Here is a 115343-nt window from a genome sequence, read left to right on the forward strand (position 1 = left end):
ATCCCGGGGGGCCGGTGCACGCCCCACCCCTGTCTCCTGCGGACGTACGCCTGAGCGCACGTCCGCAGGACACCGACCACGGTCAGGCGATGCGGTCCAGCACGATCGGGTTCGGGGTGAACGCCGTGCCCTCGGGGGCGACGGTGATGCCGCCGGCCAGGGCCTCGATGGCGTAGTCGTAGCGCTCCGGGGTGTCGGTGTGCAGGGTCAGCAGGGGCTGGCCGGCCACGACGGTGTCGCCGGGCTTGGCGTGCATCTCGACGCCGGCGCCGGCCTGCACCGGGTCCTCCTTGCGGGCGCGGCCGGCGCCCAGGCGCCAGGCGCAGACGCCGACGGCGTACGCGTCGAGCTCGGTGAGCACGCCGGAGGCGGGCGCGGGGATGACGTGCTGCTCACGGGCGACCGGGAGCGGGGCGTCCACGTCGCCGCCCTGGGCGGCGATCATGCGGCGCCAGTGGTCCATCGCGGAGCCGTCGCGCAGCGCGTCCGCCGGGTCCTTGCCGTGCACGCCGGCCGCGGCGAGCATCTCGCGGGCGAGCGCGAGGGTGAGCTCGACGACGTCGGCCGGGCCGCCGCCGGCCAGCACCTCGACCGACTCGCGGACCTCCAGCGCGTTACCGGCGGTGAGGCCGAGCGGGGTGGACATGTCGGTGAGCAGGGCGACGGTGTTGACCCCGGCGGTGGTGCCCAGGCCCACCATGGTGCGGGCGAGTTCGCGGGCGTCGTCGATGTTCTTCATGAACGCGCCGGAGCCGACCTTGACGTCCAGGACGAGCGCGCCGGTGCCCTCGGCGATCTTCTTGGACATGATCGAGGAGGCGATCAGCGGGATCGCCTCGACGGTGCCGGTGACGTCGCGCAGCGCGTACAGCTTCTTGTCGGCGGGGGCGAGGCCGTCGCCGGCCGCGCAGATGACCGCGCCCGCGTCGCGCAGCACGTCCATCATCTCCTCGTTGGAGAGCAGGGCGCGCCAGCCGGGGATGGACTCCAGCTTGTCCAGGGTGCCGCCGGTGTGGCCGAGGCCGCGGCCGGAGAGCTGCGGGACGGCGGCGCCGCAGGCGGCGACCAGCGGGGCGAGCGGGAGGGTGATCTTGTCGCCGACGCCGCCGGTGGAGTGCTTGTCGCTGGTGGGCAGCGGCAGCGAGGAGAAGTCCATCCGGACGCCGGAGCGGATCATGGCGTCGGTCCAGCGGCTGATCTCGCGCGACTGCATGCCGTTCAGCAGGATCGCCATGGCCAGCGCGGACATCTGCTCGTCGGCGACCTCGCCGCGGGTGTAGGCGTCGATGACCCAGTCGATCTGAGCGTCGCTCAGCTCTCCGCGGTCGCGCTTGGTCCTGATGACGGAGATGGCGTCCATGCGTGCTCCAAGAGGGGTTTCAGAAAGGCATGAAATGCGAAGAGTGCCGCGAGATGACCGGGTTCCGGCCCACTCGCGACACTCTACGCGCGTAACAAACAGAGAGGCTAGAGCCGCTCCGGCCCGAACGCGTCGGGCAGGACCTCGCTCATCGGCTTCACGCCCGAGGGCAGCTCGATCAGCAGGTCCGGTCCGCCGTGCTCGTACAGCAGCTGGCGGCAGCGCCCGCACGGCATCAGCAGCTCACCGGCACCGTCCACGCAGGTGAACGCGGTCAGCCGCCCGCCACCGGTGGCGTGCAGCGCGGACACCAGCCCGCACTCGGCGCACAGCCCGAGCCCGTACGAGGCGTTCTCGACGTTGCAGCCGGTGACCACCCGGCCGTCGTCCACCAGCGCGGCCGCGCCGACCGGGAACTTGCTGTACGGGGCGTACGCGTGGCCCATCGCCTCGCGCGCCGCCTCGCGCAGCCGCTCCCACTCGATCACCGGGGCGGTCACTTGCCCTGGCCCTTGCGGTAGATCTGGCCGTCGGCCTTCGGCGGACGCAGGCGCTGCGACGCCAGCGAGAGCACCACCAGGGTGATCACGTACGGCGTGGCGACGATCAGCGGACGCTGCACCTCGTCGGTCAGCGAGTACCAGGCGATCATGCCGCCGGCGACGACGAGCGAGATCACCGTCGCGGTGTACTTGCGCCGGTAGAGCTGCCACAGGGCGAGCAGCACCATGGCGATGCCCACGATCAGCAGCAGCACGTGCACCGACCCCGGGTCGCGCAGCTGGAGGCTGTCGGTGAAGCCGAACAGGCCGGCGCCCATGGCGAGACCGCCCGGCATCCAGTTGCCGAAGATCATCGCGGCGAGGCCGATGAAGCCTCGGCCGAGGGTCTGGCCGTCCTTGTAGAAGTGCGCGGCGACCAGCGAGAGGTACGCACCGCCGAGGCCCGCGAAGGCGCCGGAAGCGGTGACCGCCAGGTACTTGTACTTGTAGACGTTGACGCCCAGCGACTCGGCGGCGGTCGGGTTCTCACCGCAGGAGCGCAGCCGCAGACCGAACACCGTACGCCAGAGCACGAAGTAGGTGACCACGATCAGCGCGGCCGCCAGGACCACGACCACCGAGATGTTGGTGACCAGGCCGCCGAGCACGCCCGCGACGTCCGAGACGAAGAACCAGTGGTGGTTCTCGATGTCCTTCAGACCCGAGGACAGCCCCGGGATCGTGATGTAGGGCAGCGGGTCCGCCGGCGGGGACTGGTTCTGGCCGGCACCGACCGAGACGTAGTCCTTGTAGTAGATCCGGTTGACGTACGCGCAGATACCGGGGATCAGCAGGTTGATGCCGACACCGGAGACGATGTGGTCGACGCCGAAGGTGACCGTGATGACCGCGTGCAGCAGACCGCCGAGCGCGCCGCCGGCCATACCGGCCAGCAGGCCGACCCACGGGTTGACCAGGTAGCCGGCCCAGGCACCGCAGAAGGTGCCGGCGACCATCATGCCTTCGAGGCCGATGTTGACCACACCGGCCCGCTCGGACCAGAGACCGCCGAGACCGGCCATGCCGATCGGCACGGCGGCGCTGAGCGCGGCGGTGACCTGACCGGAGGAGGTCAGCGAGTGGTTGCCGGTGGCCATGCCCACGGCGGAGAACAGCACCAGGGCGCCCGCGATCAGGAGCAGGACGACCGGCCAGGACAGCTTGTGCTTCTTCGCAGGCGCGCCCGGCGCCTTGGGACGAGCAGCGGTAGCCGTGCTCACGCCGACACCTCCTTCTTCTCAGCGGCCGCGAGCTGGGCGGCGAGCTGCTCGCCGACCTTCTTCTGCTGGCGCGTCAGGCCGTAGCGGCGCACCAGCTCGTACGCGACGACGACGCAGATGACGATGGTGCCCTGCATGACCGAGACGATCTCGGACGGGAAGCCGCCCTGGAGCGGCAGCTGGGCACCGGTGGCGTCCAGGAAGGCGAACAGCACGGCCGCGAAGGCCATGCCGATCGGGCTGTTCCGGCCCAGCAGGGCGATCGAGATGCCCAGGAAGCCCAGGTTCTGCTGGAAGGTCTGCCCGTAGTAGAAGGAGTTCTGCAGCAGCTCGGGCAGGCCGATCAGACCGGCGATCGCACCGGAGACCACCATCGAGATGACGATCATGCGCTTGACGTTCACGCCGGAGGCGGTCGCGGCGGACTCCGAGCGGCCGGTGGCGCGCAGGTCGAAGCCGAAGCGGGTGCGGGTCAGCACGAACTGGAAGACCACGCCGACCAGGATGGCGATGAAGATGAAGCCCCAGAGCGGGCCGCCGTCCGTCTGGATCGCGAAGAAGTGGCTCGACTGGGAGATCGGCTCGGTCTGGATCGAGTTGCTGGTGCCGCTCACCTTCGGCGCGAAGACGCCCGGGACGAGCAGCAGACCGACGATCGCGATCGCGATGGCGTTCAGCATGATGGTCGAGATGACCTCGCTGACGCCGCGCAGGACCTTCAGCAGACCGGCGATGCTCGCGTACAGGCCGCCGACCAGCATGGCGGTGACCAGCAGCAGCGGGATCTGGATGAAGGCCGGCAGGTCGACCTGCGCACCGACGTAGGCCGCGAACAGCGCCGCGACCTTGTACTGGCCCTCGACACCGATGTTGAACAGGTTCATCCGGAACCCGAACGCGGCGGCCGCGGCGGCCAGGTAGTAGGTGGTGGAGCGGTTGAGGATGGCCACCTGGCCGTCCGACTTGGTGGCGTACGTGATCATCACGTTCCACGCGTCGAACGGGTTCTTGCCCGAGGTCGCCAGCAGGACGGAGCAGATCGCGACGGAGAGCAGGACCGCGAGCACCGGCGCCGCCAGTGCGAGCACGATCCGCTCACCGCTGATCCGCTGCGTCAGGCTGCGCTTGACGGCGGGGTTGGGACTGGTCATGTGGTTACTCCCCCGCCTGCGGGTCGTCGGCGGTGTCGGACGGGTCGGTGCCCTCGGCCTCGGTGCCCTCGGCGGCGACGGCGTGCGCCTCGGCGACGGCCTCCGGCTCGGACTCGATGTGGCCGCTGGCGGCACCGGTCATCGCGGTGCCCAGGTCCTCGGCGGTCACGGTGGCCGGGTCGGCGTCGGCGACCAGGCGGCCGCGGTAGATGACCCGGATGGTGTCGGAGAGCCCGATCAGCTCGTCCAGGTCGGCGGAGATCAGCAGGACGGCGAGGCCGGCCCGCTGGGCGACCCGGATGTGCTCCCAGATCTGGGCCTGCGCGCCGACGTCGACACCGCGGGTGGGGTGCGCGGCGATCAGCAGCTTGGGCTGGTGGCTCATCTCGCGGCCGATGATCAGCTTCTGCTGGTTGCCGCCGGAGAGCGAGGCCGCGGTGACCTCGATGCCGGGGGTGCGGACGTCGAACTCCTCGACGATCCGCTGGGTGTCCACCCGCGCGGCGGACGGGTTCAGCAGCACGCCGACGGAGTTGGGCGCCTCGGTGACGTGGCCGAGGATGCGGTTCTCCCAGAGCGGGGCCTCCAGCAGCAGGCCGTGCTTGTGGCGGTCCTCGGGGATGTAGCCGATGCCGGCCTCGCGGCGGGCCCGGGTCAGGGTGCCGGAGAGGTTCTTGCCGTCCAGGGTGACGGTGCCGCCGTCCAGGGGCAGCATGCCCATGATGGCCTCGACCAGTTCGGCCTGGCCGTTGCCCTCGACGCCGGCGATGCCGAGGATCTCGCCCTTGTGGATGCGCAGCGAGATGTCGTCCAGGACGACGCGCTCGATGCCCTCGGCGTCGGTCTTGGCGATCCGCAGGTCCTTGACGTCGAGCATCTCGGTCGTGGTGACCGTCGACTCGCGGGTCTCCGGGGAGGGCAGCTCGGCGCCGACCATCATCTCGGCGAGCTGGCGGGCGGTGACGGCCTTGGGGTCGGCGTCGCCGACCGTGGTGCCGCGACGGATGACGCTGATCGCGTCGGCCACCGCCAGCACCTCGTGCAGCTTGTGCGAGATGAAGATGACGGTGACGCCCTCGGACTTGAGCTCGCGCAGGTTGTCGAACAGCGCGTCGACCTCCTGCGGGACGAGGACGGCCGTGGGCTCGTCGAGGATCAGGATCTTGGCGCCGCGGTACAGCACCTTGAGGATCTCGACGCGCTGGCGGTCGGCGACGCCGAGGTCCTCGACCAGGGCGTCCGGGCGCACGCCCAGGCCGTACTGGTCGGAGATCTCCTTGATCTTCGCCTTCGCCTTGGCACCGATGCCGTGGATCTTCTCGCCGCCGAGGACGACGTTCTCCCACACGGTGAGGTTGTCGGCGAGCATGAAGTGCTGGTGCACCATGCCGATGCCCCGGTCGATCGCGTCGCCGGGCGTGTTGAACTCGCACAGCTCGCCGTTGATCGCGATGGTGCCCTCGTCCGGCTTCTGCATGCCGTAGAGGATCTTCATCAGCGTCGACTTGCCGGCGCCGTTCTCGCCCATCAGGGCGTGCACGGTGCCGGTGCGAACGGTGAGGTTGATGTCGTGGTTGGCCACGACACCGGGGAAGCGCTTGGTGATGCCGCGCAGTTCGACGGCCGATGTCGCCGTCCCCGCGCTGGGGGTGCCGTCCTTGCGCAGGGGGACGGGGTCGGATGCGGTGATGGCGATCTCCTGGTGGTCTGGAGGCGCGTCGTTGCGCTCGGAGGGCCAAGGGGGGGAACCGGGGGGACGGAAGGGGCCCGGGGGTACGCGTTGAGCGCACCCTGCCGGGCCCCTCCCGTGAACTGTGTCGATCATCGCGCTGCCGGGCAGGCGGCAGGCGCTGTCGCGTCCGAGACGCGCGGTCCTTACTGGGCCGGCGCGGTCGGGATGGTGGTGGCGCCGCTCTTGATCGCGTCGGCGGCGGCCTTCAGCTGCGACTGGATGTCGTCGATCTTGCCACCGGTCGTGGCGAGCGAGACACCGTCGGCCTTCAGGTCGAAGAGCTTGATCCCGGTCGGGTTCTGGCCCTTCTTGACCGAGTCGATGTACGAGTACACCGCGTTGTCGACGTTCTTGACCATCGAGGTCAGGATGCTGTTCTTGTACTTCGCCAGGGCCGGCTGGCTGGCCTGGTCGGAGTCGACACCGATGGCCAGCTTGCCGGCGTTGGCGACGGCCTCGATCGAGCCGTTGCCGGAGGAACCGGCGGCGGCGTAGATGACGTCCGCGCCCTTGTCGAGCTGGCCCTGGGCGGCCTCCTTACCCTTGTCCGGGGAGGAGAAGCCCGAGAAGTCCGGCGGGGTGGTGAGGTACGTGGTCTCGATCTGGATGTTCGGGTCCACGGACTTGGCGCCCGCCTTGTAACCGGCCTCGAACTTCTTGATCAGCTCGGACTGCACACCACCGATGAAGCCGATGTGGTGGGCCTTCGACTTGTTCGCAGCGGCGACACCGGCGAGGTACGAACCCTCCTGCTCGGCGAAGAGCAGCGAGGTGACGTTGGCCGGCTGGTCCTTGTCGTTCGAGTCGATGATCGCGAACTTGACGTTCGGGTTGTCCTTGGCGACCTTGTTGACCGCCGGCTGGTAGACGAAGCCGACCGCGATGATGGTCTTGTAGCCGGCGTCGACCAGGTTCTTGAGGCGGGTCTCCTTGTCGGCCTCGGCCTCGCCCTGCTTGGCCTCGGCCTCGGTGACGGAGACACCGAGGTCGGACTTGGCCTTGTCGAGACCACGGGCGGCGGAGTCGTTGAACGACTGGTCGCCACGGCCACCGATGTCGTAGGCCATACCGACCTTCAGCGAACCGTCGCCGGAGCCGGAGGAGGAGGTGGTGTCGTTGCTCTTTGCGCCGCAAGCGGCGAGCGAGGCCATGCCCAGGGAACCCGAGAGCACAACCGCGGCGAGCTTCATTGAACGGCGCAAGGGAGTATCTCCTTCTAACACGCAACCGTTTGGCGTGGTCGGACGCCACCGTAACGCGCGTAGAACACGGTTGTGTTACGGGGTGCCAGAGCATTCGGGTTGTTATCAAACCGTGGTCTGATGCCTGTCCCGAGGCCCTTTCCCGTTACGCGGACGGTGGTCCGAGGTTGGTGGGGCCCAGTTTACGGAACCGCCACCGAACCCCGAATCCCGACAAACCCGCGCACGTGTCGGCTGCCGACCCGCGGCTGCGCCCTCAGTCGCCGTCCGCCTCCAGGGCCAGCGCCGCGAACAGCTCGGCCCCGATGCCGATCGCCCGCTCGTCCACGTCGAACCGACCCTGGTGCAGGTCACGGACGGTGGTGTCGCCGGGGACGCGGACGCCCAGCCGGGCCAGCGCGCCCGGGGCGTGCTCCAGGTACCAGGAGAAGTCCTCCCCGCCGAGGCTCTGCTCGGTGCCCTCCACCACCTGTCGGCCGTCCCGGCCGAACCGCGCGTTCATCACCTCGTCCAGCCGCGCGACCGAGACCGCCTCGTTGACCACCGGCGGCACCCCGCGGTGGTAGTCCAGCGTCCACTTGGCCCGGTAGGTCTCACTGAGCTTGGCGATCAGCTCGTGCAGCAGGTCCGGCGCCTCGCGCCAGCCGTCCAGCTCCAGGCAGCGGACGGTGCCCTCCAGCTCGGCGTGCTGCGGGATGACGTTGGGCGCGGAGCCGGAGGCGATCCGGCCCCAGACCAGACTGACGCCCCAGCGCGGGTCCATCCGGCGGGCCAGGGCGCCGGGGAGGTCGGCGGCCATCCGGGCCACCGCGGTCACCAGGTCGGTGGTCAGGTGCGGGCGGGCGGTGTGCCCACCGGGGCCGTCCAGGTGCAGCACCAGGCGGTCGCAGGCCGAGGTGATCGCCCCGGTGCGCAGGGCGATCCGGCCGACCTCCACCTTCGGGTCGCAGTGCACCGCGAAGATCCGGCCGACGCCGTCCATCCCGCCGGCCTTGATCACGTCCAGCGCTCCGCCCGGCATGACCTCCTCGGCCGGCTGGAAGACCAGCCGGACCGGGCGGCGCAGCTCGCCGGTGCGGGCGGCCTCGGCCAGCACCAGGCCGGCGCCGAGCACCACCGCGGTGTGGACGTCGTGGCCGCAGGCGTGGGCCCGGCCGGGGACGGTCGAGCGGTACGGCACGTCGGTCTTGGCGTCGTCGATCGGCAGCGCGTCGATGTCGGCGCGGAAGGCCAGGAACTCGGCGCCCGGGGCGGTGCCGGCCGGGACGATGTCGACGAGCAGGCCGGTGCCGCCGGGCAGCACCCGGGGTTCGAGTCCGGCCGCCACCAGCCGGTCGCGCAGCAGTCCGGTGGTGCGGAACTCCTGGCGGCCAAGCTCCGGGTGCCGGTGCAGATCACGGCGGAAGGCGATCAGCTCGGGCTCCAGTGCCCCCACCCGGTCGCGCAGGTCGGCGGCGGGGCGTGCGGCAGCGAGAGTGGCGCCCGGCTGAGCGGGCTCAGGACGGTTCATCTCGCCAATCGTAGGCCTGTTGGGGGGATTTGGCCCGACTTCCGGAAAATTAGTGCCCGGATGGGCGCATACCGGCCGGACAGGTGGGTATGACATCTCGTTTCAGCCGCCTTCCCCGGGTTGCTTGCCCTGTGCAACGATCACCCGGGCCGGTGGTCACGGCCGCCACTTCCTTGACGGAACCCGGACGTTGACGGCCGTTCAGGCGGTGGTCAGAAGCGCTCCACCGGGGCGTACGTCCCCCACACGCCGCGCAGCGCGTCGCACACCTCTCCGACGGTGGCCCGGGCGGCCAGCGCCTCCTTCATCGGGTACAGCACGTTCCCGGTCCCCTCGGCGGTGCGGCGCAGCCCGTCCAGCGCCCGGGTGACGGCGCCGGCGGAGCGCTCGGCCCGCAGCCGGGCCAGCCGTCCGGCCTGCTGCCGCTCGATCGCCGGGTCCACCCGCAGCGGCTGGTACGGCTCCTCCGCGTCCAGCCGGAAACGGTTGACGCCGACCACGGTCCGCTCGCCGGAGTCGGTCTCCTGCTGGACACGGTAGGCGGTGCGCTCGATCTCGGCCTTCTGGAAGCCCTGCTCGATCGCGGCCACCGCACCACCCCGGTCCTCGATCCGGGCCATCAGGGCCAGCGCGGCGGCCTCCACCCCGTCGGTGAGCGACTCGATGGCGTACGACCCGGCGAAGGGGTCGACGGTGGCGGTCACGTCGGTCTCGTGGGCGAGCACCTGCTGGGTGCGCAGGGCGAGTCTGGCCGCCTTCTCGGTGGGCAGCGCGATCGCCTCGTCGTAGCTGTTCGTGTGCAGCGACTGGGTGCCGCCGAACACCGCGGCGAGCGCCTGCACGGTGACCCTGGCCAGGTTGACCTCGGGCTGCTGGGCCGTGAGCTGCACCCCGGCGGTCTGGGTGTGGAAACGCAGCATCTGCGAGCGCGGGTCCCGCGCACCGAACTCATCGCGCATGACTCCGGCCCAGATCCTGCGCGCGGCACGGAACTTGGCCACTTCCTCCAGGAGCGTCGTCCGGGCCACGAAGAAGAACGAGAGTCGGGGCGCGAAGTCGTCCACGGCCATCCCGGCGGCGATCGCGGTCCGGACGTAGGCGATGCCGTTGGCCAGGGTGAAGGCGATCTCCTGCGCCGGGTCGGCCCCGGCCTCGGCCATGTGGTAGCCGGAGATGGAGATGGTGTTCCAGCGCGGGATCTCGGCACGGCAGTACCGGAACACGTCGGCGACCAGCCGCAGCGAGGGCTGCGGCGGGAAGATGTACGTGCCGCGGGCGATGTACTCCTTCAGCACGTCGTTCTGGACCGTGCCGGTGAGCGAGGCCGGCGCCACGCCCCTGGCCTCGCCGACCAGCTGGTAGAGGAGCAGGAGCAGGGCGGCGGGCGCGTTGATGGTCATCGAGGTGGACACCTCGCCGAGCGGGATGCCGTCGAACAGCACCGCCATGTCCTCGACGCTGTCCACCGCCACGCCCACCTTGCCGACCTCCCCGGCCGCGAGCGGGGCGTCCGAGTCGTAGCCCATCTGGGTCGGCAGGTCGAAGGCGACCGACAGGCCGGTGCCGCCGCCCGCGATCAGCTGCCGGTAGCGGGCGTTGGACTCGACGGCGGTGCCGAAGCCCGCGTACTGGCGCATCGTCCAGGGCCGGCCGGTGTACATCGTCGGGTAGACGCCCCGGGTGTACGGGTACTCCCCCGGGCGGCCCAGCCGGGCTCCGGGGTCCCAGCCGGCCAGCGCCTCGGGCCCGTACAGCGGTTCGAGGTCGAATCCCGACTCGGCGCGGCGCGGCTCGGCTGCCATGGGTCCCTCCAGGGATCGGCGGGCGCTGTCCTCGCAATCTATGGCCTGGCCGCCGGGGCGCCGACGCGGTTGAGATGATCGGGTGAACGACCGATGAGCCCCAGGGAGTGGCAATGACCGAGCAGAAGGTGGCCGTGGTCACCGGTGCCAGCAGCGGAATCGGCGCGGCGACCGCCCGCCGGCTGGCGGCCGAGGGCTTCGACGTGGTGGTGACCGCCCGCCGCACCGAGCGGATCGAGGCGCTGGCCAAGGAGATCGTCGACCGGGGCGGTTCGGCGCGGGCGGTCACCGTGGACGTCACCGACCGGGCCGCCGTGGACGCCTTCGCGGCCGAGGTCGGCCGGGTGGACGTCCTGGTGAACAACGCCGGCGGCGCGATAGGCGCCGAGACGGTCGAGCACGGCGACCCGGCCGACTGGCGGGCGATGTACGAGGTGAACGTGCTCGGCGTGCTGCACATGACGCAGGCACTGCTGCCGGCCCTGCGGGCCACCGGCGACGGCACGGTGCTGGTGCTCTCCTCGACCGCCGCGCTGGCCGCGTACGAGGGCGGCGGCGGGTACGTCGCCGCCAAGCACGCCGCGCACACCATCGCGGCCACCCTGCGGCTGGAGCTGTGCGGGGAGCCGATCCGGGTGATCGAGATCGCGCCCGGCATGGTGAAGTCCGAGGGCTTCGCGGTCACCCGCTTCCGCGGCGACGAGGAGAAGGCGGCCGCGGTGTACGCGGGCGTGGCCGAGCCGCTGACGTCCGAGGACATCGCCGACACCGTGGCCTGGACGGTCACCCGGCCCTCGCACGTGAACATCGACCTGCTGGTGGTCCGCCCCCGGGCGCAGGCCGCCAACCACAAGGTCCACCGGGGCTGATCCGGGCCGGGCGGGCGCCCGGGGGCACTGATCGAACGCGTCACCACCCAGTGGTACACACGTCCGATGAGAACCTTCCGGGCCGCCCGCCCACGCGTCCTGCTGACCGTCCTGGCGGCAGGCACCCTCCTCCTCGCCACCGCCTGCGACGACACCGCCAAGCCGGCCCAGGACCACGCCGCCGGCACCTCCGCGCCCGCCACCGGCGTCGGGGGCACCCCGGCGGCGACCGCCAGGGCCACCGGCGAGGCCGACCCGGCGCTCAAGCCCTTCTACGGCCAGCAGATCACCTGGGCGGCCTGCCCGGCCGACCCCCAGGCCGAGAAGGCCAAGATCGACACCTCCGGGATGAAGTGCGGCAAGCTGCACGTCCCGCTCGACTACGCCGATCCCGCCGCCGACGCGATCGACCTCGCGCTGATCAAGTACCCGGCCGCCAAGCCGGACCAGCGGATCGGCTCGCTGATGGTCAACCCGGGCGGCCCCGGCGGCTCCGGCGTCGAGATGGTCGAGTACGGCGCCAAGGACTTCGTCGGCACCCTGCACGACCGCTTCGACGTGATCGGCTTCGACCCCCGCGGCACCGGCGGCAGCTCGCCGGTCGTCTGCTACGACGACAAGCAGCACGACGCCGCCGAGCAGCAGGACGAACCGCTCGACCCGGCCGAGCGCAAGGCCGCGCACATCAGGCAGTCCACCGACCACGCCGCCGCCTGCCAGGCCAGGTCCGGCAAGCTGCTGCCCTTCGTCGGCACCCGCAACACCGCCCGCGACCTCGACGTGCTGCGCGCCGTCGTCGGCGACAAGAAGCTCGACTACCTGGGCATCTCCTACGGCACCTACCTCGGCGCCCTCTACGCCGAGGAGTTCCCGCAGAACACCGGCCGGCTGATCCTGGACGGCGCCGTCGACCCCGCCCAGGACACCCTGGACCACGGCGTGGACCAGCAGGTCGGCTTCGAGAAGTCCTTCGAGCGCTTCGCCGCCGACTGCGTCGAGAACCACGCCGACGAGTGCCCGCTCGGCAAGGACAAGGCCGCCGCCGCCAAGAAGGCCGCCGACTTCCTGGACGGCCTGCACGACAGCCCGCTGACCGCGAAGGACGGCCGCAAGCTCGGCCGCGACCTGGCCTGGACCGGCACCATCCAGATGCTCTACGGCGACGAGAAGACCTCCTGGAAGTACCTGCGGGTCGGCCTCGGCATGGCGATGAACATGAAGCGCGGCGACCTGCTGCTGGCCTTCGCCGACGACTACAACGGCCGCGACGAGAACGGCCACTACAGCCCCATGGAGGAGGCCAACGGCGCGATCAGCTGCGCCGACGCCGCCCGTCCGGCGCCCACCCCCGAGCACGCCAAGGCCGCGGTGGACCGGCTGCTCGCCGAGGCACCGCTGCTGTCCAAGGGCGTCACGGTGGACGACTACAGCGAGCCCGGCTGCGCCTACTGGCCGTTCAAGACCCAGGAGAAGCCGCACACCATCCGGGCCGAGGGCAGCGCCCCGATCCTGGTGGTCGGCTCCACCGGCGACCCGGCCACCCCGTACGCCTCGGCCGAGTCCCTGGCCAAGGGCTTCGCCAACGCCACCCTGCTCACCCGGGTCGGCGAGGGCCACGGCGCCTTCGGCAAGGGCAACACCTGCATCGACCGGGCCATGGAGGCCTACCTGACCGAGGGCACCATGCCGGCCGCGGGCACCCGCTGCACCTGAGCCCGGCGTGCCGATTAGCAGATGAACGCGGGGAGGGCGCTGACACAAAGGTGTCAACGTCACAACTTGATAGCTCGTCCGGATGAATTCGGCGCGCGCCCTCCCCAACTGATGACAGCTCAACTACCTTTGAGGCGCTGCCCGACCGGCGCCCGAGCGCCTCTCCGCAGCCCCATACTTCACCTGCCCCACCAGCCCATCTCACCGGCACCTTCCCGCCCTCACGAGGAGGACCCGCTGGCCAGCGACATCCCGTCACAGCGGCTCGACGTCAGAACAGAGCCGACCCTCCTCGGGTTGCACCGCTTCAACGAGGCCGACGCCGGCGCCGCCGAGGAGGCCCTGCTGGCCTGCTGCGGCAGCCACCGCTGGGCCCTGCGGCTCACCGCGCACCGGCCGTACCCCGACATAGAGTCCCTGCTGGCCGCCGCCAGCGAGGCCTCCTACGACCTCCGCCCGGCCGACCTCGCCGAGGCGCTGGCGGACGAGAGCTGGATGCCGCAGCCACTGCTCGGCATGCGGGCCCCCGGCAGCCAGGCCGCGCACACCGCGCTGCGGGCGGCGCACGCCGCGTACGAGGCCCGGTTCGGCCACGTCTTCGTGGTCTGCCTGGAGGGCGTCGCCCCGGAGGAGATGCTCGACACCGTGCTCTCCTCCATCCGCACCCGCCTGGCCAACGACCCGGACGAGGAGCGGCTGATCGCCGCGGACGAGCTCCGCCGGATCGCCCTCACCCGGCTGGAGCACCTGGTCGCCACCCACTCGGAGGCCGGAGCCCGCTGACGCCGGCCGCCGCGCCCCTCCTTCATCCGTGCGGGTGAATCACCCGTACGGATGAACCCGAGCCTCGCGCCCCGCGTCCATCGACGCGGGGCGCGGTCATTCGGTGACCCGGAGTGGCGAACCGTGGTTTGGTTCCCGCCCCACTAGGCCAGAAGTGCCTGATTGATCACACCTGGGGCCCCCGGAGGCGGCACGCGAGAAGGCGTCGATAGGATGCTCGCGGCCGGTGGACCGTACCCGGCCGGGCTGACCGACACCGAAGCCGGCCGAGCCCCCAATCGCTTCCGGAGGGTTTTTCCGTGCCGGCTGGAACGCTGTACCGCGGCCGGGAAGGCATGTGGAGCTGGGTGGCTCATCGAGTCACCGGCGTCCTCATCTTCTTCTTCCTGTTCGCCCATGTCCTGGACACCGCTCTGGTGCGAGTGTCGCCGGAGTCCTACGACACCGTCATCCAGACGTACAAGACTCCCCTCGTGAACCTGATGGAGTACGGCCTGGTGGCCGCCATCCTGTTCCACGCCCTGAACGGCCTGCGCGTCGTCGCGGTGGACTTCTGGTCCAAGGGACCCAAGTACCAGAAGCAGATGCTCTGGTCCGTCGTCGGCGTCTGGGTCGTGCTGATGGCCGGCTCCTTCTACGGGATCCTGCAGCACACGCTGATCTCCTGGTTCGGGAAGTGAGCTGACACATGAGCACGGAAATCTCCGACGCCCTCGTCGTCCCCTCCAAGCAGGCGCACACGGGCAAGGGCCTCGGCACCGGCAACCCGGCCGACGCGTTCGTCATCGAGCCGCCGCGCCAGCGGACCAAGAAGACCCCGCGCCGCACCCGCACCAACTTCGAGATGCTGGCCTGGCTCTTCATGCGCCTGTCCGGCATCGTCCTGGTCGCCCTGATCCTCGGCCACCTGATCATCATGCTGATCCTCGACGGTGGCGTCTCCAAGATCGGCTTCGCCTTCGTGGCCGGCCGCTGGGCCTCGCCGTTCTGGCAGGGCTGGGACCTGCTGATGCTGTGGCTCGCCATGCTGCACGGCGCCAACGGCATGCGTCAGGTCATCAACGACTACGCCGAGAAGGACTCGACCCGGCTCTGGCTCAAGGGACTCATGGGTACCGCCACGGTCTTCACCGTGCTGCTGGGCACCCTGGTGATCTTCACCTTCGACCCCAACATCTGAGCCGCGAGCACCATCGACCATCGGCAGAGGCCAGAGGCGAGTTAACCCCCCATGCAGATTCACCAGTACGACACCGTCATCGTCGGCGCCGGCGGCGCCGGCATGCGCGCGGCCATCGAGTCCACGCAGCGCACCCGCACCGCCGTCCTGACCAAGCTCTACCCGACCCGGTCCCACACCGGCGCGGCCCAGGGCGGCATGTGCGCCGCCCTGGCCAACGTCGAGGAGGACAACTGGGAGTGGCACACCTTCGACACGGTCAAGGGCGGTGACTACCTGGTCGACCAGGACGCCGCCGAGATCATGTGCAAGGAGGCCATCGACGCCGTCCTCGACCTGGAGAAGATGGGCCTGCCCTTCTCCCGTACCGAGCAGGGCCGCATCGACCAGCGCCGCTTCGGCGGTCACTCCCGCAACCACGGCGAGGCCCCGGTCCGCCGCTCGTGCTACGCGGCCGACCGCACCGGCCACATGATCCTCCAGACGCTGTTCCAGAACTGCGTCAAGCACGGCGTCGAGTTCTTCAACGAGTTCTACGTCCTCGACCTGCTGATCAACGACGGCAAGACGGCCGGCGTCGTCGCCTACGAGCTGGCCACCGGCGAGATCCACGTCTTCCAGGCCAAGTCCGTCGTGTTCGCCTCCGGCGGCACCGGCAAGTTCTTCAAGGTCTCCTCCAACGCCCACACCCTCACCGGTGACGGCCAGGCCCTGGTCTACCGCCGCGGCCTGCCGCTGGAGGACATGGAGTTCTTCCAGTTCCACCCGACGGGCATCTGGCGCATGGGCATCCTCCTCACCGAGGGCGCCCGCGGCGAGGGCGGCATCCTGCGCAACAAGGACGGCGAGCGCTTCATGGAGCGCTACGCCCCCGTCATGAAGGACCTCGCGTCCCGTGACGTCTGCTCCCGCGCGATCTACACCGAGATCCGCGAAGGCCGCGGCTGCGGTCCGGAGGGCGACCACGTCTACCTGGACCTGACCCACCTGCCGCCGGAGCAGCTGGACGCCAAGCTCCCGGACATCACCGAGTTCGCGCGCACCTACCTCGGCATCGAGCCCTACACGGACCCGATCCCGATCCAGCCCACCGCGCACTACGCCATGGGCGGCATCCCGACCAACGTCGAGGGTGAGGTCCTGCGCAACAACACCGACATCGTCCCGGGGCTGTACGCGGCCGGCGAGGTCGCCTGCGTGTCCGTGCACGGCGCCAACCGTCTGGGCACCAACTCGCTGCTGGACATCAACGTGTTCGGCAAGCGGGCCGGTGTCGCCGCCGCCGACTACGCCAACGCGCACGAGTTCGTCGAGCTGCCCGAGAACCCGGCCGAGAAGGTCCAGGCCCTGGTCGACGGCCTGCGCGAGGGCACCGGCACCGAGTCCGTGGCGCAGATCCGCAAGGAGCTGCAGGAGAGCATGGACGCCAACGCCATGGTCTACCGCACCGGCGCCACCCTGAAGCAGGCGGTCGAGGACATCGCCGCGCTGAAGGAGCGCTACAAGAACGTCTCCATCCAGGACAAGGGCTTCCGCTACAACACGGACCTCCTGGAGGCCGTCGAGCTGGGCAACCTGCTCGATCTGGCCGAGGTGCTGGCCGTCTCCGCGCTGGCCCGCGAGGAGTCCCGCGGCGGTCACTACCGCGAGGACTTCCCGACCCGTGACGACGTGAAGTTCATGCAGCACACCATGGCGTACCAGGAGGTCGCCGCCGACGGCAGCACCTCCATCCGCCTCGACTACAAGCCGGTCGTGACGACCCGCTACCAGCCGATGGAGCGTAAGTACTGATGAGCACTCCGACTGTGGAGAAGCACTCGGCCGCTCTGGACGCGGTCGAGGCCGGTGGCACGCAGCTGATCACCGTCACCTTCCGGATCCGCCGGTTCAACCCGGAGGAGCACCCGGACCCGGTGTGGGTCGACTACCAGCTGACGATGGACCCGAAGGAGCGCGTCCTGGACGCGCTCAACAAGATCAAGTGGGAGCAGGACGGCACCCTCACCTACCGCCGTTCCTGCGCGCACGGCATCTGCGGCTCCGACGCCATGCGGATCAACGGCCGCAACCGGCTGGCGTGCAAGACCCTGATCAAGGACGTCGACCCGGAGAAGCCGATCACGATCGAGGCCATCAAGGGCCTGACGGTCCTCAAGGACCTGGTCGTGGACATGGACCCGTTCTTCCAGGCGTACAAGGACGTCATGCCGTTCCTCATCACCAAGGGGAACGAGCCGACCCGCGAGCGCCTGCAGTCCGCCGAGGACCGCGAGCGCTTCGACGACACCACCAAGTGCATCCTGTGCGCCGCGTGCACGTCGTCCTGCCCGGTGTTCTGGAACGACGGCCAGTACTTCGGTCCGGCCGCCATCGTCAACGCGCACCGCTTCATCTTCGACTCGCGCGACGAGGGTGCCGAGCAGCGCCTGGAGATCCTCAACGACCGTGAGGGCGTGTGGCGTTGCCGCACCACCTTCAACTGCTCCGAGGCCTGCCCGCGTGGCATCGAGGTCACCAAGGCGATCCAGGAAGTGAAGCGGGCGCTGGTCACCCGCCGCTTCTGATCACCGGCTGACAGCCCGGAGGCCCCCGCCCGATCCACGGATCGGGCGGGGGCCTCCGGCGTTTCCTAGCGCAGGGCGCCGAGGTCCTTCGGCGCGGACCAGCCGCCGAAGGTCACCAGGTGCCGGTCGGCAGTGACGGCCCACAGGTCCGGCTTGCCGTCCCCGTCACCGTCGCCCGAGCTGCCGAGCGTCGGGTAGGCGGCGGTGGTGAAGCCGGTGGCGACCACGTTCGCCGCGGGGTCGGCGAGGGCGGAGAAGTCGAGCAGCCCGTCGGCCTGCTTGGTCACCGGGTAGGCGTGCAGCTCGCCGGTGGCCCGGTCACGCGCCCACAGGGCGAGGTTGCCGGCCGAGTCCGGGCCGGGGGCGATGAGGTCGTAGCCGTTCCAGGCACCGGAGGTGGTGAGCTTGCGGGCCTGCTGGTAGCCGTAGGCGAAGTCGCCGCCGGCGTGCAGCCAGAGGTTGCCGTTCTCCAGCGTCAGCAGCGACGGATCGGCGTCCCCCACGACCGGGCCGAACGCGACCAGCTGGTCCGCCTTCGACCAGTCGGAGGCGTAGTCGGCCGGGCAGGCCACGACCGTCCCGGCGTCGTCCACGCACTCGGTGGAACGATCGGCACCCGTCCACGTCTGGCCGAACGAGCCGTAGTCGAAGTTCCGGTACATGTAGAGGTAGCCCTGGCCGGGCTTGTGGACGAAGAAGTCGTCCGCCGACGGTGCGTGGTCGGTCCAGCCGCGGTGTGCCACCTGGTACGACGCCCAGCTCGTCCGGTCGGGCGCAACAGCCGCCCGGACCGTCGAACCGGGCGCGGTGCCGGAAGCGTTCACGCCGATGTACTGCAGGTTGCCCTGGGAGTCCGGTACCAGGATGTCCGCGACGCCGTCCCCGTCGACATCGCCGAGGGTCTTCGGCGGGTTCGGGTTCGAGGGGGCGTAGAAGGAGTAGGACGTCGGATTGACGTTGCCCGTGTTGTCGATGGCCTGGACGACAAGGTTGTTGCTGCCCCAGTTCACGACCCGGAGGTCGACCGTCGCCGTACCGTCGGCGCCCGGCCGGACGGCATCCGTCGCATCGCAGCCGCCTACCCCGAGGTAGTCCCAGCCGTACCGGAAGCAAGCAATGCCGGAGGACTTGCCGCCGGCCGGGGCCGGGTCGACCCCCTTGAGGACGAAGGTCCCCTTCTGGCCCGCGTACTTGGTGGCCTTGCCGCTCGCCGGGAAGTCGGTCGAGGAGACCGTGACGGTCGGGGCCGTGGTGTCCACCGAGAAGTGGCAGTCCGCTGACGGAGCGGAGACCTGCGTGCCGTCCAGGGCCCAGACGTGCCAGGCGTAGCTGTGTCCGTCCAGCAGACCCGGGACCTTGACGCCGGCCTTCTGGGCGTAGGCCTGGGCCTCGCCGGTGTAGACCGGGTCCTGGGCGCCCGTGGTCTCGTCCCGGACGCTGAACCGGGCGCCGGTGCCGGTCACCTTGGCGTTGAGGGTCGGGCCGTACGTGCTCCGACCGCTCCAGAGCGGAGCGGTCGTCGGGTCACAGGCGACGGTGCGGTAGTCGCCGCCCTGCTCCGTCCCGAGGACGGCCGGCGCGGTGTCGGCCACAGCCGGCACCGGCGTGGCCAGCAGGCCCGCGGCGACCGCCGCCGCGGTGACCCCGCCGAGCCTGCGGGCATGTCGAAGTGTCATGGAGATTCCCCACCCCTGTGTCTGCAGATCTGTTCGATACGTGCACGAGCGGTGGAGATCCTGCCAGTGGGGTCCGACAGCGGCAACGGGGATTCTCAGTCGGTGGCCGGGGTGCGGCGGGTGGCACGCAGGCCGCGGAGGCCGATGGTGCCGACGGCGATGCCGAGGACGAAGGAGGTGACGGCCAGGAGCAGGTGGACCCAGAAGAAGGCGGTGGGCTGGGAGTGGTCGCCGTTGGTGAAGGCCTGGCCGCCGGAGTCCTTCCACAGGTTCTTGACGAAGGTGGTCCAGATGATCATCGACCAGACCCCGAAGGCGGTCAGGAACCAGGAGGTGCGGCGGCTGAGCTTCATGGGTGGTCCTCGGCGGGGTGTGAAGGCGGTGTGCGTCCCCAGTATGCGCGGGCCGCCGATCGGCGTACGGCGTGCCCCTCCTGCGGAGGACGGGCCCGGAGTGGCGGACGGCCGGGGCCCGGAATGGGTACGGTCTGCTGGTGCCCACTCCCCGTCACACGTTCGCACGCCTGTGCGCCGCGGTCACCGCGGCCCTCCCGGTCCTGCTCGCCGCCCCGGCGGCGGTCGCGGCCCCGCAGCAGCCGCCCCCGTCTGCCGCGGTCGGCGGCGAGCGGCTCGGGAACCCCGGGGTCCAGGTGGCCCCGCTGGCGGGTGCCCCGGCTCTGCCGAGCGGTCTCACCGGCCAGTCCTGGGTAGTCTCCGACGCGACGTCGGGCGAGGTGCTGGCGTCCTACAACCCGCACCTCAAGCTGCCCCCGGCCAGCACCCTGAAGATCCTCTTCGCGGACACCGTGCTGCCCAAGTTCGACCGCAACGCGGTGCACAGGGTCGCCGACGAGGAGATCCAGGGGATCGGCGCCGGCAGCAGCCTGGTCGGCATCAAGGAGAACCTTGAGTACCGGGTCGAGGACCTGTGGCGCGGGGTGTTCCTGAGCTCGGGCAACGACGCCGTGCACGTCCTGTCGCACATGAACGGCGGCATCCCCCAGACCGTCGCCGAGATGCAGGCGCGCGCCGAGGCGCTGCAGGCGAAGGACACCAGGGTGGTCTCCCCGGACGGCTACGACATGGACGGCCAGCTCTCCTCGGCCTACGACCTGTCGCTGTTCGCCCGGGCCGGCCTGCGCAACCCGGACTTCCGGATGTACTGCGCCACCCGGGACGCGATGTTCCCGGGCGCCGTGGACAAGAACACCGGCCAGCGCGGCAGCTTCGGGATCGCCAACACGGACCGGCTGCTGGGCAAGTACCCCGGGCTGATCGGGGTGAAGAACGGCACCACCACCAACGCCGGCTCGACCTTCGTCGGCGCGGCCGAGCGCGACGGCCGCACCCTGCTGGTGACGGTGATGCACCCGGCGAGCTACCAGAAGGTGTACGACGAGACGGCCGCCCTGCTGGACTGGGGCTTCGCCGCGGCCGGCAAGGTCCAGCCGGTCGGCAAGCTGGTCGACGAGGTCCCGGCCGGCGGCACGGCCGGCACGCCCGCGCCGCCGCCGCACCCCTCCCACACCGCCGCCCCGCCCGCCGCGGCACCCGCGCCCGCCGGGGACGGCGGGCTCGGCCCCGTCGGCTGGTCTGCCGTCGTGCTGGCCGGGGCCGGGGCCGGGTACGGCGCGCTGGTCCTGCGGCGCCGCCGCTCCGCCGGCTGACCACCCGTCGAGCGGGCGGGCCCGGCCTCAGTCCTGGGGCCGGGCCTTGCCGTTCCCGGCGGTCTCCTCCGCCTGCGCCCGGGCCTTCCCGGCCCGCTCCTCGGCCTGCGCCTGCGCCTTGTCGGCCGCCTCCAGCAGCGCCCGTCCGTGCGCCCTGGTCCGTTCCCGGGCCGCCGCGGGGTCGGCCGTCGCCGTCCAGGCCACGCAGTACATCAGCAGCCGGCAGACGAAGTTGATCCACAGCAGCAGCGCGACCGGGGTGGCGAAGGCCCCGTAGAGGCTCCGCCCGGCGACCGAGCCGAGGTAGGAGGCGAGCAGGATCTTCAGCAGTTCGAAGCCGACCGCGCCGATCAGCGCGCCCCGCAGGACGTCCCGGCGGCGCTGGCCGGTGATCCCGGGGAACGGCGCCAGCAGGTAGGCGAACAGCAGGGTGTCGCACCCTATGGCGATCAGCACGCCGACGCCGGTCAGCAGGTAGCCGCTGCCGAGGCCGATCGCCTCGGCGATCCGCCCGGCCAGGGTCGTCCCGGCGGCGGAGGCGGCGAGGGAGAACAGCGACACCAGGCCGAGGCCGCCCAGCACGACGACGTCCCAGGCCTTGCGCAGCAGCGGGTTGCCCTCCTCGTCGGGCAGCTGCCACAGGTCCCGGATCGAGGTGCGCATGGTGTCCACCCAGCCGAGGCCGGAGATCAGCAGAAGCGCCCCGCCGACCAGTCCCACCGCGCCCGCGCTGGCCACCAGGGACGGCAGGTCGAGCGCGTCCGAGATGCCCGGCAGCTGGTCGGAGATGCGCTCCTGCAGGTCGTGCACCCGGCTGTCGCTGAGCGTCGCGACGGCGATCGCCAGGCCCACCGTGAGCAGTGGGAAGAGGGCCAGGAAGCCGAAGAAGGTGACGGCGCCGGCCAGCCGGTTGCCACGGGCGGCGGAGAAGTACTCGTACACCCGGTACGCCCGGCTGCGCAGCACCCGGGCGACGAGCGGGCCGATGACCGGAAGGCGGGTCAGGAAGTCCATCCGACCGGTTATACCGGCCCGTCCCCCGAACGGCCGTCAGGCGCGGGCCGGATCCGGACGTCCCGGGTCTACCGCTTGACGAGCCGGCGGGCCTTCGCCAACGCGCGGACGGCCTGGTAGGCGGCGTAGCGGCCGTGGCCGAGCAGTTCGGTGCGCAGGCCGTCCACGCCGGCCGGCGGGCGGTGGCCGGCCGGGCGCAGCCGGGCGCAGTGCGCGGCGGCGCGGCGGAAGTACTCGCGGCGGTCGCCGGGCGGGACCCTCCCGGGCTTGGAGACCACGGTGTTGAGGTGGTGCAGCATCCGGCCGTAGACGACCGGGCGCCAGCGGTCCAGGTCGGGGCGGCGGTCGAGGAAGGCGAAGACCAGGTCGTACTGGGCGAAGACGTCGAAGTGCTTGCGACTGGCGGTGGCCAGGATGTTGCCGCCCTCCTGGCGCTGGCGGTAGTGCACGCCGACCAGGTCGAGCAGGGTGATCCGGCCCGCGGCGAGCAGCGCCGGGTACGTCCAGGGGGTGTCCTCGTAGTAGCCGGCCGGGAAGACCAGCTGCTGCTCGGTGACGAAGTCGCGGCGGTAGGCCTTGTTCCAGACGACCTGGAGCAGGTCGAGCAGGTCGGGGCGGGCGGCGAGGTCGAAGACGTCCGGGGACGCGGCGCCGAAGACGTGCGCGGAGGCGGCCCGGGTGATCCGGCCGTCGGCGTAGGTGCGGGCGTAGTCGTAGACCAGGACGTCCGGGTCGTCGGTGGCGGCGAGCCGCTCGTCGACGGCCTTGAGCAGGCCGGGGGTGAGGGTGTCGTCGCTGTCGAGGAAGACCACGTAGTCCCCGGCGGCGACCTCCAGGCCGGCGTTGCGGGCCCGGCCGAGGCCGACGTTCTCCGGCAGGTGCAGCACCCTGACCCGGGGGTCGGCGGCGGCGGCCTCGTCCAGCATCGCGCCGCAGCCGTCCGGGGAGCGGTCGTCCACCGCGATCAGTTCGAGATCGGGCCCGTCCTGGCCGAGGACCGAGTCGAGGCACTCGGCGAGGTAGTCCTGGACCTTGTACACGGGGACGATGACGCTGAAGCGGGGCACGGGCCCAGCGTAGTGGCCCCCGGGGAGGCCTCGGCCCCGGAGGTAGGATCGGGACGCACGTACGCACCGTTCGAAGTGCGGTCAGGCCCCCTACGGGCTGCCTCGCTCCTTCCCCAGAAAGGCCTGCGTAGCCGATGGCTCCCCGCCTCTCCATCGTCGTTCCGATCTACAACGTCGAGCGTTATCTCGTCGAGTGCCTCGACTCGATCGCCGCCCAGACCTTCACGGACTTCGAGTGCGTCATGGTCGACGACGGGTCGAAGGACGACAGCGCGGCGCTCGCCGAGGCGTACGCGGCCAAGGACTCGCGCTTCCGGCTGGTCCGCCAGGTGAACAAGGGCCTCGGCGCGGCCCGCAACACCGGCATCCGGCACATCGACCCGGACGCCGAGTTCCTGTGCTTCGTGGACAGCGACGACTCGATGCCGCCGAGCGCGTACGAGCTGATGATCAACACGCTGGAGGAGACCGGCTCGGACTTCTGCACCGGCAACGTGCTGCGCTTCCGGGCCGTGGGCTACTACCAGTCCGGCGGCCACGTGAAGCCGTTCAAGGAGACCAGGCTCAAGACCCACATCACCGAGGTCCCGGCGCTGGTCACCGACCGCACCGCGTGGAACAAGGTGTACCGCCGCTCCTTCTTCGACGCGGCCGACCTGCTCTACCCCGAGGGCATCCTGTACGAGGACGCGCCGGTCAGCGTCCCGCACCACTACCTGGCCAAGAGCGTGGACGTGCTCTCCGAGCCGATCTACCACTGGCGCGAGCGCGAGGTCGGCGAGATGTCGATCACGCAGATGCGCACCAACCCGAAGGGCCTGATCGACCGCGTCGCCTCGGTCGAGCTGGTCCGCGCCTGGCTGAGGAAGCAGACCGAGCCGCGCTTCGCCCAGTACCTGCAGTCCTACGACGAGAACACCCTCGTCGAGGAGATCCCGATGTTCTTCTGGTCCGTCGTGGACGGCGACAAGGAGTACCGGGACGCCTACGTCCAGAACGTCAGCCGGCTGCTCCGGGCGATCGGCCCCGAGCAGGTCCGCAAGCTGCGCGCGCCGCTGCGGCTGAAGTACCACCTGACCCTGGCGGGCCGGGTGGACGAGCTGGTCGAGCAGATCAAGTACGAGGGCGAGAGCGGCGGCGGCGTCCAGGCCCGCGGTCTGCTGCGCCCGTACGCCGACTACCCGTTCCTGCGCGGCGGGCGCAAGAGCGTGCCGTCCGGCGTGCTCAAGCTGGACAACTCGCTGGTCATGCGCAGCCGGCTGTACGAGAGCTCCTGGGTCGGCGGGAAGCTGCAGCTGAGCGGGCACGCGTACCCGGAGCAGCTGGGCGCGGCCAACAAGCACGACATGGTCCGCACCCTGGTGGTGCGCGAGACCAAGGGCCGCCGGGTGATCGCGGTGCCGATGAAGACCACGTACAGCCCCGAGGCCACCGCGAGCTGCAGCCACGACCTGTACAGCTGCGACTGGTCCGGCTTCACCGTCTCCCTCGACCCGAAGAAGCTCAAGCACCGCGGCCAGTGGAAGGACGGCCACTGGCGCCTCCTGGTGGCCGGCGCGGGCAAGGGCGGGGTGTACAAGGGCCGGATCTCGGCCGGCTGGAGCGACACCGCGCAGTACGTCCCGTCGCACTGGGTCGAGCCGGACGTACGGATCGCGCCGTGGGTGCGGGACAACTTCGTCTTCCTGCGGGTGGAGACGGTCAAGGCGCGGGTGACCGGCCTGGCCGCGCACGCCGGCCGGGTGGAGGTCTCGGGTGCGGCCCGCTCCGGCCCGAGCTTCGCCGGGGCGCTGCTGCGGCTCACCCACGTCGAGTCGGACCGCACCGTGGACGTCCCGTTGGAGCTGGGCGCGCCGGCCGGCTCGCTGCAGCCCTTCACCGCCTCCTTCGCGACCGCCGAGCTGACCGCCGTGCGCGAGGCCTGGGCCGAGCTGGACCCGATCGCCGACGAGCGCGCCCGCGACCGCTGGGACACCGCGCTGCTGCTGGCCGACGGCAGTGTCGTCCCGCTGGCGTGGGACGAGCGCAACGCGCCCGAGCAGCTGCACCTGCCGCTGAACCCGCAGGCCCCGGCCGGTCTGCGCCGGTCGCTCTACTCCAAGCCCTCCCCGGCCGGCCACCTGCAGTTCTCCGACCAGCTGCTGCAGCCGCTGGTGGACGAGGTCTCCGCGCGCGGCGCCGACGGCTTCCTGCTCAGCGGCTCGTTCCCGCTGGCCGGCGCGCACCGCTGGGAGCTGGTGGTCCGTCACCACTGGCGCGAGGAGGAGCACGTCTACCCGGTGGAGATCTCGGAGGGCCGGTTCCGCACCGCGCTGCCCGCCGTGCCGACCGCCTCCTTCGCGGGCCGGGTGCCGTTCGCCAAGGGCACCTGGGACGTCTACTTCCGCCAGGTCGGCGCGCCGGTCGAGAAGCTGTCCGACGCCTCCGCGCAGGTCACCCCGGTCTGCTTCGACGCCCTGCCGCTGGAGGTGGAGTCCCGCGGCAAGCGGATCGTGCTGGAGCGCCGCTACCACGACGGCCTGTCGCTGGAGTCGCACGCGGCGCTGCTGCCCGAGGAGCGGTCCGGCTACCGCCAGCGCCAGCTGCGCAGCGTCGACTACCCGGCCGCGCGTCGGCTGCCGGTGCGCGACACGGTGCTGTACAACGCCGGCAACGGCAGCATGTACGCCGACTCGCCGCGGGCCGTCCACGAGGAGCTGGTCCGCCGCGGCCTGGCGCTGGAGCACCTGTGGGGCAGCGACGACATGCAGGTCGAGCTGCCGCAGAGCGCGACGGCGGTCCGGCTCTGGAGCCCGGAGTGGTTCGAGGCGCTGGCCACCGCCAAGTACATCGTCACCAGCACCCACCTGCCCGACTTCTTCGTCCGCCGCCCCGGCCAGGTGGTCCTGCAGACCTGGCAGGGCACGCCGCTGAAGCAGGTCGGCTTCGACTTCGAGAAGGTCTGGTTCACCGACTCCAACTACCTCAAGGGCCTGGCCCGGGAGGTGCCGAACTGGAACCTGCTGGTGGCGGGCAACCGCTGGTCGGCCCCGGTGCTGCGGCGCGCCTTCGACTTCAAGGGCGAGATCCTGGAGAGCGGCGCCCCCCGCAACGACCTGCTGTTCGCGGCCGACCGGGAGAAGACCGCCGAGCAGGTCCGGGAGCGGCTCGGCCTGCCCGAGGGCAAGAAGGTCGTGCTCTACGCACCGACCTGGCGCGAGGACCGTCGCCGGCCGCAGGGCGGCTACCAGATCGACCTGCGGATCGACCTGGAGGCGGCCAAGGCCGCGCTCGGCGACGACCAGGTGCTGCTGGTGCGCCGGCACAACGTGATGTGCGGTCAGATCCCGGACGCCGGCAACGGCTACATCTGGGACGTCGGCAGCTACCCCGACATGGCGGAGCTGCTGCTGATCGCCGACGTGCTGGTGACCGACTATTCGGCGAGCGTGTTCGACTTCGCGTCGACCGGCAAGCCGATGTTCTTCTTCACCTACGACCTGGAGCACTACCGGGACAACCTGCGCGGATTCAGCCTGGACTTCGAGGCCGAGGCGCCCGGCCCGCTGCTGGCCACCTCCGAGGAGCTGGTCGCCGCGCTCGGCCGGCTGGACGAGGTCGCGGCCGAGTACGCGGACAAGGCCGCCGCGTTCCGCGAGGCGTACTGCGACCTGGACGACGGCCAGGCCGCCGCCCGGGTGGTCGACGCGATGCTCCGCACGGAGTAGTCACCGCGAACGGTCCTGGAGGCGCCCGACACCACCGGTGTCGGGCGCCTCCGCGTTTCCCGGAGCCCTCGGAGCCCTCGGAGCCCCGGAGAGGACGATATTCCGCACAGGTGATCCATTTCCGAACAGGCGCTCCCGGAAATGAATTCCCCAGGGAATTCGAAAAAGCGTTCAGTTGACCTTTACCGCCATTTCCGGATGGGATGTGAATTTCCATTCCGAAGGGCTCCGATCACCATGCCTGTGCTCACCCGGCTCGTTCTGCCGCACGCCGCTCCCCGGGTGACCACCGCACGCCCCGCGGACGACCGGGACGCGGTGTTCGGACTGCTGCACGCCCGCTGGCACGACCGCGGCCTGGAACTCACCGGCTTCGCCCGTCCGAAGGGCCTGGACACCCGCCGCCCCGGATCCGCCTGGACCTGGCTGACCCTGCGCCACGAGGACCCGGCCGCACCACCGCTGCACCTGCGCTCCAGACCCCGCAGGATGCCCGAGGTCACCGACGACAGCGCCCAGCCCGAGCACAACCACGACTGGTCCGGCTTCACCGCCCTGCTGGTACCCGGCCGGCTGCGCCGCGACGGCCGGTGGCTGTGCGGCGACTGGCGGATCGAGACCACCCTCTTCACCCGCCCCCGCGCCGCCCGGGTGCGCCGCCACTACGGCACCCTCGCCCCGCACTGGTGCGGCTCCGGCGAGTACCCGCCGGCCTGCTGGGTGGACCACGACGTCCGCCTCCAGCCGTACTTCGAGGACGGCCGACTGCGGCTGCGGCTGGAACGCCCCGCCGTCCGGATCACCCGGGCCGCCCGCACCGCCGTCGACCTCGACCTGGGCGGCGTCGCCGACTCCTGCCCCACCGGGACCGTCCTGCGACTGCGCCACCGGCAGAGCGCCGCGGTGATCGAGCAGCCGCTCACCCGCGGCGGCAACACCTTCACCGTCCGGCTGCCCTACCGCCCGTTCACCGCCGAGGGACGCGGCCGCGGCGACCTGGAGCACTGGGACGCCGAACTGCTGCGGCCGGACGGCGGCACCGAGCAGCTGTGCCTCGACGAACGCTGCGGCCCGGTGGCCGGCCAGCACCCGCTGCCCGACGCCCGCGACCGCGTGCTCTACCTCAAGCACCTAGCCGACGGCCGCCTCCAGGTCTGCGTCCAGCCCGCGGTCGGCCTGGTCGACCGGATCGCGGTGCGGGCCGACGGCTTCGAGCTCTCCGGCCACTGCCCGGCGCCGGCCGCCGACCGACTGGAGCTGGTGCTGCGGCACTCCGGCACCGCGAGCGAGGCCCGCACCCCGGTCGCGACCGGCCCGGACGGCCGCTTCCTGGCCCGGGTGCCCACCACCCGCACCGGCGCGGACGGCACCGGGCTGCCCCTGCGCAAGGGCATCTGGGAGGCCTCGCTGGAGCCGCCGGGCGGCACCGGCCCGGGCCGGCCGCTGATCGCCGCCCCCGCCGCACTGCCCGCCGTCCCCGCCGCCGCCACGGCCGGCGGCAAGCGGATCCTGCTGCAGCGCCGCTGGCACGACACCCTGCTGGTGGACTCCACCCCGGTGCTCGGCGCCGCCGAGCGCAGCGCCTGGACGCAGCGCCGGCAGCGCGCCGAACGCTACCCGGCCGCCCGCCGCGCACCGCTGCGCGAGGCGGTGCTGTACGACGTGTTCGGCGGCCGCGGCTACGCCGACTCCCCGCGTGCGGTGCACGCCGAACTCGTGCGCCGCAGCGTGCCGTTGGCGCACCTGTGGGCCGTGGACGACGCGCAGGCCGCGGTGCCGGCCGGGGTCACCCCGGTGCGGGTCTGGAGCCCGGAGTGGTACCGGGCGCTGGCCACCTGCCGGTACCTGGTCGGCAACACGCACTTCCCGGACTTCCTGGAACGCCGCCCCGGCCAGGTCGTCGTGCAGACCTGGCACGGCTCGCTGCTGAAACGGATCGCCCACGACGTCGAGAACCCCTGGCTGGCCGACCACGGCTACCTGGCGGCGCTCGACCGGGAGACCCCGCAGTGGAGCCTGCTGCTCTCCCCCAGCCCGTTCGCCACCCCGATCCTGCGCCGCGCCTTTCGCTACGGCGGCGAGGTGCTGGAGTCCGGCTACCCGCGCAACGACGTGCTCGCCCGCCCGGACGCGCGGACCGCGGCGGCCGTCCGCCGCCGGCTCGGCGTCCCCGACGGCAAGCGGATCGTGCTGTACGCGCCGACCTGGCGCGAGGACCAGCGGCGCGGCGACGGCGACGGCTTCCGGCTCGACCTGCGGCTGGACCTCGACCACGCCCGGCGGCTGCTCGGCCGGGACCACGTGCTGCTGGTCCGCCCGCACGCGCACGTGCGCGAGCCCCTGCCGGGCGCGGGCGACGGCTTCCGGTACGACTGCGGGGACTACCCCGACCCGCAGGAACTGCTGCTCGTCGCGGACGTGCTGGTGACCGACTACTCGTCGATCATGTTCGACTTCGCGATCACCGGCCGCCCGATGTACTTCTTCACCTACGACCTGGAGCACTACCGCGACACCCTGCGCGGCTTCTACTTCGACTTCGAGCCGAACGCCCCGGGCCCGCTGGTGCCGACCTCCGCCGAACTGCTCGGCGCGCTGCGCGAACTCGCCGACAACGGAGGCGGGTTACCCCCCGGCTACGCCGAGCGCTACCGGCGCTTCCAGGCCGAGCACTGCGCACTGGACGACGGCGGTGCGGCCCGCCGGGTGGTCGACCGGATGCTCGGAGCGCAGCGTGCCGCGGGCCCGTCCCGGGCGGCGCCGGGAGGGCGCCGGAGCCGCCGTCAGGAGAAGGAGTAGCTCCGCCAGGGCCGCCAGACCTCGTCCGCGTCGAACCGGGAGAGGCCGAAGCCCGGCACCTCGAAGGACGCCCGGAAACCGCGCGCCTGCTCGTACGCCTGGTCCAGCACGTCGTCCGGCAGGCCGTGGGCGACCGTCACGTGCGGGTGGTACGGGAAGGCCAGCTCGCGGGCCAGCGGGCCGGAGCGGACGTCCGCCTCCAACAGCCGGCACTCCTGCGCGCCCTCCTCGACCCGGATGTACACCACCGGGGAGACCGGGCGGAAGGTGCCGCTGCCGCGCAGCAGCATCCGGAACGGCCGGTGTGCGGCCGCGACCGCCGCCAGGTGCTCCTCGATCTTCGGCAGCGCGTCGACCGGCACCTCGGTCGGCGGCAGCAGCGTGACGTGCGTCGGTATCGACCGGGCCAGCGGATCACCGTGCCCGGCCCGGGCGTCCTGGATCGCCGCGCCGTGCGGGTCCGGGACGCTCACGGACACGCCGATGGTGACGACCTCCGGGAGGTCGCCACCACCGGGCAGGCGTGTGAGGGGAGTCACCGCTTGGCGGCCGGGAGGAAGCCGATCCGGTCGTACACCGTCTCCAGCGTCGCCGACGCCACCTCGCGGGCCTTCTCGGCGCCGATCGCCAGCACCCGGTCCAGCTCGGCCGGGTCGTCCAGGAAGGTGCGGGTGCGCTCCTGGAAGGGGGTGACCCACTCGGTGAACAGCTCGGCCAGCTCGGTCTTCAGGGCGCCGTACATCTTGCCCTCGAAGTGCGCGACCAGCTCGTCGACCGACCGGTCGCTGAGCGCGGAGTGGATGCGCAGCAGGTTGGAGACGCCCGGCTTCTCCTCCTCGTCGTAGGACACGACGGTACCGGTGTCGGTGACGGCGCTCTTGAACTTCTTGGCGCTGACCTTCGGGTCGTCCAGCAGGCTCACCAGGCCCTTGGGCGAGGAGGCCGACTTGCTCATCTTGACGGCCGGGTCCTGGAGGTCCTGGATCTTCGCCGTCTCCTTGAGGATGTACGGCTTCGGCACCGTGAAGGTCGGGCTGTAGCGGGTGTTGAAGCGCTCGGCGATGTCGCGGGTGATCTCCACGTGCTGGCGCTGGTCCTCGCCCACCGGGACGGCGTCCGCCTGGTAGAGCAGGATGTCCGCGATCTGGAGGATCGGGTAGGTGAACAGGCCGACCGTGGTGCTCTCGGAGCCGTAGCGGGAGGACTTGTCCTTGAACTGGGTCATCCGGGACGCCTCGCCGAAGCCGGTGAGGCAGTTCATCACCCAGGCGAGCTGCGCGTGTTCGGGCACGTGCGACTGGACGAAGAGCGTGCAGTGGTCCGGGTCCAGGCCCGCGCCGAGCAGCTGCGCGGCGGAGATCCGGGTGTTCTCGCGCAGCGTCGCCGGGTCCTGCGGCACCGTGATCGCGTGCAGGTCGACAACCATGTAGAAGGCGTCGTTGTCCTTCTGCAGGTCGACCCACTGGCGCACCGCGCCCAGGTAGTTGCCGAGGTGGAACGAGCCGGAGGTGGGCTGGATGCCGGAGAGCACCCGGGGACGGTCCTTGGCCGGACCGGTGACCGCTGCGTTGACCATGCGGGCCATTCTTCCAGTTCCACCGGTCGCTCAGGAAACGTCCGCCCCCGGAGGTTCGGCCAGTGTGACGGCACTCACCCTCACCCGGGCGATCCGCCGGCCCTCGACCTTGGCCACCGTCAGCAGCACCCCGCCGCCGCCCTCCAGCGGGACGCGCACCTGGTCGCCGTCCCGAGGCAGCCGGCCGAGCGAGGCGACCAGGCAGCCGGCCACCGTCTCGTACGGGCCCTCCGGCAGGGTGACGCCGGTCTCCTCGGCGAAGTCGCCGAGGTTGAGCAGGCCGTCCAGCTCCATGCCGCCGCCGGCCAGCCGACGGGTGGGGGCGGACTCCGGCCGGTCGTACTCGTCGCGGATCTCGCCGATCACCTCCTCGACCAGGTCCTCCAGGGTGACGATCCCGGCGGTGCCGCCGTACTCGTCCACCACGATGGCCAGGTGGTGGCCCTCGCGGCGCATCTCGCCCATCGCCTCCAGCACCCGCTTGGTGCCGGGCAGCAGCTTCACCGGGCGGGCCAGGTCGCGGGCCTTGGCGGCCTGGCCGCCGCGCGCGCCGTACAGGTCGCGGACGTGGACGAAGCCGACCACCGCGTCGGCGCTGCCCTCGACCACCGGGTAGCGCGAGTGCGGGGAGGTGTCGGCCTGGTGCCGTACGGCGGCCAGCGGGCGCTCGGCGTCCAGGAAGGTCACCTCGGTGCGCGGGACCATCACCTCGCGCAGCTGGCGTTCCCCCGCGGCGAACACGTCGGCGATCAGCGCCCGCTCGTCGCTGCCGAGTTCGGTGTTGGCGGCGACCAGGCCGCGCAGCTCCTCGGAGCTCATCGAGCCGCGCCCGGCCGTCGGGTCGCCGCCGAGCAGGCGGACCATCAGGTTGGTGGAGTGGCCGAGCAGCCAGATCGCCGGGCGCAGCACGACCGACATCACGTCCACCACCGGGGCGGCGAGCACCGCGATGGACTCGGCGCGCTGCAGGCCGATCCGCTTGGGGGTCAGCTCGCCGAGCACCAGCGACACGTAGCTGATCACCAGGGTCAGGCCGACCAGGGCGACCGCGTCGGCCACGCCCTCGGACAGGCCCGCCCGGACGAACAGCGGGGCGACCTTGCCCGCCAGGGTGTCCGCACCGAAGGCGGCGGACAGGAAGCCCATGCAGGTCACCCCGACCTGGACGGCGGCCAGGAAGCGGTTGGGGTCGGCGGCCAGGTGCGCGGCCCGGGCCGAGCGTCGGGTGCCGTGCGCCTCCAACGTCCGGATCTGGCCCTCGCGCAGCGAGATCAGCGAGATCTCGGCGACGTTGAACAGCCCGCCCAACAGGATGAAGACGAGGACGAGCGCGGCGTCCCCGAGGGTTTCGTTCACAGCGGGCCAGTGTAGGGCGGCCGGTCCGGGCCCCCGAGGCCGGACACGGCGGCGGCCCGCCGCTTCCGAGGGGGAAGTCGGCGGGCCGCCGGTGCAGCCGTGCGGGGCGGGCTCAGATGAGGCCCAGCTCCTGGACCGCGTCGCGCTCCTCGGTCAGCTCCTGGACCGAGGCGTCGATGCGGGCGCGCGAGAAGTCGGAGATCTCCAGGCCCTGGACGATCTCGAACTTGCCGTCCTTGGTGGTGACCGGGAAGGAGGAGATCAGGCCGGCCGGGACACCGTAGGAGCCGTCGGAGACGACACCCATGGAGGTCCAGTCGCCCTCGGCGGTGCCGTTGACCCAGGTGTGCACGTGGTCGATGGCGGCGTTGGCGGCCGAGGCGGCCGAGGAGGCGCCGCGGGCGTCGATGATGGCGGCGCCGCGCTTGGCGACGGTCGGGATGAAGTCGTTCTCCAGCCAGGCCAGGTCGCTGCCGACGGCCTCGAAGGCCGGCTTGCCGGCGATCTCGGCCTGGAAGACGTCCGGGTACTGGGTCGCGGAGTGGTTGCCCCAGATGGTGACGCGCTTGATGTCGGAGACCACGGCGCCGGTCTTGGCGGACAGCTGGCCGACGGCGCGGTTGTGGTCCAGACGGGTCATCGCGGTGAAGCGCTCGGCCGGGACGTCCGGGGCGTTGCGCTGGGCGATCAGGGCGTTGGTGTTGGCCGGGTTGCCGACGACCAGGACCTTGATGTCGTCCGCGGCGTGGTCGTTGATGGCCTTGCCCTGCGGGCCGAAGATGCCGCCGTTGGCCTGCAGCAGGTCGCCGCGCTCCATGCCGGCGGTGCGCGGACGGGCGCCGACCAGCAGCGCGACGTTGGCGCCGTCGAAGGCCTCGTTCGGGTTGTCGGTGATCTTGATGTCGCGCAGCAGCGGGAAGGCGCAGTCGACGAGCTCCATGGCGGTGCCCTCGGCGGCCTTGAGGCCCTGCGGGATCTCCAGGAGGCGCAGGTTCACCGGCACGTCGGCACCGAGCAGGTGGCCCGAGGCGATGCGGAAGAGCAGCGCGTAGCCGATCTGGCCGGCGGCTCCGGTGATGGTGACGTTGACGGGGGTGCGGGTCATTTCTACCTTCTCCAGCAAATCGCCAGGTGCCCCAGGCACACCGGCGCACTGGAGCCGAGGATGATCTCTCGACATCGAGAGACCGGCGTCAGGTTATCGCAAAGGGAAGCGTACGCCGCGTGTGCGGGCGTGGCTGATGCGTCACAGACGCACCGCGGCCCCCACCCCGCCCTCCGGGAGTGCGAGGGGTGGGGGCGGGGGCCGCGGACGACCGGGCCGGTCGGTGCTGCCGGTCAGTGCTCGGGACGGTCAGTGCTTGGGCCGGCCCATCAGCTGGCCGATGTTGTCGAGCAGCGGCATCTGCACCCACGGGTTCGGCTGCGCGACCAGGGTCAGCAGCACGATCGAGGCGCCCAGGAAGGTCAGCACGATCACGTCGGTGAAGCGGCTGCGCACCGCCAGCATCCCGACCTCGGGCAGCACCAGGCGCAGCACCGCGCCGAGCAGCACGCCGCCGCCGAGGATCAGCAGCCCGTACTTGAAGCCGTCCTTGAAGTCGGCGAACCAGGTGACCGCGAGGCCCGCGCCGACCACCAGCAGGACCAGCGTTATCGGCCACTGCCGGACCGGCAGGGCGTGCTCGCGCCCGAGGGCCGCGGCCGAGCCCTCGGGCGGCAGGGTGCCGGTGGTCTTCACCGGCCTGCGCCGGGACCGCGCCGGTCGCGGTTCAGTCATGTTCGCCGTCCCTGGGGTGTCAGATGCCGGCGCGGCGCTCGGCCGCCTCGACGATGTTGTTGAGCAGCATCGCGCGGGTCATCGGGCCCACGCCGCCGGGGTTCGGGGAGATCCAGCCGGCCACCTCGGCCACGCCCGGGTGGACGTCGCCGACGATCTTGCCCTCGCTGCGGCTGACGCCCACGTCCAGCACCGCGGCGCCCGGCTTGACGTCCTCCGGCTTGACCAGGTGCGGCACACCGGCGGCGGCCACGATGATGTCGGCCTTGCGCAGGTGGGCGCTCAGGTCCCGGGTGCCGGTGTGGCACAGGGTCACCGTGGCGTTCTCGGAGCGGCGGGTCAGCAGCAGGCCGATCGAGCGGCCGACCGTGATGCCGCGGCCGACCACGACCACCTCGGCGCCGTTGATCTCGACGTCGTGGCGGCGCAGCAGCTCGACGATGCCCAGCGGGGTGCAGGGCAGCGGGCCGTCGATGCCCAGGGCGAGCCGGCCGAGCGAGGTCGGGTGCAGACCGTCGGCGTCCTTGTCCGGGTCCATCAGCTCCAGGACCGGGTTCTGGTCCAGGCCCTTGGGCAGCGGCAGCTGGACGATGTAGCCGGTGCAGGACGGGTCGGCGTTGAGCTCGCGGACGACGTTCTCGACGTCCTCCTGGGTGGCGGTGGCGGGCAGCTCGCGCTGGATCGAGGCGATGCCGACCTCGGCGCAGTCCTTGTGCTTCCCGTTCACGTACCAGCGGCTGCCCGGGTCGTCGCCGACCAGGACGGTGCCGAGGCCGGGCGTGACGCCCTTCGCCTTGAGGGCCGCCACGCGGGCGGCGAGTTCGGACTTGATCGCGGCGGCGGTGGCCTTGCCATCGAGAATCTGGGCAGTCATGACCCCATTCTCCCGGATCGCGGCAGGGTGCCGTACCACGGGCGGCCGGGTCCCGCCGCGGCGCCCGGTCGGGCGGCCGCACGGGCGGCCGGACGGGTACGGAACGTCCGTACCGCATTGCGGTTGCGCCACAGTCTTGACCCGGTGCCTGAACCGGCTGGACAGGGCGCCGCCGTCCGGATGACGATATTGCCCGCATACCCTGCCGCAACCAGGCCCGGTGACGGGCCGACGGATACCGCGGCGGGGCGTATCCGGGGGAAAGAGCCAGTGATCCGACCACAGCAGTCCGAGCAGCCCGACCGCCGCAGCGCCGCCTCCGCCGCGCTGCGCCCGTCCCGGTCCGCGCTCGCCCGTTCATCACGCTGCTGAGCCGGTCGCGCCGCCCGCCACCGCCGCCGGGCTGTCACCGCGCCCCGGTACTGTCCCGTGCTGTCGACGACCCGACTCGCGACCGCATCCGGGGCCTCCGCCGTCCCGTCCCCGCGTCCCCGTAACTGCCCGGAGGCATCCATGAGTTACCCGCCCGACCCGAACAACCCGTACGGCCAGCCGCCGGCCGCCCCGGGCTACGGCTACCCGCAGCAGGCGCCGCCCGCCGCGTACGGCTACCCGCAGCAGGCCCCGGCCTACGGCTACGCGCCGGTGGCGCCGCCGAGGTCCATGCCGGGCCTGGTGATGACCGCCCGCGTCCTGCTGTTCGTCGTCGGCGGCGTGCAGGTCCTCCTCACGGGCCTCCTGCTGATCGTGGCCGCGAGCGCCAAGACGGTCGCCAACCAGCACAGCACCAGCAGCGACACCGCGATCTTCGGCAACGCGGCCGCGGGCGTCCTGCTGGTCCTCGGGATCCTGTACCTGCTCGCCTCGGTGCTCTCGATCACCCTCGGGGTGAAGTTCGGCAAGGGCGGCCCGGCCACCCGGATCACCACCATCGTGTACGGCTCGGTCGCCCTGCTGCTCGGCGCGCTCGTGACGATCAGCGCGATCACCGGGAGCTCCAAGGCCCAGGCCGCGGGCAGCGGCTTCGGCGTGGTGGTCGGCGTGCTGTGGATCGGTATCTGCGTCCTGTGGATCGTCGCCATGAGCACCCGCGAGGGCGTCGACTGGTTCAACCGGCCGAAGTACTGACCGGCCCGTACGAACCCGGCCCCGTGCGGCACCGGCTCCGCGGGGCACCGGCCTCGTACGACACGGCCCGTGCGACACCGACAGAGCGGCCCGGCTCCCCGAGGGGGAAGCCGGGCCGCTCTGTCATGCCGTCACGTCATCAGTGGAAGAAGTGCCGCGCACCGGTGAAGTACATGGTCACGCCGGCCTCGGCGGCCGCCGCGACGACCTCCTCGTCGCGGATCGAACCGCCGGGCTGGACGATGGCCTTGACCCCGGCCGCGATCAGGATCGCCGGGCCGTCCGCGAACGGGAAGAAGGCGTCCGAGGCCGCGTACGCGCCCTTGGCCCGCTCGCCGGCCCGCTCGACCGCGAGCTTGCAGGAGTCGACACGGTTGACCTGGCCCATGCCGACGCCGACCGAGGCGCCGTCCTTGGCCAGCAGGATCGCGTTGGACTTGACGGCCCGGCAGGCCCGCCAGGCGAAGGCCAGCTCGGCCAGCTCGGCCTCCGACAGCGCCTCGCCGGTGGCCAGCGTCCAGTTCGCCGGGTCGTCGCCCTCGGCGTGCACCCGGTCGGCGTCCTGCAGCAGCACGCCGCCGGAGATCGGGCGGACCTCCTGGCGGTTGGCCGGGGCCTCGGGGGCGAGCAGCACCCGCAGGTTCTTCTTGCGGGTCAGCACCTCCAGGGCGCCGTCCTCGTAGCCGGGGGCCACGACGACCTCGGTGAAGATCGGGGCGATCTGCTCGGCCAGCTCGACGGTGACCGGGCGGTTGACCGCGATCACGCCGCCGTACGCGGAGACCGGGTCGCACTCGTGCGCCCTGCGGTGCGCCTCGGCGACGTCGGCGCCGGTCGCGATGCCGCACGGGTTGGCGTGCTTGATGATCGCCACGGCCGGCTCGGCGTGGTCGTAGGCGGCGCGGCGGGCGGCGTCGGTGTCGACGTAGTTGTTGTACGACATCTCCTTGCCGTGCAGCTGCTGCGCGCCGGCCAGGCCGCCGGTGCCGTCGCTGTACAGCGCGGCGCCCTGGTGCGGGTTCTCGCCGTAGCGCAGCACGTTCTGCCGCTCCCAGGTCGAGCCCAGGAACTCGGGGAAACGCTCGTCGCTCGGCGCGTAGCCGGCCTCGAACCAGGAGGCGACGGCCACGTCGTAGGCGGCGGTGTGGGCGAACGCGGCACCGGCCAGGCGCTTGCGGGTGGCCAGGTCGAAGCCGCCCTCCCGGACGGCCGTCAGCACGTCCTCGTAGCGGGCCGGGTCGACCACGACGGCCACCGAGGGGTGGTTCTTGGCGGCGGCGCGGACCATGCTCGGGCCGCCGATGTCGATCTGCTCGACGCACTCGTCCGGGGTGGCGCCGGACGCGACGGTGGCCTTGAACGGGTAGAGGTTCACCACGACCAGGTCGAAGGGCTCGACGCCCAGCTCGGCCAGCTGCGCGCGGTGCGACTCCAGGCGCAGGTCGGCCAGCACACCGGCGTGCACGCGGGGGTGCAGCGTCTTCACGCGCCCGTCCAGGCACTCCGGGAAGCCGGTCAGCTCGGAGACCTCGGTCACCGGGACGCCGGCGGCGGCGATCCGGCCCGCGGTGGAACCGGTGGAGACGATGGCGACCCCGGCGGCGTGCAGGCCCTGGGCCAGCTCCTCCAGACCGGTCTTGTCGTACACGCTGATCAGCGCGCGACGGATCGGACGGACGTCCTCGGAGACGGGGGGCGTAGTGGAGCTGGCACTCATGCCGGAATCCATACCTTTCGGTCCTCGATGCGGTGACCCTCGCGGGCCAGCCGGCCCACGACGTCGACGAGCAGCTTGCGCTCGACGGTCTTGATGCGCTCGTGCAGCGCGTCGCCGCCATCGGCGTGGTCGGCGTCGACGACCTCGACGACGCCCTGCGCGATGATCGGCCCGGTGTCCACGCCGGCGTCGACCAGGTGGACGGTGCAGCCGGTGACCTTCACGCCGTACGCGAGGGCGTCGGTGACGCCGTGGGCGCCGGGGAAGGCGGGCAGCAGTGCGGGGTGGGTGTTGACGATCCGCCCGGCGAAGGCGGCGATGAACTCGGGGCCGAGGATCTTCATGAATCCGGCCGTGACCACCAGGTCCGGCTCGTACTCGGCGACGGAGGCGGTCAGCGCGCGGTCCCACGCGGCACGGTCCGGGAAGTCCTTCACCCGGTGGACGAAGGTCGGCAGGCCCGCCTTCGCGGCCCGCTCCAGGCCGGCGATCCCGTCCCGGTCCGCCCCGACGGCGAGGATCTCGGCGCCGTAGGCCGGATCCACGACAGCGTCGAGCAGCGCCTGCAGATTGGTTCCGGAGCCGGAGACCAGCACCACCAGGCGGGCGGGTCCGGACGTACGGGGCGGGAAGTGCTGGGCGGGGGCGGCGGCCACTGCGCGATTCTCCGTAGGTCGGGCGCCGTGCGCTGGTACGTCCACCGGCGGTGGGGCCACTACGAACGGCAGGTCGAGCGAGGGGGAACACCAGGAGAACCCGCCGCGACGCGGGCCCCGGGAACCGATGTGAGCTGCTGACCGTCACCACGATAACGGCTGGTCGGACAGCCCCCGAACCCTCCCGACGGCGCTACGCGCGTAGTTGAGACGGGGATCTCCTCGGGCCCGCCGCACCGGAGTTGCGCCCGGGCCGGCGGGGGCCCGACCGGGCTCGGGCACCGGCCCGCCGGTTGAGCGGCGAACGGCTGCGGGATCATTGGGGGGCGCGGGAGACCGCGCCGACCGCGAGACCGCGACCACCGCGGGACCCCGGGCCCGGCTCCGGCCGAGTTCCGACCGAGTTCCCACCGAGCTCCGACCGACAAGGATTGGCTGAACCCATGAGCAGCGGCGACGACACCGACGAGCGCAACCCCTTCGCGCCGCCGCCGGCGGACGCCCCGGACCAGCCGTGGCAGCCGCGCAGCCCCTGGACCGGCGGGGACGGCTCCGGCGGCCAGGGCGGCGAGCGCCCTCAGCTCCCACCGCCGTGGGGCTCCGGCCCGGGCGAGGGCGGGCCCGGTCGGCGGCCCCCGGCCCCGCAGCCGCCCCGGCTCGACCCCACGAACCCGGCCCACCGCCGGGCCCGCAACGCCGCGCTGGCCGGGCCGTTCGCGCTGGTCTGCCTGTTCGCGGGCTTCCACTGGATCGCCCTGCTGATCGGCGTGCTCGGCATCGTCTGGGGCGTCGGCGCCCTGCGGAGCCCGCGGTCCGCCCCGGGCGCGGCCGGTGCCCCGGCAGGTCCGGCCGCCACGGCGGGTCCGGTCGGCCCGGTCCACGGGGGCCCGGCGCCCAACCCGCTGACCCCGGCCGCGCTCGCCGGGATCCTGACCGGTGCGATGACCGTCGTGGTCGCCACCTCGGTGATCGGCCTCAACTACCACTACCGCGAATACGTCACCTGCGTCCGGGACTCGCTGACCGCGGTCGGAGCCCAGAACTGCGACCGCTACGCGCCGCAGTGGTACGTGGACTTCACCGGGAACGCCGAGTAGCCCGAGCAGCCCGCCCGCGCGACGGTCCGTCAGTCGAGCGGGTCCGTCTCCGGCTCCGAGGGCTCGCGGGCAGGCCCGGACAGGTGCAGCACGAGGGCGTACGTCCGGGCGCGCAGTCGCAGCGCGCCCCGGCGTGCCTGCCGTGCGAGCCGGGCGTACGCGCCCCCGCCGTCCGCCGGGGCGAGCACGAGGTGCCGGACGAGCAGGGCACCCGGCACGGCCACCAGCGCGAACCAGCCCGCCGCCGCCAGGCCCGTCGACGACGGCACCGGCCCCAGCCGGACCATCCGCCCGCCCGCCAGCGCCCCACCGGACAGCCAGCCCAGCAGCGCCGCCCCCATCCCCACCGCGAGGGCCGCCGCCAGCGCGGCCGTCACCGTCGCGGCGGGCGGCCAGGGCCCGCCCCGGTCATCGTTCCCTTCGCCCGCCCCGGCCGGGCCCCGCCGACCCGCCGCCGCCCGGCCGAGCAGCACCGCCGGCACCACCCCGGCCAGCAGCGGCAGCACCAGCGCCGCCCACCGCCAGCCGCCCGGGCCGTCGGCCGGCAGCAGCGCGAACAGCGGGAACTCCGGCACCGGTCCCAGCGCCGTACCGTCCGGCGACACGACCGTCCCGGCGCCCACCGCGAACCCGGGGCCCAGTGCGTACGCCGCACCCCACAACACGGCGTTCGGCAGCAGCACCAGCGCGAGCAGCAGCAACCCCGGCAGCGCGACGGGCCCGCGTCCCAGCAGCGCCATCCCGCGCCCGCCGCCGACCGCCGCGTCCAGCAATGCCGACACGGCCACCAGCACCGCGCCCCCGGCGACCAGCCCGGCCCCGGCCGCCAGCGCCGCGGCCCGCACCACGGCCGCGCCGCCGGTCGGACGGTACGGCGGCGGGAGGCGGTCCAGCGGGGAGTCGGCGAACGGGACGCCCGCGGCGTCGACCGAGCGGACCCCGGCAGCCGTCGCGAGGGCCGCCACCAGCGCCACCACCAGGACGTCCGGCAACACCCGGCTGCGGAACAGCCCGGCACCCGCACAGTGCAGCGCCACCGCGACCGCCACCGCGCAGTACCCCGCCCACAGAGCCACCGGCCCGCCCCAGCGCGAGCGCAGCCCGCGCCGGGCCGCCACCCCGGCGCCGGCCCGGTGGAGCCGGACCACGGCCAGGACGCCGAGCAGCAACGGAGTGACGGTCAGCGGAGTGTCCGCCTCGCCGCGCAGCACGGGCGCACCGTGCCCGAGCAGCCACAGCACACCCGCCAACCGGGTGGCAGCGGCCGCGCCGTCGTCCGCGTACGGCGTCACCACCCACAGCCCGAACACCGGCGCCCCGACCACCGCCAAGCCGACCAGCGCCGTCCGCACCCCCGCCAACAGGTCGGCCAGCGCGGGGCGTCCGCCCAATTCCCCCGGCGCCTGCAGGATCGGACGGCCCATCAGCTGCGTCATGCGCCACATGGTGCCAAGGCGACTCGCCATGCTCCGTGAAGCGGCAAACCGCCGCCGTGTCCCAGATTATTGGCTTATGCGCATTTTCAGACCCTGCCCCCGCATCGCCGGCGCCCCGGCCCGGAGTGTCTGATGACCACGCCGCCCACCGCGGACTCCCCCACCCCCGAGCGCCACCGCGACTCCGCCCACGCCGACCGCACCCCGGCCCGCCTGCTGCGGAAACTGACTCCCCGTGAGGCCCAGACCCTCGCCCATCTCGCCGCCGGCCACGACCTCCCCCGCACCGCCGCCGCCCTCGGCGTCACCCCCACCACCGCCCGCAGCTACCTCCTGCGCGCCATGCGGAAGCTCGGCGCCACCAGCGAGGCCGAGGCCGTCACCCTCGCGGCGGGCTCCCTGCCGTACGTCCCGCCCCCGGGCCCGGCGAACTTCGCCGGCCTCACCCCGTCCTCCCTCGGCCCCGCCTCCTCCAACGGCCGGCCGACAGCCTACGGCGGAGGCGCACGAACGGCCGCGCAGACATCGGGGCATCCCGACGGCACGGGCGCCGCGAACGGGCACCCGGTTTCCCGGAGCGGCGCCGGACGCGGCGGCAACGCCCGCGTGGCGCCGGCCGAGCAGCCGGCGGAGCCCCCGCCCCGGAGCCCCGAGGCCGCCGCTCGTACGGTCTCGGACCGGGAGGAGGCGCCTCCGGGCGACGGGCGGGGCCCCGCCACCGGCGCCCGACGCGGGCGGTCGGCGCAGCGCGCCCGACAGGAGCGCGAAGACACGGCGCACACGCCCGCGCGCGGGCGCCCGGCCGCCCGTCCCGACCGGGCCACCCCGCCGAACCGCCCCGACGCCGCTCCGGCAGCCGATGAGGGGCCGCGCACCACCGCCGTCAGCACCGCACAGTCGGCCCCCACACGGCGAGGACGGCGCGGCCGCACGGCACCGGCCACCTCGCAAGAGGCCGCACCGGCAGCGGTGGCCGCGCACGGGAGCGGAGGTGCCGCGGGCGCGGGAGAACCGCGACCCGCCGGCGTCGGCCACGCGCAGCAGGCCCGGCCGCCCCGGGAGGAGGGCGCCGACACGGCACCGACCACCCCGGCCCCGCCGACTGCCGAGGGCCACCGGCCCTCCGACACCGGGCACCCGACCGACACCCGGGAGCATGCCGGCCTGCCACCGGAGGCCCCGACCCCCGGCGCCGTACCGAACCGCGACGGCCCGGCCGGGACTCCCCGGGCCGCCACGCCTGCGACCGACCGGCGGCCCCCGTCCACCGCCGACGGGCCCGACCGGGCGGCGTCGCCGGGTACGGAAGCGCGCAGTACCGCTCCGGCAGTGACCGCCGCCGGGCCCGCGCAGCCGGGTCCGGACACGCCCCCGGCCGCCGCGGCTGCCCAGGCCGCGGCCGGGCGTGGGCAGGCGCGCCCGGCCGGCACGGGAGCGAGTGACGGCGCGGCGAGCGGAGAGCAGCCCCCCGCGGGCACGGAAGGGCACGGCGAGACGGCGCACACGGCTCCGGCCGCACCGGTCGCGGACGGGCGCGCCCGTCCGGCCGAACGGCACCGCGACCCGTCGCCCCCGGCCCCTTCCCCGGCTTCGCCGCTCCCCGCCGAGCACCCGGTGCCGACCTTCGAGGAGCTCTACGAGACCGCGCACACCCGCCTGGTGCAGCAGGTGTTCCTGCTGACCCCCTGCCGCCACCGCGCGGTGCACTGTGTGCGTCGGGCGTTCGGGGAGGCGCGGCGGAGGTGGCCGGCGGTGGCCGGATCGGGTGATCCGGAGGGGTGGGTGCGGGTGCGGGCGTGCGAGTTGGCGCTGTCACCGTGGCACCGGGGCGGGCCCCGGCGGGCGCACGCGTGGGGTCTGCCGCACCGGCGGATCAAGGTGCGGCCTGCGGACGAGTCGCAGGCGGTGCTGCCGGACCACGACCGGCTGACCGACCGGGACCGGGCACTGCTGAAGGCGCTCAAGCGCCTGTCGCGACCCCAGCGCCGGGCGCTGGTGCTGCACGACGGGCTGGGGCTGACGGCGTCGGCGATCGCTGTGGAGGTGGAGTCGACGCGGGCGGCCGCCGAGGGGCGGGTGTGGACGGCCCGGGCGGCGCTGGCGCAGTGGGTGCCGGACCTGGTGGGGCCGGATCCGGCGGCGCCGGGATTCGCGGACGGGCTGAGCCGGCTGCTGCACCGGGCGGCGGTCCGGGGTTGCCCCCAGCCGCACCGCTCGCCGATCCCGGTGCTGCGGGCCCGGCACCGGCTGTGGACGGCGAGCCGGACGGGCGCGGCGGCGCTGCTGACGGTCGCGGTGGGCGGGGCGACCCTGGCGACCCTGGCGGGGGTGCGGCCGGCGGTGCTGTTCCGGCCGACGGATCCGCCGACGCCCTCGCTGTGCCTGCCCGTCGGCGAGGCGCAGGAGCCGGGCGTGCCGCTGCTGCCGGGCGGGGTGCCGAACGGCATCAGCAGCCTGTGGTGCAGCCCGGCGCCGGGGTTGGAGGCGGTGCTGGTGGAGCCGCACACCCAGGCGGTCGCGCGCTGGGAGCTGCCGGCGGCGGCCCGGGGAGCGGACGCCCCGCCGCCCCAGGGCCCGGTGGTCTGCCGGATGTGGTCGCCGCTGCCCTGTACGACGGGACCGAAGGGTCGCTGAGGGCGCCGAAGGGTCGCCGAGAAAGGGCGAGCGCCCCCGCCCGGGGAGGGCGGGGGCGCTCGTCGCGCTTCGGCGCGGGGATCAGGCCTGGGCGGCGATGATCTCGCGGGCCAGGCGGGCGGTCTCGGACGGCGTCTTGCCGACCTTGACACCGGCGGCCTCCAGGGCCTCCTTCTTCGCCTGGGCGGTGCCCGAGGAGCCGGAGACGATGGCGCCGGCGTGGCCCATCGTCTTGCCCTCGGGGGCGGTGAAGCCCGCGACGTAGCCGACGACCGGCTTGGTCACGTTCGCCTTGATGAAGTCCGCGGCACGCTCCTCGGCGTCGCCACCGATCTCACCGATCATGACGATGATCTCGGTCTCCGGGTCCTCCTGGAAGGCCTTGAGAGCGTCGATGTGGGTGGTGCCGATGACCGGGTCGCCACCGATGCCGACGGCCGAGGTGAAGCCGATGTCACGCAGCTCGTACATGAGCTGGTAGGTCAGGGTGCCGGACTTCGAGACCAGACCGATCTTGCCCGAGGTGGTGATGTCGGCCGGGATGATGCCGGCGTTCGACTGTCCGGGGCTGATCAGGCCGGGGCAGTTCGGGCCGATGATGCGGGTCTTGTTGCCCTTGGCACCGGCGTGCGCCCAGAAGGCGGCGGTGTCGTGCACCGGAACGCCCTCGGTGATGACGACGGCCAGGCCGATCTCGGCGTCGACGGCCTCGACGACGGCGTCCTTGGTGAACTTCGGCGGCACGAAGATGACGGTGACGTCGGCACCGGTCTTCTCCATCGCCTCGGCGACGGAGCCGAAGACGGGCACCTCGGTGCCGTCGACGTCGACCGTGGTGCCGGCCTTGCGCGGGTTGACACCGCCGACGATCTGGGTGCCGGAGGCGAGCATGCGGCGGGTGTGCTTCATGCCCTCGGAGCCGGTCATGCCCTGGACGATGACCTTGCTGTCCTTGGTAAGGAAGATAGCCATGGTGTTAAGTCCCCTTCCTTACTTGTTGGCCAGCTCGGCGGCGCGGTCAGCGGCGCCGTCCATGGTGTCCACGCGCTGGACCAGCGGGTGGTTGGCGTCGTCGAGGATCTTGCGACCCAGCTCCGCGTTGTTGCCGTCCAGGCGGACGACCAGCGGCTTGGTGACGTTCTCGCCCTTGCTCGCGAGGAGCTCCAGGGCCTGCACGATGCCGTTGGCGACCGCGTCGCACGCGGTGATGCCGCCGAAGACGTTGACGAAGACCGACTTGACGTCGGGGTCGCCCAGGATGATCTCCAGGCCGTTCGCCATGACCTCGGCGGACGCGCCGCCACCGATGTCGAGGAAGTTGGCGGGCTTGACGCCGCCGTGCTTCTCACCGGCGTAGGCGACCACGTCGAGGGTGCTCATGACGAGGCCCGCGCCGTTGCCGATGATGCCGACCTGGCCGTCGAGCTTGACGTAGTTCAGGCCCTTGGCCTTGGCGGCGGCCTCCAGCGGGTTGGCCGCGGCCTTGTCCTCCAGGGCCTCGTGCTCGGGCTGGCGGAACTCGGCGTTCTCGTCCAGGGAGACCTTGCCGTCGAGCGCGATGATCTTGCCGTCGCCGGACTTGATCAGCGGGTTGACCTCGACGAGGAGGGCGTCCTCCTTGATGAAGACGGTCCACAGCTTCTGCAGGACGTCGGCGACCTGGTCGGCGATCTCGGCCGGGAACTTCGCCGCGGCGACGATCTCGGCGGCCTTCTCCGGGGTGCAGCCCTCGTTGGCGTCGACCGGGATCTTGGCGAGCGCCTCGGGGTTCTGCTCGGCGACGACCTCGATCTCCACGCCGCCCTCGACGCTGGCCATGGCCAGGAAGGTGCGGTTGGTGCGGTCCAGCAGGAACGAGACGTAGTACTCGTCCTTGATGTCCGCGGTCTGGGCCAGCATCACCTTGTGAACGGTGTGGCCCTTGATGTCCATGCCGAGGATCTGCTCGGCCTTGGCGACGGCGTCCGCCGGGTCGGCGGCGAGCTTGACGCCACCGGCCTTGCCTCGGCCACCCACCTTCACCTGAGCCTTGACGACGGCGCGGCCGCCGAAGCGCTCCGCGATGGCGGCAGCGTCTGCGGCGGTCTCGATGACATCGCCGTCAAGCACGGGCACGCCGTGCTTGGCGAAGAGGTCCCTCGCCTGGTACTCGAACAGGTCCACGTGTTTGTCCTTGTTCGTGGTCGCGGATTGTGTCTCTACGAGCGTGCCACGGCAGGATCTTCGCTGCGGGTCGTCGGGGCGGTGCGGGTACGCAGAGGTACGGCCTTGCGGCCCACACAGCCACGGGCGCTCACGTCAATCAACACGCGCGTCACGTCCGTCTGGCAGGTTATCCCCGTGGGACGGGACTGTTCCGCCCGGGGCCTGCCCGTCTTGGGTGAGAACCGTCACAGACAGCCTAGAACGTTCCGGTGAACGACCCGTCCACCGATCGGGTGGATTCGCACGTCCGGGTGAATCCCTCACACCCCCAGGTCAGGCAGCGGGATCGGGCGCTTCTCGATGGCCGCCGCCATGATCCCGGGGAAGGCGTCCGGGGTGCAGGCGAAGGCCGGCGCGCCGAGGGCGGCCAGGGCGGCGGCGTGCGCGTGGTCGTAGGCGGGCGCACCTTCGTCCGAGAGTGCGAGCAGGGCGACGAACTGGACGCCGGCCGCCTTCATCGCGGCGACCCGCTTGAGCATGCCGTCCCGGATGCCGCCCTCGTAGAGGTCGCTGATCAGCACGACGACGGTCTCGGAGGGGCGGGTGATCTTCGACTGGCAGTAGGCGAGTGCGCGGTTGATGTCGGTGCCGCCGCCGAGCCGGGTGGCGAAGAGGACGTCCACCGGATCGGTGAGCTGCTCGGTGAGGTCGACCACCGAGGTGTCGAAGACGACCAGCCGGGTGTCCAGGGTGCGCATCGAGGCGAGCACCGCGCCGAAGACCGCCGAGTGCACGACCGAGGGCGCCATCGAACCGGACTGGTCGATGCAGAGGATGACCTCCTTCTTCACCGCGCGCTGGGCACGGGCGTAGCCCACCAGCCGCTCGGGGACGACGGTGCCGTGCTCGGGCAGGTAGTTCTTCAGGTTGGCCCGGATCGTCCGGTCCCAGTCGATGTCGCGGTGCCGGGGGCGGTTGACCCTGGCGCTGCGGTCGAGGGCGCCGCCCAGGACGGCCCGGGTGCGGTCGGCGAGCCGGCGCTCCAGGTCGGCGACCACCTTGCCGACCACGGCCCGGGCGGACTCCCGGGTCGTCTCGGGCAGCGCGTGCTTGAGCGAGAGCAGGGTGCCGACCAGGTGGACGTCCGGTTCGACGGCCTCCAGCATCTCCGGCTCCAGCAGCAGCCGGTCCAGGCCGAGCCGGGTGATCGCGTCCTGCTGCATCAGCTGGACCACGGTGGACGGGAAGTACGCGCGGATGTCGCCCAGCCAGCGGGCCACCTGCGGGGCCGAGCCTCCCAGGCCGGCACTGCGGCGGCCGCCGCGGCCCGCCCGGCCGCCCTCCTCGGGCGCGCCGCGGTAGAGCGCGGCGAGGGCGCCGTCCATCGCGGCGTCGCGGCCGCGCAGGGTGCAGCCGGTGCCGTCGGCCTCGCCGCCGAGCACCAGCCGCCAGCGGCGCAGCCGTTCGTCGGTCGTGGGCGCTGCCATCTCGTCCTCCTCCTTCAACGAATGTCGGGTGTTGCGGGGTGCCGGGCGTTACGGGTGTCGGGACCCGGGCGCGTCAGGTGTCACGGCCGGTGGCCTGCCGGGGGATCCTCGGGCGGACACCGAGCAGCAGCGCCACCACGGGGACGGCGGCGTCGGCGCGGGCCCGGTCCAGTTCGCCCGCCGGGGCCCCGTCCGGCGGGGGTTCGCCGAGCGGGCCGGCCGCGACCCGGCCGCCGATGGTCGTCCGCACGCCCGCCTCCAGCCCGGCGAAGGTGCGGCGCAGCAGCGGCAGGACGTCGGTGAAGACCTCGCCGCTCACGCCGGTCAGCCACTCGTCCAGCAGGGCGAGCAGCCGGGGGTCGTGCAGCAGCAGGGCGCCGCCGCCGGCCAGGAAGCCCTCGACCCAACCTGCCGCGTCCACGGGGGCGTTGGCGACGGACAGGACCAGCCGCAGGCGGCGGCCGGCCTCCTCGGAGTCGAGCCGGCCGTCGTCCAGCAGCAGCCGGACGGCCCGGCCGCGGAGCAGACCGGTGGCGCCGGTGGCCGGGCCGCCCGACGGCTCGCGGGCGGCCAGCGAGCGCAGGGTGGCGGCCCAGCGGTCGGACAGGCCGGCCAGGCCGTCGGGGTCCGCGGCCAGGCCGGGTTCGCCGGACGTGCCGGAGGTGCCGGAGGTGCCGGAGGTGCCGGAGGTGCCGGAGGTGCCGGACATGCCGGGGGCGTGGGGTCCGGCGGAGGCGTCCGGGGCGTCGGCGGCGATGTCGATCGGCTCCGGTGCGGCGTCGACGCCCCGGGGCCCGGCGGAGGTCAACAGGCCGATCGCGCCGTGCACTTCGTCCAGGCGGCCGCGCATCGCCGCCGCGCTCTCGGCGTCCAGCCCGACGCACGCGGGCGGCAGTCCGACGCAGACCCGCTCGGCCAGGCCGGCCGCCGCCCCGGCGAGCGCGCCGTGGTCGGTCCCGCGTACGTCGCCGTAGCGCAGCGCGCGGACCAGCGCGGGCAGCGCACCCGCCAGATGCGCGACGTCGGTGTCCAGGGCCGCGCAGTCGGCGAGCACCCGCATCACGGCGGGCAGCGCGTCGGACAGCCCGGCCAGCAGGCAGGTCTCCACCAAGCCGGTCAGCTCGGCGAGTTCGACGGCGGCGCGGGCGGTGCCGACCGCCTTGCCGGTGGCCGCGTCCTCGACCGTGGTGCCCCACTGGGCGGCCTCGGCGATCCGGACCGCGAACTCCGGCTGCCAGCACAGCCGCCAGCTCTCCCGGAACGTCCCGGTCGAGTTGACCGAGGAGCGGGCCGGCACCCCCCAGTCCACGCCCAACAGCCGCAACCGGTGCAGCAGCCGGGAGCGGGCCGCGTCGGTCTCCTTGCGCAGGTCGAGGTCGACGTCCTTCGGCGCGGCCTCGGGCCTGAGCCGCAGCGATCGCTGCAGCCGGGCCAGGTCGCGCTGCAGCGGCACCGCCGGTGCGGCGTCCGGCACCTCGCCCAGCGCGTCGCCGACCACCAGGCGGTCCCGGACCAGCTCCAGGGCGACGTCCGAGCCCTCGCAGAGCACCGCGCGGACGGCGTCCAGGGTCTCGGTCAGCCCGGCGAGCGGGCGGCCGCGCAGCACGGCCAGGGTCTCGGCGAGCCGGACCGCCTCGATGACGTGCGCGGAGGAGACCGGGTGGTCCTCGGCGCGCAGCAGCTCTGCGGCCCGGGTGAGCCAGCGCGGCACCGGATCGCCGTCGGTGGTGAACAGGTGGTGGTACCAGCCGGGCGACTGCACGCCCGCGCCGTAACCGGTGGCCTGGGAGAGCCTGCGGTGCGTCCACGGCACCCAGGTGATGTCCGTGCGCACCTTCTTCGGCAGCCCGGCGAGCAGCGCCCGGTCGTGCGCGACGGTGGGCATGGTCTCCAGCGCGGGGACGTGGAAGGCCCCGCAGACCACGGCGATCCGCCGGTGCCCGGCCCGGCGGGCGGCGCGGATCTGCCCGCGCATGTACGCCTCGCGCAGGAGGTCCCGGCGGGACTCGAAGAGCCCCTCGGCGCGCAGCGCGCCCATCGCCTCGGCGACGGCGGCGAACGGGGCCAGCGCGTCGGCGCCGGGCGCGCGGTGCTCGACCACGTCCTCCCACCAGCGCTCCGGGTCGTCGTGCCCGGCCGCCTCGGCGAGCAGCGCCACCGGGTCGGCGGGCAGCCCGTCGGCGTCGTCGGGGGCGGGCGCGTCCGCGGAAGCGGGCGCGTCGAGGTCGGGCGCGCCTTCGGGAACGGCCGCGAAGCCGTACCCGGCGGGCAGGTCGATGAAGCGCACCGGCAGGTCGCGCTCGACGGCGTGCCGGATCGCCACCCACTCCGGGGAGAACTCGGCGTACGGCCAGAAGGCGGCCTTCGCCGGGTCGTCCACCGCGTGGGCGAGCAGCGCGACCGGCGGAACCAGGTCCTTCTCGGCGGCCAGGTGGACGATGCCGTCGGCCTCCGGCGGGCCCTCGATCAGCACCGCGTCCGGTTGCCACTGCGTCAGCGCGGCGGCCACCGCCCGGGCCGAGCCGGGGCCGTGGTGGCGGATCCCGAGCAGGGCCACCTCGGCGGCGCTCATGCCCCCACCCCGCCGCGCTCGGCGGGCGCTCCGTGCGGCCGGCACCCCTTGACGGCTCGCTCTCGCCCGGCTGCCGGCCGGGGGCACCCCCGTCGCCCGTTCACGCCGTCACCTCGCGGGCGGCCCGGTAGAAGTCCTTCCAGCCGTCGCGCTCGCGCACCACCCCTTCGACGTACTCGCGCCAGACCGCCTGGTCCGCCACCGGGTCGCGGACGACGGCGCCGAGGATGCCGGCGGCCACGTCCCCGGCGCGCAGCACGCCGTCGCCGAAGTGGGTGGCCAGGGCCACGCCGTTGGTGACCACCGAGATCGCCTCGGCGGTGGAGAGGGTGCCGCTCGGCGTCTTGACCTTCGTCCGGCCGTCGACCGTGATCCCGGCCCGCAGCTCCCGGAAGACGGTCACGACGCGCCTGATCTCCTCGGCGCCACCGGGCAGTTCGGGCAGTTCCAGGGAGCGGCCGAGCTGGCTGACCCGGCGGGTGACGATGTCGACCTCCTCCTCCAGCGAGCCCGGCAGCGGCAGCACCACGGTGTTGAAGCGGCGGCGCAGCGCGCTGGAGAGCTCGTTGACGCCGCGGTCGCGGTCGTTGGCGGTGGCGATCACGTTGAAGCCGCGCACCGCCTGCGTCTCGGTACCCAACTCCGGTACCGGGAGCGTCTTCTCGGACAGGATGGTGATCAGGGCGTCCTGGACGTCGGCCGGGATGCGGGTCAGCTCCTCGACCCGGGCGATCTTGCCGTCGGCCATCGCCCGCATCAGCGGCGAGGGCACCAGGGCGTCCGGGCCGGGGCCGCGGGTGAGCAGCCGGGCGTAGTCCCAGCCGTACCGGACGGCCTCCTCGGGGGTGCCGGCGGTGCCCTGCACCAGCATCGTGGAGTCGCCGCTGATCGCGGCGGCCAGGTGCTCGGACACCCAGGTCTTCGCGGTGCCGGGCACCCCGAGCAGCAGCAGCGCACGGTCCGTCGCCAGCGTCGTCACGGCGACCTCGACGACGCGGCGCGGGCCGATGTACTTGGGGGTGATCCGGGTGCCGTCCGGCAGATCCCCGCCGAGCAGGTACGTCGCCACGGCCCATGGCGACAGCTTCCAGCGCTCGGGGCGCGGACGGTCGTCCTGCGCGGCCAGGGCGGCCAGTTCGCCGGCGAAGGCGTCCTCGGCGTGCTGCCGCAGAACGTCGGTCATGGGGGCTCCTTCGGGTCGGCCGCCGGGTGCACGGGTGCCCCGGCGGCGGGATGATCGGGGGGAGCCAGGTCGGCGTCCCGGCCTGTGGGAACCACCCTGCACCGACCCACTGACAACGCCCGCCGGCCCGCGGAGGGCCCGGGCGAGGCCTGCGGGGGAGGCCCGCGTGAGGCCCGGGCGAGGCCCGTGGGGAGCCTGCGGACGGACAGTCAGCCACTGTCAGTGCCGCCGCCTACGGTCGGTCCCATGGAGGAACGCTGGAGCACCGAACACGTCCTGTCCCTGGCGCCTGACGCCGCGTCGCAGAAGGCGGCGGGCAAGCTCTCCTCGCCCGCGTCGTGGTCCGGCGCCGGCACCGACGGCACCGCGGTCTGGGGCGAGTGCAGGGGCAGCGGCCGCACGCCGTACCGCACCGTGATCGAACTCGCCACGCCCGCCTACCAGTGCAGCTGCCCCAGCCGGAAGTTCCCGTGCAAGCACGCGCTCGGGCTCCTCCTGCTGTGGAGCGGCTCCCCCGGGGCCGTCCCGGCCGCCGAACCCGCCGACTGGGCGGCCGACTGGCTCACGACCCGCAGGGAGCGCGCCGAGAAGCGCGCGACGGCCCCGGTCGACCCGGAGGCCGCCCGCCGCCGGGCCGAGAGGCGCGGCGCCCGGGTCGCGGCCGGCGCGGCCGAACTGCGGCTGCGCCTGGCCGACCGGATCCGGCACGGCCTGGCCGACCGGACCACCGCCGGCCCGTGGGAGGAGGTCGCCGCCCGGATGGTCGACGCGCAGGCCCCCGGCCTGGCCGGCCGGGTCCGCGAACTCGACACCGTGCCGCAGGAGCGGTTGTTGGAGGAATACGCGATGCTCCACCTGCTCGCCACCGCCGCCACCCGGATCGACGAGCTGCCCGCCGACCTGGCGGCGACCGTCCGCGCCCGGGTCGGCTACACCCTGGACGCCGCCGAGGTGCTGGCCGGCGCCACCGTCCGCGACCGCTGGCTGGTGCTCGGCAGCCGCACGGTGCCGATGGAAGGGGGCGCGGACGACCGGCTCACCACCCGCCGGGTCTGGCTGCGCGGGGCCAAGACCGGCCGCCCCGCCCTGCTGCTGGCCTTCGGCCGCCCCGGCCAGGCCCCCGACCTCGCCCTGCCCACCGGCCACCTGCTGGAGGCCGACCTCGCCTACCACCCCGGCGCCCGCCCACTGCGCGCCGCCCTCGGCACCCGCTACGGCGCGCCCGAGGCGGGCCCGGCCGACCCGCCCGCCGGGCTCACCGTCGCCGAGGCGGTGGCCGGCTACGGCACCGCCGTCGCCGACGACCCGTGGCTGGAGGGCTGGCCGACCGTCCTCGCCGACGTCGTCCCGGTCCGCACCCCGGACGGCTGGCATCTGACGGACGGCCGGCACACCGTGCCCGTCCACGCCCCGTCCGTCCCGGAGGCCGCGCTGTGGCGGCTGGCCGCGGTCTCCACCGGCCGCCCGCTGACGGTCTTCGGCGAGTACGGCCACCAGGGCTTCGCCCCGGTCACCGCCTGGCCCGCCGGGCACCGACCGGTCGGCCTCACCAACTGCTAGGAGCACCGAGAATGACGATCACCCAGGACCCGTGGGAGACCCTGCACACCAGCGCCCTGCTCGGCACCGACCGCCGCCCGCTCCCGGCCACCGCCCTGCCGCTCGCCGACGCCGTGGACCACGCCGACCAGGCCACCGCCCTGCTGGAACTGGCCGCCCTCGCCACCGTCCGCCGCCGGGCGGGCGCGCTGCCCGTACCGGCCGCCGAACCGCCCGGCCCGCCCGCGCCCGAGGACACCCGCCCGGAGCTGCCCGAACCGGCCGCCCGCCGGCTGGCGGTGCTGCTGGCCGGCCGCACCGGCGGCGGGGGCGGCGGCACCCTGGCCAACCTGACCGAGCTGCTGCCGCAGTGGCTCGCCACTGCCCGCGCCCGGGGCCTGCGGCCGCCCGCCGCGCTGATACCCGGCCTGCTCGACGCCGCCCGCGCGCGCAGCGAACTGCGCTCCGACACCGTCGCGCTGGCCGGTCCGCTGGGCCGTTGGCTGGCCGAGCGGAACCCCGACTGGCGGTTCGTGCTGCGCACCACCGCCCAGGAACCGGCGCTGGAGCAGGACGATCCGGCCGACCACCAGCTCTGGCACGAGGGCCTGTTCGCCGAGCGGGTCACCCACCTCACGCTGCTGCGCCGCCGCGACCCGGCCGCCGGCCTGGAGCTGCTGCGGAGCACCTGGTCCACCGAGCGCGCCGAGGACCGCCTGCTCTTCCTGGACGCGCTCCAGGACGGCCTCTCCCCCGCCGACGAGCCGTTCCTGGAGGCCGCCCTCGGCGACCGCAGCAAGAACGTCCGCGCCACGGCCGCCGAACTGCTCTCCACCCTGCCCGGCTCCGCCCTGGCCGGCCGGATGGCCGGTCGGGCGCGGGCCGCCGTACGCCTCGCCGGGACGGGCACGCACCTGCTGGTCACCCCGCCCGCCGAGTGCGACGCGCAGATGCAGCGGGACGGCATCACGCCCAAGTCCCCCACCGGGCGCGGTGAACGGGCCTGGTGGTTCGGCGAGCTGGTGGCCGCGGCGCCGCTCGCGCTCTGGCCGGAGAGCACCGGACTGAAGCCCGAACAGCTGCTCGCCCTGCGGGTCGGCGACAGCATGGACGAGACCGACAGCAGCTGGGCCGACGACCTGCGGGAGGCCTGGGCGCGCGCCGCCGTCCGCCAGCACGACGCCGACTGGGCCCGGGCACTGCTCGGCCCGGCGCCGGTCCCGCCCACCCGGGGCGTCGGCCGGGCCCGCTCCGCGCGCGCCACCGGCGCCCCGGCCAAGCTGCTGGCCGTCCTGCCGCCCGAGGAGCGGGCCGCCTGGACGGCCGCCTTCATCGAGGTGCACGGGCTGGGTGAGGCCTTCCAGTTGCTCGGCGCCTGCGCCACCCCGTGGACTCCGCCGCTGTCCACCGCCGTGGTGGACGCCCTGGCCCGGGCCGCCGCCTCCGGCGCGTACCCGTGGAGCCACAGCGGGGTGCTCGGGATGACGGAGCGCGCGCTCGCGCCGGAGACGGCGGACGCGGTGGAGGAGCTGGCCGCCGAGGCCGCCCCGGACTCCGCCTGGGCCGAGACCTTCGCCCGGCTGGCCGGCACCCTGCGGTTCCGGGCCGCGATGCTCGCGGAACTGGCGGGCTGACGCCGGACGGCCCGATCCGATGCCGGACGGCCCGGTCAACGGCCGGACGGCCCGACCGGCAGCAGTAGCCCGAACGGCGGAGCGGGCCGCCCCCGAGGGCCGCCCGCTCCGCCGTACCGAAGGTCGACCCGCCCGAGGCTCAGCTCGCCCGGAGGTTGGCCTCGACCCAGGCGACCACGTCCCGGGTGGGCGTGCCCGGGGTGAAGATGTCCGCGACGCCCATCGCCTTGAGCTCGGCGATGTCCTCGTCCGGGATGATCCCCCCGCAGAAGACCTTGATGTCCGCCGCGTCGCGCTCCTTCAGCAGCTCCAGGACCCGCGCGCACAGCGTCATGTGGGCACCCGAGAGGATCGACAGCCCGATGCCGTCCGCGTCCTCCTGGATCGCGGTGTCGACGACCTGCTCGGGCGTCTGGTGCAGCCCGGTGTAGATGACCTCCATACCGGCGTCGCGCAGGGCACGCGCAATGACCTTGGCGCCACGGTCGTGACCGTCGAGCCCCGGCTTGGCGACCACCACACGGATGGGCCCCGACACACTCATCACTGCCTCCTGGACCTCGTCGTCCACCACCCCACCGGGCTTCGTGGGCCACGGGTGCGGTTAACGGTCAATAACCAACCTGAGGGGAGGTTAGCGCCACCCGGCCCGGTTGACCGAGCCCCCTCCCAAGAGGAGGGCAAAGTCACAGCTCCAGGCCTTGCTACCAGTGGGTATACCCCTCACGCCCCCAACCTCCCCACAGACCCCCCGGGCGCCCCCTTGACAACCCGGGGTTTTTCCGGAGCGTCGGCCTTCCGGCTACAGTCACGGCAGTTCGACCTCGACCGACGACGTGACCGAGGCCCACCGAGGAGGCAGCCCCCGATGGCTCCCGAAGCAGCCGCCCGTCCGACCCGTGCGGAGCTGCGCCTCGCCGCCCGCGAGCAGTCCCGCGCCCAGCGCCGCGGCGCCGCCAAGGCGGCCACCCGGACGGCGCTGCTGCGGGTCGCGCTGCCGTCGGTGGCCGCACTCGGGGTCGCGGCCGCGGCGGCGATCACGGTGACGGGCCAGGCCGACCAGCAGCGCGCCCAGGCCGCCGGACGGGTACCGACGCAGGCCGCGGCGGACGACGCCCCGGACAACGCGGCCGCCGGAGCGGCGGCCGCACAGGCGGTGGCGGCCGGCGACCGGGCCCAGGCCTCGCGCGGCGACGCCCGCCTGCCGCTGGCCGGCGCCCAGCCCACCGACGCCCCGGCTGCGCAGCCCACCCCCGAACCGGCCCCCGAACAGGTCAAGCCCAAGGTGGTCATGCCGGTCGCGCAGCACGGTCTCGGCGAGCTGTTCGGCGAGGCGGGCACCCACTGGGCCAACCGCCACACCGGCATCGACTTCCCGGTGGACGGCGGCAGTCAGGTCATGGCCGTCGCCGACGGCACGATCCGCACCCAGTGGAACCCGTTCTACGGCTACATGTCGATCCTGAAGATGTCCGACGGCACCGAGGCCTGGTTCTGCCACCTGCGGGCGTACAAGATCCGCAAGGGGCCGGTGAAGCAGGGCGACGTCATCGCCTTCGTCGGCAGCAGCGGCAACAGCACCGGGCCGCACCTGCACTTCGAGATCCGGCCGGCGGGCAGCGGGCCGGTCGACCCGCTGCCGTGGTTCCTGGCCAACGGCCTGGACCCCCGCTAGGACTACAGCTTCTCGACCGGCGCGTAGCGCAGCAGCAGCTGCTTGCGCCCGTCCGTGCCGAAGTCGACGGTGGCCTGCGCCCGGTCGCCGATGCCCGTCACGGCCACCACCGTGCCCAGCCCGAAGCTGTCGTGGGTGACCCGGTCGCCGACGGCCAGCGAGACGACGTCGCGCTCCACGAGCTTGCCGCCGCGCCGCGCGGACTGCCCCCAGCCCGCCTTCGGCGCCGCCGAGGACGAGAACGAGGAGGACGAGGAGGACGAGGAGGACGAGGAGGACGAGGAGGACGAGGAGGACGAGGAGGACGAGGAGGAACGCGAACTCCCGCCCCCGGAGGAGGACTTGCCCCAGGACGAGCCCGAGGAGTAGCCGCGCTGGGCGGGCGCCTGGGCGGCCCCGGTGCGCTTCCACTCCACCAGCGTCTCCGGGATCTCCTCCAGGAACCGCGAAGCCGGGTTGTACGCCGGCTGCCCCCAGGCGCTGCGCAGCACCGAGCGGGTCAGGTACAGCCGCTCACGCGCCCTGGTCAGCCCGACGTACGCGAGCCGGCGCTCCTCCTCCAGCTCCTTGGCCTGGTTCAGCGCCCGCATGTGCGGGAAGATCCCGTCCTCCATGCCGGTCAGGAAGACCACCGGGAACTCCAGGCCCTTGGCGGTGTGCAGGGTCATCATCGTGATGACGCCCTGCCCCTCCTCGTCCTCATCCGGGAGCTGGTCCGAGTCGGCGACGAGGGCGACCCGCTCCAGGAAGTCGGCCAGCGAGCCGACCGGCGGCGCGCCGTCCTCCTCGGCGTCCGGCCGCTCGCCCGGGTCCTGCTCGTACTCCAGGGCGACGGAGGCGAGCTCCTGCAGGTTCTCCACCCGGGTCTCGTCCTGCGGGTCGGTGGAGGCCTGCAGCTCGGCCAGGTAGCCGGTCTCCTCCAGGACGGCCTCCAGCACCGCCGCCGGGCCCGCGCCCGACTCGACCACCTGGCGCAGCCCGGCCATCAGGACGTTGAACTTCTTGACCGCGTTGGCCGAGCGCGCGGCCATCCCGTACGCCTCGTCCACCCGTACCAGCGCCTGGGCGAAGGAGATCCGCTCCCGCGCGGCCAGCGCGTCGATCATCGCCTCGGCCCGCTCGCCGATGCCGCGCTTGGGCACGTTGAGGATCCGGCGCAGCGGCACGGTGTCCTCCGGGTTGGAGAGCACCCGCAGGTACGCCAGGACGTCCCGGACCTCCTTGCGCTCGTAGAAGCGCACCCCGCCGACCACCTTGTACGGCAGGCCGACCCGGATGAACACCTCCTCGAAGACACGGGACTGGGCGTTCGTCCGGTAGAAGATCGCGACGTCGCCGGGCTTGGCCTCGCCCTTGTCGGTGAGCCGGTCGATCTCGTCGGCGATGAACTGGGCCTCGCCGTGCTCGTCGTCCGCGACGTAGCCGACGACCTTCTCGCCGTGGTCGCCCGCTGTCCAGAGCTTCTTCTCGCGGCGGTTGGCGTTGCGTTCGATGACGGCGTTGGCGGCGCTCAGGATGGTCTGCGTGGAGCGGTAGTTCTGCTCCAGCAGGATCGTGGTGGCGTTCGGGTAGTCCTCCTCGAACTGGAGGATGTTGCGGATGGTCGCGCCGCGGAAGGCGTAGATCGACTGGTCCGCGTCACCGACGACGCACAGCTCGGCCGGCGGCACCTCGGCAAGGTGCGCGGCGGCCGGGTTCACGAAGTCCCCGTCCGCGGTGCGCTTCGGCGCGGCCGCGACGGACCCCCCGCTCAGCTCCCGGACCAGCATGTACTGGGCGTGGTTGGTGTCCTGGTACTCGTCGACCAGGATGTGCCGGAACCTGCGCCGGTAGTGCTCGGCGACGTCGGGGAAGGCCTGCAGCAGGTTCACCGTCGTCATGATGATGTCGTCGAAGTCCAGCGCGTTGGCCTCGCGCAGCCGCCGCTGGTACAGCGCGTACGCCTCGGCGAGCTTCTTCTCCGTCGGGTTGGCGGCCTGGTCGGCGAAGGTCTCCTCGTCGATCAGCTCGTTCTTGAGGTTGCTGATCTTCGCGGTGAAGGACTTCGGCGGGTACTGCTTCGGGTCCAGGTCGAGGTCGCGGCAGACCAGCGACATCAGCCGCTGCGAGTCGGCCGAGTCGTAGATCGAGAAGCTGGAGGTGAACCCCAGCTGCTTGGACTCGCGGCGCAGGATCCGCACACAGGCGCTGTGGAAGGTGGACACCCACATCGCCCGGGCACGCGGGCCGACCAGCGCCTCGACGCGCTCGCGCATCTCCCCGGCGGCCTTGTTGGTGAAGGTGATCGCCAGGATCTCCCCCGGCTGCACCCCGCGGGCACCCAGCAGGTGGGCGATCCGGTGGGTCAGCACCCGGGTCTTGCCCGAACCGGCGCCGGCCACGATCAGCAGTGGCGACCCCGCGTGCAGCACCGCCTCGCGCTGCGGGTCGTTCATCCCCTCCAGCAGCTGCGCCGGGTCGATCACGGGGCGGGCGGCGCCGTTGCGGTACCAGGCGTCCCGCTCCGCCGCCTCGGCGGCGCCCCCCGGCTGGTCGAAAGCCGTGGTGTGGAACAGCCCGTCCGGGATCGCCTCCTCGTACGCGTCGTACGGAACGTCGTCCTCGTACGGCGGGGGCTCCTCGTCGATGGGCGCGGCGGGCTGCTTCGACCCGGCGGCGGGTGCCTCGAAACCGGGGAGCGGAAGGTCGTCAAAGAGGCTACTCATGGCACTCCGAGTCTATGGCCACCCACCGACAAGCCCGCCCGGTCGGCGTAAACCGGCCGGGCGGGCTCGACGGCGCACGCCCCGGGGCGGGGTCAGACCAGGCGGCGGGCGGTGGCCCAGCGGGTCAGCTCGTGGCGGTTGCTCAGCTGGAGCTTGCGCAGGACGGCGGAGACGTGGCTCTCGACGGTCTTCACCGAGATGAAGAGCTGCTTGGCGATCTCCTTGTAGGCGTAGCCGCGGGCGATCAGGCGCAGGACCTCGCGCTCGCGCTGGGTGAGGCGGTCCAGGTCCTCGTCGACCGGCGGGGTGTCGGTGGCGGCGAAGGCGTCCAGGACGAAGCCGGCCAGCCGGGGCGAGAAGACCGCGTCACCGTCGGCGATCCGGAAGATCGCGTTCACCAGGTCGGTGCCGGTGATGGTCTTGGTGACGTAGCCGCGCGCACCGCCGCGGATGACGCCGATGACGTCCTCGGCGGCGTCCGACACCGACAGCGCCAGGAACTTCACCCCTCCCTGCTCGCCCATCACGCCGACCGAGCGGCGCAGCACCTCGACGCCGCCGCCGCCGGGCAGGTGGACGTCGAGCAGGACCACGTCGGGCCTGGTCTCCGCGACCACCCGGACCGCGGAGTCCACGTCGTCGGCCTCGCCGACCACGTCGATGCCGGTCACGTCGGTGCGGCCGATCTCCGCCCGGACCCCGGTCCGGAACATCCGGTGGTCGTCCACCAGCACGACCCGTGCGGTACGCCCCGCCCCCTCCGCCGGAGGGACCCCCATCGGCGCTGCCTCAGTCATTCGCTCTCTCCATCTCCAGCTCGACCTCGGTGCCGCCGCCCGCTGCCGGCCGCACCCGAGCGGTGCCGCCGTTGCGCTTCATCCGGCCGATGATCGACTCCCGTACGCCCATCCGGTCCTCGGGCACCGTGTCGGGGTCGAAGCCGGGGCCGTGGTCGCGGACGAACACCGACACCGTCCTCCCCTCCACCTCGGCATAGACCTGGACCGGTCCCCCGCCACCGTACTTGGCCGCGTTGACGGTCGCCTCCCTCGCGGCCTGCATCTGTGCCGCGATCCGCTCGTCCATCGGGCAGTCGCCGACGATCACCAGCTCGACCTGGACGCCGTGCCGGTCCTCGACCTCGGCGACGGCGGCGCGCAGGGTCTCCGCCATGGTGTCCGGCGCGGCCTCGGCCGCGGCCTCCGGGCGGTACAGCCACAGCCGCAGCTCGCGCTCCTGCGAGCGGGCCAGCCGCAGCACCTCCTTGGGGTCCTCGGCCCGGCGCTGGATCAGGGTCAGGGTGTGCAGCACGGAGTCGTGGATGTGCGCGGCGATCTCGGCCCGCTCCTGGGCGCGGATGCGGGCGGTGCGCTCCGCGCCGAGGTCCTGCCAGAGCCGCAGGCCGTACGGGCCGAGCAGCACCAGCACCCCGGCGAGCACCGCGAGCGAGGCCTCGATGACCGAGCTGAGCGTGGAGCCGCTGCCCTGCATCGCGAGCAGCGCGATGGTGCCCGCCACCGCGAGCAGCACGCCGGCGCCGACCCGGGTGTAGGCGCCGCGCCGCTTCTCGCCCTCCTCGATGCCGAACCAGCGCTGCCAGCGCGAGTCGTCGGCCTGCCGCCACACCAGCGCGACGCCGACGCCGATCGCCAGCAGCGGCCAGGTGTACGGCTTGGCGGTCTGCACGCCGAGCACGTTGAGCAGGGCGATCAGGCCGATCACGACCATGACCAGGGCGGCGAGCTGGCCGAGGCCGCCCTGCCCGTTCTTGCCGGCCTGCGCCGCGTCCTCGCCCTCCGCAGGCGCCGCCACCGGCTCGCCCTGGAGGGTGTGCTGGAGCAGCTGGCGCAGTCGGCCGAGCCGGCCGCCGGCGGGGCCCTTGCTCAGCAGGCCGCCCTGCAGCCCGGGCGCGGCCGGGACGAACACCCCGTTGAGGTACACCCACTGGGCGCCGCCGCGCTGCGAGGGCTCGCCGATGCCGATCGGCACCACGAACCAGAACGCGGCGTACAGCAGCGCGCCGATCCCCTGTGCGAAGAACAGGAGGACGAAGGCGAGCCGTACCCAGCGCACCGGCAGCCCGAGGTGCACCGCCAGGCCGTGCGCGACCCCGCCGAGCATGCGGCCCTGCGGGCTGCGGTAGAGCCGGCGGTAGGGCGGCTTCGCGCCGTCGGGCGCGTTGGGGTCGGCGCCGGCCGACGGCGCGGCGTCGGGGGCGATGGTTCGGGGATCGGTACCGGGGGCTGCCACGCCACCGATGGTTCCACGCACGCCCGTACGGGCGCATCAGGGTGTGTCCCTAGCCCGTATCAGGGACAAGTCAGGGTACGTGCAGGGGTGCTCCCGGTTGGGCCGGACCGGCACCTGCCGGAAGGATGGTGCCCATGACCGAGGACCCCCGCATCGAGGAGGCCGGGCTCGCCGCCCCGCCGGAACCGGAACGCCCGCCACTGACCCGGGCCGAGCACCACCGCGTGGTGGCCGGCGTCTGCGGCGGCCTCGGCCGGCACCTGGACATCGACCCGGTGGTCTTCCGCGTGGTCATCGTGGTGCTCTGCCTCTCCGGCGGCCTCGGGCTGTTCCTCTACGGCCTGGCGTGGCTGATCGTCCCGACGGACGACGACTCCAAGGGCCGCGGCGGGCGCACCGAGCTCCAGCGGGTGCTCACCGGCCGGGTGGACGGCCAGTCGGTCGGCGCGGTGCTGCTGACCGTGATCGGCACCGGGGTGTTCTTCTCCTCGATGGGCGACGGCGACCAGCTGTTCCCGCTGCTGCTGCTCGCCGGCCTGGTCTTCCTGGCGGTGCGCTACGACCCGGACCGCCGCCGCGGCCGGGGGCGCGGGCACCGGCAGGGCGGCCCGTACGACCGCCTCTTCCCCGAGTCCGAGTCCGGGTCCGAGGGTTACGTCTGGCCGCGGCCGGCGTCCGACGAGGCGGCGCGCGCCGCGCACGCCGCCGACCGGGCCGCCGGGACGGTCCCCGCCGACGCTCCGCCCCCGGGCCCGAGCGGCTACCTGTGGGACCCCCGCCACCCCGAGCGCAACCCGTACGGCGCCGGCTCCGCGAGCCCGACCCCGCCGTTCGGCACCCCGGTGCCGCCGGCCGGCGGCCCGGCCCAGCCCTGGTGGCAGCGCGCCGACCTGCCCGAGGGCGACCCGCTGCGCAAGGCGGGCCCGAAGCGCCGCTCCGAGCCCGCCGTCGTGCGGCGCCCCCGGGAGAGCTCGGCGCTCGGCTTCTTCGGCTTCCTGCTGGCGGTCGGCGCGGCCACCGCGGTCTGGGCGGCCTCGCGGGACCACCACAACCCCACCGTGCTGAGCACGACCGCGCTGGCCGCCGCGCTGCTGGTGGTCGGCCTGACCCTGCTGGTCGGCGCGAAGTTCGGCCGGGCCCGCAAGCTGGCGGTGACCGGCCTGCTGCTCACCCTGGCGCTGGCCTTCGTCGGCCACTCGCCGAACTCGATGAAGAACGCCGTCGGCCCGCGCGAGTGGACGGTCACCGCGACGTCCGACCTGCACGACCGCTACAACCTCGGTGCCGGGTCGCTCCGGCTGGACCTCTCCGGGCTCGACCCGGCCGGGAGCACCCTCGCCACCAAGGTCGACCTCGGCGCCGGCGACATGACCGTCACCGTGCCGGACGACGTGACCGTGAACGTGGTCGCCCGGGTGGGCCTCGGCGACATCGACGTCCCGGGCGACCGCAGCGACAGCACCGGACGGCACACGTACCTGATCGGCCCGGCCAACGGCCAGGCGTCCAAGGGCACGCTCAACCTCGAACTCGGCATCGGGCTCGGCAACATCAAGGTGGTCCAGCAGTGAGGAAGCACCGGCTCGACCTGTTCTCGCTGATCGCGGGTGGGCTGTTCACCGTGCTCGCCGTGCTCTACCTGGTCGCCGCGCTCGACGACCAGTCGGTGAACGGGCGGATCGTCATCCCCGTCACGTTCATCGTGCTCGGCGTCGGCGGCCTGGCCGGCGCGGTCGCCGCGGTGGCCCGGCGCGGCCGCCCCGACCGCGAGGAGTGACCCGCCCGGGCCCCGGCCCCGGGCCTCAGCTCTGCTGCGGGCCCAGGGTCAGCTTGTCGCCGTCCTTGGTGACGGTGTACTTCGGCAGCGGCTTGACCGCCGGCCCGTTCACCACCGCACCGGTGGCGGCGTCGAAGCGGGAGCCGTGGCAGGGGCAGTAGAGCCGGCCGTCTTTGGGGGCGTCCACGGCGCAGCCGGAGTGGGTGCACACCGAGGAGAGGCCGCAGTACTGGCCCGCCTTGGGCTGCACGATGTAGACGGCGTCCCCGGTGGCCGGGTCCTTGACCTGCGCCGAGCCGCCGACCGGCACGCTCGCGGCGGGCACCGTGGGGGCGGGAGCCGGGGCGGCGGAGACCGGGGCCGCCGACTGCTTGGGCGCGGTCTTGTCCCGGCCGAAGGTGCGGGTCAGCGAGCCGGAGAGCAGCCCGGCGCCGCCGATCGCGACGGCCGCGATCCCGCCGTCCACCAGCGCCCGGCGCTTGACGTGGTCCTCGCCCACCCCCCGTGCGCGCTCCCGGTCGGCGCGGCGGGCGAGGTAGCCGTCCAGCGACAGGTACGGGGTGCCGGCCAGCACCAGCGGGGTCCAGGCCATCAGGTAGGCGAGGTCGTTGCCGAGGTAGTACGGCGAGACGCTCCAGCTGACGGTCAGCCAGAGGCTGAGGTTGAGGAGCGCGCCGCCGAGCGCCGCGACCCGGCCCCAGAGGCCGACGAGGGTGCCCAGCCCGACCGCCAGCTCGCCGAACGCGATGGCGAGCGCGAACAGGGTCGGGTGGTCGAGGGCGGGGCCGAGCAGGAAGGAGATCGGGCTGCCGCCGGCCTTGGCCGCCTGGGTCTGCGAGACGAAGGAGGCCGGATCGCCCGCCCCGGCCAGGAAGTGCGCCTCGGAGAGCTTGTCGAGGGCGGCGTAGACGAAGGTGACGCCGAGGAAGAGCCGCAGCGGGAGCAGCGCGTACCTGGACGCGAGCGCCCGCCGCTGCGCCGCCCGGTCGGCCCGAGGGGCCGCTGCCCCGCCGGCCGGCATCGGCTTGCTGGCCTCCGACATCCCGCACACCTTCCCTCTCGGCCTGCCACTCCCTGACAGGTCCGGTCCGCATTCTGCCCGCTCCTGCCCACTTTCGGTGGGAGGTCCCCCCAGGGGAGCGGCCCCGCACCGCGAACGGCCGCGCCGTCGCTCCCTTCAGTACGGGAACGACGGCGCGGCCGTTCAGGCTCCGGCCCGGGGCCCGTCGCAACGGGCCTCAGCGGCCGGCGGGAGTGCTCACTCCCACTCGATGGTGCCCGGCGGCTTGCTGGTGACGTCGACGACGACGCGGTTCACGTCGCGGACCTCGTTGGTGATCCGGGTGGAGATCTTCGCCAGCACGTCGTACGGCAGGCGCGACCAGTCGGCGGTCATGGCGTCCTCGGAGGAGACCGGACGCAGCACGATCGGGTGGCCGTAGGTGCGGCCGTCGCCCTGCACGCCCACGCTGCGCACGTCGGCGAGCAGCACGACCGGGCACTGCCAGATCTCGCGGTCCAGACCGGCCGCGGTCAGCTCCTCGCGGGCGATCGCGTCGGCGTCGCGGAGCAGGTCCAGGCGCTCCTCGGTGACCTCGCCGACGATCCGGATGCCCAGGCCGGGGCCCGGGAACGGCTGGCGCTGGACGATCTCCTCCGGCAGGCCCAGCTCCTGGCCGACCATCCGGACCTCGTCCTTGAACAGCTTGCGCAGCGGCTCGACCAGCTGGAACTGCAGGTCCTCGGGCAGGCCGCCGACGTTGTGGTGGGACTTGATGTTGGCGGTGCCGGTACCGCCACCGGACTCCACCACGTCCGGGTACAGGGTGCCCTGGACCAGGAAGTCGACCGACTCGCCGTGCGCGCCGGCCTCGGCCACGATCTCGGCCTGGGCCTGCTCGAAGACCCGGATGAACTCCCGGCCGATGATCTTGCGCTTCTCCTCGGGGTCGGTGACCCCCTTCAGCGCGTTCAAGAAGCGCTCGGCGGCGTCGACGACCTTCAGCTGCACGCCGGTGGCGGCCACGAAGTCCTTCTCGACCTGCTCGGTCTCGCCCTTGCGCATCAGGCCGTGGTCGACGTAGACGCAGGTCAGCCGGTCGCCGATGGCCTTGTTGACCAGGGCGGCCGCGACCGCGGAGTCCACGCCGCCGGACAGGCCGCAGATCGCGCGCTTGTTGCCGACCTGCTCGCGGATCAGGGCGATCTGCTCCTCGACCACGCTGCCGGTGGTCCAGGTCGGGGCGATGCCGGCGCCGCGGTAGAGGAAGTGCTCCAGGATCTGCTGGCCGTGGTCGGAGTGCAGCACCTCGGGGTGGTACTGGACGCCGTACAGTCGGGCCTCGTCGTTCTCGAACGCGGCAACCGGGACCAGGTCGGTGGAGGCGGTGACGGTGAAGCCCTCCGGCGCGGCGGAGCAGGCGTCGCCGTGCGACATCCACACCGAGTGCTGCGCCGGGACGCCCTCGAACAGGGTGGAGCCGGTGCGGGAGACGGTCAGCGGGGTCCGGCCGTACTCGCGGGCACCGTTGTTGTCGACGGTGCCGCCCAGGACCTTGGCCATCAGCTGGAAGCCGTAGCACATGCCGAAGACCGGGACACCGGCCTCGAAGATCGCGCTGTCGAGCTGCGGCGCGCCCTCTTCGTAGACCGACGACGGGCCGCCGGAGAGGATGATCGCCTTGGGGTTCTTGGCGAGCATCTCGGCGACCGGCATGCTGCTCGGCACGATCTCGCTGTAGACCCGCGCCTCACGCACCCGACGGGCGATGAGCTGGGCGTACTGGGCGCCGAAGTCGACCACCAGGACGGTGTCGTTGTCCGGCGCGGACTGGACGGGAATTGCAGAGGACACAGACGGCCTTCCGGCAGCGGTATCGGGGTGTCACGCGGAGCCGCCTCCCCCTGCGGGGCTGCGGTGGCGACGGGCGTGGGGTGTCTGGACACCGATTCTACCGGGCTGTCCGGTTTCACTCGTCTGCCCGTCCAAAGGACCGTGACCGGAACGGGTCCCGGTTCGTTGCTTCAGACGACCGCACGGCCGCGCCGCGTCCGCCAGACGCGCCGACCGACCCCCGCGGGGGCACGCCGTACGGCTGCAGGACCACGCGTGGAGCTTCACCCCAGTCCACCGGCGCACGTGGCGCCGCCGCCCGGCCCGCCGGGAGCGCGGCTCCGTGGGACCGTGCGCGGGTGCCGCGGCCGGCCAGCAGGGGACAGCGAACCCGGCCGCGACTGGGCCGAGAGGTGGGACGGCCGGAGTCCGGGGACGCCCGGGACCGGCCGTCGCACCCCCGGCCCGATCCGGGGCACACCCGGCGCACTCCCCCGGCCCGTCCCGCGCCGCTACGCGCGTCCCCGTGCGCCGCAACCGGCCGAGCCACTACGCACCGTGATCATTGACGGGCATCCCGTCGGCAAATGAGCCGGGTCGAACTGTGCCGAATCGGTTGCAGAGCAGGCCCTTCGTCCAGCACGATGCTCGTTGTAGGCGGTTCTCCCGGCGACCTGACGGCTCACCGAGGGGCTCGCCGACGCCCTGCCGCAGCCGCCGCCCAACGAGGCGACAGCGGTTTTCACTTCACGCTCCGTGAGCAGGGGACCGGCGCGAACCGCACGCCACCCGCCGCTCCACGAGCGTGCGCGCCCCTCACCACCGGCCACCCACGCCGGGGCCGCGGGGCCCGACCCGAAGCCAACCGACACGACGGCGCTCCTCCCCCGGCGCCGTCACCCCAGCACCGGCGCGGCCCTGACGCCGAGTGCTGAACGACAAAGGGCCCCGTTCCCCCGCGGGGCCCTTTGCCCGTTCCTGGACAAGGGGCCCCGCCCGGCCTCAGGGGTGTTCGCGCCAGACGCTCGGGTCGACCGGCTCCTCGCCCCGGGGCGGCGGCACGTCGGCGGGGACCGGAGTCCCGGCCGCGGGGGTGGGCGGCGCCTCGTACGAGCCCAGCACCTCGCCCACCCCGGCCGCGGGCGCCGGCGGCGCGTCCGGCGGCGCGGCGGCCTGCGCCGGGACGCCCGGCGTGGGGACCACCGGCGCGGGACCACCCTGCGCGGGAACGCCGTGCGGCGGCGGCCCGTACGGAGCCGCCGGCGGCACGGGCGCGTACGGATGCGGATGCGCAGCGCCGCCGTACGGAGCCCCGGCGTACGCGGCGTACTCGGAAGCGCCCCCGCCCCCGCCCCGGACCGCCGTCAACAGCGGCGGCACCAGCACCGCGCCGACCACCGCCCAGACCGCGTTGGCCGCCAGGACGGTGAGGAAGGTCAGACCGACCGAGTTCTCCTCCGACACCAGGCCGGAGGCGTCGCTCAGGCCCGTCACGGACGAGCTCCGGGTCATCATCGCCCCGGCCACCGCCATCAGCAGGGTGAGCGCCGCGGCGTGCACCGCCGCCAGGCGCAGCCGGTCGACGGCGTCCAGCTGCCGCCGGTACGCCGTCCAGCCGAGCGTCCCCGCCGCGAAGAGCGCCAGCAGGCCGGCCCAGCGCCAGTCGGCGGTCACCTCGTCGGGCAGGTCGAAGAAGGAGATGTTCAGGTCCTCGCTGCGGTCGCCCCAGGTCGTCCCGCCGCCGGACGCGCCGCTGTGGGCCTGGAAGGTCGCCCCCGAGCCGAAGCCGAGCAGGGTGAGGCCGAGGTTGGGCAGGAAGGCCAGCGACAGCCCGATCTGCCCGCCGCTCGTACCGTTCGCCGCGACCAGGACGAAGGCCGCCGCCGCGGACAGCGCCACCGACACCGCCATGGCCCGGCCCGCGGTCAGCGCGGCCAGTGCCCAGCCGCGCACCGCCCGGCTGCGCCAGGCGGCCCAGCGCAGCGCGTCGGTGCCGTAGACGGCGAAGGCCAGCAGTCCGGCCAGCAGCACGGTCCAGCCGACCGCCTCCAGCCAGCCGGCCTCGGCGGTGATCGCCGGCCGGGACAGGTCCTTGCCGCCGGCGCCGCCGTAGTCGGGGATGCGGTAGGTGTCCTGCGGCTGCCAGGTCGTCCCCCCGAACGCCCAGAGCACCGTGGTCACCCCCGCCAGGACCAGGGCGGTGCGCAGTGCCTCGCCCGCGGCCTGGCCCCGGGTCAGCTGGCCGGCCACCGCCTTGCGCTGCCCCAGCCCGGCCCGCAGGCCGAGCCAGAGTGCCAGGCACCACAGGACGGTGACGGTCATCGGTGCCGCCCGGAGGACGATGTCCAACCGGTCGGCGTGGCCCCGGCTCAGCGGGCTCTGGTAGCCGAGCTTGAACGGGGCGCCGAGCGCGTTCAGCGCCATCGACAGCGTCGCGCCGAAGCGGTCGCCGAAGTCGGGCGAGCGGAAGCGGTACTCGTACTGGTAGTCGCTCGGGACGGCCGCGATCAGGGCGGCCAGCAGCAGTACGACCGTCGGCGCGACGGCCGCCTTGAAGGCCGGGCGCCAGTCGGGCCCGGTCAGCACTCGGTGGACGGGCGCCGGCTGGGCGTACGGCGTCCCGGCGCCCCAGCTGCCCGGCGCGGGCGCCGGCCCGCCGGGTGCGGCCCCGTGGCCGTACCCGTGCGGCGGGGGCGGAGGCGGGACCGGGGGCGGGACCGGCGGGACGTACCCCGCCGGATACCCGGGCGGCCCGGCCGGTGGCCCGATGGGCAGCCCGGCCGGTGGCCCGGTGGGCGGCACGGCCGGCGGTGCCGCGGGCGGGCCGACGGCGGGTGGGGGCGGCGGCGGGGGCGCGAGCGGCCGCCCGCACGAGCCGCACGCCGACGCCCCCTCCGCCGAACTCGCACCGCACGCTGCGCAGTTGGCCATGGACCGGCTCCCCCCGTTCGACGAGTCCCTGGGCTGCCCCAAGGAGCCCGTTTATCCCATCGGACCCGAACGGATGTCAACCGACAACAAGGGCAAGCGGATTGGGCGGCCGAACCGGCTTCAGTCGCGCTTCTTCGGGACCTCCGGGACGGGCAGCAGCGGCAGCCGCAGCGCGCCGAACGCGCCCTCCGGCACGGCCGGCCGCACCGGCGCCACCGGGGTGACCCGCCGGTACGCCTCGTCCTGCGCCGGGCGCCGGTCCGCCTCGCCCTTGTTCGGCCACATCGACAGGGCGCGTTCGGCCTGCGCGGTGATGGTGAGCGAGGGGTTGACGCCGAGGTTGGCGGAGACGGCCGCGCCGTCCACCACGCTGATCCCGGGGTGCCCGTACAGCCGGTGGTACGGGTCGACGACGCCGGTCTCGGGGGCGTCGCCGATCGGGCAGCCGCCGAGGAAGTGCGCGGTCATCGGGATGTCGAAGATCTCGCCGACGGTGCTCCCCGCGAAGCCGTTGATCTCGGCGGCCAGCGCCTGGGCGCCCTTCTCGGCGGCCGGGATCCAGGTCGGGTTGGGGGCGCCGTGGCCCTGGCTGGAGGTGAGCCGGTCCTTGCCGAGCGGGCCCTTCTTCAGCGAGACGGTGATCGAGTTGTCCAAGGACTGCATCACCAGGCCGATGATCGTCTTCTCGGACCAGCCGCGCTGGTTCATCGAGCGGGCGAAGGTCACCGGGTGGAGCACCGAGTTGCCCAGGTAGCGCAGCCAGCGCGGGGCCCGTCCGCCGCCCGCGACCTGGGCGATCGACAGCGCGCCCATCGCGTTGGAGCCCTTGCCGTAGCGGACCGGCTCGATGTGGGTGTTGGCGTCCGGGTGGATCGAGGAGGTGATCGCGACGCCCTTGGTGAAGTCCGCCTTGGCGCCGTAGCGCCGGTCGGTGGTCTGCGCGCCCACCAGGGCCTCGGAGTTGGTGCGGGTCAGCTCGCCGAGCCGCTCCGAGATCCGGGGCAGGTGCCCGGCGGCGCGCATCCGGTGCAGCAGCGACTGGGTGCCGTAGGTGCCGGCCGCGACGACCACCCGGGCGGCGGTGATGGTCCGCGCGCCCGCCTTCACCCGGTCCGTCTTCGAGCGGGAGTCGGTGCGGCGCACGTCCACGGCGAAGCCGCGGTCCCCGCCGGCCCCGCCGATCTCCCGGATCCGGGCCACCGTGGTGAGCGGGTGGATCTCCGCGCCGCCCCGTTCGGCCAGGTACAGGTAGTTCTCGGTGAGCATGTTCTTGGCGCCGTGCCGGCAGCCGGTCATGCACTCGCCGCACTCCACGCAGGCCTTGCGGGCCGGGCCGGCGCCGCCGAAGTACGGGTCGGCGACCTCGTCGCCGGGCGCCGCCTTGGCCGTGCCGTCGGTATCCTTGCCGTCGCCGAAGAACACCCCGACCGGGGCCATGTGGAAGGTGTCGGCGACGCCCATCCGCTCGGCGGCCGCCTTGAGGTGGACGTCGGAGGGGGTGACGGTCGGGTTGAGCCGGACCCCGAGCATCCGCTGCGCCTGGTCGTAGAACGGCGCCAGCTCCTCCTGCCAGTCGGTGATGTGGCGCCACTGGCGGTCCTCGAAGAAGGCCTTCGGCGGCACGTAGAGGGTGTTGGCGTAGTTCAGCGAGCCGCCGCCGACCCCGGCGCCGGCCAGGATCAGCACATTGGCCAGCAGGTGGATCCGCTGGATGCCGTACAGCCCGAGCTGCGGCGCCCACAGGTAGTTCGGCAGGTCCCAGGAGTTCTTGGGCAGTTCGTCCCGGTCGAAGCGCCGTCCGGCCTCCAGGACGGCGACCCGGTAGCCCTTCTCGGTCAGCCGCAGGGCCGCGACCGATCCTCCGAAGCCGGATCCGACCACGACCACGTCGTAGTCGAACTCCGCCGCACCGCCGGACTCCACCATCTGCCACTGCTCCTTCACCGGAATGATCATGTCTGTGGGGGCCGCGAGTCGGGCCCCGCCCGGAGGCAGGGCCCGCGTGCCACCGGGGCCTACCGGAAACGCAGCGCCTTGAGCGCGCGCAGCCCGCCGGTCATCAGGCCGGCGAACTGCTTGTCGTCCAGGCCGAACGAGGGCGCGATCGGCAGCAGCCGCTGGGTCGCGATGGTCTGCGCCTCGGTGAAGCGCAGGATGCCCTCGGCGCCGTGCCGGCGGCCCAGCCCGGAGTCGCCCATGCCGCCCATCGGGGAGGCGACCGAGCCGTACGCGGCCGCGTAGGCCTCGTTGACGTTGACCGTCCCGGTGCGCAGCCGGGCGGCGACCGTCCGGCCGCGCCGCAGGTCCCTGGTCCAGACGCTGGAGTTCAGGCCGTACGGCGTGGAGTTGGCGGCGGCCACCGCCTCGTCGTCGGTGTCGAAGCGGTAGACGGAGACGACCGGGCCGAAGGTCTCCTCGGCGCAGACCGCCATGTCCGGGGTGACGCCGTCGAGGATGGTCGGCTCGAAGAAGAACGGGCCGAGGTCCGGTCGGGCGCGGCCGCCGGCCAGCACGGTGGCGCCCGCCTTGACGGCCTCCTCCACGTGCCGGGTGGTGGTCTCCAGCTGGCGGACGGAGACCAGCGAGCCCATGTCCGCGCCGTACGCGAGGCCGCCGCCGAGGCGCAGTGCCCGGGTGCGGGCGGCGAAGCGCTCCAGGAACCCGTCGGCCACCGAGCGGTGCACCAGCAGCCGCTCGATCGAGATGCACAGCTGCCCGGCGGAGGAGAAGCAGGCCCGTACGGCGCCCGCGGCGGCGGCGTCGAGGTCGGCGTCGGCGAGCACCAGCATGGCGTTCTTGCCGCCGAGTTCGAGCGAGGCGCCGACCAGCCGGTCGGCGGCGCGCCGGGCGACGTCGCGGCCGGTGCGGGTGGAGCCGGTGAAGGAGACGTAGTCGGCGTGCTCCACCACGGCGGGGCCGATCACCGGGCCGTCGCCGATCACGATCTGCCACACGTCGGCCGGCAGCCCGGCCTCGACCAGCAGCTCTCGGGCCCACAGCGCGGTCAGCGCGGTCTGGGTGTCGGGCTTGTTGACCACCGCGTTCCCGGCCACGAAGGCAGGCAGCGCGTCGCCGACGGACAGCTCCAGTGGGTAGTTCCAGGGCGAGATGTGGCCGATCACGCCCTTGGGGCGGCGGGCCTCGATCGCGTGGGTGAGCACCGGCAGGGCGCCGCCTCGCCGCTTGTCCTTGAGGTATGCGTGTGCGGCCCGCCCGTAGTGCCGGGCGGCCATGGCGACGGCCAGCACCTCCTCGAAGGCGTGCAGCCGGGCCTTGCCGGTCTCCGCCTGGATCAGGTCCAGCACCTCGTCCTGCCGCTTGAGCAGCAGGTCGTGGAAGCGCAGCAGGACGGCGGCGCGGCGGCGCACCGGCAGTGCGGCCCAGGCCGACTGGGCGCGGCGGGCCAGCTGGAAGGCGACCTCGACGTCGGCCGGGGTGGACTGCGGCAGCCCGGCCAGCCGCTCGCCGGTCAGCGGGGCGACGGTCTCCACCAGGTCGGGCTCGCCGGCGGCGGTGACCCCGGCCGCCAGCCGGTCGACCAGGGCGGGCGGGACGGCCGCCGCGACCGTCCGGCCGCCGCCGGGGGCCGCCGGGTTGCCGGCGCCGGGGTGCTCGGTGTCCACTGCATCTGCTGTGAGGTCCGACATACGGCGCAGCCTAGGCCTTCGCAGGCCGGTCCGGTACCCGTCGGTAACAAGAATCTGCCGCAGTCGGGCGAAAGCGGGGCGCTCCGCCCGTACCGCGTCCGGTCAGCGGGTCGGCGTGAAGTAGTGGAGCACCGCGTTGAAGCGCTGCTCGGCCTCGTTCCACTCGTTGCCCTTCTCCGGGCTGGACGAGTAGATCGCGTAGCTGGTGCCGTCGTCGTCGATGAACTCGGCCTCGACCGCCCGCCGCCGGCCGCCGCCCTGGGCGGCGTAGCTGAACTCCCAGACGGCCGCCTCGTGGCCGTTGACCGCGACGCCGGTCATCTTGTGCTGCTTGTAGTCCTTCAGCGACTTGGAGACGGAGCCCTCCATCTCCCGCATGTGCTCCAGCGGCTTGACCGACTGGCCGACGGTGACGGCGAACTGCAGGTAGTGCACCTTGTTGTCGGGGCTGTAGTAGATCTGGTTGTCGGACGTGGCGGAGCGCTGCCACACCGGGCTGCCCGAGGGCAGCGGGAAGCGGAAGCCGGCCGGGTCGTCGACCCAGTGGTAGCCGCCGGGCGCCGCCGCCGAGGGGCTGGCGTCGCCGGTGGGCCCCGGTCCGGTCGACTCGGTCGGCACGGTCGGCGGCGGGTCGTCGGGGCCGCTGCCCACCACGTAGCGGGTGGCGACGAAGGTCCCCGCGGCCGCCAGCAGACCGACGGCCAGCGCGATGGCGACGATCTTCGCGGTGCTGCGGCGCTTGGCCGGACCGCGCGCCGGCGTGACGGAGTGCGCCACCGGCGCGACGGAAGCGGTGTGCGCCTGCGCGGCGGCTGCCGTGCCCCCGGAGGTGTCCTGGACGGCGGGGGCCGCCGCGGCGGGCGCACCGGCGGCCTGCGGCTCGGTCGGCCCCTCGGCGCCCTCCGGCGGAGCCTCCGCGGCCTCCGCCCGGCGCTCGCTGCGGTCCACCACCGGTACCGACTGGGTGGGCGCCCGCATCGGCGCGACGGCCTTGAAGCCCATCGTGTGCCCGGCCTGGACCTCGGCCAGCATCCGGGCCGCCTCGTCCGCGGTCGGCCGGTCGGCCGGGTCCTTGGCCATCAGCGCGGCCAGCACCGGCCCGAGCGGCCCGGCCCGGCGCGACTCCGGCAGCGGCTCGTCGACCACCGCGGCCAGCGTGGTGATCGGCGAGTCCCGGCGGAACGGCGACTGGCCCTCGACCGCCGCGTACAGCGTCGCGCCGAGGCCCCACAGGTCGGAGGCCGGCCCGGGCCGCTGGCCCTGGGCACGCTCCGGCGCCAGGTAGTCCGGCGAGCCGACCAGGTCGCCCGGCCGGGTCAGCTCGGTCGAGCCCTCGTACTTGGCGATCCCGAAGTCCAGCAGCACCACCCGCCCGGTGCCGCGCTCCAGCAGCACGTTGGCCGGCTTCACGTCCCGGTGCAGCACGCCCAGCTGGTGGCCGCGGTGCAGCGCCGCGAGCACCTGGCTGCCGACCTCGGCGGCGGCGCGCGGCTGCAGGGTGCCGTCCTGGCTGATCACGTCGGCCAGCGAGCGACCGTCGACCAGCTCCATGACGATCCACGGCCGGCCGTCCTGCTCCAGCACGTCGTGCACGGTGATCACGCCGGGGTGCTTGATCCGCGCGGCCGCGCTGGCCTCGCGCTTCATCCGGGTGTGCAGGATCTGCAGGTCCTCCTCGGGCAGGTGGTTGACGGTCAGCTCCTTGACCGCGACCTCGCGGTCGAGCATCCGGTCCCAGGCCCGCCAGACGGTGCCCATGCCGCCACGGCCGAGCCGCTCGCCGAGCTCGTACCGCCCGGCCAGCAGCCGCTCCACCTCGGCCGCTTCCGGCCGGTCCTGCACACCCATCTGCGACCGCTCCCCCACACATTCCACCTGCCGTCACCGCGACGGAGGGCCTGGTGCAGACCACTGTTCGAACAAATCCCACGCACACATTAGGCGTACCGCGCGGCCCCCGGTAATCACGCCCACCCCCCGAACCGGGGCTGCCCGATCCGTCCGGGCCGTCAGCCTGCGAACATCACCACGGCGGCGATTCCCAGCACCAGCAGGACAAGGACTCCCCCCACCAGCAACGGGCCGAACAGGGAGGGGGGTATCCGCGGCGGTTTCGCTCCGCCGCCGGACAGCTTTCCGGCGCCGCCACCCGCCCCGGCATTCCCGATGTCCTCGGCGCTTCCACCCCGTCGGCCACCCCGACGACCGCCCCGGCGCGTCCGCACCGGCACCAGCGGCGCCTCCGGCTTCAGGGTCACCGCGCGCGCCGCCCGTTCCTCGTCCACCGGCTCCGGCGCGCCCGCCAGCAGCTCCGCCAGCTCGCGCCACACCGCCTCCGCGGTCGGCCGCAGCACCGGATCGGGCTGCAGCAGCCGCTCGACCAGCGGCCCCAGCGGCCCGCAGACCGCCGAGTGCTCGCGCCGCCCGTCCCGCACCGCGGTCACCAGCTCCGGCACGTTGCCCTCCGGGTACGGCGCGCGGCCGGTGACCAGCCGGTGCACCAGCACGCCGAGCGCCCAGCAGTCGCCCGCCGGGCCGCCGTCCAGCGGCCAACGTTCCGCCACCGGGCCGACCAGGGTGGCCCGGACGTCGTACCGGCGCCGCCCGCCCGGCCCACCGAGCTCCTCGGCCAGCCCCTCGTCCGCCACCCCGGTGAGCAGCCCGCCGAGCATCGCCGCGCCGTCCTCGCAGACCAGCACCGACTCGGCGGTCACGTTGCCGTGGGTGAGCCCGGCCGCGTGCAGCGCCCGCAGCGCGCCGGCCAGGTCCGCCGCCAACTCGGCCGCCCGGTACGGCGGTACCGGCCCGCCGACCAGCAGTTCGGCCACCGTCAGCCCGGCCGGCCGCTCCTCGGCCGTCCACAGCGACTCGCCGTCGACGAAGGCCCCGACCCCGCGCAGCAGCCGCGGGTGCGCGGCCGGCGCGACCGAGCCGACCGCCGCCACCCGCCGCACCAGGCGGTCCGCCTGGGCGGGCACGGCGTCCTCCGGGTCCTGACCTGCGGTCAGCAGGGCGGGCAGCTCCAGGGCGCGCAGCAGCACCGATTCACCGGTCCGCTCGTCCACCGCATGGGCGCGGAAGGGTTCGGGACGGTCCGTCAGCCGGTACCGTCCCGCCAGCAACTGCCCGGGGCCGCCTCGCATGCCAGTTCCTCTCGCTCACCGAGCAGCCTACTGAGCGGCTCCCCTACGCTCGGTCCCATGGACTGGACCGATCTGATCGACACCGCCTTCACGGTGGCGGGGAACAACGACCGGGCCAAGCGCGCCGAGGCCGTCCGCACGGTCGAGGCGGCCGTCATCGACGGCGAGGAGCCGGTCGCCTCCACCGCCGGTCGCCACCCCGACCACTTCCGCAAGGGAGTGCTCGTCCTGACCACGCACCGGCTGCTCTTCCTGAAGGACGGGAAGCCGCCGGTACCGGTTCCGCTCACCGCCGTCACCGACGCCACGGTGAACCGCACCAAGCTCAACGGCGAGGTGCTGACGGTCGTCGCGCTGACCGGCTCGCACCGCTTCGAGGACGTGGTCAAGGCCGACGTCTTCGCCGAGCGGGTCCGGGCGTCCGCCCGGCTCGCCCGCACCGCCCCGGCACCGGCGAAGCAGGCCGCTGCCGCGCCCTCCGACGGCGAGCAACTCATCGACCGGCTGGAGCGGTTGGCCGCGCTGCGCGCCTCCGGGATGCTCACCGAGGACGAGTTCAGCCGGGCCAAGCAGCGCCTGATCGGCTGAACCCGCCTCCCCGTGCGCTACGGCGCGGGCTGGAAGCTGTTGAAGACGACGTCCCGGACCGGGGCCTGCGCGGCCCACTCCGCGTCCGGGACGATCCAGTAGATCGAGTAGCCGTACTTGGCCGGAGTCCCGGTCACGAAGCCGCGGTTGAGCGAGTGCATCCTGGGCGTGCCGTTGGTCCACTCCCAGTCCGCCGCGTTGGTCCACTGCCGGTAGACGATCGCCGACAGGTTCAGCCGCTGGTAGTTGGTGACCTGGCCGCGCACGTTGGGCTCGGACTCCTGCCAGTCCGCGACGGCGCTGTCGCCCGGCGAGGTCGTCCACTCGATCCGCAGCTGGCTGCCGTCGGCGGCGTTCTTGAAGATCCGTCGGTTGGCGTCGGACCCGCTCGGCTGCAGCCAGTCCGGCAGGACGACCGAGAAGCCGCTCGGGTCCTTGTACTCGTGGTACCCGGCCGGCACCGTGCCGCCCGGAGCGGGCTGCGCCGGGGCCGGGGCCGGGGCGGATACCTGAGGCTGCGCCGGGGCCGGAGCCGCCGGCGTGGTGGCGGCGGGCTGCGCGGGCGGCGTGGTGGCCTCGGCGCCCGGCGTACCGGTGGCCGTGGCGGCGGGCGCGGGTGCCGGCGCGGGCGGCTCCGCGCTCTGACTCGGCGTGGCGTCCGTGGTCGTCGCCACCGGCGAACCGGAGCCCGCGCCGTGGGTGGACGCGCCCTTCGCCTTGCCGTCCCCGCCGACGGCCTGGAGCACCGCGACCACTCCCGCGATCAGCAGCAGCACCACGATCACGGTGGCGATGGCCAGCCGCCGCCGGCCGGTGCGCGGGTTCGCCCCGGCAGCCTGCGTCGCGCCCATCGTCCACTCGCTGGTCACCGGCCGGATCGGATCGGGCGCCGGCTCCGCCGCCTTCGCGGCGGGCTCCGCCACGGCGGCCGCGGGCGGCTCCTCGTCCCGGACCCGGCTGCCCACCCGGACCGTCCCCAGCAGCCCGCCCACGGGCCGCTTCCGGCCGCCCTCGGGCTTCTCCGGCGCCGGCTTCGACTCTGTCCCGGACCCGGACCCGGACCCGAGCTCGGACTCGGACTCGGTCCCGGGTACGACCTTCGGTTCGGTCGTCGCCCCGGCCCCGGCCGCCGCCCCGGACTTCGGCCCCGGCGCGACGGCCGGCTGCTCCACCGGCATCGCGTGCTCGGTGGTCGACTCGGCCTTCACGGTCGCCTCCGCGACCACCCGCTTGAGCATCGACCGGGTCTGCGTGGCGTCCAGCCGCTCGGCCGGGTCCTTCTCCAGCAGCCCCTCGATCACCGGCAGCAGCGCCCCGGCGTTCACCGGCGTGGCCAGGTCCTCGGTCATCACCGCGGTCAGCGTGGCCAGGGCCGAGCCGCGGTCGTACGGCGGCCGCCCCTCGACCATCGCGTACAGCGTGCCGCCCAGCGACCACAGGTCGGCCGGCGGCCCGGGCTTCTGCCCGCGGGCCCGCTCCGGGGATATGTACGAGGGCGCGCCGACCAGCATGCCGGTGGAGGTGACGGAGGCGTCGCCCTCCACACTGGCGATGCCGAAATCGGTCAGGACGACCCGGCCGTCCTCGCCGATCAGCACGTTGGACGGCTTGACGTCCCGGTGCAGGATGCCCAGCGCGTGCGCGGCGATCAGCACGCCCAGCACGTCGAGCGCGATCTCGGCGGCCCGGCCGGGCGCGAGCGGCCCGTCCTCGCGGATCACGTCGGCCAGCGAGCGGGACTCGACCAGCTCCATGACGATCCACGGCCGGTCGTCCTCGTCGACCACGTCGAAGACGGTCACCGCGGAACTGTGCCGGATCCGAGCGGTCGCCTTGGCCTCGCGCAGCGTCCGGACGATCAGCCGGTGCTTCTCCTCCTCCTCGACGCTGGCGTTCATCCGCAGTTCCTTGACCGCGACGGTGCGGCCCAGCATCTCGTCCTCGGCGCGCCAGACGGTGCCCATGCCACCGCGTCCGAGCACGCCGTTCAGGCGGTAGCGGCCGGCCAGGAGGCGGCCGGTGGAACCCTGCGCCTGGGTCATTCGGAACGTTCCCCCATGTGCTGCTGGCGGTCGTGGTGACGGCGTGTCGGACCGGCCGGGCCCGAACGCCCAAGCCTCCATCATCCCCTGTCCCGGGGGCTCGGGACCACCCGCCCCCCATCCCAAGCCGGGACGAACCGGAACCGGTGCGGCGCTCCGTGCCCGATCTGTGATCGAAAACTCGCCAAGATCCGTTCGAATCACTGCTACCGTTCGGCAGCTCATCGTCTTTTCCGGGGGGATTCGACGCCCATGACCGCACCCGCACCGGGCGCTGACGGCCCATCGACCCGGCCGCACACCGCCCAGCACTACTCGGTCGCACCCGCCCCGGCCTCCCCCGAAGGCTACGTGGTGCCCGGCATGCCCGGCGCCCCGGTGACCGGGTACGACCCCGTCACCCCCGCGCCCCGGACCACCCCCCGCCGCCGCACCGCCGCAGCCGTCGCCCTCGCCGTCCTCGCCGTGCTGCTCGGCGGCCTGGCCTACGGCTGCGCCCCGCTGCGGGCCGCCGACAGCCTCGGCTGGCTGGCCATCGCCCAGGCCGGCCTGGTCGCCCTCCCGCTCGGCCGCCTCGGCGGCCGGAACCGGCTGCTCCCGCCGCTCGGCGCCCTCCTCGCGGCCGGCGCGCTCCTCCTCGGCCAGCTGACCGAACACCTCCGCCTGGTGCGCGCCGACGGCCCCGGCCCCCGCGGCCTCCTGCACGGCACCCTGGCCGGCTGGCGCGCCGACCTGCGCCCGCTCGACGCCGCCTTCTACGCCATCGCCCTCATCGGCGGCTTCCTCCTCACCCGCCGCACGGCCGACCGAAACTGACGCCCTGCGGACAACCGGGAAGCCCCCGGACAGCCCGAAGGCCCCCTCCGTGCTCGGCGGGGGCCTTCGTCAGCGAACGGCTCAGCGGTGGTCGAGCGCCGGGTTGACCGTCACCTCGACGCGCTGGAACTCCTTGAGCTCCGTGTAGCCCGTGGTGGCCATCGCGCGGCGCAGCGCACCGAACAGGTTCATGGTGCCGTCCGGGGTGTGCGACGGACCGGTCAGGATCTCCTCGGTGGTGCCGACCGTGCCGAGGTCCACCCGCTTGCCGCGCGGCAGCTCCTCGTGGACGGCCTCCATGCCCCAGTGGAAGCCCTTGCCCGGGGCGTCGGTGGCGCGGGCCAGCGCGGCACCGATCATCACCGCGTCGGCGCCGCAGGCGACGGCCTTCGGGATGTCGCCGCTGTAGCCGACGCCACCGTCCGCGATCACGTGCACGTAGCGGCCGCCGGACTCGTCCATGTAGTCGCGGCGCGCGGCCGCCACGTCGGCGACGGCGGTGGCCATCGGCACCTGGATGCCGAGCACGTTGCGGGTGGTGTGGGCGGCACCGCCGCCGAAGCCCACGAGCACGCCGGCCGCGCCGGTCCGCATCAGGTGCAGCGCCGCGGTGTACGTGGCGCAGCCGCCGACGATCACCGGGACGTCCAGCTCGTAGATGAACTGCTTGAGGTTGAGCGGCTCGGCGGCGCTGGAGACGTGCTCGGCCGAGACGGTGGTGCCGCGGATGACGAAGACGTCGACGCCGGCGTCCACCACGGTCTTGGAGAACTCGGCGGTGCGCTGCGGGGAGAGCGCGGCGGCGGTGACCACGCCGGACTCGCGAACCTCCTGGATCCGCTGCTTGATCAGCTCGGCGCGGATGGGCGCGGCGTAGACCTCCTGCAGCCGACGGGTCGCGGTGGCCTCGTCGGTGATCGAGGCGATCTCGTCGAGCAGCGGCTGCGGGTCCTCGTAGCGGGTCCAGAGGCCTTCGAGGTTCAGCACGCCCAGGCCGCCGAGGCGGCCGATGGCGATGGCCTGCTGGGGCGAGACCACGCTGTCCATCGGGGCGGCCAGGAACGGCAGCTCGAAGCGGTAGGCGTCGATCTGCCAGGCGATCGAGACCTCCTTCGGGTCCCGGGTACGGCGGCTGGGGACGACGGCGATGTCGTCGAAGGCGTACGCCCGGCGGCCGCGCTTGCCTCGCCCGATCTCGATCTCGGTCACTTCGAGCCCTTCTGCTGTGTTGCTCATGCCGTCCGGGTCACCCCGGCCGCACCCCAGTATCCCGTACTGCCGGCGGCAGCGCCCCGACGGCCCGCTCCCCGGACGTGCCGGAGGGGCCCGCCGCTGCGCTGCAGCGAGGGGCCCCTCGGGTGGCTCGGGTGGTGCGGACCGGTCAGCGGGTCGAGTAGTTCGGCGCCTCGACGGTCATCTGGATGTCGTGCGGGTGGCTCTCCTTGAGGCCCGCCGAGGTGATCCGGACGAAGCGGCCCTTGCTCTCCATCTCGCCGATGGTGCCGGCGCCGACGTAGCCCATGGTCTGGCGCAGGCCGCCGACCAGCTGGTGCAGCACGGCCGACAGCGGGCCGCGGTACTGCACCTGGCCCTCGATGCCCTCGGGGACGAGCTTGTCGTCCGAGGCCACCTCGGCCTGGAAGTAGCGGTCCTTGGAGTACGAGCGGCCCTGGCCGCGGGACTGCATGGCGCCCAGCGAACCCATGCCGCGGTAGGACTTGAACTGCTTGCCGTTGATGAACAGCAGCTCGCCCGGGGACTCCTCGCAGCCGGCCAGCAGCGAGCCGAGCATCACGGTGTCGGCACCGGCGGCGAGCGCCTTGCCGATGTCGCCCGAGTACTGCAGGCCGCCGTCGCCGATGACCGGCACGCCGGCCGCCCGGCACGCCTGGGCGGCCTCGTAGATGGCGGTGATCTGCGGGACGCCGATGCCGGCGACCACACGGGTGGTGCAGATGGAGCCGGGGCCGACGCCGACCTTGACGCCGTCCACGCCGGCGTCGATCAGCGCCTGGGCGCCGTCGCGGGTGGCGACGTTGCCGCCGACCACGTCGACCCCCACGGCCGACTTGATCTTGGCGATCCAGGCCAGCGCGTTGTGGCTGTGGCCGTGCGAGGTGTCGACCACCAGGAAGTCCACGCCGGCCTCGACCAGGGCCTGGGCCCGGTCGAACGCCTCGGCGCTGGCGCCGACGGCGGCACCGACCAGCAGCCGGCCCTCGGCGTCTTTGGCGGCGTTCGGGTACTGCTCGGCCTTGACGAAGTCCTTGACGGTGATGAGGCCCTTGATCCGGCCCTCGTCGTCGACCAGCGGCAGCTTCTCGATCTTGTGGCGGCGCAGCAGCGCCATCGCGTCGACGCCGGAGATGCCGACCTTGCCGGTGATCAGCGGCATCGGGGTCATGATCTCGCGGACCTGGCGGCTGCGGTCCGACTCGAAGGCCATGTCGCGGTTGGTGACGATGCCGAGCAGCTTGCCCGCCTCGTCGGCGATCGGAACGCCGGAGATGCGGAACTTGGCGCACAGCGCGTCGGCCTCGGCCAGCGTGGTGTCCGGGCCGACCGTGATCGGGTCGGTGACCATGCCGGACTCGGAGCGCTTCACCAGGTCGACCTGGTTGGCCTGGTCCTCGACGGACAGGTTGCGGTGCAGCACGCCGACGCCGCCCTGGCGCGCCATCGCGATGGCCATCCGCGACTCGGTCACCTTGTCCATCGCCGCGGAGAGCAGCGGGATGTTGACGCGGACGTTCCGGGAGACCCGCGAGGAGGTGTCGACCTGGTTCGGCAGCACCTCGGAGGCCCCGGGCAGCAGCAGGACGTCATCGAACGTGAGCCCGAGCATGGCGAACTTCTCGGGTACGCCTGCGGCGTTGTAAGACATTTGGGGGGTACCTTCCGTGGCCGGCCTTATCCGCTCACGCCCTGAGGGTGGGGGCGCATTCATCGCTCACTCGCGCAGACCGCCGAAGCCGGGGCGCAATAGGAGGATCCTCCAAGGGAACCCCGCGCGCACCCGTGAAACTTTGGCAACCCGCCCAGGCGCCGATACCCCATGGTACTGGCACCGGGAATGTGTCCTCGTGTGCCCTTGACAACAACCCCGCCCGTTGCCACATTCCGCCCCGCCCGTGAAGCCCCGCCGAGGAGGCGCACCCCCGCAACGGCCGAGGTCAGGGTCAGGAGGACTCCTCCGCGAGCGCCCGCAGCCGGCTGAGCGCCCGGTGCTGGGCCACCCTGACGGCGCCCGGGGACATCCCGAGCACCTCGCCGGTCTCCTCCGCCGACAACCCGGCGGCCACCCTCAGCAGCACCAGCTCGCGCTGACGGGCCGGCAGGTTGGACAGCAGCTCCTTCGCCCAGGCCGCGTCGCTGCTCAGCAGCGCCTGCTCCTCCGGGCCGAGCGCCTCGTCCGGCACCTCCGGCAGGTCGTCCTGCGGAACGACGGTCGACCCCGGCCCGCGCATCGCGGCCCGCTGCAGATCGGCGATCTTGTGCGCGGCGATGCCGTACACGAAGGCTTCGAACGGCCGCCCCTGGTCCTTGTACCGGGGCAGCGCGCAGAGCACCGCGACGCAGACCTCCTGCGCGACGTCGTCCACGTGGTGCCGGGCCCCGCCGGGCAGTCGCACCAGCCTGGCGCGGCAGTACCGCAACGCCAGTGGGTGGACGTAGGCGAGCAGGGCGTCGATCGCCGGGCCCTCGCCGCGCACGGCGGCCACGACCAGCTCGCCCACCAGCGGCGAGCCGCCCGTACCGAGCACCGGCGGGCGGCCCGGTCCGGCGTCGGCGACGGAACCGTCCGGACCGCCGGGATCGGCGTACGACGGATCGTGACCCGGGCCGGAGGGCTCGGCCTCCACCGGGTCCGCCTGGCCGGCCGCGCCGGCGACGTCGTCGCGCATCGGTCCATGGTGCCTGGTCGAGCGGGAAAACGCGGCACCGCGTCCGGAGTTGTGCACCGGAACGTTATGCGCTGCCGCACCGTGGGGCGTGCCGCGCACCACCGGCCCCTCCTGCACCGTGCCGCCTCCCGCCCCGCCGTCGGTGGTCCCGTCCGTCGCGCCGTCCGCCGAGTGTCCTGCGGCCGCGCGGTTCGCCGCAGTGCCTGTCCGCTGGTCCCCGAGGTGCTCCACTCCTCCATGGTGCAACCTCGGGACCGCAACGTCACACGCCTGTGCGGTACCCGCCCCGGGGATCACCGGTGGCGCGCCGCACCCGGCGGCGCCGCCGGTGGTCAGCGGACCAGGCCCCAGCGGAAGCCCAGCGCCACCGCGTGCGCGCGGTCGGAGGCCCCGAGCTTCTTGAACAGCCGTCGGGCGTGGGTCTTGACGGTGTCCTCGGACAGGAAGAGCTCGCGCCCGATCTCGGCGTTGCTGCGGCCGTGGCTCATGCCCTCCAGCACCTGGATCTCACGCGCCGTCAAGGTCGGCGCGGCACCCATGTCGGGGCTGCGCAGCCGGCGCGGGGCGAGCCGCCAGGTCGGGTCGGCGAGGGCCTGGGTGACGGTGGCCCGCAGCTCGGCGCGCGAGGCGTCCTTGTGCAGGTACCCGCGGGCGCCCGCGGCCACCGCGAGCGCGACGCCGTCGAGGTCCTCGGCGACGGTGAGCATGATGATCCGCGCGCCCGGGTCGGCGGACAGCAGTCGCCGGACCGTCTCGACCCCGCCGAGGCCGGGCATCCGGACGTCCATCAGAACGAGATCGGAGCGGTCGGCCACCCAGCGGCGGAGGACCTCCTCCCCGTTCGTCGCGGTGGTGACCCGGTCCACACCGGGTACGGTCGCGACCGCGCGGCGAAGCGCCTCGCGGGCGAGCGGGGAATCGTCGCAAACGAGAACGGAAGTCATGACCGTCGTCCTCCGCAGCTGATCCGCGTCACGTTGAGCCTCCTGGCTGGTACGAACCTCTCCGACACGGCCGATCGGCGACGGACTCCGTGCTGATCGCCCCAACCTGCCCGCGATCGTTCCCGACGTCCGGCGCCCGCTAACCGCCTCCGCACTTCCAACGACCGTCACTCGAATGAGTTACGGCCTTCGGGGCCATCTCCACCACTGTACGTGGCCAACCCATTACCGATCAGCCGCATCGCGGTGCACACGCCGCACTTTTCCGCAGCTCGCGCGCGGTGGGCGTACGACCCGCACACCGATTCGGCATGTCGCGCGCCCGTCGGCCACCCGATTGCCACGCCCGCGCCCGCCGAAGACCCTTGCCCACTTTGCCCGTTTTTATAGCTTTCGTATGGTCATTGACTGTTGTGCCAGTGTGTGGGTGACTTGTCCATGGAGTTGCCTTAAGTCATATTTCCAGGTGTCCACACCAGTGCATCGAAGCCCCGCCGTACCGCTCGGCAGCAGCCCGCCGAGCGCCCGGTCGACGGCCGACGGCCTCTGAAGGGAATGAGCCATGGCAGATTTCTCCCGCCTCCCCGGTCCCAACGCGGACCTCTGGGACTGGCAGCTCTCCGCAGCCTGCCGTGGCGTGGACAGCTCGCTCTTCTTCCACCCCGAGGGCGAGCGCGGGGCCGCGCGCAGTTCGCGCGAGGCCAGCGCCAAGGAGGTCTGCATGCGCTGCCCGGTGATCGCCGAGTGCGCCGCGCACGCGCTGGCGGTCCGCGAACCGTACGGCGTCTGGGGCGGGATGACCGAGGACGAGCGCGAGGAGATGCTGGGACGCTCGCGGCACCGGCTGGTGGAGGTCCCGCTGACCCCGCCGGCGGTCGCGCAGCACTAGACCCGCCTCCGCGACGCGCCGTGAAGAAACGTTTCTTCGCGGCGCATCAGGCCGGTCACGGCCGGTACGGGACCAGCGGGAGTTCCGTCACCCACCGTCAGCGGGCGCCCGCCGCCCCCGCCAGCCGCTCCAGCATCAGGGCCACGGCCGGCACCTCGGCCAGGTCCGGCAGGGTCAGCGCGACCACCCGGCGCACCGCCGGCGCCCCCGAGGCCGTCCGCACCGGCACCGTCGACACGCCGTCAGGGCGCACCGACTGCAGCGCCAGCCTCGGCAGCACCGCCACTCCCAGCCCGGCCGCCACCAGGCCGACCACCGCCGGGTAGTCGTCCGTCGCGAAGTCGATCCGGGGCTCGAAGCCCGCTCCCGCACACAGCTCCACCAGGTGCCCCCGGCACTGCGGGCAGCCGGCGATCCACTGCTCCCCCGCCAGCTCGGCAAGTTCCACCGGCCCGCCCCGCCCGGCCAGCGGGTGGGCGGCGGGCAGCAGGCCCACCAGCGGGTCGTCCAGCAGCGGGGTGACCACCAGATCGGACCAGTCGGTCCCGGCGGACAGCTGCTGGGCCTCCAGGTTGGCCTCGGCCCGCGCCTCGCGCGGCGTGCCGTGCGTCGGCGCCGGCAGCACGGCGGCGCCGTCGGACTGCGGGTAGCGGAAGGCCAGCGCGATCTCGCACTCGCCGCCGCGCAGCATCGCCAGCGACTCCGGCGGCTCCGCCTCGACCAGCGACACGCGCACCCCCGGATGGCCGTCCCGCAGCCGGGCGACCGCGGGCGGCACCAGGGTGGAACTCGCGGTCGGGAAGGACACCAGCCGCACCCGGCCGGCCCGCAGCCCGGCGATCGCGGCCACCTCCTCCTCGGCGGCGGAGAGCCCGGCCAGGATCCCGGTGGCATGCTTGAGCAGGACCCGCCCGGCCTCGCTGAGCTGCATCCCGCGGCCCGAGCGGACCACCAGCGGGGTGTCCACGGACTTCTCCAGCGCCTTCATCTGCTGGCTGATGGCAGGCTGCGTACACCCCAGCTCACGAGCGGCGGCGGAGAAGGAACCGGTGCGGGCGACGGCACGCAGGACGCGCAGGTGGCGGGCCTCGATCATGCCTTAGTTATAAGGCAATCTTTGCGTTCTGCAAAATTCTACTGATGATTTAAACGGCCACGGCTCAGCGGCGAGCCGGCGGGCGACAGCCGGAGGCCCGGCCCGCCTCCCCTTGCGGGGTGCGGACCGGGCCTCCGGTCAGTGGTTCCGGCCTCAGTGCGAGTGGCCGTGACCGTGGGAGTGGCCGTGACCGTTGTCGGCCTCCTCCTCCTTCTTCTCCACCACGAGGGTCTCGGTGGTGAGCAGCAGGGAGGCGATCGAGGCGGCGTTCTCCAGGGCGGAGCGGGTGACCTTGACCGGGTCGATGACGCCGGCCTTCAGCAGGTCGCCGTACTCGCCCGTGGCCGCGTTGTAACCGTGGCCGGTCTCCAGCTCGGCGACCTTGTGGGTGATGACGTAGCCCTCGAGGCCGGCGTTCTGGGCGATCCAGCGCAGCGGCTCGTGCAGCGCCTTGCGGACGACCGCGACACCGGTCGCCTCGTCGCCCGACAGGCCCAGGCCGTCCTCCAGCACCTTGGCGGCGTGGACGAGGGAGGCGCCACCGCCGGCGACGATGCCCTCCTCGACCGCGGCGCGGGTCGCCGAGATGGCGTCCTCCAGGCGGTGCTTGCGCTCCTTCAGCTCCACCTCGGTGGCGGCGCCGACCTTGATGACGCAGACGCCGCCGGCCAGCTTGGCCAGGCGCTCCTGCAGCTTCTCGCGGTCCCAGTCGGAGTCGGTGGCGGCGATCTCACCCTTGATCTGGGCGACGCGGCCGGCCACGGCCTCGGCGTCACCGGCACCGTCGACGACGGTGGTCTCGTCCTTGGTGATGGTCACGCGGCGGGCGGTGCCCAGCACGTCCAGGCCGACCTGGTCGAGCTTGAGGCCGACCTCCTCGGAGATGACCGTGCCGCCGGTCAGGGTGGCCAGGTCGCCCAGGATCGCCTTGCGGCGGTCACCGAAGCCCGGGGCCTTGACGGCGACGGCGTTGAAGGTGCCGCGGATCTTGTTCACGACCAGGGTCGACAGCGCCTCGCCGTCGACGTCCTCGGCGATGATCAGCAGCGGCTTGGTGGCACCGCCCTGCAGGATCTTCTCCAGCAGCGGCAGCAGCTCCTGGATGGAGGAGATCTTGCCCTGGTTGATCAGGATGTACGGGTCCTCCAGGACCGCCTCCTGCCGCTCCGCGTCGGTGACGAAGTACGGCGACAGGTAGCCCTTGTCGAACTGCATGCCCTCGGTGAAGTCCAGCTCCACGCCGAAGGTGTTCGACTCCTCGACGGTGATGACACCGTCCTTGCCGACCTTGTCGATCGCCTCGGCGATCAGCTCGCCGACCTGGGTGTCCTGCGCGGAGAGGGACGCGACGGCGGCGACGTCGTCCTTGCCCTCGATCTCGCGGGCGACGGAGAGCAGGTGCTCGGAGACGGCGGCGACGGCCTTGTCGATGCCCTTCTTCAGGGCGGCCGGGCCGGCGCCGGCGGCGACGTTGCGCAGGCCCTCGTTGACCAGGGCCTGGGCCAGCACGGTGGCGGTGGTGGTGCCGTCACCCGCGACGTCGTTGGTCTTGGTGGCGACCTCCTTGACGAGCTGCGCGCCAAGGTTCTCGTACGGGTCGTCCAGCTCGACCTCGCGGGCGATGGTGACACCGTCGTTGGTGATGGTCGGGGCGCCGAACTTCTTGTCGATGACGACGTTGCGGCCCTTGGGGCCGATGGTCACCTTGACGGTGTCGGCCAGCTTGTTGACACCGCGCTCCAGCGAGCGGCGGGCGTCCTCGTCGAACTGCAGGATCTTCGCCATGTTCCCTATTCCCTCGGGGCTGCGGCCGGCCCACCGGCCGCCGAACTACGTGAACCAACAACCACGCCCCGGGCCCCTGTCACTTGGGACACGGATCCGGGGCGGGTCGGAACGACTTACTTCTCGATGCTGCGTTTACTTCTCGATGATGGCGAGAACGTCACGAGCCGAGAGGACGAGGTACTCCTCGCCCTGGTACTTCACCTCGGTGCCGCCGTACTTCGAGTACAGGACGATGTCACCGACGGCGACGTCGAGCGGCAGACGCTGGCCGTCCTCGAAGCGGCCCGGGCCGACGGCCAGGACGACGCCCTCCTGGGGCTTCTCCTTGGCGGTGTCCGGGATGACCAGGCCGGAGGCCGTGGTCGTCTCGGCGTCGAGCGGCTGGACCACGATGCGGTCCTCAAGCGGCTTGATGGCAACCTTGCTGCTGGTGGTCACGTCCGAGCTCCCCTTCGGAGATTACGGGGTTTTCTAACGGGTAGGGGCGAGCCTGCGAGTCTGCCGTCGCGGGGGTCAGACACACGTTTTCGCGTTAGCACTCCCCCGGTGGGGAGTGCCAAGGACGACCATAGGCCCGTGTTAGCACTCAGTCAACCAGAGTGCCAACGGCGCGCCCCGGACAGTCCCGGATGACGGATGAGTACCCGTACTCATGTGCGACCGTCGGCCCCCTCGGGACACTCGTGCCATGACCGACACCCCGGTACGCCTCGACCCGTCCGACGCGAAGGACGCCGTGCTCGCGCTGGCACTCCTGCCGGTGCTGGCCGCCCTCCCGCTCGTCGCCTTCTGGCTGGGCGGTGCGGCGGCCGAGGCCGCCGGCTCCGACACGGGCGGCGACGTCGCCTACGGCGCACTCTGCGCCCTGTTCGTCGGCTGGGGCGTGCCCATCGCCGTCGCCGTGCGCAGCGAGCGGGCCGGCTACCGGCTGCTGCCGATCGCCGCCACGATCGCCCCGATCACCCTGCCCGTCCTGCTCTGCCTGGGCGCCTTCGGATGAGCGCGCCGCCGGCCCTCTCCACGGCCCCGGCCCTGCTCCGCCCGCTCGCGCCCGTCCCGGGCACGGCGCTGCGCCGACCGGCGAGAATGGCCCCGTGGACACCGAGAACCTCCAGCCCCTGCTGACACCCGAGGGCCAGGCCCTGCTCGCCGAGCTGCGCGAGTTCACCCCCGAGGAGGAGCTCGCGCTGGCCACCCGGCTGCGGCGGGAGCACCCGGCGGAGCTGGTCTCGGCGGCCTTCGGGCAGGCACGGCTGCGGCAGCGGGCGCGCGCGAAGTTCGGGTCGGACGCCGACCTGATGTACTTCACGCCCAACGGGGTCGAGCAGTCCACCCGCCGCAGCGTGGCCGAGTGGCGGGCGCGCCGGTTCGCCGAGCTGGGCGTACGGCGGCTGGCGGACCTGTGCTGCGGCATCGGCGGGGACGTGCTGGCGCTGGCCCGGGCGGGCATCGAGGTGCTGGCCGTCGACAAGGACCCGGCGGCCTGTGCCGCCACCGCCGCGAACGCCGCCGCACTGGGCCTGGCCGAGCTGGTGGAGGTGCGCTGCGCGGACGTCGCCGAGGTGGACGTCACCGGCTACGACGCGGTGTTCACCGACCCGGCCCGACGGACCTCGCGCGGCCGGGTGTTCGACCCCGAGGCGTACGCCCCGCCGCTCTCCTGGGCGATCGAGGCCGGCCGGCGGACCCCGATCGGGGCGCTGAAGGTCGCGCCGGGCATCCCCCACGAGGCCGTCCCGGCGGACGCCGAGGCCGAGTGGGTCTCCGACCACGGCGACGTCAAGGAGGCGGTGCTCTGGTTCGGCACCAAGGCCGCGAGCCCGCACCGCGCCACCCTGCTGCCGCACGGCGACAGCCTCACCGGCGGCGACCTGCCCGACCCGCCGGCCGGCCCGGTCGGGCGCTACCTGTACGAGCCGGACGGCGCGGTGATCCGGGCGCACCTGGTGGCCGAGGTGGCCGAGCAGGTCGGCGGCCGGCTGATCGACCCGAAGATCGCCTACCTGACCTCGGACGAGCTGATCGCCACCCCGTACGCGCACGCCTTCGAGCTCACCGACGTGATGCCCTTCCACATCAAGAAGCTGAAGGCGCTGCTGCGCGAGCGCCGGGTCGGCACGGTGGTGATCAAGAAGCGCGGGATGGCGATCACCCCGGAGGAGCTGCGCCGCCAGCTCAAGCCCTCCGGGCCGAACACCGTCACGGTGATCCTCAGCCGCACCGACCACGGCCCGCTGATGATGCTGGGGCAGCCGGTCCGGGCGTCCTAGCCCGGGCGCCCTAGGAGGCCGGGGGCTGGATGTAGTCCTCCAGCCGGGCCACCGAGAAGCCCTGCTCCTGGATCCGGGCCAGCAGGTCGCCGAACATCTGGGTCATCGTGGCGCCCTTGAGCTCCTTGGGGCCGCGGAAGTGCGCCAGGATGATGTCGCCCGGCTTCAGCTTCTTGTCCCCCGCCTGGTACTGCATGTCGTGGATCTGCATCGACTCGCGCCACAGCACGATCGCGCGCGGGCCGCACTGCTGCACCGAGGTGTTGAGGGTCGGGGTGTTGGCGCCGTCGCCGAACGGCGGGCGGAACAACAGCGGCGCGGTGCCGTACTGCTGGGTGAGCGCGGCCTGGTCGTCGCAGACCTCGGACTTCTGCTTGTCCGGCGACAGCTTGCTCATCACCGGGTGGTCCACGGTGTGGTTCTGGATGTGGTTGCCCAGCGCCTGGAGCGGCTTGAAGTAGCCGTAGTCGTTCCTGACGATGTCCTTGGTCAGGAACATCGAGATCGGCACCTTGAGGTCGGTCAGCATCTCGACGAACTTCGGGTCCTTCTCGGCGCCGTCGTCGATGGTGATGAAGACCACCTTGTCGGTCGTCTTCACGTCGCTGAACACCGGTACCGGGCCGGTCCGTTCGAGCTTGACGGGCTTGTCGGCGGGCGGCGCCGGGGCGGGCGGGAGCGGGGTGAGGTTCCACTTCGCCCAGGCCGCCGCGTTCGCGCCCGCCGGGGCGGCACCGGGGGTGGCGGCCGCGCTGGTCGGGGCGGCCGCGCTCGGCTGGGGCGCGCCCGACGCCGCCGTGGTGCCGGCCGGGGCGGCCGTGCCACCGCCTCCGTTGTCGCCGCATGCCGTGGCGAAGGCCAGCAGGGCCAGTGCCCCCGCCGCGTACGTCCTGGTCCTGCTCCGCCCGTCCCTGCTCACCGCACCGCGCTCCCGGTTTCCGTTCAGCTTTCTATCAGCTGATTCACGGTAGCGGCCGGGGTCGCGGTTCCCGATGACGGACTATTCGACGTGCTCGCTGGCGAAGGACCAACGGTGCACCGGCCGGCCGAGCAACTCGGCCGGCGGGTCGGCCACCGGCACCGGCGCACCGCTCCACCAGGTGATCAGGAGCACCCTCTCGCCTGGGGCGGAGAACAGTTCGAGGCGCTCGAGACCGGCCGCGCCGCGCACCGCGGGCAGCACCGATTCCCGCACCCAGGCGGCGAGTTCGGCCCCGCGGCCGTCCGCCGCCCGGGCCTCCCACATCGCGGCGACGGTCATCCGGCGCCGCCGCCGAGGGCGTCGTAGGCCTGGCCGTGGACGTCCCCGTGCCCGAAGCCCGCGGCCGGCACGTGGACCTCGGTCACCGGCAGCGAGGAGTCGGCGGACAGCTCGAAGGCGGACGGCGCGCGGTCACGCCACACCATCTCGGCGCCCAGCGCCGCCACCATCGCGCCGTTGTCGGTGCACAGGCCCGGCCGGGGCACCCGCAGTCGGATGCCGGCCCGGTCGCAGCGCTGCTGGGCCATCTCGCGCAGCCGCGAGTTGGCCGCCACGCCGCCGCCGATCATCAGGTGGTCGACGCCGTTGTCCTTGCACGCCTTGACGGCCTTACGGGTGAGCACGTCGGTGACCGCCTCCTGGAAGGACGCCGCCACGTCGGCGATCGGCACCTCCTCGCCGGCCCGGCGCTTGGCCTCCACCCAGCGGGCGACGGCGGTCTTCAGCCCGGAGAAGGAGAAGTCGTACGCGGGGTCGTTCCGGCCGCTCAGGCCGCGCGGGAAGGCGATCGCCTTGGGGTCGCCCTCGCGGGCCGTCCGGTCGACCACCGGGCCGCCGGGGAAGCCCAGGCCGAGCACCCGGGCGACCTTGTCGAAGGCCTCGCCGGCCGCGTCGTCGATGGTCGCGCCGAGCGGGCGGACGTCGCTGGTGATGTCCTCGCTGAGCAGCAGCGAGGAGTGCCCGCCGGAGACCAGCAGGGCCATCGTCGGCGAGGGCAGCCGGCCGTGCTCCAGCTGGTCGACGCAGATGTGCGAGGCGAGGTGGTTGACCCCGTACAGCGGCTTGTCCAGCGCCCAGGCGTACGCCTTCGCGGCGCTGACGCCGACCAGCAGCGCGCCGGCCAGGCCGGGGCCCGCGGTGACGGCGATGCCGTCCAGGTCGCTCGCCTTGATCCCGGCGGTGTCCAGGGCACGCTGGATGGTCGGGACCATCGCCTCCAGGTGGGCGCGACTGGCGATCTCCGGGACGACGCCGCCGAAGCGGGCGTGGTCGTTGACGCTGGAGGCGACCGCGTCGGCCAGCAGCGTGGTGCCGCGAACGATGCCGACGCCGGTCTCGTCGCAGGAGGTCTCGATGCCGAGGACGAGCGGTTCGTCAGCCATGGCGGGTGTCCTCAATGTCCTTCGGGTCAGTGCTGTCAGTGCTCGGGTGGTCGAGGCGCATCACCAGCGCGTCGACGTTGGCGGGCTGGTAGTAGCCGCGCCGGATGCCCACCGGTTCGAAACCGTGGCGCTCGTACAGCCGCTGGGCTCGCGGGTTGTCCACCCGCACCTCCAGCAGCAGCTCGGCGCAGCCGCGCCTGGCGGACTCCCGGATCAGGTCGGTGAGCAGCGCCGTGCCGAGGCCGGCGCCCTGCTGCCGGTCGTCGACGGCGATGGTCTGGACGTCGCCCTCGCCGGCGATCGCCATCAGGCCGGCGTAGCCGACGATCGCGCCGTCGGCGGCGGTGGCGACGGTGTAGTGGCGGGTGCCGCCGGGGTGGGCCTCGGCCAGCTCGGACCAGAACATCCCGGTCGACCAGGCGTCCTCGGGGAACAGCCGCTGCTCCAGCTCCATCACCGGCGCGATGTCCCACCAGCGCATCGGGCGCAGGGTGGTGCCGTGGTTCACGCCGGGAGCACCGCCTTGCCCCCTAGAACGGTCTTGTAGGCAGCGGGGACCTGGGCGTCCGGGCGGCGCAGGTACAGCGGCACGTTCGGCAGCAGCTCGCGCCCGGCGGCCAGCTCGGCGGCGGCGAAGCCGGCCAGGGCCCCGGCCGACACGTGCTCCGGGCCGTGCGCGCCCGGGAAGGCGTCCGGGTAGAGCAGCGCGCCGGCGCCGACCGAGCGCGGCTGCGCGGTCAGCTCGGCCGGGCGGTCCACGCCCGGGCCCTCGGTGCGGCGGCCCTCGGCGTCGTACGAGGCCCAGTAGACCTCCTTGCGGCGCGCGTCGGTGGCCACCGTGAACGGCTGCCCCTCCAGCCCCTCGGCGCGGGCCTGGAAGGCGATCGCGTCCAGAGTGCAGACGCCGTGCACCGGCAGTCCGAGGGCGTGGCCGAGCGCGGCGGCGGTCACCAGGCCGACCCGCAGGCCGGTGTACGGGCCCGGGCCGACGCCGACGGCGATGCCGGTCAGCCGGTGCTTGTCCACCCCGGCCGTCCGCAGCGCGCGGTCGATCGCGGGCAGCAGCAGTTCGCCGTGGCGCCGGGCGTCGACCTGGTGGGTCTCGGCCAGGACGTCGGTTCCGTCGTGGACGGCGGCGGTGACGGCGGGGGTAGCGGTGTCGAACGCGAGCAGCAGCACGGGTCAAGGTTAGACCGACGTTGGGCCGACCGGCCGATCGGCAGGATGTGCCAACCGGGAACACACATCCGAGGCGCTGCGACCCGGACGGACGGACCTGGCACGATAAGCCCGTACGAAAAGGGACGGCAGCGGGAGCGGCACGTGGCGAAGATGGGTCCTGGAGTGGTGGTCACGGGGCTGACCCTGGGGGCCCTGGCGGTGGTGAGCCTGCTGGCCTTCCAGGCCAACGGCGCCCAGGACCGGGCCGGCGGTGCCAAGCCCACCCCCACCATCACGGCGACGGGCACGGGCACGGCCACCGCGGCGGCGCCGACCGCCTCGGCCACCCCGACCGTCCCGCCGCTGCCGGCCACCTCGGGCACCGGCCCGCGGGTGGTCTACTCGGTGAGCAGCCACTACGTCTGGCTGATCGACCCGAAGAAGAACCCGCAGGTCGCGGCGGCCTTCCCGGTCACCCCGGGCACGGTCGAGCCCGCCCCGGGCAGCTACGCGGTGTACAGCCGCACGCCGACGGCCACCGGCACGGACGGCCGGCAGATCGAGCACGTGGTGCGGTTCGCGCAGCAGAGCGGCGTGGTGTTCGGCTTCAGCGCGGCGGTGGACGGCGCGACCGCGACGGCCGACCCGAAGGCCAAGACCGGCGGCATCCGCAGCGGCCGCACCGACGGGCAGCTGCTCTGGGACTTCGCGCCGAAGGACACCAAGGTGGTCGTGGTCGCCTGAGGCGGCCTCACGCGGCCCGGGGCGTCCGCGCCTCGGGCTCCTCGGCCTGCCTCGGTTCCGGTTCGGGCGGGGTGGACACCGCCTCGGCGGCCGCGCGGGCGGCCAGCAGTGCCCGCATCGGCTCCCCCGGAGCGCAGCGGGCGGGCTCTCCGGCCCCGGCGGCGCGGACGGCGCGCTCCGGGGCGGGGGTGGTGCTCGACATGGCGCCTCCCTAGTTAGGCAGACCTAACCGCAGCACCCATCCCACCACGCCCGGTACTCCGCCCGCAACATCTTGCCGACACCCTGTCGGCAAGTCGTCGCGACCCGCCGCTACTCCTGCCCCGCCAGCTTCGCCAGCTCGACGTCCGTCCAGCGCGGACCGATGCCGGTCAGCAGCACCCGGCGCGGATCGTGGTCGTCCCCGTCGGCGGTGTCGCCCAGGGCGCGCTCGATCCGGACCTCCAGCCGGTCCTCCGACAGCCGCTCGACCTTGCCCTCGCCCCACTCGACCACGACCACCGACTCCGGCAGCGAGACGTCCAGGTCGAGGTCCTCCATCTCGTCCAGGTCACCGCCCAGCCGGTACGCGTCCACGTGCACCAGCGCCGGGCCGCCGACCAGCGAGGGGTGCACCCGGGCGATCACGAAGGTCGGCGAGGTCACCGCCCCGCGGACCTGCAACCCCTCCCCCAGGCCCCGGGTCAGCGTGGTCTTCCCCGCCCCCAGCTCGCCGGAGAGCAGCACCAGGTCCCCCGGCCGCAGCAGCGCGGCCAGCTCCCGGCCGAGCCGGCCCATCCGCTCCGGGGTGGGGACGGTGAGAGTGGCGTGCGAGCCCATGCGCGTGTCTTGCCCTTCGGTCCGTACCGGCGCGCCGACCACCGGCCGCCACCGCTACCGTGCCACATCGCCGCCCCCGGGTGCGCCGGGCGGGTGCCGGGCCGGGTGTCAGCGGGGCGCCGGGCGGGACGTCAGCGGGGTTCAGGCGGGGCGTCAGGCGGGGTCGACGGCCGGTTCGACGGCCGGCCCGGTGGCCACCCCCGCGGCCGGATCCCGGGTCAGGTCGAGGACGGCCGCGGGCAGCGGCGCGGCGCCCGCGAAGTCGGCGGCCCGGCGCAGCAGCAGCGCCAGCTCGCGGTCGACCGACTCCGGCCGCTCCAGCATCACCAGGTGCCCGGCGCCCTCGGCCAGCACCAGTTCGGCGCCCGGCAGCCGCTCGGCCATCGCCTCGCTGTGCGCCGAGGGCGTCAGCAGGTCCTTCGTCCCGGCCAGCACCAGGGCGGGCAGGCCGCGCAGGGCGGCCAGCGCCTCGTACTTCTCGTGCGCGCCGAACACCGGGTAGAACTCGGCGACCACGTCGATCGGGGTGGCGTCCAGCAGCTGCTCGGCGAAGCGCACCACTCCGGGGTCGACGTCCCGGCCCCCGAAGGAGAACTTCCGGTAGAAGACGGCGGTCACGTCCGAACCCAGCCGCCTGGTGGCCTCCACCAGATCGACCTGACGTCCCAGCAGCTTCACCATCCCGGGCGCGACCTTCTTGAACAGCTTCGCGCCGGCCTTCGGCAGGCCAAGGCTGACGTCGTCCCAGTCGCCCGCGAGCGTGCCGATCAGGGCGACCCCGGCGACCCTCTCCCGGAACAGCTCCGGCTGCTGGTCGGCCAGCGCCATCACCGTCATGCCGCCCATCGAGTGGCCCACCAGCACCAGCGGCCCGGTCGGCGCGACGGCGTCGATCACCGCCTTGAGGTCGCCGCCCAGCTGGTCGATGCCGGCCGGCTCGCCCGCCAGGTACGAGCGGGACCGCTCGGAACGACCGTGGCTGCGCTGGTCCCAGAAGACCAGCCGCATGCCCTCGCGCAGCGCGGCCCGCTGGAAGTGCCAGCTGTCCTGGTTGAGGCAGTAGCCGTGGCAGAACACCACGGTCAGCGGCTCGGCGCCGGAGCCGTCGCGGTCCGGCTCGGCCCAGCCGGTGCCGTCCAGCTCCACGTACAGCTCGGTGCCGTCCGGGGCGGCCACCGTCCTCGGACGCCCGCGCAGCGAGCCGTACGGGGCGCTCGCGTCCAGCTCGGCCCGGGCCCGGCGGCGCATCGCCCGCCCGACGGTCAGCCGCTCGATCGCCACGCCGGCGGCGGCCCCCGCCGCCAGCACACCGACCGAGATCCCGATCACGCCCGCCCGGCTCACCCCGGAGGCCGCGCCGGCCGCCTTGGCGACCGCCGCGACCGTTCCGTCCCCGGTCGGCGCGTCGGTCATGCCGGCGCGTCCTCGGTGTGACTGCCGCCCAGGTAGCGGCGCGGCACCCGGGCGCCGATCCTGGTGACGATCTCGTACGCGATGGTCCCGCAGGCGCGGGCCCAGTCCTCGGCGGTCGGCTCGCCGCGCTCGCCGCTGCCGAACAGCAGCGCCTGGTCGCCGATCGCGGGGGTGTCCCCGCCGAGGTCCACGACGAACTGGTCCATCGCGACCCGGCCGGCCACCGTGCGCCACTTGCCGCCGATCTGCACCGGGCCGGTGCCGCTGGCGTGCCGCGGGACGCCGTCGCCGTAGCCGATCGGGACCAGGCCCAGGGTGGTCGGGCCGGGCGTCGTGTAGTGGTGGCCGTAGCTGACCCCGTGCCCGCCGGGGACCTCCTTGACCAGCGCCAGCCGCGCGGCCAGCGACATCACCGGGCGCAGCCCGAAGTCGGCCGGCGAGCCCACCTCGGGCACCGGCGACAGCCCGTACGCGGCCAGCCCGGTGCGGACCAGGTCGAAGTGCGACTCGGGCAGCAGCAGGGCGGCCGGCGAGTTCGCGAGGTGCCGCACCTCGGGGCGCAGCCCGGCCGCCTCGGCCTCGGCCAGGGCGGTGCGGTAGGAGTCCAGCTGGGCCTGGATCGACGGGTGTCCGGGCTCGTCGGCGGCCGCGAAGTGCGACCAGACGCCGACCACGGTGAGCAGCCCCTCGGCCTCGGCGCGCCGGGCGGCGGCCACCAGCCGGGGCCAGTCGTGCGGCTGGCAGCCGTTGCGGCCGAGGCCGGTGTCGGCCTTCAGGTGCACGCGTGCCGGGATGCCGGTCTCGCGCACGGCCGGGAGCAGTTCGTCCAGCGCCCACTGGCCGCTGACCGAGATGTCCAGGCCCGCGCGGAGCGCCTCGCGCCACGGCCCGCCGGGCGTCCACAGCCAGCACAGGATGCGGGCGTGCTCCGGGCGGATGCCCGCGGCCCGCAGCGCCAGCGCCTCGTCGGGCGTCGCGCAGCCGAGCCAGCCGACCCCGTTGGCGACCGCCTCGCGGGCGCACTCGACCGCGCCGTGGCCATAGGCGTTCGCCTTGACCGCGAGCATCACCGCCGCGCCGCCGACGCGCTCGCGCAGTGCCGCGAGGTTGCCGCGCAGAGCGCCGAGATCGATGGTCGCCTCGGCCCGTACGCCCTCGGTCGGAGGGGCGGTGCCGATCGTGTTCGCAGTTGTCATCAGGGTCAGTCTCCCAGACGTCCCGGAGTCCTCGCCGAACGGCCCATCGGCGCGGCGGCCGACGACCGGGCCCCGCCCGCCGCACCACCCCGCGGCGAACCGCTCGTCACCGCCCTCTCGGACGCGGCCGGCGGAGCCTTCGGTTCCGCTCCCGGCCGCGCCCCGCTACGCCTGGCGGACCGCCCGCCACACCGCCGGCAGCGCCTCCGCCACCGCCAGGGCCGTCACCGGCGCGCCCGGCTCGCCCGCCGCCTCGCGGCCGGCCAGGCCGTGCAGGTAGGCGGCCACCGACGCGGCGTCCAGGGGCGGGAGGCCCGCCGCCAGCAGCGAGCCCGCCAGTCCGGCCAGGACGTCGCCGCTGCCCGCGGTGGCCAGCCAGGAGGTGCCGGTGGGGTTCACCCGGACGGCGCCGCCCGGGTCGGCGACCACCGTGGTGGAGCCCTTGAGCAGGACGGTCGCGCGGTAGGCCGCCGCCAGCCGGCGGGCGGTGGCGAGCCGGCCGGCGGCCAGGTCGTCGGCGGCCGGCGGCGCGGTGCCCTCGGCGCCGGCGAGCAGCCGGGCGGCCTCGCCGGTGTGCGGGGTCAGCAGGGTGGGCGCGGTGCGGCCGGCCAGCGCCTGCGGACCGAGTCGGCCCAGCTCGGTCAGCCCGTCCGCGTCCACCAGCACCGGGACGTCGCCGGCCAGCGCCTCGGCCAGCGCCTGCCGCGCGCCCTCGCCGCCGCCCGGCCCGACCACCCAGGCCTGCACCCGCCCGGCCCCGGCCGGCCCGCCCTCGGTGACCAGCGTCTCCGGGAAGCGCCGCACCACCTCCTCGGCCGCCGCGCCCACGTACCGGACGGCACCGGCACCGCCGCGCAGCGCCCCGGCGACCGCCAGCAGCGCCGCCCCCGGGTAGGTCACCGAGCCGGCCGCCACGCCGACCACACCGCGCCGGTACTTGTCGCTCTCCGCGCCCGGCCGCGGCAGCAGCGCCGCCACGTCCGCGTGCTGCAGGGCCGTCACGTCCGCCTCCGGCAGCTCCAGCCCGATGCCGACCAGCTGCACGGCGCCCGCGTACGAGGCCCCCGGGTCGACCAGCAGGCCGGGCTTGTGGGTGCCGAAGCAGACCGTGACGTCCGCGCGCAGCGCCGCGCCCGGCACCTCGCCGGTGTCGGCGTCCACCCCGCTGGGCAGGTCGACCGCGACCACCACCCCGCGCCGCCCGGCCTCCGCGTACGGCCGGGCCTCTGGGCGCAGCCCGCCCCGGCCGCCGATGCCGACGATCCCGTCCAGCACCAGGTCCGCGCCCGAGAAGTCGGCCAGGCCGACGTCCTGCTCCGCCGTCACCCGTCCGCCGGACGCCCGCAGCGCGGCCAGCCCGCCCGCGTGCGCCCGCTCCGGCGCGAGCAGCACCGCCGTCACCCGCGCCCCGCGCCGGGCCAGCGCGGTCCCGGCGTACAACGCGTCACCCCCGTTGTCCCCGCTGCCCGCCAGCACCACGACCCGGCTGCCGTACACCCGCCCCCGACGCCCGGTCAGCAGCCGCGCGCACGTCACCGCCAGCCCCGCGGCGGCCCGCTGCATCAAGGTGCCCTCGGGCAGCCGCGCCATCAACGCGCCCTCGGCGGCCCGGACGGTTTCCACAGGGTGTGCATGACGCATGGCGGGGCTCCTCCGGCCGTCGGGACGTACGGACGACGCTAGCCCGCGTCACCGCCCCGCGGGAGCCGGGCCTGCGGCACACTTTCGAGTGACACCCACGTCGATCCCCCACCGGTGTCGGTCCGTGCGCCTACGTTGTGGCCCGGCACGGACCCACAGGAGGGAGAAGGGCCATGGTCGCCATGCCGGCAATCGAGCACCCGCTGGGCGAGGACAGCCTCCTCCAGGCGTTTCTGGAGCTGGACACCCCACTGGGATTCAAGGCCGAACTCATCGAAGGGGAGATCGTTGTGACGCCGCCGCCGGACGGGGCCCACGAGACCGCGTTCTCGCTGCTCACCCGCCAGTTCATGCGCAAGGTGGAGGCCGATCTGGACCTCTCGGGCAACAAGGGGCTGGTCACGCCCAAGGGACGGTTCATCCCCGACGGCACCCTGAGCCCGGTCGGCCATTTCGAGCACGCCGATTCGTGGGCCTCGGCAGAAGGCGTCCTGCTGGTCTTCGAGATCACGTCGACCAACCCGCACAAGGACCGCGAATCCAAGCGTCGCGGCTATGCCGCCGCCGGTATCCCGTGCTACCTGCTGATCGACCGCGGCGACGGCATGGTCACGTTGTTCACCGGCCCCGAGGGCGAGGACTACATCACCCGGACGCAGGTCGAGTTCGGCAAGACGATCGACCTCCCCGCCCCGTTCTCCTTCACGCTCGACACGGCGCCCCTGCGGTAGGACGCAGCCACCGCAGGGGCGCCGTTGCCGACGAGCGCGGACTTACTCGACGGTGACCGACTTCGCCAGGTTGCGCGGCTGGTCGACCTCGTGGCCCTTGGCCGTGGCCAGCTCGCAGGCGAAGACCTGGAGCGGGACGGTGGAGACCAGCGGCTGGAGCAGGGTCGGCGTGACCGGGATGCGGATCAGGTGGTCCGCGTACGGCACGACGGCCTCGTCGCCCTCCTCGGCGATCACGATCGTGCGGGCGCCGCGGGCCCGGATCTCCTGGATGTTGGAGACGATCTTGTCGTGCAGGATCGACCGCCCGCGCGGCGAGGGCACGACCACCACGACCGGCAGCCCCTCCTCGATCAGCGCGATCGGGCCGTGCTTGAGCTCGCCCGCCGCGAAGCCCTCGGCGTGCATGTACGCCAGCTCCTTGAGCTTGAGCGCGCCCTCCAGGGCCACCGGGAAGCCGACGTGACGGCCGAGGAACAGCACCGAGCGGGCGTCGGCCAGCGAGCGGGCCAGCTCGCGCACCGGCTCCATGGTCTCCAGGACCTGCTCGAGCTGCTTCGGCGCGTCGCCGAGCTCCTTGATGACGGCGAAGATCTCGTCGCCCCACTTGGTGCCGCGCACCTGGCCCAGGTACAGGGCGACCAGGTAGCAGGCGACCAGCTGGGTCAGGAACGCCTTGGTGGAGGCGACCGCGACCTCCGGACCGGCGTGCGTGTACAGCACGGCGTCCGACTCGCGCGGGATGGTGGAGCCGTTGGTGTTGCAGATCGCCAGCACCTTGGCGCCCTGCTCACGGGCGTGCCGCAGGGCCATCAGGGTGTCCATGGTCTCGCCGGACTGCGAGATGGCGATGACCAGCGTGCCGGGGCCCATGATCGGGTCGCGGTAGCGGAACTCGGAGGCGACCTCGACCTCGCAGGGGATGCGGGTCCAGTGCTCGATCGCGTACTTGGCGATCATGCCCGCGTGGAACGCGGTGCCGCAGGCGACGATGACGACCTTGTCGACCGACCGCAGGTCGGCATCGGAGATCCGCAGCTCGTCGAGGGTGAGCCGGCCGTCGGTGCCGATCCGGCCGAGCAGGGTGTCGGCGACGGCCTTCGGCTGCTCGGCGATCTCCTTGAGCATGAAGTAGTCGTAGCCGCCCTTCTCGGCGGCGGAGGCGTCCCAGTCGACGTGGTACTCGCGCACGTCAGCCGGGGTGCCGTCGAAGTTCGTGACGGTCACGCCGTCCCGGCGCAGCTCGACGACCTGGTCCTGGCCCAGCTCGATCGCCTCGCGGGTGTGCGCGATGAAGGCGGCGACGTCCGAGGCGAGGAAGTTCTCGCCCTCGCCGCGGCCGACGACCAGCGGCGAGTTGCGACGGGCGCCCACGACGACGTCCGGCGCGTCGGCGTGCACGGCGACCAGGGTGAAGGCACCCTCCAGCCGACCGCAGACCGCCCGCATGGCCTCGGCGAGGTCGCCCTGGTAGGCCTCGCCCAGCAGGTGGGCGACGACCTCGGTGTCGGTCTCGGACCGGAGGGTGTGGCCGCGCTCGGCGATCTCGGCACGCAGCTGGGCGAAGTTCTCGATGATCCCGTTGTGCACCACGGCGACCCGCAGGTCGTCGTCCAGGTGGGGGTGGGCATTGGCGTCCGTCGGGCCGCCGTGGGTGGCCCACCGGGTGTGGCCGATGCCGGTGGTGCCGCCGGGCAGAGGGGCCTCGGCGAGCGACTTCTCCAGGTTGGCGAGCTTCCCGGCCCGCTTGTCGGTGGACAGGCTCCACTGCCCGTCGGAGTCCTGAACCTGCACCGCGACACCGGCCGAGTCGTAACCCCGGTACTCCAGGCGCTGCAGGCCTGCGATTACTACGTCGAGGGCGGACTGCGCGCCCACGTATCCAACAATTCCGCACATGCGTGCCAGCATAAGGGCGGTTCTGTGGCCGTATTCCCGTCTCGCGCGAACGCTGCGTGACCGACACCACAACCACCGTGAACGCCGCTACGGCTCACAATGGAGCATGTGCTGACCGAACTCTGTACGCGGGGCGCCGCCACGCCCGGCCCGTCCCCGTCCCCCTACGTGGATCTCAGCCGGGCCGAGTGGAGCGCGCTGCGCGAGCGTACGCCGCTGCCGCTGACCGCCGAGGAGGTGGAGCAGCTGCGCGGCCTCGGCACCGCCCTCGACCTCGACGAGGTGCGTGACGTCTACCTGCCGCTGTCGCGGCTGCTGAACCTGTACATCCACGCCACGCACGAACTGCGCGGTGCCGTCGGCACCTTCCTGGACACGCCGGACACCGAACGCACCCGGACCCCGTTCATCATCGGGGTGGCCGGATCGGTCGCGGTCGGCAAGTCGACCACCGCGCGCCTCCTCCAGGCGCTGCTCGCCCGCTGGCCCGAGCACCCCCGGGTCGAACTGGTCACCACCGACGGCTTCCTGCTCCCCAACGCCGAGCTGCGCCGCCGCGGCCTGATGGCCCGGAAGGGCTTCCCCGAGTCGTACGACCGCCGGGCGCTGATGCGCTTCGTCGCGGACGTGAAGGCGGGCAAGGAGCGCGTCAGCGCGCCGGTCTACTCGCACCTGGTGTACGACATCGTGCAGGACGAGCGGCTGACCGTGGAGCGCCCGGACATCCTGATCGTCGAGGGCCTGAACGTGCTCCAGCCGGCCCTGCCCGGCACCGACGGCCGCACCCGCCTCGCGGTGGCCGACTACTTCGACTTCTCGATCTACGTCGACGCCCGGACCGACGACATCGAGCACTGGTACCTGGACCGCTTCCGCAAGCTGCGGCAGACCGCCTTCCAGGACCCGAACTCCTACTTCCGCCGCTTCACCGAGGTGCCGGAGGAGGAGGCGATGGAGTACGGCCGGCAGGTCTGGCGCACCATCAACAAGCCCAACCTGCTGGAGAACGTGCTGCCGACCCGGGGCCGGGCCACCCTGATCCTGCAGAAGGGCCAGGACCACAAGGTCCGCCGGGCGCTGCTGCGCAAGCTCTGAGCGCACGGAGGAGGGCCCCCGCCGGTGCGGCGGGGGCCCTCCTCGCGTCCGGGCTCAGCCCAGGTGGGTGCGCACCGCCTCGGCCAGGGTCTGCGCGACCGCCTCGGCCTGCACCGGGTCGGCGGCCTCGACCATCACCCGGACCAGCGGCTCGGTGCCCGACGGGCGCAGCAGCACCCGGCCGGTGGCGCCCAGCTCGGCCTCGGCCCCGGCGACCGCGGCGGCCAGCTCGGTGCTGGTCCCCGCCCGGGACTTGTCGACGCCCTTGACGTTGATCAGGACCTGCGGCAGCCGGGTCATCACGGCGGCCAGGTCGGCCAGCGGCTGCTTGGTGGCGGCCAGGCGGGCGCCCAGCATCAGGCCGGTCAGGGTGCCGTCGCCGGTGGTGGCGTGGTCCAGCAGGATGACGTGGCCGGACTGCTCGCCGCCCAGCGCGAAGCCGTGCTCCTTCATGGCCTCCAGCACGTAGCGGTCGCCGACGGCGGTCTCCACCAGCTCGACGCCCTCGCGCTCCATCGCCAGCTTGAAGCCGAGGTTGGACATCACGGTGGCCACCGTGGTGTTGCCGCGCAGGGTGCCGGCCTCCTTCATGGCCACGGCGAGGATGGCGATGATCTGGTCGCCGTCCACCTCGTTGCCGTCGGCGTCGGCGGCCAGGCAGCGGTCGGCGTCGCCGTCCAGGGCGATGCCGAGGTCGGCCTGGTGCTCCTTCATCGCGGTGCGCAGCCGGTCCAGGTGGGTGGAGCCGACACCGTCGTTGATGTTGAGGCCGGTGGGCTCGGCCCCCAGGGTGTGGACGACCTCGGCGCCGGCCCGGGCGAAGGCCTCGGGGGCGACGTAGGCGGCCGCGCCGTGGGCGCCGTCGATGACGACCTTGACGCCGTCCAGGCGGTTGGGCAGCACGCCGATCAGGTGGGCGACGTACTTGTCGAAGCCCTCCGTGTACTCGCGGACCCGGCCGACGGCGGCGCCGGTCGGGCGCTTCCAGTCCTCCTCGCCGAGCGTGTGCTTGCGGTAGTGGGCCTCGATCGCGTCCTCGATCCGGTCGTCCAGCTTGTGGCCGCCCCGGGCGAGGAACTTGATGCCGTTGTCCGGCATGGCGTTGTGGCTGGCGGACAGCATCACGCCGAAGTCGGCGCCGAGCGCGCCGGTGAGGTAGGCCACGGCGGGGGTGGGCAGGACGCCGACCCGCAGGACGTCGACTCCGGCGCTCGCCAGACCGGCGATGACGGCGGCCTCCAGGAACTCGCCCGAGGCACGCGGGTCACGGCCGACCACCGCGACCGGCCGGTGGCCGTCGAAGGCGCCGGCCTCGCCGAGCACGTGCGCCGCCGCGACGGACAGCCCGAGCGCGAGCTCCGCCGTCAGTCCCTCGTTGGCCACCCCGCGTACGCCGTCCGTACCGAAGAGTCGTCCCACTGTCCCGTCCTCCATCACCACTGCTCGGAACCAACCGATGATCCCGGCCGCCGCACAGTAGCCGGGGAACACGTCGCCCCGGAGTACGCGTGGTACTCCGGGGCGACGGTTGTTGCGCATCCAGGGGGTGCGCCGCCAGGGCGGACCGCACCCCCTGGGACGCGATTAGCGCTTGCTGTACTGCGGCGCCTTGCGGGCCTTCTTCAGACCGGCCTTCTTGCGCTCGACGGCGCGGGCGTCACGGGTCAGGAAGCCGGCCTTCTTCAGCGCGCCGCGGTTGTTGTCCACGTCGGCCTCGTTCAGGGCACGGGCGACGCCGAGGCGCAGCGCGTAGGCCTGGCCGGACACGCCGCCACCGCTGATGCGGGCGACGACGTCGTAACGGCCGTCCAGCTCCAGGAGCTTGAAGGGCTCGTTCACGGTCTGCTGGTGCACCTTGTTGGGGAAGTAGCCCTCGAGGGTGCGACCGTTGATCTTCCACTGGCCGGTGCCGGGGACGATGCGCACGCGGGCGATCGCCTCCTTGCGACGGCCCAGGCCGGCGCCGGGGACGGCCTCGCCGAAGCGGCCGGCCAGCGACTCGGAGGTGTAGCTCTCCTCGGAGGTGTACTCGCCCTCGACGACGGTCTCGTCGAAGTCGACCTCAAGGGTTTCAGTGGTCTCGGCCACGGTGTTCCTCAGCTCTTTTCAGTGTTGGGGGGCTTGGTGGCCGAATTACTGCGCGACCTGGGTGATCTCGAACGGCACCGGCTGCTGGGCAGCGTGCGGGTGCTGGTCGCCCGAGTAGACCTTCAGCTTCGAGAGCATCTGGCGGCCCAGGCTGTTCTTGGGGATCATGCCCTTGATGGCCTTCTCGACGGCCTTCTCCGGGTTGTTCGCCAGCAGGTCGTCGTAGCGCACCGAGCGCAGACCGCCCGGGAAGCCCGAGTGGCGGTAGGCCAGCTTCTGGGTCTTCTTGTTACCGGACAGGTGCACCTTGTCGGCGTTGATGATGATGACGAAGTCACCAGTGTCAACGTGCGGCGCGTAGATCGCCTTGTGCTTGCCCCGGAGGAGGTTGGCGGCCTGGGAAGCCAGGCGGCCCAGCACGACGTCGGTCGCGTCGATGACGTGCCACTGACGCTGGACGTCGCCGGGCTTGGGGCTGTACGTACGCACGGTCGTAGCCTTCGCTTTTCAGTGAGTGAGTCCTGACAGGAGCACCCGGACGGAAGAGCAGCCTGGCCAACCTTGGACGCAATTCAAGGTGGACCGCTGGTCGTCGACCTGATGTCTCCGGCGTACCGACCTCTCACGTGAGATAGAGCGAGCCAATACGCACATCAAGCGTCCAGGTTACCGGCACGATCCGAAGGGGTCAAAACTCGCCGTGAACCCCCCTGGCCGTCACTCAGCGTTCGCGCTCCACCCGGGTCACGTCCCAGACCGGCTCCGACGACTCGAACACCCGGCCGTCGGCCCCGAAGACCAGGAAGCGGTCGAAGGTCTTGGCGAACCAGCGGTCGTGGGTCACGCACAGCACGGTGCCCTCGAAGGCCTCCAGCCCGGCCTGCAGCGCCTCGGCGCTCTCCAGGTCCAGGTTGTCGGTCGGCTCGTCGAGCAACAGGGCCGTCACACCGGAGAGTTCGAGCTTGAGGATCATCAGCCGGGCCTGCTGTCCGCCGGACAGCGACTCGAACTTCTGCTCCTCCTGGCGGTCCAGCTCGTACCGTCGCAGCGCGCCCATCGCGGCGCCGCGGCTGAGCGCGTGCTCCTCCTCGACGATCGAGCGGACGGTCCGGCCGAACAGCTCCGGGTGGGCGTGGGTCTGCCGGAAGTGGCCGGGGACGACCCGGGCGCCGAGCTTCCAGTCGCCGGTGTGCGCGACCGTCGTGTCGCCGGCCAGCAGCCGCAGGAGGTGCGACTTGCCGGCCCCGTTGGCGCCCAGTACCCCGATCCGCTCGCCGTAGAAGACCTCCAGGTCGAAGGGCTGCATCAGGCCGGTGAGCTCCAGCCGCTCCATGGTGAAGGCGCGCATGCCGGTGCGACCGCCCTTGAGCCGCATGGTGATGGACTGCTCGCGCGGGGGCTCCTCCGGCCGGCCGGCCTCCTCGAACTTCTTCAGCCGGGTCTGCGCGGCGGCGTAGCGGGTGGCCAGGGCGTGGCTGACCGACGCGGCCTGGCGCAGGGTGACGACCAGCTTCTTGAGCTTGGCGTGCTCCTCGTCCCACCGCCGGCCCAGTTCCTCGAAGCGCGCGAACCGGTCCTTGCGGGCCTCGTGGAAGGAGTCGAAGCCGCCGCCGTGCACCCAGACGCTGCTTCCGGCGGCACCGGACTCGACGCTGATGATCTTCTCGGCGGTGCGGGAGAGCAGCTCGCGGTCGTGTGAGATGTACAACACCGTCTTCGAGGTGGCCTTGATGGCCTCCTCCAGCCAGCGCTTGCCGGGGACGTCCAGGTAGTTGTCGGGCTCGTCGAGGAGCAGCACCTCCTCGGGCCCGCGCAGCAGCGTCTCCAGGACGAGCCGCTTCTGCTCACCACCGGAGAGGGTGTTCAGGCCGCGCCACTGGGCCTTGTCGAAGGGCACGCCGAGGGCCGCCATGGTGCAGACGTCCCAGTCGGTCTCGTAGTCGTAGCCGCCGACGTCGGCCCAGTCGGAGAGCGCCTGGGCGTAGGCCATCTGGGTCTTCTCGTCGTCCTGGGCGATCATCGCCAGCTCGGCGGCGTCCACCGCGCGGGCGGCGACGGCGATCCGCTCGGGGGCGACGGACACCAGCAGGTCGCGGACGGAGGCGTCGGCGGGCAGCGCGCCCGGGGTGGCCTGCTGGTCCTCGCGGCCGGTGGTGCCGACGAACTGGCGCATCACGCCGAGCCCGCCGCTGATCGTCACCGAGCCGCCGTGCGGCTGGATGTCCCCCGCGATCATCCGCAGCAGGGTGGTCTTGCCGGCGCCGTTGGCGCCGACCAGCGCGACCGCGGCGCCCTCGCCGACCCGGAAGGACGCGTCGTCGAAAAGCACCCGCCCGTCCGGCAGGTAGTACTCAAGGTGCGAAATCTCGACGTGTCCCATGAGGAGGATTGTCCCAAGCGGACGCCCCCGGCCAAAACGGATTACGTCACAGCGGGCTGTCCCGGGAGGGTGCGCATCCGCCGGGCCGCCCGGTTGCGCTCGGCCAGCTGGTCGTCCGGCGGGTAGCCCACCTCCTCCAGCGTCAGCCCGTACGGCCGGATCACGTTCACGGCCGAGTTGCGCACCCCGCCCGCCAGCACCTCGCCGGGGAACTCCACCGGCCGGTGCCCGTCGCCGACCAGCAGCATGGCGCCGACCAGCGCCCGGACCATGTTGTGGCAGAAGGCGTCGGCCCGGACGGTGGCGACCGCGAGCGAGCCCTCCTGGGCGGCGTACGGGTCCACCGGGACGCGGTCCCAGTGCAGCTCCAGCAGGGTGCGGATGGTGGTGGCGCCCTCGCGCTTCTTGCAGTACGCCGCGAAGTCGTGCTCGCCGAGCAGCAGTTGCGCCGCGGCGTTCATCCGGTCCAGGTCCAGCGGGCGGTCGTGCCAGAGCACGTGGCCGCGCAGCAGCGGGTCCACGCCACCCGGGTGGTCGGCGACCCGGTACGCGTACCGGCGCCAGACGGCCGAGAAGCGGGCGTCGAACCCGGCCGGCGCCTCGCCGACCCGGTAGATCCGGACGTCCCCGGGGAGCCGTCCTGCCAGCCGGCGCAGCAGCTTCTCCCGGTGGGCCTCCCACAGCTCCGCCGGCAGGTCGACGTGCGCGACCTGGCCGCGGGCGTGCACCCCGGCGTCGGTGCGGCCGGCCACGGTCAGCGGGAACAGCTCCGGGCTGCGGGTGACGATCTGCAGCGCGCTCTCGATCTCCTCCTGGACCGTCCGGCGGCCGCCCTTCTGGCGGGCCCAGCCGGAGAACTCGGCGCCCTGGTAGGCGAGGTCGAGCCGGACCCGGACGTACCCGTCGGCCGGGCCGTCCTTCACCGGCGGCTGCTCGGCGCAATCGTTGACCACTGCTTCTCTTCTCCCGGGGTCCTCGAAAGACAGGAACGGGCCCGCTCCCCCATCACTGGGAGAGCGGGCCCGCGAACACCTAGAGGTGTCAGGCCTGCTCGGCGGCCTCGGCCTCGTCGGCCTTGGTCTCGACGGCGGCGGCCTCGTCGGCCTCCTTGACCGCGCGCTTGGTGGCGGCCTCAGCCTCACCCACGGCGGTCTGCGCGACGGTCAGCGCCTCGACCAGCTCGATCACGGCCATCGGGGCGTTGTCGCCACGACGGGGACCGATCTTGGTGATGCGGGTGTAGCCACCCGGGCGGTTCTCGTAGCGCGGCGCGATCTCGGTGAAGAGGGTGTGCAGCACGGCGATGTCGGTGATCGTCTTGCGAACCAGGCGACGGTTGTGGATGTCGCCCTTCTTCGCCTTGGTGATCAGCTTCTCCGCCAGCGGGCGCATCCGACGGGCCTTGGCCTCGGTCGTGGTGATGCGGCCGTACTGGAACAGCTCCCGGCACAGACCGGCGAGCAGCAGCGGCTCGTGGTGCGGGCCGCCGCCGAGGCGGGCACCCTTGGTGGGACGCGGCATGGATTTACTCCTCGAATCTCCGACTGCGGCCGTACCAGGTACCGCAGCGGGCGTACGGGCACTGTGCCCGCACGACTTTCACGACGACGGGGGCGGTTCCGGGGAACCGCCCCCGCGGTCAAGTCTCTCAGTACTGCTCGGTCTCCGCGTAACCCGCGTCGTCCAGGTCGTCGGCGCCGAAGGCGTCGGCGGCGGCGGTCGGGTCGAACCCGGGCGGGCTGTCCTTGAGGGCCAGGCCCATGCCGGCCAGCTTCGCCTTGACCTCGTCGATCGACTTCGCACCAAAGTTGCGGATGTCGAGCAGGTCGGCCTCGGAGCGGGCGACGAGCTCACCCACGGTGTGGATGCCCTCGCGCTTGAGGCAGTTGTAGGAGCGGACCGTGAGCTCCAGCTCCTCGATCGGCAGCGCCAGGTCGGCGGCCAGGGCGGCGTCCGTCGGGGACGGGCCCATGTCGATGCCCTCGGCGTCGATGTTCAGCTCGCGAGCGAGACCGAACAGCTCCACCAGGGTCTTGCCGGCCGAGGCCATGGCGTCACGCGGACGCATGGCGGGCTTGGTCTCGACGTCGACGATCAGCTTGTCGAAGTCGGTCCGCTGCTCGACACGGGTGGCCTCGACCTTGTAGGTGACCTTCAGCACGGGGCTGTAGATCGAGTCGACCGGGATGCGGCCGATCTCCTGGCCGGAGGCCTTGTTCTGGACGGCGGAGACGTAGCCGCGACCGCGCTCGACGGTCAGCTCCATCTCCAGCTTGCCCTTGCCGTTGAGGGTGGCGAGGACCAGCTCGGGGTTGTGCACCTCGACACCCGCCGGCGGGGCGATGTCGGCGGCGGTGACGACACCCGGACCCTGCTTGCGCAGGTACATCACGACCGGCTCGTCGTGCTCCGAGGAGACGACCAGCTGCTTGATGTTGAGGATGAGGTCGGTCACGTCCTCCTTGACGCCCGGCACGGTGGTGAACTCGTGCAGGACGCCGTCGATGCGGATGCTGGTGACAGCGGCACCCGGGATCGACGACAGGAGCGTGCGGCGCAGGGAGTTGCCGAGGGTGTAGCCGAAGCCCGGCTCCAGCGGCTCGATCACGAACCGCGAGCGGAACTCGTCGACGACCTCTTCGGTCAGCGACGGACGCTGAGCGATAAGCATGGGGGATGTTCCTCCAGTTGTCTTCGGCACCCACTATTTGATGCCGACAGGACCAAGCGTACGGGCTCCCGCAGGAAGCGACGAATCACTGTGTGTGGGAGCCCGTACGAGGTTTCAAGCAGTACTACCGAGTGCCCGAAGGCGCTGCGTCAGACGCGGCGGCGCTTCGGCGGACGGCAGCCGTTGTGCGGGGTGGGGGTGACGTCCTGGATCGAGCCGACCTCCAGGCCGGTGGCCTGGAGCGAACGGATCGCGGTCTCGCGGCCGGAGCCCGGACCCTTCACGAAGACGTCAACCTTGCGCATGCCGTGCTCCTGCGCGCGACGGGCAGCGGCCTCGGCGGCCATCTGCGCGGCGAACGGGGTGGACTTGCGCGAGCCCTTGAAGCCGACGTGGCCGGCGGAGGCCCAGGAGATCACGTTGCCCGCCGGGTCGGTGATCGAAACGATGGTGTTGTTGAACGTGCTCTTGATGTGCGCGTGGCCGTGAGCGACGTTCTTCTTTTCCTTGCGGCGGATCTTCTTCGCGCCGGCAGCCTGACGACCCTTGGGGGGCATAAGTCTGTTCTCCTACTGAGGTGGTCGGTCCGCTGACCCGCGGGCCGGAGGGATGTCCGGTTACGGGACGGACTACTTCTTGCCCGGCTTCTTCTTGCCGGCGATCGCGCGACGCGGGCCCTTGCGGGTACGCGCGTTGGTGTGGGTGCGCTGGCCGCGGACCGGCAGGCCACGGCGGTGACGCAGACCCTCGTAGCAGCCGATCTCGACCTTGCGGCGGATGTCGGCGGCCACCTCACGGCGGAGGTCACCCTCGACCGTGTAGTTGGCGTCGATGTACTGGCTCAGCTTGACCAGGTCTTCCTCGGTGATGTCGCGAACGCGGACATCCGGGTTGACGCCGGTCTCGGCGAGGGTCTGCTGGGCGCGGGTACGGCCGATGCCGTACACGTAGGTGAGGGCGATCTCGATCCGCTTCTCACGGGGGAGATCAACGCCGGCGAGGCGTGCCATTCAAGGCTCCTGTGATTCTTCAGAGGTCTTGCGTGCTACCTACTCCGACACCTCACGGTGAGGGAGCCCCGGCCTCTGACCGGGGGCGGCAGTCCGTTCCGGACGGAACGGATCGGGTAGCCAGCTCATGACGTTTTCGCGTCGCGCGAAGTACTACGAGAAATGCTGGGGAGAGATCAGCCCTGGCGCTGCTTGTGGCGCAGGTTGTCGCAGATCACCATGACCCGGCCGTGACGGCGGATCACCTTGCACTTGTCGCAGATCTTCTTGACGCTCGGCTTGACCTTCATGCTTCAGGTTCTCCGGGTCTAGATCTGACGTTCTTACTTGTAGCGGTAGACGATCCGGCCGCGCGTGAGGTCGTAGGGGCTGAGCTCCACGACGACCCGGTCGTCCGGCAGGATGCGGATGTAGTGCATGCGCATCTTGCCACTGATGTGCGCGAGGACCTTGTGACCGTTCTGCAGCTCGACCTTGAACATCGCGTTCGGAAGAGACTCGATCACGGTGCCCTCGATCTCAATGGCGCCTTGCTTCTTAGCCATGAACTGCGAGATCCACCTTCCGGGACCGGCTACCGTATGCGGAACGCTCGTGCGAACCTGGGTTCACCCCGTCCCCGAGGGGAAGAGGGCGCGCTGAAGCACGCTACGAGTGAGCCGACGGTCCATCCTACGCCAGCGCGTCCGGTGGACCAAAACGGGGGTCCCGGAAAGCGGTACCCGTCACATCTGCTACATCAGACCCCGGCGGACACCGTCAGCGGCTCGACGTGCGCGGTGCAGGCCGAGCAGCGGCGGGCGGCCTGGGGGATCTCGGTGAGGCATTCGGGGCACGGGCGCTTCGGGGCCTTCGGCTTCTTCGGCAGGTAGCGCTCGGTCGCCTTGGTGATCGGCAGCACCACGCAGAAGTAGAGCACCGCGGCGGTCATCACGAAGGCGATGAGCACGTTGAGGAACTGGCCGTACGGGAAGGTGACCCCGGCCACCGTCGCCTTGTACGAGCTGAAGTCGCCGGCCGCGCCGACCACCACGCCCACCAGCGGGGTGAGGAAGGCGGACACGAAGCCGGTCACCACCGCGGTGAACGCGGCACCGATGACCACACCGACGGCCATGTCGACGACGTTGCCGCGCATCATGAAGTCGCGGAATCCCTTGAGCACGTACTCTCTCCTGCTCGCTCGTAAGCCGATACTGCTGACCACTGCCAGCCGATAAAAATAGGACAAAAGCCCTGGAGGTCCAAACCTCCAGGGCTCTGATCCCTTGTCAGCAGCGGCAGTTCGGCGTCGCCGCGACTACGCGAGCGGGTCCGGAGCTGCGGTGATGCCCAGCTTCGCCAGTTCGGCCTTGCCGCCGTCGAAGGCGGTCAGGACCAGCGGGCCCTGCTCGGTCACGGCCACCGAGTGCTCCCAGTGCGAGGCCCAGGTGCCGTCGTTGGTGACGACCGTCCACTCGTCGTCCAGGACGGTGGTGTGCGGGGTGCCCAGCGAGACCATCGGCTCGATCGCCAGCACGGTGCCGGGGACCAGCTTGGGGCCCTTGCCGCGGCCGCGCTCGACGTAGTTCAGGACGTGCGGCTCCATGTGCATCGCGGTGCCGATGCCGTGACCGCCGTAACCCTCGGTGATGCCCCACTTGCCCTTCGGCGGCAGCGGCTGGCGGCGGATGAAGCCCTCGATCGCCTTGGAGACGTCGACCAGGCGGTTGCCCTTCTTCATCTGGGCGATGCCGGCCCACATCGAGCCCTCGGTGACCCGGCTCAGCATCTCGACCTCGGGGCGGACCTCGCCGACCGCCACGGTGATCGCCGAGTCGCCGTGCCAGCCGTCCAGGATGGCGCCGCAGTCGATCGAGATGATGTCGCCCTCCTGCAGCGCCCGGTCACCCGGGATGCCGTGCACGACCTCGTTGTTCACCGAGGCGCAGATCACGCCCGGGAACCACAGGCCGCCGTGGTGGGCGCGGAAGTTCGAGGTGGCGCCGTGGTCGGTGATGACCTTGTCCGCGATGTCGTTGAGCTCCTGGGTGGTCACCCCCGGAGCGACCGCCTCGCGGCAGGCCTTGAGGGCCTCGGCGACGACCAGCCCGGCCGCTCGCATCTTCGCGATCTGCTCGGGGGTCTTGATCTCCACCATCTGGTCACGCCTTCCAAGTCCGGATTACCACTGCCTACAACCGTACGACGCCGAAACGGCCGGGCCACCCGCTGGGCGGGCGACCCGGCCGTACCGTCGTACGTTCGCCGAGAGACTCAGCTGTCCTGCTTCAGCGCCTCGATCGCGCGGGCGGTGACCTCGTCCACCTTGCCGAGGGCCGGGATGGTCACCAGGAGACCCTGCTCCTTGTAGTAACCGATGATCGGCTCGGTCTCCGTGTGGTAGACCTCCAGCCGCGTACGCACCTTGTCCTCGGTGTCGTCCGAGCGCTGGTACAGCTCGCCGCCGCACTCGTCGCAGACGCCCTCGGCCTTCGGCGGGTTGTAGTCCACGTGGAACACGTGGCCACCGTCGTTGCGGCACAGGCGGCGGCCGGCGATCCGGCGGACGACCTCGTCCTCGGGGACCTCCAGGTCCAGCACGCCGTCCAGCGTGATGCCCTGCTCGGCGAGGAACTCGTCCAGCGCCTTGGCCTGGCCCAGGTTGCGGGGGAAGCCGTCGAGCAGGAAGCCGTTGGCGGCGTCCTCCTGGAGCATGCGGTCCTTGGCCATCCCGATGGTGACCTCGTCCGGTACCAGACGGCCCGCGTCCATGTAGCTCTTGGCCTCGAGCCCCAGCGGGGTGCCCTGGCCGATGTTGGCGCGGAAGAGGTCGCCGGTGGAGATGTGGGGAATGGACAGGGTCTTGGCGAGCAGGTGCGCCTGAGTACCCTTCCCGGCCCCGGGAGGACCAACGAGGACGATACGCATCAGCGGAGGAACCCTTCGTAATTGCGCTGCTGGAGCTGGCTCTCGATCTGCTTAACAGTTTCGAGTCCGACGCCGACGACGATGAGAACGCTGGTGCCGCCGAACGGGAAGTTGGTCTGCTGTCCGAAGGCGACCAGGGCGATCATCGGGATCAACGCGATCAGGCCCAGGTAGAGCGAACCCGGCCACGTGATTCGGGTCAGCACGTAGTTCAGGTACTCGGCCGTCGGCCGGCCGGCCCGGATACCCGGGATGAACCCACCATACTTCTTCATATTGTCGGCAACTTCTTCGGGGTTGAAGGAGATGGCGACGTAGAAGAACGCGAAGAAGACGATCAGCAGGAAGTAGGTGGCCATGTAGATCGGGTGGTCACCCTTGACGAAGTTCGTCCGGATCCAAGTGGCCCAGCCCGCCTGGCTGTTGGTCAGCTGGACCACCAGGGCGGGGATGTAGAGCAGCGACGAGGCGAAGATGACCGGGATGACACCGGCCTGGTTCACCTTGAGCGGGATGTAGGTCGAGGTGCCGCCGAACGCCCGGCGGCCGATCATCCGCTTCGCGTACTGGACCGGGATCCGGCGCTGGGCCTGCTCGACGAAGATGACCAGCATCACGACGACGATGCCGACCGCGACCACGGACAGGAACTCGACCCAGCCGTCACCGATGGTGCCGGACTGCTTGATCGCCCACATCGAGGACGGGAACTGGGCCGCGATCGAGGTGAAGATCAGCAGCGACATGCCGTTGCCGATGCCGCGGTCGGTGATCAGCTCGCCCAGCCACATGATGACCGTGGTGCCGGCGGTCATCGTGAGGACCATGACGGCGATCCGGAACACGCCGGTGTCCGGGACGATCTGGTTGGCCAGCGGGCAGCCGGAGAACAGCGCACCGCTGGAGGCCGTCGCCACGATGCCGGTGCCCTGGAGCACGGCGAGCGCGATGGTCAGGTAGCGGGTGTACTGGGTGATCTTGGCCTGGCCGGCCTGGCCCTCCTTCTTCAGCATCTCCAGTCGCGGGATCACGACGGTGAGGAGCTGGAGGATGATGCTCGCCGTGATGTACGGCATGATGCCGAGGGCGAAGATCGTCAACTGGAGGAGCGCGCCACCGCTGAACAGGTTGACGAGCCCGAAGAGGCCGCTGTTCTTGGTCTCCTTCACGCACTCGTTCACGGCAGTGAAGCTCACGCCAGGAATCGGAATGTGCGAGCCCAGCCGGAACAGCACCATGATGCCCAGCGTGAACAGCAGCTTCTTGCGCAGGTCGGGCGTCTGGAACGCCCGCGCGAACGCACTGAGCACGGTGCCTCCTGCGCCTCCCGCGCGTCGTCGGCGGGAGGGTCGGTCCTGAATGGGGAGTTTGCGGTTCGGGCCCCCGTACAGACGGCACAGGCGAGCCTACGCGCAGCCTACAAGGGAACTCCACGGACTCTAACAGTGCGCGGCCACTCCGAAGAAGCGCGTACGGCCCGTCCCCCACTCACGGGGTACGGGATGCCCGGGTTTGCCACACAAAAGAACGACACAAAAGGACGACCGG

General features: G+C 72.9%; 97 protein-coding genes. 26 read left to right on the plus strand and 71 right to left on the minus strand.

Annotated elements, in window-relative coordinates:
- Positions 1–82 precede the first annotated feature (82 nt).
- The 8 genes from ABTY56_RS04990 to ABTY56_RS05025 all read right to left on the minus strand — a co-directional run bounded on the left by ABTY56_RS04990 (position 83) and on the right by ABTY56_RS05025 (position 10519).
- A complete protein-coding gene (locus tag ABTY56_RS04990) occupies positions 83–1360 on the minus strand; it encodes a thymidine phosphorylase (protein WP_350626661.1) in 1278 nt (425 codons plus the stop codon).
- A gap of 107 nt (positions 1361–1467) precedes the next feature.
- Entirely contained in the window at positions 1468–1860 is a 393-nt protein-coding gene (locus tag ABTY56_RS04995) for a cytidine deaminase (protein WP_350626663.1), read from the minus strand.
- Positions 1857–3122 (minus strand): ABC transporter permease, encoded by a 1266-nt coding sequence (locus tag ABTY56_RS05000; protein ID WP_350626665.1) that lies wholly within the window; start codon positions 3120–3122, stop codon positions 1857–1859. Before ABTY56_RS05000 ends, ABTY56_RS04995 begins: the two co-directional genes overlap by 4 nt.
- Positions 3119–4273 carry an ABC transporter permease gene (locus ABTY56_RS05005; protein WP_350626667.1) on the minus strand — a complete coding sequence of 385 codons (1155 nt, stop codon included), beginning with the start codon at positions 4271–4273 and terminating at the stop codon, positions 3119–3121. The genes ABTY56_RS05000 and ABTY56_RS05005 overlap by 4 nt, the downstream gene beginning before the upstream one ends.
- A 4-nt stretch (positions 4274–4277) precedes the next feature.
- The gene (locus ABTY56_RS05010) at positions 4278–5801 is read right to left on the minus strand and encodes an ABC transporter ATP-binding protein (protein ID WP_502893032.1); all 1524 of its coding nucleotides are present in this window, start codon (positions 5799–5801) and stop codon (positions 4278–4280) included.
- 347 nt (positions 5802–6148) lie between these two features.
- Positions 6149–7207 (minus strand): BMP family lipoprotein, encoded by a 1059-nt coding sequence (locus tag ABTY56_RS05015; RefSeq protein ID WP_350626669.1) that lies wholly within the window; start codon positions 7205–7207, stop codon positions 6149–6151.
- A gap of 256 nt (positions 7208–7463) precedes the next feature.
- On the minus strand, positions 7464–8717 hold the full coding sequence (locus ABTY56_RS05020; RefSeq protein WP_350626671.1) for an amidohydrolase: 1254 nt from the start codon (positions 8715–8717) through the stop codon (positions 7464–7466).
- A 212-nt stretch (positions 8718–8929) separates the two neighbouring features.
- Complete coding sequence (locus ABTY56_RS05025; protein ID WP_350626673.1) at positions 8930–10519, minus strand: acyl-CoA mutase large subunit family protein; 1590 nt, start codon at positions 10517–10519, stop codon at positions 8930–8932.
- 113 nt (positions 10520–10632) lie between these two features.
- Between ABTY56_RS05025 and ABTY56_RS05030 the strand changes: the two genes are divergently transcribed.
- The 7 genes from ABTY56_RS05030 (at position 10633) to ABTY56_RS05060 (ending at position 17631) form a co-directional block, all read left to right on the plus strand.
- Positions 10633–11388, plus strand: coding sequence for an SDR family oxidoreductase (locus ABTY56_RS05030; protein ID WP_350626675.1), 756 nt, complete (start codon positions 10633–10635; stop codon positions 11386–11388).
- 66 nt (positions 11389–11454) lie between these two features.
- A complete protein-coding gene (locus ABTY56_RS05035; protein ID WP_350626677.1) occupies positions 11455–13101 on the plus strand; it encodes an alpha/beta hydrolase in 1647 nt (548 codons plus the stop codon).
- Between the two features lie 297 nt (positions 13102–13398).
- A complete protein-coding gene (locus ABTY56_RS05040) occupies positions 13399–13884 on the plus strand; it encodes a 2-oxo-4-hydroxy-4-carboxy-5-ureidoimidazoline decarboxylase (RefSeq protein WP_063349045.1) in 486 nt (161 codons plus the stop codon).
- A 299-nt stretch (positions 13885–14183) separates the two neighbouring features.
- Positions 14184–14564 carry a succinate dehydrogenase, cytochrome b556 subunit gene (sdhC, locus tag ABTY56_RS05045; RefSeq protein ID WP_074003919.1) on the plus strand — a complete coding sequence of 127 codons (381 nt, stop codon included), beginning with the start codon at positions 14184–14186 and terminating at the stop codon, positions 14562–14564.
- Between the two features lie 8 nt (positions 14565–14572).
- Positions 14573–15064: a succinate dehydrogenase, hydrophobic membrane anchor protein gene (sdhD, locus tag ABTY56_RS05050; protein WP_350626680.1), complete on the plus strand. Its 492-nt coding sequence runs from the start codon at positions 14573–14575 to the stop codon at positions 15062–15064.
- A 51-nt stretch (positions 15065–15115) separates the two neighbouring features.
- Positions 15116–16858 (plus strand): succinate dehydrogenase flavoprotein subunit, encoded by a 1743-nt coding sequence (gene sdhA / locus ABTY56_RS05055; RefSeq protein WP_350626682.1) that lies wholly within the window; start codon positions 15116–15118, stop codon positions 16856–16858.
- The gene (locus tag ABTY56_RS05060; RefSeq protein ID WP_350626684.1) at positions 16858–17631 is read left to right on the plus strand and encodes a succinate dehydrogenase iron-sulfur subunit; all 774 of its coding nucleotides are present in this window, start codon (positions 16858–16860) and stop codon (positions 17629–17631) included. Before sdhA ends, ABTY56_RS05060 begins: the two co-directional genes overlap by 1 nt.
- A gap of 65 nt (positions 17632–17696) precedes the next feature.
- On the opposite strand, the gene ABTY56_RS05065 is transcribed toward ABTY56_RS05060, so the two are convergent.
- Together ABTY56_RS05065 and ABTY56_RS05070 are read right to left on the minus strand one after the other, a co-directional pair.
- Positions 17697–19307, minus strand: coding sequence for a hypothetical protein (locus ABTY56_RS05065; RefSeq protein WP_350626686.1), 1611 nt, complete (start codon positions 19305–19307; stop codon positions 17697–17699).
- A gap of 95 nt (positions 19308–19402) precedes the next feature.
- On the minus strand, positions 19403–19660 hold the full coding sequence (locus tag ABTY56_RS05070; protein WP_350626688.1) for an SCO4848 family membrane protein: 258 nt from the start codon (positions 19658–19660) through the stop codon (positions 19403–19405).
- A gap of 140 nt (positions 19661–19800) precedes the next feature.
- On the opposite strand from ABTY56_RS05070, the gene ABTY56_RS05075 reads away from it, so the two are divergent.
- A complete protein-coding gene (locus tag ABTY56_RS05075) occupies positions 19801–20973 on the plus strand; it encodes a D-alanyl-D-alanine carboxypeptidase family protein (protein ID WP_502893027.1) in 1173 nt (390 codons plus the stop codon).
- A gap of 27 nt (positions 20974–21000) precedes the next feature.
- On the opposite strand, the gene ABTY56_RS05080 is transcribed toward ABTY56_RS05075, so the two are convergent.
- Complete coding sequence (locus ABTY56_RS05080; RefSeq protein ID WP_350626690.1) at positions 21001–21987, minus strand: YihY/virulence factor BrkB family protein; 987 nt, start codon at positions 21985–21987, stop codon at positions 21001–21003.
- Between the two features lie 68 nt (positions 21988–22055).
- On the minus strand, positions 22056–23054 hold the full coding sequence (locus ABTY56_RS05085; RefSeq protein ID WP_502893028.1) for a glycosyltransferase family 2 protein: 999 nt from the start codon (positions 23052–23054) through the stop codon (positions 22056–22058).
- Positions 23055–23188: 134 nt separating this feature from the next.
- On the opposite strand from ABTY56_RS05085, the gene ABTY56_RS05090 reads away from it, so the two are divergent.
- On the plus strand, positions 23189–26761 hold the full coding sequence (locus tag ABTY56_RS05090; protein ID WP_350626692.1) for a bifunctional glycosyltransferase/CDP-glycerol:glycerophosphate glycerophosphotransferase: 3573 nt from the start codon (positions 23189–23191) through the stop codon (positions 26759–26761).
- A gap of 237 nt (positions 26762–26998) precedes the next feature.
- Positions 26999–29560, plus strand: coding sequence for a CDP-glycerol glycerophosphotransferase family protein (locus tag ABTY56_RS05095; protein ID WP_350626694.1), 2562 nt, complete (start codon positions 26999–27001; stop codon positions 29558–29560).
- Here the strand turns inward: ABTY56_RS05095 and ABTY56_RS05100 are convergent.
- The 6 genes from ABTY56_RS05100 to ABTY56_RS05125 form a co-directional block, all read right to left on the minus strand.
- Positions 29545–30033 (minus strand): 2'-5' RNA ligase family protein, encoded by a 489-nt coding sequence (locus ABTY56_RS05100; protein ID WP_350626696.1) that lies wholly within the window; start codon positions 30031–30033, stop codon positions 29545–29547. The genes ABTY56_RS05095 and ABTY56_RS05100 overlap by 16 nt on opposite strands.
- Before the next feature lie 62 nt (positions 30034–30095).
- The gene (gene trpS, locus ABTY56_RS05105) at positions 30096–31136 is read right to left on the minus strand and encodes a tryptophan--tRNA ligase (RefSeq protein WP_350626698.1); all 1041 of its coding nucleotides are present in this window, start codon (positions 31134–31136) and stop codon (positions 30096–30098) included.
- Positions 31137–31166: 30 nt separating this feature from the next.
- Positions 31167–32492 (minus strand): hemolysin family protein, encoded by a 1326-nt coding sequence (locus ABTY56_RS05110; RefSeq protein ID WP_350626700.1) that lies wholly within the window; start codon positions 32490–32492, stop codon positions 31167–31169.
- A gap of 112 nt (positions 32493–32604) precedes the next feature.
- Positions 32605–33597: a malate dehydrogenase gene (locus ABTY56_RS05115; RefSeq protein ID WP_350626702.1), complete on the minus strand. Its 993-nt coding sequence runs from the start codon at positions 33595–33597 to the stop codon at positions 32605–32607.
- 249 nt (positions 33598–33846) lie between these two features.
- A complete protein-coding gene (locus ABTY56_RS05120) occupies positions 33847–34272 on the minus strand; it encodes a DUF3017 domain-containing protein (RefSeq protein WP_350626704.1) in 426 nt (141 codons plus the stop codon).
- Positions 34273–34291: 19 nt separating this feature from the next.
- On the minus strand, positions 34292–35146 hold the full coding sequence (locus ABTY56_RS05125; RefSeq protein ID WP_350626706.1) for a bifunctional methylenetetrahydrofolate dehydrogenase/methenyltetrahydrofolate cyclohydrolase: 855 nt from the start codon (positions 35144–35146) through the stop codon (positions 34292–34294).
- Between the two features lie 513 nt (positions 35147–35659).
- Here ABTY56_RS05125 and ABTY56_RS05130 point away from each other — a divergent pair.
- Positions 35660–36274: a hypothetical protein gene (locus ABTY56_RS05130; protein ID WP_350626708.1), complete on the plus strand. Its 615-nt coding sequence runs from the start codon at positions 35660–35662 to the stop codon at positions 36272–36274.
- Positions 36275–36413: 139 nt separating this feature from the next.
- Here ABTY56_RS05130 and purH read toward each other — a convergent pair whose 3' ends face one another.
- Both purH and purN read right to left on the minus strand, forming a co-directional pair.
- The gene (purH, locus tag ABTY56_RS05135; protein ID WP_350626710.1) at positions 36414–37991 is read right to left on the minus strand and encodes a bifunctional phosphoribosylaminoimidazolecarboxamide formyltransferase/IMP cyclohydrolase; all 1578 of its coding nucleotides are present in this window, start codon (positions 37989–37991) and stop codon (positions 36414–36416) included.
- Positions 37988–38647: a phosphoribosylglycinamide formyltransferase gene (gene purN, locus ABTY56_RS05140; protein WP_350626712.1), complete on the minus strand. Its 660-nt coding sequence runs from the start codon at positions 38645–38647 to the stop codon at positions 37988–37990. The genes purH and purN overlap by 4 nt, the downstream gene beginning before the upstream one ends.
- Before the next feature lie 443 nt (positions 38648–39090).
- Between purN and ABTY56_RS05145 the strand changes: the two genes are divergently transcribed.
- Positions 39091–39744: a hypothetical protein gene (locus ABTY56_RS05145; RefSeq protein ID WP_350626714.1), complete on the plus strand. Its 654-nt coding sequence runs from the start codon at positions 39091–39093 to the stop codon at positions 39742–39744.
- A 29-nt stretch (positions 39745–39773) separates the two neighbouring features.
- Here the strand turns inward: ABTY56_RS05145 and ABTY56_RS05150 are convergent, their stop codons facing one another.
- Positions 39774–41180, minus strand: a complete 1407-nt coding sequence (locus tag ABTY56_RS05150) for a cell division protein PerM (RefSeq protein ID WP_350626716.1) — start codon at positions 41178–41180, stop codon at positions 39774–39776.
- A 132-nt stretch (positions 41181–41312) separates the two neighbouring features.
- Here ABTY56_RS05150 and ABTY56_RS05155 point away from each other — a divergent pair, with 132 nt between their 5' ends.
- Complete coding sequence (locus ABTY56_RS05155) at positions 41313–43814, plus strand: LuxR C-terminal-related transcriptional regulator (protein WP_350626718.1); 2502 nt, start codon at positions 41313–41315, stop codon at positions 43812–43814.
- An 81-nt stretch (positions 43815–43895) separates the two neighbouring features.
- On the opposite strand, the gene sucD is transcribed toward ABTY56_RS05155, so the two are convergent.
- From sucD to ABTY56_RS05180, 5 genes are all read right to left on the minus strand, one after another.
- Complete coding sequence (sucD, locus tag ABTY56_RS05160; protein WP_350626720.1) at positions 43896–44786, minus strand: succinate--CoA ligase subunit alpha; 891 nt, start codon at positions 44784–44786, stop codon at positions 43896–43898.
- Positions 44787–44804: 18 nt separating this feature from the next.
- Positions 44805–45977, minus strand: a complete 1173-nt coding sequence (sucC, locus tag ABTY56_RS05165) for an ADP-forming succinate--CoA ligase subunit beta (protein ID WP_350626722.1) — start codon at positions 45975–45977, stop codon at positions 44805–44807.
- A 302-nt stretch (positions 45978–46279) separates the two neighbouring features.
- On the minus strand, positions 46280–47446 hold the full coding sequence (locus ABTY56_RS05170) for a VWA domain-containing protein (RefSeq protein ID WP_350626724.1): 1167 nt from the start codon (positions 47444–47446) through the stop codon (positions 46280–46282).
- Positions 47447–47519: 73 nt separating this feature from the next.
- On the minus strand, positions 47520–50018 hold the full coding sequence (locus ABTY56_RS05175) for a DUF5682 family protein (protein WP_350626726.1): 2499 nt from the start codon (positions 50016–50018) through the stop codon (positions 47520–47522).
- A 100-nt stretch (positions 50019–50118) separates the two neighbouring features.
- A complete protein-coding gene (locus ABTY56_RS05180) occupies positions 50119–51201 on the minus strand; it encodes an ATP-binding protein (protein WP_350626728.1) in 1083 nt (360 codons plus the stop codon).
- Between the two features lie 246 nt (positions 51202–51447).
- Between ABTY56_RS05180 and ABTY56_RS05185 the strand changes: the two genes are divergently transcribed.
- Together ABTY56_RS05185 and ABTY56_RS05190 are read left to right on the plus strand one after the other, a co-directional pair.
- Positions 51448–52761, plus strand: coding sequence for an SWIM zinc finger family protein (locus ABTY56_RS05185; protein WP_350626730.1), 1314 nt, complete (start codon positions 51448–51450; stop codon positions 52759–52761).
- An 11-nt stretch (positions 52762–52772) separates the two neighbouring features.
- On the plus strand, positions 52773–54374 hold the full coding sequence (locus ABTY56_RS05190; protein ID WP_350626732.1) for a DUF5691 domain-containing protein: 1602 nt from the start codon (positions 52773–52775) through the stop codon (positions 54372–54374).
- A gap of 139 nt (positions 54375–54513) precedes the next feature.
- Here the strand turns inward: ABTY56_RS05190 and icmB are convergent, their stop codons facing one another.
- Complete coding sequence (gene icmB, locus ABTY56_RS05195) at positions 54514–54918, minus strand: coenzyme B12-dependent isobutyryl CoA mutase small subunit (protein WP_189916109.1); 405 nt, start codon at positions 54916–54918, stop codon at positions 54514–54516.
- 324 nt (positions 54919–55242) lie between these two features.
- On the opposite strand from icmB, the gene ABTY56_RS05200 reads away from it, so the two are divergent.
- Positions 55243–56049: a M23 family metallopeptidase gene (locus tag ABTY56_RS05200; protein ID WP_350626734.1), complete on the plus strand. Its 807-nt coding sequence runs from the start codon at positions 55243–55245 to the stop codon at positions 56047–56049.
- Between the two features lie 2 nt (positions 56050–56051).
- On the opposite strand, the gene pcrA is transcribed toward ABTY56_RS05200, so the two are convergent.
- From pcrA to ABTY56_RS05215, 3 genes are all read right to left on the minus strand, one after another.
- Complete coding sequence (gene pcrA / locus ABTY56_RS05205; protein ID WP_350626735.1) at positions 56052–58754, minus strand: DNA helicase PcrA; 2703 nt, start codon at positions 58752–58754, stop codon at positions 56052–56054.
- Between the two features lie 92 nt (positions 58755–58846).
- On the minus strand, positions 58847–59551 hold the full coding sequence (locus ABTY56_RS05210) for a LuxR C-terminal-related transcriptional regulator (protein ID WP_350626737.1): 705 nt from the start codon (positions 59549–59551) through the stop codon (positions 58847–58849).
- Positions 59544–60875 (minus strand): ATP-binding protein, encoded by a 1332-nt coding sequence (locus ABTY56_RS05215; RefSeq protein WP_502893033.1) that lies wholly within the window; start codon positions 60873–60875, stop codon positions 59544–59546. Before ABTY56_RS05215 ends, ABTY56_RS05210 begins: the two co-directional genes overlap by 8 nt.
- A 263-nt stretch (positions 60876–61138) precedes the next feature.
- On the opposite strand from ABTY56_RS05215, the gene ABTY56_RS05220 reads away from it, so the two are divergent.
- On the plus strand, positions 61139–62575 hold the full coding sequence (locus tag ABTY56_RS05220; protein WP_350626739.1) for a PspC domain-containing protein: 1437 nt from the start codon (positions 61139–61141) through the stop codon (positions 62573–62575).
- Positions 62572–62781 (plus strand): hypothetical protein, encoded by a 210-nt coding sequence (locus ABTY56_RS05225; protein WP_350626741.1) that lies wholly within the window; start codon positions 62572–62574, stop codon positions 62779–62781. The genes ABTY56_RS05220 and ABTY56_RS05225 overlap by 4 nt, the downstream gene beginning before the upstream one ends.
- 25 nt (positions 62782–62806) lie before the next feature.
- On the opposite strand, the gene ABTY56_RS05230 is transcribed toward ABTY56_RS05225, so the two are convergent.
- The 7 genes from ABTY56_RS05230 to ABTY56_RS05260 all read right to left on the minus strand — a co-directional run bounded on the left by ABTY56_RS05230 (position 62807) and on the right by ABTY56_RS05260 (position 75335).
- Positions 62807–63823 carry a Rieske 2Fe-2S domain-containing protein gene (locus tag ABTY56_RS05230; RefSeq protein ID WP_350626743.1) on the minus strand — a complete coding sequence of 339 codons (1017 nt, stop codon included), beginning with the start codon at positions 63821–63823 and terminating at the stop codon, positions 62807–62809.
- 216 nt (positions 63824–64039) lie between these two features.
- Entirely contained in the window at positions 64040–65635 is a 1596-nt protein-coding gene (gene guaA, locus ABTY56_RS05235; protein ID WP_350626745.1) for a glutamine-hydrolyzing GMP synthase, read from the minus strand.
- A 981-nt stretch (positions 65636–66616) separates the two neighbouring features.
- Positions 66617–68200 carry a hypothetical protein gene (locus ABTY56_RS05240; protein ID WP_350626747.1) on the minus strand — a complete coding sequence of 528 codons (1584 nt, stop codon included), beginning with the start codon at positions 68198–68200 and terminating at the stop codon, positions 66617–66619.
- A 465-nt stretch (positions 68201–68665) separates the two neighbouring features.
- Positions 68666–70501: a GMC oxidoreductase gene (locus ABTY56_RS05245; RefSeq protein ID WP_502893029.1), complete on the minus strand. Its 1836-nt coding sequence runs from the start codon at positions 70499–70501 to the stop codon at positions 68666–68668.
- Positions 70502–70560: 59 nt separating this feature from the next.
- The gene (locus tag ABTY56_RS05250; protein ID WP_350626748.1) at positions 70561–72192 is read right to left on the minus strand and encodes a succinic semialdehyde dehydrogenase; all 1632 of its coding nucleotides are present in this window, start codon (positions 72190–72192) and stop codon (positions 70561–70563) included.
- A 102-nt stretch (positions 72193–72294) separates the two neighbouring features.
- Positions 72295–74040, minus strand: a complete 1746-nt coding sequence (locus ABTY56_RS05255; protein WP_350626750.1) for a serine/threonine-protein kinase — start codon at positions 74038–74040, stop codon at positions 72295–72297.
- A 161-nt stretch (positions 74041–74201) separates the two neighbouring features.
- On the minus strand, positions 74202–75335 hold the full coding sequence (locus ABTY56_RS05260; protein WP_350626752.1) for a protein kinase domain-containing protein: 1134 nt from the start codon (positions 75333–75335) through the stop codon (positions 74202–74204).
- A gap of 57 nt (positions 75336–75392) precedes the next feature.
- Here ABTY56_RS05260 and ABTY56_RS05265 point away from each other — a divergent pair, with 57 nt between their 5' ends.
- The gene (locus ABTY56_RS05265) at positions 75393–75923 is read left to right on the plus strand and encodes an SHOCT domain-containing protein (RefSeq protein ID WP_350626754.1); all 531 of its coding nucleotides are present in this window, start codon (positions 75393–75395) and stop codon (positions 75921–75923) included.
- A 17-nt stretch (positions 75924–75940) separates the two neighbouring features.
- Here ABTY56_RS05265 and ABTY56_RS05270 read toward each other — a convergent pair whose 3' ends face one another.
- Complete coding sequence (locus ABTY56_RS05270; protein WP_350626756.1) at positions 75941–77965, minus strand: serine/threonine-protein kinase; 2025 nt, start codon at positions 77963–77965, stop codon at positions 75941–75943.
- A gap of 252 nt (positions 77966–78217) precedes the next feature.
- On the opposite strand from ABTY56_RS05270, the gene ABTY56_RS05275 reads away from it, so the two are divergent.
- Complete coding sequence (locus ABTY56_RS05275; RefSeq protein ID WP_350626758.1) at positions 78218–78781, plus strand: hypothetical protein; 564 nt, start codon at positions 78218–78220, stop codon at positions 78779–78781.
- Between the two features lie 81 nt (positions 78782–78862).
- On the opposite strand, the gene ABTY56_RS05280 is transcribed toward ABTY56_RS05275, so the two are convergent.
- From ABTY56_RS05280 to ABTY56_RS05295, 4 genes are all read right to left on the minus strand, one after another.
- The gene (locus ABTY56_RS05280) at positions 78863–79990 is read right to left on the minus strand and encodes a GuaB3 family IMP dehydrogenase-related protein (RefSeq protein WP_350626966.1); all 1128 of its coding nucleotides are present in this window, start codon (positions 79988–79990) and stop codon (positions 78863–78865) included.
- A gap of 172 nt (positions 79991–80162) precedes the next feature.
- Entirely contained in the window at positions 80163–81665 is a 1503-nt protein-coding gene (gene guaB / locus ABTY56_RS05285; RefSeq protein ID WP_350626760.1) for an IMP dehydrogenase, read from the minus strand.
- A gap of 295 nt (positions 81666–81960) precedes the next feature.
- Positions 81961–82686: an RNA polymerase sigma factor ShbA gene (shbA, locus tag ABTY56_RS05290; protein ID WP_350626762.1), complete on the minus strand. Its 726-nt coding sequence runs from the start codon at positions 82684–82686 to the stop codon at positions 81961–81963.
- A gap of 332 nt (positions 82687–83018) precedes the next feature.
- On the minus strand, positions 83019–83630 hold the full coding sequence (locus tag ABTY56_RS05295; RefSeq protein WP_014136228.1) for a response regulator transcription factor: 612 nt from the start codon (positions 83628–83630) through the stop codon (positions 83019–83021).
- Positions 83631–84192: 562 nt separating this feature from the next.
- Between ABTY56_RS05295 and ABTY56_RS05300 the strand changes: the two genes are divergently transcribed.
- Positions 84193–84519 (plus strand): WhiB family transcriptional regulator, encoded by a 327-nt coding sequence (locus ABTY56_RS05300; RefSeq protein WP_030055868.1) that lies wholly within the window; start codon positions 84193–84195, stop codon positions 84517–84519.
- 97 nt (positions 84520–84616) lie between these two features.
- Here the strand turns inward: ABTY56_RS05300 and ABTY56_RS05305 are convergent, their stop codons facing one another.
- From ABTY56_RS05305 to groES, 3 genes are all read right to left on the minus strand, one after another.
- The gene (locus tag ABTY56_RS05305) at positions 84617–85615 is read right to left on the minus strand and encodes a LysR family transcriptional regulator (protein WP_350626764.1); all 999 of its coding nucleotides are present in this window, start codon (positions 85613–85615) and stop codon (positions 84617–84619) included.
- A gap of 153 nt (positions 85616–85768) precedes the next feature.
- Complete coding sequence (gene groL / locus ABTY56_RS05310; RefSeq protein ID WP_350626766.1) at positions 85769–87400, minus strand: chaperonin GroEL; 1632 nt, start codon at positions 87398–87400, stop codon at positions 85769–85771.
- A gap of 135 nt (positions 87401–87535) precedes the next feature.
- Positions 87536–87841, minus strand: a complete 306-nt coding sequence (gene groES / locus ABTY56_RS05315) for a co-chaperone GroES (protein WP_014136232.1) — start codon at positions 87839–87841, stop codon at positions 87536–87538.
- Positions 87842–88091: 250 nt separating this feature from the next.
- Here groES and ABTY56_RS05320 point away from each other — a divergent pair, with 250 nt between their 5' ends.
- Together ABTY56_RS05320 and ABTY56_RS05325 are read left to right on the plus strand one after the other, a co-directional pair.
- Complete coding sequence (locus ABTY56_RS05320; protein ID WP_350626768.1) at positions 88092–88403, plus strand: hypothetical protein; 312 nt, start codon at positions 88092–88094, stop codon at positions 88401–88403.
- Positions 88404–88497: 94 nt separating this feature from the next.
- A complete protein-coding gene (locus ABTY56_RS05325) occupies positions 88498–89673 on the plus strand; it encodes a THUMP-like domain-containing protein (RefSeq protein ID WP_350626770.1) in 1176 nt (391 codons plus the stop codon).
- A 10-nt stretch (positions 89674–89683) separates the two neighbouring features.
- Here the strand turns inward: ABTY56_RS05325 and ABTY56_RS05330 are convergent, their stop codons facing one another.
- From ABTY56_RS05330 to tsaB, 5 genes are all read right to left on the minus strand, one after another.
- Positions 89684–90592: a polysaccharide deacetylase family protein gene (locus ABTY56_RS05330; RefSeq protein ID WP_350626772.1), complete on the minus strand. Its 909-nt coding sequence runs from the start codon at positions 90590–90592 to the stop codon at positions 89684–89686.
- Positions 90593–90673: 81 nt separating this feature from the next.
- A complete protein-coding gene (locus ABTY56_RS05335) occupies positions 90674–90934 on the minus strand; it encodes a hypothetical protein (protein ID WP_350626774.1) in 261 nt (86 codons plus the stop codon).
- Positions 90931–92037, minus strand: coding sequence for a tRNA (adenosine(37)-N6)-threonylcarbamoyltransferase complex transferase subunit TsaD (tsaD, locus tag ABTY56_RS05340; protein WP_350626776.1), 1107 nt, complete (start codon positions 92035–92037; stop codon positions 90931–90933). The genes ABTY56_RS05335 and tsaD overlap by 4 nt, the downstream gene beginning before the upstream one ends.
- Complete coding sequence (gene rimI / locus ABTY56_RS05345; RefSeq protein WP_350626968.1) at positions 92030–92518, minus strand: ribosomal protein S18-alanine N-acetyltransferase; 489 nt, start codon at positions 92516–92518, stop codon at positions 92030–92032. Before rimI ends, tsaD begins: the two co-directional genes overlap by 8 nt.
- A gap of 23 nt (positions 92519–92541) precedes the next feature.
- Positions 92542–93216, minus strand: coding sequence for a tRNA (adenosine(37)-N6)-threonylcarbamoyltransferase complex dimerization subunit type 1 TsaB (tsaB, locus tag ABTY56_RS05350; RefSeq protein WP_350626778.1), 675 nt, complete (start codon positions 93214–93216; stop codon positions 92542–92544).
- A gap of 153 nt (positions 93217–93369) precedes the next feature.
- Between tsaB and ABTY56_RS05355 the strand changes: the two genes are divergently transcribed.
- A complete protein-coding gene (locus ABTY56_RS05355; protein ID WP_350626970.1) occupies positions 93370–93942 on the plus strand; it encodes a hypothetical protein in 573 nt (190 codons plus the stop codon).
- Between the two features lie 7 nt (positions 93943–93949).
- Here ABTY56_RS05355 and ABTY56_RS05360 read toward each other — a convergent pair whose 3' ends face one another.
- The 5 genes from ABTY56_RS05360 to ABTY56_RS05380 all read right to left on the minus strand — a co-directional run bounded on the left by ABTY56_RS05360 (position 93950) and on the right by ABTY56_RS05380 (position 99011).
- Positions 93950–94144 (minus strand): hypothetical protein, encoded by a 195-nt coding sequence (locus ABTY56_RS05360; protein ID WP_350626779.1) that lies wholly within the window; start codon positions 94142–94144, stop codon positions 93950–93952.
- A 110-nt stretch (positions 94145–94254) separates the two neighbouring features.
- Positions 94255–94761: a tRNA (adenosine(37)-N6)-threonylcarbamoyltransferase complex ATPase subunit type 1 TsaE gene (gene tsaE / locus ABTY56_RS05365; protein ID WP_350626780.1), complete on the minus strand. Its 507-nt coding sequence runs from the start codon at positions 94759–94761 to the stop codon at positions 94255–94257.
- A gap of 153 nt (positions 94762–94914) precedes the next feature.
- Entirely contained in the window at positions 94915–96174 is a 1260-nt protein-coding gene (locus ABTY56_RS05370) for an alpha/beta fold hydrolase (RefSeq protein ID WP_350626782.1), read from the minus strand.
- Positions 96171–97370: an alanine racemase gene (gene alr / locus ABTY56_RS05375; RefSeq protein ID WP_350626784.1), complete on the minus strand. Its 1200-nt coding sequence runs from the start codon at positions 97368–97370 to the stop codon at positions 96171–96173. Before alr ends, ABTY56_RS05370 begins: the two co-directional genes overlap by 4 nt.
- Before the next feature lie 165 nt (positions 97371–97535).
- On the minus strand, positions 97536–99011 hold the full coding sequence (locus tag ABTY56_RS05380; protein WP_350626786.1) for an NAD(P)H-hydrate dehydratase: 1476 nt from the start codon (positions 99009–99011) through the stop codon (positions 97536–97538).
- Between the two features lie 182 nt (positions 99012–99193).
- Between ABTY56_RS05380 and ABTY56_RS05385 the strand changes: the two genes are divergently transcribed.
- Positions 99194–99742 (plus strand): Uma2 family endonuclease, encoded by a 549-nt coding sequence (locus ABTY56_RS05385; RefSeq protein WP_350626972.1) that lies wholly within the window; start codon positions 99194–99196, stop codon positions 99740–99742.
- A 42-nt stretch (positions 99743–99784) separates the two neighbouring features.
- On the opposite strand, the gene glmS is transcribed toward ABTY56_RS05385, so the two are convergent.
- Positions 99785–101641, minus strand: a complete 1857-nt coding sequence (glmS, locus tag ABTY56_RS05390; protein WP_350626788.1) for a glutamine--fructose-6-phosphate transaminase (isomerizing) — start codon at positions 101639–101641, stop codon at positions 99785–99787.
- A 99-nt stretch (positions 101642–101740) separates the two neighbouring features.
- Here glmS and coaA point away from each other — a divergent pair, with 99 nt between their 5' ends.
- Complete coding sequence (gene coaA, locus ABTY56_RS05395; protein WP_350519924.1) at positions 101741–102736, plus strand: type I pantothenate kinase; 996 nt, start codon at positions 101741–101743, stop codon at positions 102734–102736.
- Positions 102737–102790: 54 nt separating this feature from the next.
- On the opposite strand, the gene glmM is transcribed toward coaA, so the two are convergent.
- From glmM to secY, 15 genes are all read right to left on the minus strand, one after another.
- Positions 102791–104155, minus strand: coding sequence for a phosphoglucosamine mutase (gene glmM, locus ABTY56_RS05400; protein WP_350626790.1), 1365 nt, complete (start codon positions 104153–104155; stop codon positions 102791–102793).
- Positions 104156–104320: 165 nt separating this feature from the next.
- Complete coding sequence (rpsI, locus tag ABTY56_RS05405; RefSeq protein WP_224273932.1) at positions 104321–104824, minus strand: 30S ribosomal protein S9; 504 nt, start codon at positions 104822–104824, stop codon at positions 104321–104323.
- A 45-nt stretch (positions 104825–104869) separates the two neighbouring features.
- The gene (rplM, locus tag ABTY56_RS05410) at positions 104870–105313 is read right to left on the minus strand and encodes a 50S ribosomal protein L13 (protein ID WP_030055846.1); all 444 of its coding nucleotides are present in this window, start codon (positions 105311–105313) and stop codon (positions 104870–104872) included.
- Positions 105314–105545: 232 nt separating this feature from the next.
- Complete coding sequence (locus ABTY56_RS05415; protein ID WP_350626792.1) at positions 105546–107204, minus strand: ABC-F family ATP-binding cassette domain-containing protein; 1659 nt, start codon at positions 107202–107204, stop codon at positions 105546–105548.
- Positions 107205–107245: 41 nt separating this feature from the next.
- The gene (gene truA, locus ABTY56_RS05420) at positions 107246–108157 is read right to left on the minus strand and encodes a tRNA pseudouridine(38-40) synthase TruA (RefSeq protein WP_350626794.1); all 912 of its coding nucleotides are present in this window, start codon (positions 108155–108157) and stop codon (positions 107246–107248) included.
- Between the two features lie 88 nt (positions 108158–108245).
- Complete coding sequence (gene rplQ, locus ABTY56_RS05425) at positions 108246–108725, minus strand: 50S ribosomal protein L17 (RefSeq protein ID WP_350519919.1); 480 nt, start codon at positions 108723–108725, stop codon at positions 108246–108248.
- A gap of 127 nt (positions 108726–108852) precedes the next feature.
- Positions 108853–109875 carry a DNA-directed RNA polymerase subunit alpha gene (locus tag ABTY56_RS05430; RefSeq protein ID WP_030055844.1) on the minus strand — a complete coding sequence of 341 codons (1023 nt, stop codon included), beginning with the start codon at positions 109873–109875 and terminating at the stop codon, positions 108853–108855.
- A gap of 149 nt (positions 109876–110024) precedes the next feature.
- Complete coding sequence (gene rpsK / locus ABTY56_RS05435) at positions 110025–110432, minus strand: 30S ribosomal protein S11 (protein WP_030232513.1); 408 nt, start codon at positions 110430–110432, stop codon at positions 110025–110027.
- Positions 110433–110504: 72 nt separating this feature from the next.
- On the minus strand, positions 110505–110885 hold the full coding sequence (rpsM, locus tag ABTY56_RS05440) for a 30S ribosomal protein S13 (RefSeq protein WP_030259703.1): 381 nt from the start codon (positions 110883–110885) through the stop codon (positions 110505–110507).
- 176 nt (positions 110886–111061) lie between these two features.
- Positions 111062–111175, minus strand: a complete 114-nt coding sequence (rpmJ, locus tag ABTY56_RS05445; RefSeq protein WP_003956441.1) for a 50S ribosomal protein L36 — start codon at positions 111173–111175, stop codon at positions 111062–111064.
- 33 nt (positions 111176–111208) lie between these two features.
- Complete coding sequence (infA, locus tag ABTY56_RS05450) at positions 111209–111430, minus strand: translation initiation factor IF-1 (RefSeq protein WP_003956442.1); 222 nt, start codon at positions 111428–111430, stop codon at positions 111209–111211.
- A 194-nt stretch (positions 111431–111624) separates the two neighbouring features.
- Complete coding sequence (mscL, locus tag ABTY56_RS05455) at positions 111625–112050, minus strand: large conductance mechanosensitive channel protein MscL (RefSeq protein WP_350626797.1); 426 nt, start codon at positions 112048–112050, stop codon at positions 111625–111627.
- 135 nt (positions 112051–112185) lie between these two features.
- Entirely contained in the window at positions 112186–113025 is an 840-nt protein-coding gene (map, locus tag ABTY56_RS05460) for a type I methionyl aminopeptidase (RefSeq protein WP_350626799.1), read from the minus strand.
- Positions 113026–113141: 116 nt separating this feature from the next.
- Entirely contained in the window at positions 113142–113795 is a 654-nt protein-coding gene (locus ABTY56_RS05465) for an adenylate kinase (RefSeq protein ID WP_350626801.1), read from the minus strand.
- Positions 113795–115105, minus strand: a complete 1311-nt coding sequence (secY, locus tag ABTY56_RS05470) for a preprotein translocase subunit SecY (RefSeq protein ID WP_350519915.1) — start codon at positions 115103–115105, stop codon at positions 113795–113797. Before secY ends, ABTY56_RS05465 begins: the two co-directional genes overlap by 1 nt.
- Positions 115106–115343 lie beyond the last annotated feature (238 nt).

Source organism: Kitasatospora sp. NPDC097691 (genome assembly GCF_040302665.1).
Lineage (GTDB): Bacteria > Actinomycetota > Actinomycetes > Streptomycetales > Streptomycetaceae > Kitasatospora.

Excerpts from the sequence above, each read along its gene's own strand:
- ABTY56_RS05145 (WP_350626714.1), top strand. The coding sequence starts at position 39,091 with ATGAGCAGCGGCGACGACACCGACGAGCGCAACCCCTTCGCGCCGCCG.
- ABTY56_RS05260 (WP_350626752.1), bottom strand. The coding sequence starts at position 75,335 with ATGCGAGGCGGCCCCGGGCAGTTGCTGGCGGGACGGTACCGGCTGACG.
- sdhA (WP_350626682.1), top strand. The coding sequence starts at position 15,116 with ATGCAGATTCACCAGTACGACACCGTCATCGTCGGCGCCGGCGGCGCC.
- ABTY56_RS05370 (WP_350626782.1), bottom strand. The coding sequence starts at position 96,174 with ATGACCGACGCGCCGACCGGGGACGGAACGGTCGCGGCGGTCGCCAAG.
- glmS (WP_350626788.1), bottom strand. The coding sequence starts at position 101,641 with ATGTGCGGAATTGTTGGATACGTGGGCGCGCAGTCCGCCCTCGACGTA.
- ABTY56_RS05335 (WP_350626774.1), bottom strand. The coding sequence starts at position 90,934 with ATGACCGTCGCCGCGATGTGGGAGGCCCGGGCGGCGGACGGCCGCGGG.
- ABTY56_RS05385 (WP_350626972.1), top strand. The coding sequence starts at position 99,194 with ATGCCGGCAATCGAGCACCCGCTGGGCGAGGACAGCCTCCTCCAGGCG.
- ABTY56_RS05295 (WP_014136228.1), bottom strand. The coding sequence starts at position 83,630 with ATGACTTCCGTTCTCGTTTGCGACGATTCCCCGCTCGCCCGCGAGGCG.
- ABTY56_RS05065 (WP_350626686.1), bottom strand. The coding sequence starts at position 19,307 with ATGACACTTCGACATGCCCGCAGGCTCGGCGGGGTCACCGCGGCGGCG.
- rpsK (WP_030232513.1), bottom strand. The coding sequence starts at position 110,432 with ATGCCCCCCAAGGGTCGTCAGGCTGCCGGCGCGAAGAAGATCCGCCGC.
- ABTY56_RS05030 (WP_350626675.1), top strand. The coding sequence starts at position 10,633 with ATGACCGAGCAGAAGGTGGCCGTGGTCACCGGTGCCAGCAGCGGAATC.
- guaB (WP_350626760.1), bottom strand. The coding sequence starts at position 81,665 with ATGTCTTACAACGCCGCAGGCGTACCCGAGAAGTTCGCCATGCTCGGG.
- ABTY56_RS05245 (WP_502893029.1), bottom strand. The coding sequence starts at position 70,501 with ATGATCATTCCGGTGAAGGAGCAGTGGCAGATGGTGGAGTCCGGCGGT.
- ABTY56_RS05095 (WP_350626694.1), top strand. The coding sequence starts at position 26,999 with ATGCCTGTGCTCACCCGGCTCGTTCTGCCGCACGCCGCTCCCCGGGTG.
- tsaD (WP_350626776.1), bottom strand. The coding sequence starts at position 92,037 with ATGGCTGACGAACCGCTCGTCCTCGGCATCGAGACCTCCTGCGACGAG.
- ABTY56_RS05070 (WP_350626688.1), bottom strand. The coding sequence starts at position 19,660 with ATGAAGCTCAGCCGCCGCACCTCCTGGTTCCTGACCGCCTTCGGGGTC.
- ABTY56_RS05300 (WP_030055868.1), top strand. The coding sequence starts at position 84,193 with ATGGCAGATTTCTCCCGCCTCCCCGGTCCCAACGCGGACCTCTGGGAC.
- rimI (WP_350626968.1), bottom strand. The coding sequence starts at position 92,518 with ATGCGCTGGTGGGACATCGCGCCGGTGATGGAGCTGGAGCAGCGGCTG.
- ABTY56_RS05355 (WP_350626970.1), top strand. The coding sequence starts at position 93,370 with ATGGGTCCTGGAGTGGTGGTCACGGGGCTGACCCTGGGGGCCCTGGCG.
- ABTY56_RS05230 (WP_350626743.1), bottom strand. The coding sequence starts at position 63,823 with ATGTCGGAGGCCAGCAAGCCGATGCCGGCCGGCGGGGCAGCGGCCCCT.
- purH (WP_350626710.1), bottom strand. The coding sequence starts at position 37,991 with ATGAGTGCCAGCTCCACTACGCCCCCCGTCTCCGAGGACGTCCGTCCG.
- ABTY56_RS05130 (WP_350626708.1), top strand. The coding sequence starts at position 35,660 with ATGAGTTACCCGCCCGACCCGAACAACCCGTACGGCCAGCCGCCGGCC.
- ABTY56_RS05360 (WP_350626779.1), bottom strand. The coding sequence starts at position 94,144 with ATGTCGAGCACCACCCCCGCCCCGGAGCGCGCCGTCCGCGCCGCCGGG.
- ABTY56_RS05380 (WP_350626786.1), bottom strand. The coding sequence starts at position 99,011 with ATGCGTCATGCACACCCTGTGGAAACCGTCCGGGCCGCCGAGGGCGCG.
- trpS (WP_350626698.1), bottom strand. The coding sequence starts at position 31,136 with ATGGTCAACGCAGCGGTCACCGGTCCGGCCAAGGACCGTCCCCGGGTG.
- ABTY56_RS05125 (WP_350626706.1), bottom strand. The coding sequence starts at position 35,146 with ATGACTGCCCAGATTCTCGATGGCAAGGCCACCGCCGCCGCGATCAAG.
- sdhD (WP_350626680.1), top strand. The coding sequence starts at position 14,573 with ATGAGCACGGAAATCTCCGACGCCCTCGTCGTCCCCTCCAAGCAGGCG.
- ABTY56_RS05275 (WP_350626758.1), top strand. The coding sequence starts at position 78,218 with ATGACCGCACCCGCACCGGGCGCTGACGGCCCATCGACCCGGCCGCAC.
- ABTY56_RS05120 (WP_350626704.1), bottom strand. The coding sequence starts at position 34,272 with ATGACTGAACCGCGACCGGCGCGGTCCCGGCGCAGGCCGGTGAAGACC.
- ABTY56_RS05170 (WP_350626724.1), bottom strand. The coding sequence starts at position 47,446 with ATGGCAGCGCCCACGACCGACGAACGGCTGCGCCGCTGGCGGCTGGTG.
- ABTY56_RS05320 (WP_350626768.1), top strand. The coding sequence starts at position 88,092 with ATGACCGACACCCCGGTACGCCTCGACCCGTCCGACGCGAAGGACGCC.
- ABTY56_RS05180 (WP_350626728.1), bottom strand. The coding sequence starts at position 51,201 with ATGACCGACGTTCTGCGGCAGCACGCCGAGGACGCCTTCGCCGGCGAA.
- ABTY56_RS05035 (WP_350626677.1), top strand. The coding sequence starts at position 11,455 with ATGAGAACCTTCCGGGCCGCCCGCCCACGCGTCCTGCTGACCGTCCTG.
- coaA (WP_350519924.1), top strand. The coding sequence starts at position 101,741 with ATGGAGCATGTGCTGACCGAACTCTGTACGCGGGGCGCCGCCACGCCC.
- rpmJ (WP_003956441.1), bottom strand. The coding sequence starts at position 111,175 with ATGAAGGTCAAGCCGAGCGTCAAGAAGATCTGCGACAAGTGCAAGGTG.
- rpsM (WP_030259703.1), bottom strand. The coding sequence starts at position 110,885 with ATGGCACGCCTCGCCGGCGTTGATCTCCCCCGTGAGAAGCGGATCGAG.
- ABTY56_RS05270 (WP_350626756.1), bottom strand. The coding sequence starts at position 77,965 with ATGACCCAGGCGCAGGGTTCCACCGGCCGCCTCCTGGCCGGCCGCTAC.
- ABTY56_RS05090 (WP_350626692.1), top strand. The coding sequence starts at position 23,189 with ATGGCTCCCCGCCTCTCCATCGTCGTTCCGATCTACAACGTCGAGCGT.
- icmB (WP_189916109.1), bottom strand. The coding sequence starts at position 54,918 with ATGAGTGTGTCGGGGCCCATCCGTGTGGTGGTCGCCAAGCCGGGGCTC.
- ABTY56_RS05190 (WP_350626732.1), top strand. The coding sequence starts at position 52,773 with ATGACGATCACCCAGGACCCGTGGGAGACCCTGCACACCAGCGCCCTG.
- ABTY56_RS05025 (WP_350626673.1), bottom strand. The coding sequence starts at position 10,519 with ATGGCAGCCGAGCCGCGCCGCGCCGAGTCGGGATTCGACCTCGAACCG.
- ABTY56_RS05185 (WP_350626730.1), top strand. The coding sequence starts at position 51,448 with ATGGAGGAACGCTGGAGCACCGAACACGTCCTGTCCCTGGCGCCTGAC.
- ABTY56_RS05250 (WP_350626748.1), bottom strand. The coding sequence starts at position 72,192 with ATGTCGGACCTCACAGCAGATGCAGTGGACACCGAGCACCCCGGCGCC.
- alr (WP_350626784.1), bottom strand. The coding sequence starts at position 97,370 with ATGACAACTGCGAACACGATCGGCACCGCCCCTCCGACCGAGGGCGTA.
- ABTY56_RS05465 (WP_350626801.1), bottom strand. The coding sequence starts at position 113,795 with ATGCGTATCGTCCTCGTTGGTCCTCCCGGGGCCGGGAAGGGTACTCAG.
- ABTY56_RS05010 (WP_502893032.1), bottom strand. The coding sequence starts at position 5,801 with ATGGGCGAGAACGGCGCCGGCAAGTCGACGCTGATGAAGATCCTCTAC.
- tsaE (WP_350626780.1), bottom strand. The coding sequence starts at position 94,761 with ATGGGCTCGCACGCCACTCTCACCGTCCCCACCCCGGAGCGGATGGGC.
- groL (WP_350626766.1), bottom strand. The coding sequence starts at position 87,400 with ATGGCGAAGATCCTGCAGTTCGACGAGGACGCCCGCCGCTCGCTGGAG.
- ABTY56_RS05020 (WP_350626671.1), bottom strand. The coding sequence starts at position 8,717 with ATGAACCGTCCTGAGCCCGCTCAGCCGGGCGCCACTCTCGCTGCCGCA.
- ABTY56_RS05215 (WP_502893033.1), bottom strand. The coding sequence starts at position 60,875 with ATGCTCGGCGGGGTCGCGCACGGCCTGGCGGTGCACCTCGGGCTGCCG.
- ABTY56_RS05265 (WP_350626754.1), top strand. The coding sequence starts at position 75,393 with ATGGACTGGACCGATCTGATCGACACCGCCTTCACGGTGGCGGGGAAC.
- ABTY56_RS05115 (WP_350626702.1), bottom strand. The coding sequence starts at position 33,597 with ATGACCCGCACCCCCGTCAACGTCACCATCACCGGAGCCGCCGGCCAG.
- ABTY56_RS04990 (WP_350626661.1), bottom strand. The coding sequence starts at position 1,360 with ATGGACGCCATCTCCGTCATCAGGACCAAGCGCGACCGCGGAGAGCTG.
- pcrA (WP_350626735.1), bottom strand. The coding sequence starts at position 58,754 with ATGAGTAGCCTCTTTGACGACCTTCCGCTCCCCGGTTTCGAGGCACCC.
- ABTY56_RS05080 (WP_350626690.1), bottom strand. The coding sequence starts at position 21,987 with ATGGACTTCCTGACCCGCCTTCCGGTCATCGGCCCGCTCGTCGCCCGG.
- ABTY56_RS05255 (WP_350626750.1), bottom strand. The coding sequence starts at position 74,040 with ATGGGTGTGCAGGACCGGCCGGAAGCGGCCGAGGTGGAGCGGCTGCTG.
- ABTY56_RS05430 (WP_030055844.1), bottom strand. The coding sequence starts at position 109,875 with ATGCTTATCGCTCAGCGTCCGTCGCTGACCGAAGAGGTCGTCGACGAG.
- rplQ (WP_350519919.1), bottom strand. The coding sequence starts at position 108,725 with ATGCCGCGTCCCACCAAGGGTGCCCGCCTCGGCGGCGGCCCGCACCAC.
- ABTY56_RS05210 (WP_350626737.1), bottom strand. The coding sequence starts at position 59,551 with ATGACTGAGGCAGCGCCGATGGGGGTCCCTCCGGCGGAGGGGGCGGGG.
- map (WP_350626799.1), bottom strand. The coding sequence starts at position 113,025 with ATGGTGGAGATCAAGACCCCCGAGCAGATCGCGAAGATGCGAGCGGCC.
- ABTY56_RS05220 (WP_350626739.1), top strand. The coding sequence starts at position 61,139 with ATGACCGAGGACCCCCGCATCGAGGAGGCCGGGCTCGCCGCCCCGCCG.
- infA (WP_003956442.1), bottom strand. The coding sequence starts at position 111,430 with ATGGCTAAGAAGCAAGGCGCCATTGAGATCGAGGGCACCGTGATCGAG.
- ABTY56_RS05415 (WP_350626792.1), bottom strand. The coding sequence starts at position 107,204 with ATGGGACACGTCGAGATTTCGCACCTTGAGTACTACCTGCCGGACGGG.
- sucD (WP_350626720.1), bottom strand. The coding sequence starts at position 44,786 with ATGGCTATCTTCCTTACCAAGGACAGCAAGGTCATCGTCCAGGGCATG.
- ABTY56_RS05150 (WP_350626716.1), bottom strand. The coding sequence starts at position 41,180 with ATGACGCAGCTGATGGGCCGTCCGATCCTGCAGGCGCCGGGGGAATTG.
- shbA (WP_350626762.1), bottom strand. The coding sequence starts at position 82,686 with ATGCGCGACGACGTCGCCGGCGCGGCCGGCCAGGCGGACCCGGTGGAG.
- ABTY56_RS05155 (WP_350626718.1), top strand. The coding sequence starts at position 41,313 with ATGACCACGCCGCCCACCGCGGACTCCCCCACCCCCGAGCGCCACCGC.
- ABTY56_RS05175 (WP_350626726.1), bottom strand. The coding sequence starts at position 50,018 with ATGAGCGCCGCCGAGGTGGCCCTGCTCGGGATCCGCCACCACGGCCCC.
- ABTY56_RS05005 (WP_350626667.1), bottom strand. The coding sequence starts at position 4,273 with ATGACCAGTCCCAACCCCGCCGTCAAGCGCAGCCTGACGCAGCGGATC.
- ABTY56_RS05200 (WP_350626734.1), top strand. The coding sequence starts at position 55,243 with ATGGCTCCCGAAGCAGCCGCCCGTCCGACCCGTGCGGAGCTGCGCCTC.
- ABTY56_RS05305 (WP_350626764.1), bottom strand. The coding sequence starts at position 85,615 with ATGATCGAGGCCCGCCACCTGCGCGTCCTGCGTGCCGTCGCCCGCACC.
- ABTY56_RS05060 (WP_350626684.1), top strand. The coding sequence starts at position 16,858 with ATGAGCACTCCGACTGTGGAGAAGCACTCGGCCGCTCTGGACGCGGTC.